111 protein-coding genes and 1 pseudogene (1 of these 112 only partly in view) are annotated in these 113,877 nt (G+C 60.9%); 67 read left to right on the top strand and 45 right to left on the bottom strand.

The features are described from left to right. Nucleotides 1-941, top strand: the 3' portion of a protein-coding gene (locus WG78_RS05330) for a Do family serine endopeptidase (protein WP_053936764.1). It extends 226 nt beyond the left edge of the window; only the last 941 of its 1,167 coding nucleotides appear in the window; its start codon lies off the left edge, out of view; its stop codon occupies nt 939-941. 86 nt (nt 942-1,027) lie between these two features. Here WG78_RS05330 and WG78_RS05325 read toward each other — a convergent pair whose 3' ends face one another. Next, nucleotides 1,028-3,001: a monovalent cation:proton antiporter-2 (CPA2) family protein gene (locus tag WG78_RS05325; protein WP_053936763.1), complete on the bottom strand. Its 1,974-nt coding sequence runs from the start codon at nt 2,999-3,001 to the stop codon at nt 1,028-1,030. 103 nt (nt 3,002-3,104) lie between these two features. On the opposite strand from WG78_RS05325, the gene WG78_RS05320 reads away from it, so the two are divergent. From WG78_RS05320 to WG78_RS05260, 13 genes are all read left to right on the top strand, one after another. After that, complete coding sequence (locus WG78_RS05320) at nt 3,105-4,082, top strand: KpsF/GutQ family sugar-phosphate isomerase (RefSeq protein WP_053936762.1); 978 nt, start codon at nt 3,105-3,107, stop codon at nt 4,080-4,082. A 46-nt stretch (nt 4,083-4,128) separates the two neighbouring features. Continuing rightward, on the top strand, nt 4,129-4,644 hold the full coding sequence (locus WG78_RS05315; RefSeq protein WP_053936761.1) for a KdsC family phosphatase: 516 nt from the start codon (nt 4,129-4,131) through the stop codon (nt 4,642-4,644). Between the two features lie 8 nt (nt 4,645-4,652). Then, nucleotides 4,653-5,222 (top strand): LPS export ABC transporter periplasmic protein LptC, encoded by a 570-nt coding sequence (lptC, locus tag WG78_RS05310; protein WP_152969068.1) that lies wholly within the window; start codon nt 4,653-4,655, stop codon nt 5,220-5,222. After that, nucleotides 5,197-5,754, top strand: a complete 558-nt coding sequence (gene lptA / locus WG78_RS05305) for a lipopolysaccharide transport periplasmic protein LptA (RefSeq protein WP_083458785.1) — start codon at nt 5,197-5,199, stop codon at nt 5,752-5,754. The genes lptC and lptA overlap by 26 nt, the downstream gene beginning before the upstream one ends. Further along, entirely contained in the window at nt 5,751-6,503 is a 753-nt protein-coding gene (lptB, locus tag WG78_RS05300) for an LPS export ABC transporter ATP-binding protein (protein ID WP_053936758.1), read from the top strand. Before lptA ends, lptB begins: the two co-directional genes overlap by 4 nt. A 61-nt stretch (nt 6,504-6,564) precedes the next feature. Further along, the gene (locus WG78_RS05295; protein WP_053936757.1) at nt 6,565-7,968 is read left to right on the top strand and encodes an RNA polymerase factor sigma-54; all 1,404 of its coding nucleotides are present in this window, start codon (nt 6,565-6,567) and stop codon (nt 7,966-7,968) included. 56 nt (nt 7,969-8,024) lie between these two features. Then, entirely contained in the window at nt 8,025-8,363 is a 339-nt protein-coding gene (hpf, locus tag WG78_RS05290) for a ribosome hibernation-promoting factor, HPF/YfiA family (RefSeq protein ID WP_053936756.1), read from the top strand. Nucleotides 8,364-8,651: 288 nt separating this feature from the next. Then, the gene (ptsN, locus tag WG78_RS05285) at nt 8,652-9,125 is read left to right on the top strand and encodes a PTS IIA-like nitrogen regulatory protein PtsN (protein ID WP_053936755.1); all 474 of its coding nucleotides are present in this window, start codon (nt 8,652-8,654) and stop codon (nt 9,123-9,125) included. After that, the gene (gene hprK / locus WG78_RS05280; protein ID WP_053936754.1) at nt 9,106-10,050 is read left to right on the top strand and encodes an HPr(Ser) kinase/phosphatase; all 945 of its coding nucleotides are present in this window, start codon (nt 9,106-9,108) and stop codon (nt 10,048-10,050) included. Before ptsN ends, hprK begins: the two co-directional genes overlap by 20 nt. Next, nucleotides 10,047-10,901, top strand: coding sequence for an RNase adapter RapZ (rapZ, locus tag WG78_RS05275; protein WP_053936753.1), 855 nt, complete (start codon nt 10,047-10,049; stop codon nt 10,899-10,901). Before hprK ends, rapZ begins: the two co-directional genes overlap by 4 nt. After that, entirely contained in the window at nt 10,888-11,271 is a 384-nt protein-coding gene (locus WG78_RS05270) for a NusG domain II-containing protein (protein WP_053936752.1), read from the top strand. Before rapZ ends, WG78_RS05270 begins: the two co-directional genes overlap by 14 nt. Further along, nucleotides 11,252-11,806 (top strand): Gx transporter family protein, encoded by a 555-nt coding sequence (locus tag WG78_RS05265; protein WP_053936751.1) that lies wholly within the window; start codon nt 11,252-11,254, stop codon nt 11,804-11,806. The genes WG78_RS05270 and WG78_RS05265 overlap by 20 nt, the downstream gene beginning before the upstream one ends. Next, nucleotides 11,803-12,423: a flavin prenyltransferase UbiX gene (locus tag WG78_RS05260; protein WP_053936750.1), complete on the top strand. Its 621-nt coding sequence runs from the start codon at nt 11,803-11,805 to the stop codon at nt 12,421-12,423. Before WG78_RS05265 ends, WG78_RS05260 begins: the two co-directional genes overlap by 4 nt. A 193-nt stretch (nt 12,424-12,616) precedes the next feature. On the opposite strand, the gene WG78_RS05255 is transcribed toward WG78_RS05260, so the two are convergent. The 5 genes from WG78_RS05255 to dtd all read right to left on the bottom strand — a co-directional run bounded on the left by WG78_RS05255 (nt 12,617) and on the right by dtd (nt 16,748). Continuing rightward, nucleotides 12,617-13,978 (bottom strand): MATE family efflux transporter, encoded by a 1,362-nt coding sequence (locus tag WG78_RS05255; protein WP_053936749.1) that lies wholly within the window; start codon nt 13,976-13,978, stop codon nt 12,617-12,619. 38 nt (nt 13,979-14,016) lie between these two features. Next, nucleotides 14,017-14,343 (bottom strand): hypothetical protein, encoded by a 327-nt coding sequence (locus WG78_RS05250; RefSeq protein WP_053936748.1) that lies wholly within the window; start codon nt 14,341-14,343, stop codon nt 14,017-14,019. 376 nt (nt 14,344-14,719) lie between these two features. Beyond that, the gene (locus WG78_RS05240; RefSeq protein ID WP_053936746.1) at nt 14,720-15,643 is read right to left on the bottom strand and encodes a GlxA family transcriptional regulator; all 924 of its coding nucleotides are present in this window, start codon (nt 15,641-15,643) and stop codon (nt 14,720-14,722) included. Beyond that, a complete protein-coding gene (locus WG78_RS05235) occupies nt 15,624-16,190 on the bottom strand; it encodes an isochorismatase family protein (protein WP_053936745.1) in 567 nt (188 codons plus the stop codon). Before WG78_RS05235 ends, WG78_RS05240 begins: the two co-directional genes overlap by 20 nt. A 105-nt stretch (nt 16,191-16,295) precedes the next feature. Then, nucleotides 16,296-16,748, bottom strand: coding sequence for a D-aminoacyl-tRNA deacylase (gene dtd / locus WG78_RS05230; RefSeq protein ID WP_053936744.1), 453 nt, complete (start codon nt 16,746-16,748; stop codon nt 16,296-16,298). A 162-nt stretch (nt 16,749-16,910) separates the two neighbouring features. Between dtd and asd the strand changes: the two genes are divergently transcribed. The 3 genes from asd to WG78_RS05215 all read left to right on the top strand — a co-directional run bounded on the left by asd (nt 16,911) and on the right by WG78_RS05215 (nt 19,589). Next, on the top strand, nt 16,911-18,020 hold the full coding sequence (asd, locus tag WG78_RS05225; RefSeq protein ID WP_053936743.1) for an aspartate-semialdehyde dehydrogenase: 1,110 nt from the start codon (nt 16,911-16,913) through the stop codon (nt 18,018-18,020). A gap of 102 nt (nt 18,021-18,122) precedes the next feature. Beyond that, nucleotides 18,123-18,950 carry an arylamine N-acetyltransferase family protein gene (locus WG78_RS05220; protein WP_083458784.1) on the top strand — a complete coding sequence of 276 codons (828 nt, stop codon included), beginning with the start codon at nt 18,123-18,125 and terminating at the stop codon, nt 18,948-18,950. Nucleotides 18,951-18,998: 48 nt separating this feature from the next. After that, nucleotides 18,999-19,589 (top strand): IMPACT family protein, encoded by a 591-nt coding sequence (locus WG78_RS05215; protein WP_053936741.1) that lies wholly within the window; start codon nt 18,999-19,001, stop codon nt 19,587-19,589. Between the two features lie 6 nt (nt 19,590-19,595). Here the strand turns inward: WG78_RS05215 and yaaA are convergent, their stop codons facing one another. From yaaA to WG78_RS05175, 8 genes are all read right to left on the bottom strand, one after another. Continuing rightward, nucleotides 19,596-20,375, bottom strand: a complete 780-nt coding sequence (gene yaaA, locus WG78_RS05210) for a peroxide stress protein YaaA (RefSeq protein ID WP_053937019.1) — start codon at nt 20,373-20,375, stop codon at nt 19,596-19,598. Between the two features lie 77 nt (nt 20,376-20,452). After that, the gene (locus WG78_RS05205; protein ID WP_083458783.1) at nt 20,453-21,088 is read right to left on the bottom strand and encodes a response regulator transcription factor; all 636 of its coding nucleotides are present in this window, start codon (nt 21,086-21,088) and stop codon (nt 20,453-20,455) included. 151 nt (nt 21,089-21,239) lie between these two features. Next, nucleotides 21,240-23,477, bottom strand: a complete 2,238-nt coding sequence (locus WG78_RS05200; protein WP_053936740.1) for a PAS domain-containing sensor histidine kinase — start codon at nt 23,475-23,477, stop codon at nt 21,240-21,242. Beyond that, on the bottom strand, nt 23,474-24,475 hold the full coding sequence (locus tag WG78_RS05195) for a 2-hydroxyacid dehydrogenase (RefSeq protein WP_053937017.1): 1,002 nt from the start codon (nt 24,473-24,475) through the stop codon (nt 23,474-23,476). Before WG78_RS05195 ends, WG78_RS05200 begins: the two co-directional genes overlap by 4 nt. A gap of 47 nt (nt 24,476-24,522) precedes the next feature. Next, nucleotides 24,523-24,777 (bottom strand): RNA-binding protein, encoded by a 255-nt coding sequence (locus WG78_RS05190; RefSeq protein ID WP_053936739.1) that lies wholly within the window; start codon nt 24,775-24,777, stop codon nt 24,523-24,525. 76 nt (nt 24,778-24,853) lie between these two features. After that, nucleotides 24,854-25,822, bottom strand: coding sequence for a complex I NDUFA9 subunit family protein (locus tag WG78_RS05185; protein ID WP_053936738.1), 969 nt, complete (start codon nt 25,820-25,822; stop codon nt 24,854-24,856). A 49-nt stretch (nt 25,823-25,871) separates the two neighbouring features. Further along, nucleotides 25,872-27,857, bottom strand: coding sequence for a lytic transglycosylase domain-containing protein (locus WG78_RS05180; RefSeq protein WP_053936737.1), 1,986 nt, complete (start codon nt 27,855-27,857; stop codon nt 25,872-25,874). Nucleotides 27,858-28,391: 534 nt separating this feature from the next. Further along, entirely contained in the window at nt 28,392-29,009 is a 618-nt protein-coding gene (locus WG78_RS05175) for a hypothetical protein (protein ID WP_053936736.1), read from the bottom strand. A gap of 258 nt (nt 29,010-29,267) precedes the next feature. Between WG78_RS05175 and glyQ the strand changes: the two genes are divergently transcribed. The 6 genes from glyQ to WG78_RS05145 are packed head-to-tail and all read left to right on the top strand — an operon-like array spanning nt 29,268 to nt 34,799. Continuing rightward, the gene (gene glyQ / locus WG78_RS05170) at nt 29,268-30,161 is read left to right on the top strand and encodes a glycine--tRNA ligase subunit alpha (protein WP_053936735.1); all 894 of its coding nucleotides are present in this window, start codon (nt 29,268-29,270) and stop codon (nt 30,159-30,161) included. A gap of 5 nt (nt 30,162-30,166) precedes the next feature. Then, the gene (locus tag WG78_RS05165) at nt 30,167-30,667 is read left to right on the top strand and encodes a hypothetical protein (protein WP_053936734.1); all 501 of its coding nucleotides are present in this window, start codon (nt 30,167-30,169) and stop codon (nt 30,665-30,667) included. Nucleotides 30,668-30,711: 44 nt separating this feature from the next. After that, a complete protein-coding gene (gene glyS, locus WG78_RS05160; protein ID WP_053936733.1) occupies nt 30,712-32,772 on the top strand; it encodes a glycine--tRNA ligase subunit beta in 2,061 nt (686 codons plus the stop codon). A gap of 29 nt (nt 32,773-32,801) precedes the next feature. Then, on the top strand, nt 32,802-33,368 hold the full coding sequence (gene gmhB / locus WG78_RS05155) for a D-glycero-beta-D-manno-heptose 1,7-bisphosphate 7-phosphatase (RefSeq protein ID WP_053937016.1): 567 nt from the start codon (nt 32,802-32,804) through the stop codon (nt 33,366-33,368). A gap of 7 nt (nt 33,369-33,375) precedes the next feature. Further along, nucleotides 33,376-34,107: a lysophospholipid acyltransferase family protein gene (locus WG78_RS05150; protein WP_053936732.1), complete on the top strand. Its 732-nt coding sequence runs from the start codon at nt 33,376-33,378 to the stop codon at nt 34,105-34,107. Next, nucleotides 34,104-34,799: a M48 family metallopeptidase gene (locus WG78_RS05145; RefSeq protein ID WP_053936731.1), complete on the top strand. Its 696-nt coding sequence runs from the start codon at nt 34,104-34,106 to the stop codon at nt 34,797-34,799. Before WG78_RS05150 ends, WG78_RS05145 begins: the two co-directional genes overlap by 4 nt. 21 nt (nt 34,800-34,820) lie before the next feature. Here the strand turns inward: WG78_RS05145 and WG78_RS05140 are convergent, their stop codons facing one another. Genes WG78_RS05140 through WG78_RS05095 form a run of 10 tightly spaced genes read right to left on the bottom strand, consistent with a single transcriptional unit; the run spans nt 34,821 to nt 43,881 of the window. After that, nucleotides 34,821-35,471 (bottom strand): type II secretion system protein, encoded by a 651-nt coding sequence (locus WG78_RS05140; protein ID WP_053936730.1) that lies wholly within the window; start codon nt 35,469-35,471, stop codon nt 34,821-34,823. A gap of 60 nt (nt 35,472-35,531) precedes the next feature. Continuing rightward, a complete protein-coding gene (locus WG78_RS05135) occupies nt 35,532-36,233 on the bottom strand; it encodes a type II secretion system protein (protein WP_053936729.1) in 702 nt (233 codons plus the stop codon). After that, entirely contained in the window at nt 36,202-37,395 is a 1,194-nt protein-coding gene (locus tag WG78_RS05130) for a hypothetical protein (protein ID WP_053936728.1), read from the bottom strand. The genes WG78_RS05135 and WG78_RS05130 overlap by 32 nt, the downstream gene beginning before the upstream one ends. Further along, complete coding sequence (locus WG78_RS05125; RefSeq protein WP_053936727.1) at nt 37,392-37,640, bottom strand: hypothetical protein; 249 nt, start codon at nt 37,638-37,640, stop codon at nt 37,392-37,394. The genes WG78_RS05130 and WG78_RS05125 overlap by 4 nt, the downstream gene beginning before the upstream one ends. After that, a complete protein-coding gene (locus tag WG78_RS05120; RefSeq protein WP_053936726.1) occupies nt 37,637-38,125 on the bottom strand; it encodes a hypothetical protein in 489 nt (162 codons plus the stop codon). Before WG78_RS05120 ends, WG78_RS05125 begins: the two co-directional genes overlap by 4 nt. After that, the gene (locus tag WG78_RS05115; RefSeq protein WP_053936725.1) at nt 38,122-39,297 is read right to left on the bottom strand and encodes a hypothetical protein; all 1,176 of its coding nucleotides are present in this window, start codon (nt 39,295-39,297) and stop codon (nt 38,122-38,124) included. The genes WG78_RS05120 and WG78_RS05115 overlap by 4 nt, the downstream gene beginning before the upstream one ends. Further along, complete coding sequence (locus WG78_RS05110) at nt 39,294-40,481, bottom strand: type II secretion system F family protein (RefSeq protein ID WP_053936724.1); 1,188 nt, start codon at nt 40,479-40,481, stop codon at nt 39,294-39,296. Before WG78_RS05110 ends, WG78_RS05115 begins: the two co-directional genes overlap by 4 nt. Continuing rightward, complete coding sequence (locus WG78_RS05105) at nt 40,465-42,078, bottom strand: GspE/PulE family protein (protein ID WP_053936723.1); 1,614 nt, start codon at nt 42,076-42,078, stop codon at nt 40,465-40,467. Before WG78_RS05105 ends, WG78_RS05110 begins: the two co-directional genes overlap by 17 nt. Continuing rightward, on the bottom strand, nt 42,068-42,394 hold the full coding sequence (locus WG78_RS22650) for a hypothetical protein (RefSeq protein ID WP_053936722.1): 327 nt from the start codon (nt 42,392-42,394) through the stop codon (nt 42,068-42,070). Before WG78_RS22650 ends, WG78_RS05105 begins: the two co-directional genes overlap by 11 nt. Then, nucleotides 42,391-43,881 carry a secretin GspD/PilQ domain-containing protein gene (locus tag WG78_RS05095; RefSeq protein WP_053936721.1) on the bottom strand — a complete coding sequence of 497 codons (1,491 nt, stop codon included), beginning with the start codon at nt 43,879-43,881 and terminating at the stop codon, nt 42,391-42,393. The genes WG78_RS22650 and WG78_RS05095 overlap by 4 nt, the downstream gene beginning before the upstream one ends. A 512-nt stretch (nt 43,882-44,393) precedes the next feature. On the opposite strand from WG78_RS05095, the gene WG78_RS05090 reads away from it, so the two are divergent. From WG78_RS05090 to WG78_RS04970, 25 genes are all read left to right on the top strand, one after another. Then, nucleotides 44,394-45,203, top strand: a complete 810-nt coding sequence (locus WG78_RS05090) for an ABC transporter ATP-binding protein (protein ID WP_053936720.1) — start codon at nt 44,394-44,396, stop codon at nt 45,201-45,203. Next, nucleotides 45,196-45,990 (top strand): lipid asymmetry maintenance ABC transporter permease subunit MlaE, encoded by a 795-nt coding sequence (mlaE, locus tag WG78_RS05085; RefSeq protein WP_053936719.1) that lies wholly within the window; start codon nt 45,196-45,198, stop codon nt 45,988-45,990. The genes WG78_RS05090 and mlaE overlap by 8 nt, the downstream gene beginning before the upstream one ends. Further along, a complete protein-coding gene (gene mlaD / locus WG78_RS05080) occupies nt 45,990-46,466 on the top strand; it encodes an outer membrane lipid asymmetry maintenance protein MlaD (protein WP_053936718.1) in 477 nt (158 codons plus the stop codon). The genes mlaE and mlaD overlap by 1 nt, the downstream gene beginning before the upstream one ends. 14 nt (nt 46,467-46,480) lie before the next feature. Further along, nucleotides 46,481-47,122 carry an MlaC/ttg2D family ABC transporter substrate-binding protein gene (locus WG78_RS05075; protein ID WP_236691987.1) on the top strand — a complete coding sequence of 214 codons (642 nt, stop codon included), beginning with the start codon at nt 46,481-46,483 and terminating at the stop codon, nt 47,120-47,122. Beyond that, nucleotides 47,119-47,391 (top strand): STAS domain-containing protein, encoded by a 273-nt coding sequence (locus WG78_RS05070; RefSeq protein ID WP_152969067.1) that lies wholly within the window; start codon nt 47,119-47,121, stop codon nt 47,389-47,391. Before WG78_RS05075 ends, WG78_RS05070 begins: the two co-directional genes overlap by 4 nt. A gap of 191 nt (nt 47,392-47,582) precedes the next feature. After that, a complete protein-coding gene (locus WG78_RS05065; RefSeq protein WP_053936716.1) occupies nt 47,583-48,524 on the top strand; it encodes an MlaA family lipoprotein in 942 nt (313 codons plus the stop codon). Further along, complete coding sequence (locus WG78_RS05060) at nt 48,521-49,423, top strand: ABC transporter ATP-binding protein (protein ID WP_053936715.1); 903 nt, start codon at nt 48,521-48,523, stop codon at nt 49,421-49,423. Before WG78_RS05065 ends, WG78_RS05060 begins: the two co-directional genes overlap by 4 nt. A gap of 111 nt (nt 49,424-49,534) precedes the next feature. Next, complete coding sequence (locus tag WG78_RS05055) at nt 49,535-50,290, top strand: ABC transporter permease (protein ID WP_053936714.1); 756 nt, start codon at nt 49,535-49,537, stop codon at nt 50,288-50,290. Between the two features lie 16 nt (nt 50,291-50,306). Continuing rightward, complete coding sequence (locus tag WG78_RS05050; protein ID WP_053936713.1) at nt 50,307-50,546, top strand: BolA family protein; 240 nt, start codon at nt 50,307-50,309, stop codon at nt 50,544-50,546. After that, complete coding sequence (locus WG78_RS22645; RefSeq protein ID WP_161805070.1) at nt 50,543-50,719, top strand: hypothetical protein; 177 nt, start codon at nt 50,543-50,545, stop codon at nt 50,717-50,719. Before WG78_RS05050 ends, WG78_RS22645 begins: the two co-directional genes overlap by 4 nt. Before the next feature lie 92 nt (nt 50,720-50,811). Then, nucleotides 50,812-52,062, top strand: a complete 1,251-nt coding sequence (gene murA, locus WG78_RS05040; protein ID WP_053936711.1) for a UDP-N-acetylglucosamine 1-carboxyvinyltransferase — start codon at nt 50,812-50,814, stop codon at nt 52,060-52,062. Further along, nucleotides 52,059-52,469, top strand: a complete 411-nt coding sequence (locus WG78_RS05035; RefSeq protein ID WP_083458780.1) for a DUF4870 domain-containing protein — start codon at nt 52,059-52,061, stop codon at nt 52,467-52,469. The genes murA and WG78_RS05035 overlap by 4 nt, the downstream gene beginning before the upstream one ends. A 72-nt stretch (nt 52,470-52,541) precedes the next feature. Next, on the top strand, nt 52,542-53,192 hold the full coding sequence (gene hisG, locus WG78_RS05030; RefSeq protein ID WP_053936709.1) for an ATP phosphoribosyltransferase: 651 nt from the start codon (nt 52,542-52,544) through the stop codon (nt 53,190-53,192). Between the two features lie 132 nt (nt 53,193-53,324). Further along, nucleotides 53,325-54,623 (top strand): histidinol dehydrogenase, encoded by a 1,299-nt coding sequence (gene hisD / locus WG78_RS05025; protein ID WP_053936708.1) that lies wholly within the window; start codon nt 53,325-53,327, stop codon nt 54,621-54,623. 41 nt (nt 54,624-54,664) lie between these two features. Beyond that, nucleotides 54,665-55,258 (top strand): imidazoleglycerol-phosphate dehydratase HisB, encoded by a 594-nt coding sequence (gene hisB / locus WG78_RS05020; RefSeq protein ID WP_053936707.1) that lies wholly within the window; start codon nt 54,665-54,667, stop codon nt 55,256-55,258. 36 nt (nt 55,259-55,294) lie between these two features. Next, nucleotides 55,295-55,933 (top strand): imidazole glycerol phosphate synthase subunit HisH, encoded by a 639-nt coding sequence (gene hisH / locus WG78_RS05015; RefSeq protein WP_053936706.1) that lies wholly within the window; start codon nt 55,295-55,297, stop codon nt 55,931-55,933. Between the two features lie 49 nt (nt 55,934-55,982). Next, nucleotides 55,983-56,726, top strand: a complete 744-nt coding sequence (gene hisA, locus WG78_RS05010; protein ID WP_053936705.1) for a 1-(5-phosphoribosyl)-5-[(5-phosphoribosylamino)methylideneamino]imidazole-4-carboxamide isomerase — start codon at nt 55,983-55,985, stop codon at nt 56,724-56,726. Between the two features lie 122 nt (nt 56,727-56,848). Further along, nucleotides 56,849-57,616: an imidazole glycerol phosphate synthase subunit HisF gene (hisF, locus tag WG78_RS05005; protein ID WP_053936704.1), complete on the top strand. Its 768-nt coding sequence runs from the start codon at nt 56,849-56,851 to the stop codon at nt 57,614-57,616. Next, on the top strand, nt 57,613-57,996 hold the full coding sequence (gene hisI, locus WG78_RS05000) for a phosphoribosyl-AMP cyclohydrolase (protein WP_053936703.1): 384 nt from the start codon (nt 57,613-57,615) through the stop codon (nt 57,994-57,996). Before hisF ends, hisI begins: the two co-directional genes overlap by 4 nt. A 241-nt stretch (nt 57,997-58,237) precedes the next feature. Beyond that, nucleotides 58,238-58,567 carry a phosphoribosyl-ATP diphosphatase gene (locus WG78_RS04995; protein ID WP_053936702.1) on the top strand — a complete coding sequence of 110 codons (330 nt, stop codon included), beginning with the start codon at nt 58,238-58,240 and terminating at the stop codon, nt 58,565-58,567. Nucleotides 58,568-58,671: 104 nt separating this feature from the next. Then, a complete protein-coding gene (locus WG78_RS04990) occupies nt 58,672-59,028 on the top strand; it encodes a histidine triad nucleotide-binding protein (RefSeq protein ID WP_053936701.1) in 357 nt (118 codons plus the stop codon). Nucleotides 59,029-59,056: 28 nt separating this feature from the next. After that, complete coding sequence (gene tatA, locus WG78_RS04985; protein WP_053936700.1) at nt 59,057-59,290, top strand: Sec-independent protein translocase subunit TatA; 234 nt, start codon at nt 59,057-59,059, stop codon at nt 59,288-59,290. Between the two features lie 21 nt (nt 59,291-59,311). Further along, complete coding sequence (tatB, locus tag WG78_RS04980; RefSeq protein WP_053936699.1) at nt 59,312-59,938, top strand: Sec-independent protein translocase protein TatB; 627 nt, start codon at nt 59,312-59,314, stop codon at nt 59,936-59,938. Nucleotides 59,939-59,941: 3 nt separating this feature from the next. Next, nucleotides 59,942-60,694, top strand: coding sequence for a twin-arginine translocase subunit TatC (gene tatC / locus WG78_RS04975; RefSeq protein WP_053936698.1), 753 nt, complete (start codon nt 59,942-59,944; stop codon nt 60,692-60,694). Further along, entirely contained in the window at nt 60,691-62,463 is a 1,773-nt protein-coding gene (locus WG78_RS04970) for a PglL family O-oligosaccharyltransferase (RefSeq protein WP_053936697.1), read from the top strand. Before tatC ends, WG78_RS04970 begins: the two co-directional genes overlap by 4 nt. 94 nt (nt 62,464-62,557) lie before the next feature. Here the strand turns inward: WG78_RS04970 and WG78_RS04965 are convergent, their stop codons facing one another. Continuing rightward, complete coding sequence (locus WG78_RS04965; RefSeq protein ID WP_053936696.1) at nt 62,558-63,133, bottom strand: flavodoxin family protein; 576 nt, start codon at nt 63,131-63,133, stop codon at nt 62,558-62,560. 365 nt (nt 63,134-63,498) lie between these two features. On the opposite strand from WG78_RS04965, the gene WG78_RS04960 reads away from it, so the two are divergent. The 7 genes from WG78_RS04960 to WG78_RS04930 all read left to right on the top strand — a co-directional run bounded on the left by WG78_RS04960 (nt 63,499) and on the right by WG78_RS04930 (nt 74,567). Next, entirely contained in the window at nt 63,499-63,864 is a 366-nt protein-coding gene (locus WG78_RS04960; protein WP_053936695.1) for a response regulator, read from the top strand. Then, nucleotides 63,857-66,013, top strand: coding sequence for a chemotaxis protein CheA (locus WG78_RS04955; RefSeq protein ID WP_236691986.1), 2,157 nt, complete (start codon nt 63,857-63,859; stop codon nt 66,011-66,013). Before WG78_RS04960 ends, WG78_RS04955 begins: the two co-directional genes overlap by 8 nt. 13 nt (nt 66,014-66,026) lie before the next feature. Next, complete coding sequence (locus WG78_RS04950; protein WP_053937014.1) at nt 66,027-66,518, top strand: chemotaxis protein CheW; 492 nt, start codon at nt 66,027-66,029, stop codon at nt 66,516-66,518. Between the two features lie 53 nt (nt 66,519-66,571). Next, the gene (locus tag WG78_RS23300; protein WP_053936693.1) at nt 66,572-68,467 is read left to right on the top strand and encodes a methyl-accepting chemotaxis protein; all 1,896 of its coding nucleotides are present in this window, start codon (nt 66,572-66,574) and stop codon (nt 68,465-68,467) included. A gap of 89 nt (nt 68,468-68,556) precedes the next feature. Beyond that, the gene (gene cheD / locus WG78_RS04940; protein WP_236691985.1) at nt 68,557-69,237 is read left to right on the top strand and encodes a chemoreceptor glutamine deamidase CheD; all 681 of its coding nucleotides are present in this window, start codon (nt 68,557-68,559) and stop codon (nt 69,235-69,237) included. Between the two features lie 92 nt (nt 69,238-69,329). Then, nucleotides 69,330-73,145, top strand: coding sequence for an FtsK/SpoIIIE family DNA translocase (locus WG78_RS23030; protein ID WP_308417191.1), 3,816 nt, complete (start codon nt 69,330-69,332; stop codon nt 73,143-73,145). A gap of 126 nt (nt 73,146-73,271) precedes the next feature. Continuing rightward, nucleotides 73,272-74,567 (top strand): aspartate carbamoyltransferase, encoded by a 1,296-nt coding sequence (locus WG78_RS04930; RefSeq protein ID WP_053936691.1) that lies wholly within the window; start codon nt 73,272-73,274, stop codon nt 74,565-74,567. Between the two features lies 1 nt (nt 74,568). Here the strand turns inward: WG78_RS04930 and pbpC are convergent, their stop codons facing one another. The 6 genes from pbpC to WG78_RS04900 form a co-directional block, all read right to left on the bottom strand. Then, a complete protein-coding gene (pbpC, locus tag WG78_RS04925) occupies nt 74,569-76,740 on the bottom strand; it encodes a penicillin-binding protein 1C (protein ID WP_053936690.1) in 2,172 nt (723 codons plus the stop codon). Next, nucleotides 76,730-82,411, bottom strand: a complete 5,682-nt coding sequence (locus WG78_RS04920; RefSeq protein WP_053936689.1) for an alpha-2-macroglobulin family protein — start codon at nt 82,409-82,411, stop codon at nt 76,730-76,732. Before WG78_RS04920 ends, pbpC begins: the two co-directional genes overlap by 11 nt. 92 nt (nt 82,412-82,503) lie before the next feature. Further along, complete coding sequence (locus WG78_RS04915) at nt 82,504-83,247, bottom strand: TlyA family RNA methyltransferase (RefSeq protein ID WP_053936688.1); 744 nt, start codon at nt 83,245-83,247, stop codon at nt 82,504-82,506. Between the two features lie 5 nt (nt 83,248-83,252). Further along, nucleotides 83,253-84,011 (bottom strand): pseudouridine synthase, encoded by a 759-nt coding sequence (locus tag WG78_RS04910; protein ID WP_053936687.1) that lies wholly within the window; start codon nt 84,009-84,011, stop codon nt 83,253-83,255. 212 nt (nt 84,012-84,223) lie between these two features. Then, a complete protein-coding gene (locus tag WG78_RS04905; RefSeq protein ID WP_053936686.1) occupies nt 84,224-85,096 on the bottom strand; it encodes an LpxL/LpxP family acyltransferase in 873 nt (290 codons plus the stop codon). Next, nucleotides 85,093-85,950 carry a lysophospholipid acyltransferase family protein gene (locus WG78_RS04900; RefSeq protein WP_236691984.1) on the bottom strand — a complete coding sequence of 286 codons (858 nt, stop codon included), beginning with the start codon at nt 85,948-85,950 and terminating at the stop codon, nt 85,093-85,095. The genes WG78_RS04905 and WG78_RS04900 overlap by 4 nt, the downstream gene beginning before the upstream one ends. 93 nt (nt 85,951-86,043) lie before the next feature. Between WG78_RS04900 and metK the strand changes: the two genes are divergently transcribed. After that, a complete protein-coding gene (metK, locus tag WG78_RS04895; protein ID WP_053936684.1) occupies nt 86,044-87,213 on the top strand; it encodes a methionine adenosyltransferase in 1,170 nt (389 codons plus the stop codon). Nucleotides 87,214-87,291: 78 nt separating this feature from the next. Here metK and WG78_RS04890 read toward each other — a convergent pair whose 3' ends face one another. Continuing rightward, complete coding sequence (locus WG78_RS04890) at nt 87,292-87,915, bottom strand: lipid-binding SYLF domain-containing protein (RefSeq protein ID WP_053936683.1); 624 nt, start codon at nt 87,913-87,915, stop codon at nt 87,292-87,294. 321 nt (nt 87,916-88,236) lie between these two features. Here WG78_RS04890 and metF point away from each other — a divergent pair, with 321 nt between their 5' ends. Next, nucleotides 88,237-89,070: a methylenetetrahydrofolate reductase [NAD(P)H] gene (gene metF / locus WG78_RS04885; protein WP_201782363.1), complete on the top strand. Its 834-nt coding sequence runs from the start codon at nt 88,237-88,239 to the stop codon at nt 89,068-89,070. Between the two features lie 83 nt (nt 89,071-89,153). On the opposite strand, the gene WG78_RS04880 is transcribed toward metF, so the two are convergent. From WG78_RS04880 to WG78_RS04865, 4 genes are all read right to left on the bottom strand, one after another. Beyond that, on the bottom strand, nt 89,154-89,639 hold the full coding sequence (locus WG78_RS04880) for an outer membrane lipoprotein (protein ID WP_236691983.1): 486 nt from the start codon (nt 89,637-89,639) through the stop codon (nt 89,154-89,156). Nucleotides 89,640-89,778: 139 nt separating this feature from the next. Further along, nucleotides 89,779-90,375, bottom strand: coding sequence for a 2OG-Fe(II) oxygenase (locus WG78_RS04875; protein WP_053936682.1), 597 nt, complete (start codon nt 90,373-90,375; stop codon nt 89,779-89,781). Further along, the gene (locus WG78_RS04870) at nt 90,335-92,416 is read right to left on the bottom strand and encodes a site-specific recombinase (RefSeq protein WP_053936681.1); all 2,082 of its coding nucleotides are present in this window, start codon (nt 92,414-92,416) and stop codon (nt 90,335-90,337) included. The genes WG78_RS04875 and WG78_RS04870 overlap by 41 nt, the downstream gene beginning before the upstream one ends. Before the next feature lie 72 nt (nt 92,417-92,488). Beyond that, on the bottom strand, nt 92,489-93,355 hold the full coding sequence (locus WG78_RS04865) for a fructosamine kinase family protein (RefSeq protein WP_053936680.1): 867 nt from the start codon (nt 93,353-93,355) through the stop codon (nt 92,489-92,491). A gap of 372 nt (nt 93,356-93,727) precedes the next feature. Here WG78_RS04865 and bcaP point away from each other — a divergent pair, with 372 nt between their 5' ends. The 5 genes and pseudogenes from bcaP (at nt 93,728) to WG78_RS04840 (ending at nt 99,287) form a co-directional block, all read left to right on the top strand. Further along, nucleotides 93,728-95,113 (top strand): branched-chain amino acid transporter BcaP, encoded by a 1,386-nt coding sequence (gene bcaP / locus WG78_RS04860; protein ID WP_053936679.1) that lies wholly within the window; start codon nt 93,728-93,730, stop codon nt 95,111-95,113. A gap of 106 nt (nt 95,114-95,219) precedes the next feature. Continuing rightward, nucleotides 95,220-95,804, top strand: coding sequence for a GNAT family N-acetyltransferase (locus WG78_RS04855; RefSeq protein ID WP_053936678.1), 585 nt, complete (start codon nt 95,220-95,222; stop codon nt 95,802-95,804). A gap of 47 nt (nt 95,805-95,851) precedes the next feature. Continuing rightward, a pseudogene (locus WG78_RS04850) lies at nt 95,852-96,490 on the top strand (phosphatidylserine decarboxylase); the annotation flags it as partial. Nucleotides 96,491-96,583: 93 nt separating this feature from the next. Next, entirely contained in the window at nt 96,584-97,381 is a 798-nt protein-coding gene (gene pssA, locus WG78_RS04845) for a CDP-diacylglycerol--serine O-phosphatidyltransferase (protein ID WP_053936676.1), read from the top strand. Between the two features lie 115 nt (nt 97,382-97,496). Further along, on the top strand, nt 97,497-99,287 hold the full coding sequence (locus tag WG78_RS04840) for a 2-isopropylmalate synthase (RefSeq protein WP_053936675.1): 1,791 nt from the start codon (nt 97,497-97,499) through the stop codon (nt 99,285-99,287). A 386-nt stretch (nt 99,288-99,673) separates the two neighbouring features. Here the strand turns inward: WG78_RS04840 and WG78_RS04835 are convergent, their stop codons facing one another. After that, nucleotides 99,674-100,075, bottom strand: coding sequence for a DUF2069 domain-containing protein (locus WG78_RS04835; RefSeq protein WP_053936674.1), 402 nt, complete (start codon nt 100,073-100,075; stop codon nt 99,674-99,676). Next, nucleotides 100,072-100,671: an NAD(P)H:quinone oxidoreductase gene (gene wrbA / locus WG78_RS04830; RefSeq protein WP_053937010.1), complete on the bottom strand. Its 600-nt coding sequence runs from the start codon at nt 100,669-100,671 to the stop codon at nt 100,072-100,074. The genes WG78_RS04835 and wrbA overlap by 4 nt, the downstream gene beginning before the upstream one ends. A 95-nt stretch (nt 100,672-100,766) precedes the next feature. Between wrbA and WG78_RS04825 the strand changes: the two genes are divergently transcribed. Continuing rightward, nucleotides 100,767-102,017, top strand: a complete 1,251-nt coding sequence (locus WG78_RS04825; RefSeq protein WP_053936673.1) for a YihY family inner membrane protein — start codon at nt 100,767-100,769, stop codon at nt 102,015-102,017. On the opposite strand, the gene aroB is transcribed toward WG78_RS04825, so the two are convergent. From aroB to WG78_RS04790, 7 genes are all read right to left on the bottom strand, one after another. After that, the gene (gene aroB / locus WG78_RS04820; RefSeq protein ID WP_053936672.1) at nt 101,972-103,078 is read right to left on the bottom strand and encodes a 3-dehydroquinate synthase; all 1,107 of its coding nucleotides are present in this window, start codon (nt 103,076-103,078) and stop codon (nt 101,972-101,974) included. The genes WG78_RS04825 and aroB overlap by 46 nt on opposite strands. Then, nucleotides 103,065-103,607 carry a shikimate kinase gene (locus WG78_RS04815; protein WP_053936671.1) on the bottom strand — a complete coding sequence of 181 codons (543 nt, stop codon included), beginning with the start codon at nt 103,605-103,607 and terminating at the stop codon, nt 103,065-103,067. Before WG78_RS04815 ends, aroB begins: the two co-directional genes overlap by 14 nt. Before the next feature lie 130 nt (nt 103,608-103,737). Further along, the gene (locus WG78_RS04810; protein ID WP_053936670.1) at nt 103,738-105,813 is read right to left on the bottom strand and encodes a type IV pilus secretin PilQ; all 2,076 of its coding nucleotides are present in this window, start codon (nt 105,811-105,813) and stop codon (nt 103,738-103,740) included. Beyond that, the gene (locus WG78_RS04805) at nt 105,810-106,373 is read right to left on the bottom strand and encodes a pilus assembly protein PilP (RefSeq protein WP_236691981.1); all 564 of its coding nucleotides are present in this window, start codon (nt 106,371-106,373) and stop codon (nt 105,810-105,812) included. Before WG78_RS04805 ends, WG78_RS04810 begins: the two co-directional genes overlap by 4 nt. A 5-nt stretch (nt 106,374-106,378) precedes the next feature. Next, nucleotides 106,379-107,008 (bottom strand): type IV pilus inner membrane component PilO, encoded by a 630-nt coding sequence (locus WG78_RS04800; protein ID WP_053936668.1) that lies wholly within the window; start codon nt 107,006-107,008, stop codon nt 106,379-106,381. Then, nucleotides 107,005-107,535: a PilN domain-containing protein gene (locus tag WG78_RS04795; protein ID WP_236691980.1), complete on the bottom strand. Its 531-nt coding sequence runs from the start codon at nt 107,533-107,535 to the stop codon at nt 107,005-107,007. The genes WG78_RS04800 and WG78_RS04795 overlap by 4 nt, the downstream gene beginning before the upstream one ends. A gap of 59 nt (nt 107,536-107,594) precedes the next feature. Beyond that, nucleotides 107,595-108,671: a pilus assembly protein PilM gene (locus WG78_RS04790; RefSeq protein WP_236691979.1), complete on the bottom strand. Its 1,077-nt coding sequence runs from the start codon at nt 108,669-108,671 to the stop codon at nt 107,595-107,597. Nucleotides 108,672-108,839: 168 nt separating this feature from the next. On the opposite strand from WG78_RS04790, the gene WG78_RS04785 reads away from it, so the two are divergent. From WG78_RS04785 to WG78_RS04770, 4 genes are all read left to right on the top strand, one after another. Then, nucleotides 108,840-111,143, top strand: coding sequence for a penicillin-binding protein 1A (locus WG78_RS04785; RefSeq protein WP_053936665.1), 2,304 nt, complete (start codon nt 108,840-108,842; stop codon nt 111,141-111,143). 207 nt (nt 111,144-111,350) lie between these two features. Beyond that, on the top strand, nt 111,351-111,968 hold the full coding sequence (locus tag WG78_RS04780; RefSeq protein ID WP_152969066.1) for a nucleotidyltransferase domain-containing protein: 618 nt from the start codon (nt 111,351-111,353) through the stop codon (nt 111,966-111,968). A 14-nt stretch (nt 111,969-111,982) separates the two neighbouring features. Then, nucleotides 111,983-112,378, top strand: a complete 396-nt coding sequence (locus WG78_RS04775) for a flagellar brake protein (protein ID WP_053936664.1) — start codon at nt 111,983-111,985, stop codon at nt 112,376-112,378. Beyond that, nucleotides 112,375-113,826, top strand: a complete 1,452-nt coding sequence (locus WG78_RS04770; protein WP_053936663.1) for a bifunctional ADP-dependent NAD(P)H-hydrate dehydratase/NAD(P)H-hydrate epimerase — start codon at nt 112,375-112,377, stop codon at nt 113,824-113,826. The genes WG78_RS04775 and WG78_RS04770 overlap by 4 nt, the downstream gene beginning before the upstream one ends. Nucleotides 113,827-113,877 lie beyond the last annotated feature (51 nt).

Here is a 113,877-nt window from a genome sequence, read left to right as displayed (position 1 = left end):
CGGTGGTCAATATCTATACGTCGAAAGAAGTGCGCTCGCCCCGGCACCCGATGCTCAACGATCCGTTCTTTCGCAAATTCTTTGGCAATGACGACCCGCAACGCGCATCCAGCCTTGGTTCTGGCGTGATCGTGTCGGAGCAGGGGTATATCGTCACCAACAACCACGTGGTCGAATCGGCCGACGAGATTGAAGTGGCGCTGGCCGATGGCCGCACCGCCGATGCGCGCGTGGTCGGCGCGGACCCCGATACCGATCTGGCCGTCATCAAAGTGGAAGAAGGCAAGCTGCCCACCATTTCTTTTGCCGATGTCGACAAAGTGCAGATCGGCGATGTGGTGCTGGCCATTGGCAACCCGTTTGGCGTGGGCCAGACGGTGACGATGGGCATTGTGTCGGCGCTGGGCCGCTCGCAGCTGGGCATCAATACTTTCGAGAACTTTATCCAGACCGATGCGCCGATCAACCCGGGTAACTCAGGCGGCGCGCTGGTTGATACCCAGGGCAGTCTGGTTGGCATCAACGCCGCGATTTATTCGCAATCGGGCGGCTCGTTGGGGATCGGCTTTGCCATTCCGGCCACCACCGTGCGTCAGGTCATGGAAGCGATCATCAAGGACGGCAAGGTGACGCGCGGCTGGTTGGGCGTTGAAGCGCAGGATGTCACGCCCGAGCTGGCCGCATCGTTCAAGCTGATGCCTGCGCACGGGGCGTTGATTGCCGGTGTGGTGCGCGGCAGCCCGGCCGATAAATCAGGCATCCGCCCCGGCGATATTCTGCTGACCGTGGGCAAGAAAGATGTGCGCGATTCGTCCGGCATGCTTAACCAGATTGCCGAACTGAAGCCCGAAGACACCGTTGAGATGCATGTGTTTCGCAACGGTAAAGATCTGACGCTGCAGGTTAAAGTAGGCAAACGGCCCAAGCTGGCGCAACGCTGATCCAGCACGCGAGACTGCAGAAACAACAACGGGGTGGATACATAATCCACCCCGTTTGTACTTGCGGCGCTCAATCAGGGTCTGACTCAAGCGCCTTTAAGGAGTACGACTTCCGCCGCCGCCAGGCCTTCCGGCTCGCCCAGCAATACCATCACATCGCCTTCGCACAACACGAAGTCGGCCTCGGGTTCCACCGGGCGCATATTGGTCCGGCGCACGCTTTTTACTTCGATATGCATGGCGTCCAGCGCCAGCCCGCCCACCGCTTTGCCGATGGCCGCCGCACCTGCAATCAGATGCACACTGTGCAAACGCGGCGCAGGCCGGTCGCCTTCGTTTTCCAGGTCATCGCTGGTGCTGCGGAAAAAGCCGCGGAACATCTGATAGCGATCTTCCCGCACGCTGCGGATGCGTTTGAGCACGCGATTCAGCGGCACGCCAAGCAGCATCAGCGTGTGCGAGGCCAGCATCAGGCTGCCTTCCATGATTTCGGCCACTACTTCGGCCGCGCCCGCCGCTTTCAGCTTGTCGATATCGCTGTCGTCATAGGTGCGCACAATTACGGGCAGTTCGGGCTTGAGCTGATGCACCAGCTCCAGAATCTTCAGTGCCGAGTGGGTGTCGGCATAAGTGACGATCAAGGCGCGCGCGCGCATCAGGCCGGCCGCCAGCAATACTTCGCGCTTGGCGGCATCGCCATACACCACTGATTCGCCCGCCGCGCCCGCTTCGCGCACGCGCTCGGGGTCCAGATCAAGCGCGAAAAACGGAATGTCTTCTTGCGCCAGAAAGCGCCCCAGCGACTGGCCGCTACGGCCAAAACCGCACAGCACCACGTGCCCTTGCGCCTGCATCGACCGCACCGCAATCAAATGCAAGTTGGCTGCCATATTGTTCCATTCGGAACTGGCAAACCGCAGCACCAGCTTGTCGCTGTAGCGGATCACAAACGGCGTGGCCAGCATCGACAAGACCACGCCTGCGATGGTGGCTTGATGCAGCCCAGGCGGCACAATGCCCGCCGTGCCCGCCACTGCCAGCAATACAAAGGCAAACTCACCACCCTGCCCCAAGGCAAAACCTGTGCGCAAACTGGTGCCAGGCGTATTGCCAAACAGTCGCGCCAGGCCCGAGATCAGCAACATCTTCACCGGCCCCATCAGGATCATCACGCCCAACACCAGCCACCAGCGTTGCAGCAGCGTACTGAAATCCAGGTTCATGCCCACCGTGATAAAGAAAAATCCCAGCAGCAAATCCCGGAACGGGCGGATATCGTCTTCCACCTGATAGCGATATTGGGTTTCGGCAATCAACATGCCCGCCAGGAATGCGCCCAACGCCAGAGACAAGCCCGCCAGATCGGTCAGCCAGGCGATGCCCAGCGTAATCAGCAGCAGGTTGATCATGAACAGTTCGCTGGAATGCTGGCGCGCCACCATGTTGAACCACGGCCGCATCAGCTTCTGGCCCAGGTACAACAGCAGGAACAGCACCACCCCGATCTTGACCACCGCCAGGCCCAGCGCATACAGCATCTCGGGGCCGGGGCGGCTCAGCGCCGGGATCATGATCAGCTGCGGCACCACCGCCAGATCCTGGAACAACAACACGCCGATGGCGTTCTGGCCGTGCGGCGCGTTGATTTCATTGCGTTCGGCCAGTAGCCGCGACACCATCGCCGTCGAAGACATCGCCAGCGCGCCGCCCAGCGCCAGACCGGTTTTCCATTCGGCGCCGGCCAGCAAGGTCACACCACACACCAGCAGGGCGGTCACCGCCACCTGGCTAGCGCCCAGGCCAAACACCACACGGCGCATCGCCACCAGGCGGGCCAGGTTAAATTCGAGGCCGAGCGTAAACATCAGGAACACCACGCCAAATTCCGCCAGGTGATCGGCATTTTCAGACGAGGCCACCAGCCCCAACGCGTGCGGGCCCATAAACATCCCCACCACCAGATAACCCAGCATGGCGGGCAGTTTGATGCTGCGACAGGCAACGACGGTAATGACGGCTGCTGCCAACAACAGCAACACGGAGTGCAGGTGGATGGGCATGTGCAGGTTCGACGGAATTTTGTGCGTACCAGCATACCCACAGACTCCGTTCGTAACAACGCGGCTGGCATGAGACTTGCATGCTCTTTTATACTGTCAGGCTATGAGCTCATCCAAAGACTCCCGATTCATTGCGCGCGCCCGGCGCGTGCTGTCCGTAGAAGCGGCCGCGCTGGACACCGCCTCTGCCCGTATCGACGCCTCGTTTGCCGAGGCCTGTGAGCTACTGCTGGCCTGCAAGGGCCGTGTGGCCGTCACCGGCATGGGCAAATCCGGCCACGTGGCGCGCAAGATTGCCGCCACCTTGTCGAGCACCGGCACGCCCGCGCTGTTTCTGCATCCTGGCGAAGCTGCCCATGGCGATTTAGGCATGGTGACGCCGCAAGACGTTGTGCTGGCCTTGTCGTATTCAGGCGAGAGCGATGAATTGCTGGCCATCGTGCCCAGCCTTAAACGCCTGGGCGTACCCATCATTGCGCTGACTGGCAATCGCGAATCCACGCTGGGGCGCGAAGCCCGGGTGTGGCTGGACGCCAGCGTGGCGCAAGAGGCTTGCCCGCTTAATCTGGCCCCCACGGCCAGCACCACCGTGGCTTTGGCACTCGGCGACGCGCTGGCGGTGGCGCTGCTGGAAGAACGCGGCTTTGGCGCGGAAGACTTCGCCCAGTCGCATCCGGGCGGCAGCCTGGGCCGCCGCTTGCTGATCCACGTGGCCGATATCATGCGCCACGGCGACGCCCTGCCCGTAGTACACACCACCACCACCGTGCGCGATGCGCTGATGGAAATCAGCCGCAAAGGCCTGGGCATGACCGCTGTGCTGGATGAACAACACAATCTGGTTGGTATTTTTACCGATGGCGATCTGCGCCGAGCACTCGATCGCAATGTCGACGTCCACCAGACTTGCGTGGCCGATGTGATGACCAACAACCCGGTCACCATCGAAGCCAGCCGGCTGGCGGCTGAGGCCGTGTTGATCATGGAATCCCGGCGCATTGGCGCCTTGCTGGTAATGCAGCAAGGCCGGCTGACCGGCGCACTCAATATGCACGACCTGCTTCAGGCGCGTGTGGTCTGACGCCGCGACGGCGGCCAGATCTTCAATCCTTAAGGAAACCCAGTTAATGACCCACGCCGCAAACCAAGTCCGGCTGATGATTTTTGATGTAGACGGCGTGATGACCGATGGCGGCCTGTATTACACCGACGCCGGAGAAGAGATCAAGGCGTTCAACGCGCTGGATGGGCACGGCATTCGCATGCTGGCCAATACGGGCGTCGAAATCGCCATCATCACGGGCCGCCAGTCGAAGCTGGTGGCGCACCGTGCGGCCAATCTCAAAATTACGCACGTTTATCAAGGCTCCGGTGACAAAGGCGCAACATTTGCCGAATTGCTGGACGCCACCGGCTACAAGCCGGAAGAATGCGGCTATATGGGCGACGATGTGATCGATCTACCGGTCATGACCAAGGTGGCTTTTGCCGTCTCGGTGCCCGCCGCACCCGAATTTGTGCGCCGCCACGCCCACTATGTGACCACCGCGCGCGGCGGCCACGGTGCCGTGCGTGAGGCCTGTGAAACCATCATGGCTGCACAAGGTACGCTGGAAGGCGTGCTGGCCAGCTATTTGCGCTAAGGGTTTCCGTGTCGCAACGCCTATTGCCTTTGGTGATGATTGTCATGCTGGGCCTGCTGGTGTGGCTGCTGAACAGCGCCGCATCGCTGCCCGCGCTGGAGCATCTGAACCGCAACAACGAGCCCGACCTGATCGTGCAGAAAACGCACAGCGTGCGCTTTAACGAAGCCGGTCAACCGTTCGAGCGGCTGGATGCCGACCGCGTACGTCATATCACCGAAAATGACGTCGCCTGGTTCGACAATCCGCACTTTACCTACGTCCTGCCCGGCAAGCCGCGCATGGATCTGGTGACGTCGAGCGCGCAATCGATCAACAAGGGCGACAAGTTATGGATGCCCGACACCGCGGTGCTGACGCGTCAGCCCGATGAACAACATACAAAACTGGTGATTACCGGACGGCAAGTCTGGTTTGCGCCTACCCCGGGCCTGGTCTGGTCGGATGCCGAAGTTGTGGCCGATATGGGCGGCTCGCGCGCCAGTGGCGTGGGCTTTTCGGCCGATACCCAGAAGCAGACCATCATTCTTAAATCGAAAGTGAGCACCATTTATGATCCACCGAAGCGCACTCGCTAGCCTTTTCATCGCAGGTTTGATGCTGGCGAGCGGCCTCGTGCACGCGGCCAAGGCTGACCGCGAAGAAAAAATCCACATTCAGGCGGATCAGGGCAACTTCGACCAGAAGACCAATACCGGTGTCTATATTGGCAATGTCATCGTCACGCAGGGCAGCATGACGCTGCGCTCGGACAAGCTGACCATCAGCCAGGACGCCGACGGCAACCAGTTTTCGCAAGGCCAGGGCAACCCGGTCAAGTTTCGCGAACGCGGCGATGACGGCACCTGGATTACCGCCGAATCGCTGCGCTATGACTACAACGGCAAAACCGGCCTGCTGACGCTGATCGACAAAGCCAATGTGCATAAAGATCAGGACGAAGTGATCGGTGACATCATCACCTACAACCTGAACACCGATCAGTACGAAGCCAAAACCACGGGCAAGAGCGGCAGTCGCGTCAACATCACGATTACGCCGAAGAAGAAAGCCAGCGCACCGGCTGCTGCAGCGCGCCCGGCCGCCACCAACGCCAGTGAGGCCCAATGAGTACCGCAATCCAGGCTGATAACGCGCCGCTTTCGCTCAGCGCGACGGGGCTGATGAAGCGCTATCGCAAACGCACGGTGGTACGCGATGTCACCATCGAAGTGGCCGCAGGCGAAGTGGTGGGTTTGCTGGGCCCCAATGGCGCGGGCAAAACCACCAGCTTTTATATGATCGTGGGCATGGTGGCCATGGACGGCGGTGAAATCCGCCTCAACGGCCAGGACATCGGCCATATGGCCATGCACGAACGCGCACAGCTGGGCCTGGGTTATCTGCCGCAAGAGGCGTCGATCTTTCGCAAGATGACGGTGGCGCAAAATGTGATGTCAGTACTGGAACTGCACCTTAAAGACAGCGCCGAGCGCAATGCGCGGCTGGACGAGTTGTTGCAGGAACTGCATATCAGCCATTTACGCGACAATCAGGCCATGAGCCTGTCGGGTGGCGAACGCCGCCGGGCTGAAATTGCCCGCGCGCTGGCGGCCAATCCACGTTTTATTTTGCTGGATGAACCGTTTGCCGGTGTTGATCCCATTGCGGTGATGGACATCCAGCGCATCATTGCCTACCTGCGGGACAGGGGTATTGGTGTATTGATCACCGATCACAACGTGCGTGAGACTCTTGGCATCTGTGATCGCGCCTATATCATTTCCGAAGGCGCAGTGATGGCCTCGGGCCATCCTGCAGAAATCGTTACCAACGAACAAGTGCGCAAGGTTTATCTGGGCGAACACTTCCGCATGTAATTGCCAGACTCGACATCATGCAGCGCGATCTTCTCCACATTTCTGCTTACTACAAGGTCGCATGAAGCAATCCTTGCAACTGCGGCTGTCACAGCAGCTCAATCTCACGCCTCAGCTGCAGCAATCGATCAAATTGCTGCAGCTTTCCACGCTCGATTTCCAGCAGGAAATCGACCGCTATCTGCTCGAAAACCCGCTGCTGGAACACGATAACGGCAGCAGCGGCGACGCCCCGGCGGAAGGCAGCACTGAATCCAGCAACGACGATCAACGCGATTACAACGACGACCACGGCGACAGCGAAAACTGGGGCTCGGGCAGTGGCAGCCGCGGCAATGGCGACGATGACGATGACTTTGACCCCACCACGCAAGTCGCGCGCGAAATCACGCTGCGCGAGCATTTGCTGGAGCAGGCCGGCGTGCTGCATCTGCCTGCGCGCGACCACGCGGCGCTGGCTTTTCTGATCGACGCGCTCGACGACGAAGGCCTGCTGCCGATTGATCTCGAAGAATTGCTGGAACAAATTCCAGCCGAGATCGTCACTCAATTAGAACTCGAAGTGGACGACCTGGCGGTGGCGCTGGCGCGGCTCAAGCAGATGGAGCCTGTGGGCGTGGGCGCGCGTGGTACGGCCGAAGCGTTGCTGATGCAGTTGCGCTTACTGCCGGACAGTTCGGCCAGACAACTGGCGCAGGTGATCGTGGGGCAGCATCTCGATTTACTCGCGGCCCGCGACTACACTAAGTTAAAACGATTACTGAAATGTGACGACGCGGCGCTTAAAGCCGCACAAGGCGTCATTACCTCGCTCAATCCCCGGCCCGCTGCGCAGTGGGCTGCCTTGACGCCGCGGTATGTGGTGCCTGATGTCCTGGTGCAGAAATACAAAGGTCAGTGGACGGTACGGCTTAATCCGTCAGCCATGCCCCGGCTGCGGCTTAATCAGGTTTACGCAGATATCCTGCAAAGAAGTGAAGGCGGTGTCCTGGCTCGGGAACTGCAAGAAGCCAAATGGCTCGTAAAGAGTGTGCAGCAACGGTTTGAAACCATCCTGCGTGTGGCGCAGGCGATTGTGGAACGGCAACGCGCTTTCTTTGAACACGGTGAAGTGGCCATGCGGCCATTGGTATTGCGCGACATCGCCGAGGTGCTTGATCTGCACGAATCGACGGTGTCCCGGGTCACCACGCAAAAGTACATGATGACCCCGCGCGGGTTGCTGGAATTCAAGTATTTTTTTGGTAGTCATGTGGAAACGGAGGCGGGCGGCGAGTGTTCCGCGACAGCCATCAAAGCGCTGATCCGCCAGATGATCAACAACGAGGACAAGACCAGGCCGTTATCAGACAGCGCCATTGCGGAGGCACTGTCAGGGCAAGGGATCGTGGTTGCGCGACGAACCGTTGCCAAGTACCGGGAGGGGATGAACGTCCCCCCTGTCAATCTGCGCAAAAACCTGTAGCTGCGCCTGTCTCTGGGCGGGCTACGGACCAGTGGCTTAACCAGAAGGAGATCGCCATGAACCTCAACATTAGCGGACATCACCTCGAAGTGACCCCCGCCATCCGGGACTACATCACCAGCAAGCTTGACCGGATAACGCGGCATTTCGACCAGGTGGTAGACGTGAGCGCGATTCTCTCTGTAGAAAAACTACAGCAGAAGGCCGACGTGACCGTTCACGTACGCGGAAAAGATATTCATGTTGAGGCAGTCGACAAAGACATGTACGCCGCCATCGATGCGCTGGTCGACAAGCTCGACCGGCAGATCGTAAAGCACAAGGAGTGTCTGATGGATCATCGTGGTGACAGCATCAAACGCCAGCAAACCGCAGAAGAACCGGACGAAGTGTGATTCTGTAACCCACCAGGCGCGGCGTGCGCTTGACGCAACGGACGGGAACCATTATCTATGGTTCCCGTTTTTCATTATTAAACACGGCTGTACAATCGCCGGACGGGCTGCGGCCCGTAGCAAAAGCACACAGTCTTACGCGTCCCGATTTGCTGCAGCGCATTAATAAATGCTGCGCTAGAATCGGATCAAACTTACGCGCGGCGGAGCGGCAAACCCGGTTCCCCGCAATTTCGCCCTAAGCCGGTGATCCACCAGGCCTGCGGCACGACGAATCGGCAAACCCCTATGAGCCTGATTTCCAGAATTCTGCCTGCCAGCAACCTGTTCCTGGATATGGATGTCGGCAGCAAGAAACGTGTTTTTGAGCAGGTGGGTATCCTGTTTGAAAACAGCCACGCCATTGCACGCAGCGTCGTGTTCGATAGCCTGTTTGCGCGCGAGAAACTCGGCTCGACCGGTCTCGGCCAGGCCGTCGCCATCCCGCACGGCCGCATCAAAGGGCTGAAAGAAGCCAGCGGCGCCTTCATCCGGCTTAAATCGCCGATTCCGTTTGATGCGCCCGATGGCAAACCCGTTAGCCTGATCTTTGTATTGCTTGTGCCGGCCAATGCCACCGATCTGCATTTGCAGATTCTGTCCGAACTGGCCCAACTCTTTTCTGATAAAACCGTGCGCGAACAACTGGCAGAAGTCACCGACGTACAGGCCGCGTGGAAATTGATTACAACGTGGGAGCCGTATGCCGCAGATTACCGTTAGACAGCTGTTCATCGATAACGCGGAAAAGCTACGTCTGACCTGGGTTGCCGGGCAATCAGGCGCCAATAATCTATTGACCAACGATGCAGCCGAGCAAAAACCGCGGCTGGCGCTGGTCGGCCATTTAAACTTTATTCACCCCAACCGGGTGCAAGTACTCGGCATTGCCGAGGTCAATTACTTTCAGGGCCTGAGCCCGGACGCGCAAAAAGAATCGGTGCAGCGTCTGTTCGCCAACGAAATGGCGCTGATGGTGGTGGCCAACAGCCAACCCGTGCCCGAAGCGCTGAAAGAAGGCGCCGAACGCCACCACGTGCCGCTGCTGACCTCCAGCGAACAATCGCCTTATCTGATGGATGTGCTGCGCTATTACCTGTCGAAAGCGCTCGCCGTCTCCACGCATCTGCACGGCGTATTTCTGGATGTGCTGGAAGTGGGCGTGTTGCTGACTGGCGAATCGTCGATGGGTAAGAGCGAGTTGGCGCTGGAGCTGATCTCGCGCGGCCATGGCCTGGTGGCCGACGATGTGGTCGAGGTGTATCGCACCAACCCCGAAATGCTCGAAGGCCGCTGTCCGCCGATGCTGCGCGACTTTCTGGAAGTGCGCGGCATTGGCGTACTGAACATCCGCACCATCTTTGGCGAAACTGCCGTTCGCCCCAAAAAAACGCTCAAGCTGATCGTGCACCTGGCTAAAGCCGGTGGCGAAACGCTGGCCCCGATCGACCGCCTGCAAATGCAGGCCGCCACGCAAGAAATCCTGGGCGTGCAAGTGCGCAAACTGGTCATCCCGGTGGCGGCGGGTCGCAACCTGGCCGTGCTGGTTGAGGCGGCGGTGCGTAACTACATCCTGCAATTGCGTGGTATTGATTCGACGCGCGAATTTATCGAACGCCACCAGCGCTTTATGGAACTGGGCGAATGAGCGTGCAAAGCGTCTTGTTGCTGTCGGGGCTGTCGGGCTCCGGCAAAAGCGTGGCGTTACGCGCGCTGGAAGACCTGGGCTATTTTTGCGTCGACAATCTACCCTCGCCGCTGTTGCCGCAAACCGTGGCGCTGCTGGACGAAGATGGCTACCCCAAAGCGGCCATTGCCATTGATGTGCGCAGCGCGCACAACTTCTCGGCCTTCCCCGAACACCTGCAGGCGCTGCAAGCCATGCGCAAAGACGTGCGCCTGCTGTTTCTGGAATCGAGCACCGAAACGCTGGTCAAGCGTTTCTCCGAAACCCGCCGCAGCCACCCGCTGGCCGCGGGCCATCTGACGGTCAGCGAAGCCATCATGCTTGAGCGCGAAATGCTTGAGTATTTTGCCAACTCGGCGCACCGCTTTGATACCACGGGCTTGTCGGCCAACCAGCTGCGTTCGTGGGTGCGCGATTTTGTCGGGCTGGATAAATCGCGGCTGACCCTTATTTTCGAATCCTTCGGCTTTAAACATGGCCTGCCGCTGGATGCCGATTTTGTGTTTGATGTGCGCTGTCTGCCCAACCCGCATTACGATCCGGTGCTGCGTCCGCTAACGGGCAAAGACCGCCTCGTCATCGATTTTCTGCAGCGCCAGGAATCGGTCGGTAAATACCTGACTCATATCATTGGTTTTCTGGAACGCTGGATTCCCGAATTTGATCGCGACCAGCGTAGCTACGTCACCGTCGCCATCGGCTGTACCGGGGGCCAGCATCGCTCGGTCTATCTCACCGAACAACTCGGTCGCCACTTTGCACCCAACCGTCAGGTATTGGTGCGGCATCGAGAACAATATGCGGGGCTTTGAAAGCCAACTGCTGCGGCCGGGTGACTGGTTGATTACAGGCCTGGCCGCCAGCGCCGTCATCGCCTTGGCCATGCTGGCCTGGCGCAGCGATGGCGCCACGCACGTACGCATCTATCAATCCGGCAAACTGTTTGCCGAGCTGGACCTGGCCGCGCATCGCACGCTCGATGTGCCTGGCCCGCTGGGGCTTACCACCGTCGAAGTCGCGCAAGGTCGCGCCCGCATCGCCGCCGACCCCAGCCCGCGCCAGTATTGCGTACGCGCCGGCTGGCTTAGCCAGAGTGGCCAGGTGGCCATCTGCCTGCCCAATCGCACCAGCATCGAGCTGACCGGCAGCAAGCCGCGCGCCTATGACAGCCTCAGCTACTGACCCTCATGCGCAGACGCTGACCGCCACTGCGGCCGATCTGCGTATTGCCCGTTATGCCGCCATCGCGATTTTGCTGGGCGTGGTGGAGGCAGGTTTCCCCTCGCCCATCCCCGGCGTTAAACCCGGCATCGCCAATATCATCACGCTGGTGGTGTTGTGGCGTTATGGCTGGCGCGATGCGGCGTGGGTGTCACTGCTGCGGATTTTTGGCGGCGCGCTGGTACTGGGCGGATTTTTGTCGCCCGGCTTTGCCTTGGGCTTGTGCGGCGGACTGTGCAGCCTGGCCGCACTGGGCGCGGCGCAATATCTACCACGGCGCTGGTTTGGCCCGGTCAGCCTGTCGCTGATCGCCGCGTTTGCGCATATCGCCGGGCAATTGGGCCTGGCGCGCTTGTGGCTCATCCCCGATAACGGCATTGTGCGACTGGCCCCGGTGTTTTTTGGCGCAGCATTGTTGTTCGGGCTGGCCAATGGCCTGATCGCCGCACGCCTGCTGCGCCCTGCCCCTGAATACGCTGAAGAGACTGCTATATGAAAACCATCACCGTCGGCCTGACTGGCGCCTCCGGCTTGCCTTATGGCATGCGCCTGATCCAATCCCTGCTGGCTGCGGGCTGCACAGTGCACGTGTTGTACACGCAGGCGGCGCAGATTGTGGCGCGGCAAGAAATGGGCTTTACCTGGCCCGGCCGCGCGGCTGAACTGGCGGACTGGATGCGCGCCCACTTTGCGCTGGCCGAAGCCGATGCGGCGCGACTGCAGGTATTCGGCCAGCAAGAATGGTTTGCGCCCATGGCCTCGGGCTCCAATCCTGGCGATGGCATGGTGGTGTGCCCGTGCACGATGGGCGCGTTAGCGGCGATTGCGGGGGGCGCTTCGGACAATCTGCTGGAGCGCGCGGCCGATGTGATGATCAAGGAAAACAAAAAGCTGATTCTGGTGCCGCGCGAAGCGCCGTTTTCAGCGCTGCACCTCGAAAACATGCTCAAGCTGGCGCGCCTGGGCGTGGTCATCCTGCCGCCCAACCCGGGCTTTTATCATCATCCGCAAACCATCGGCGATCTGGTGGATTTTGTAGTGGCGCGCATCCTGGACCAACTGGCGGTGCCGCACCAGCTGATGCAACGCTGGGGTGAAGAAACGCCGGAATAAAGCGTGCCATAACACGCAAACTGGCTGATCCAGGCGGCATGCATCGGGTGGGTCTAGACCCACCCTGCAAGGTGACATGCCAGGATTGCTGCATGTGGATATGGCTTTGATGGGTGGGTCGAGACCCACCCTATGAGTGACGGCCGCGCGCAATCCTGCATTGGGCGGCTTCCGGCGTGCTCTTCAAGGCATTTCAAGCCGCACGGGCCAAGCGGTTGCTGACGCGCGCGAACTGCCACGACAGCAAGCACGCCGTAAAGCCCAGCGCCACCACCAACGCAGTCCAGTAGCCCGCTGCGCCATAGCCCTGCACATGGTCACCCCAGCCAAACGTCAGCACATAACCCAGTGGCAAACCCACAATCCAGAACGCAGTCAGGTGGATGATCATCGGTGTGCGCGTTACCTTGTAGCCACGCAAGATGCCCGCAGCGATGACCTGGGTGGCGTCAAACAACTGGAATAACGCGGCATACATCAGCAGCACTGAAGCCAGCGCCAGCACTTGCGCATCTTGCGTATACCAACCGGCAATCCAGCCGTGGCCCAACGCAGTAAACAAACCCGACGCCACCGCCGACGCCAAGCCCATCTTGAAGCCGGCCCAGCCGATAAAACGTGCATCGGCCGGTTGCTGCGCGCCCAGCGCCTGGCCCACACGCACGGTCAGCGCCGTGCCCAGCGCAGCCGGAATCTGGAACACCAGCGAGGCAAAATTCAGCGCGATCTGATGTGCCGCCACCGGCACCGTGCCCAGCCGCGCAATCAGCAACGAAATCCCCGCAAACGCGCTCACTTCCACAAAAAACATCAAGCCCATCGGCACGCCCAGCTTGATCAGCTCAAACTGTTTGCGCCAATCAATACGCTGCCAGTTGCGCAGCGGATAAGTATCGCGATAGGTAGGGGAATAGCGGATCCACGCCAGCATCATCAGCGCGCTGGCCCACAGACAGAACGCCGAGGCATACCCGCAGCCCACGCCGCCCATGGCCGGAAAGCCAAAGTGGCCATAAATCAGAATCCAGTTGGCCGGCACATTCAGCGCCAGGCCCACCAACGCCATAATCATCATCGGCTTGGTGCTGTTCAGGCTGGCGCTATAGCTATAACAGACGCGGAAAAACGAGAACGCCGGCAAGCCCCAGGCCACGCCCACCAGAAAACGATGCGCCTTGTCGGCCACAGCGGGCGCCAGACCCAGGTGGCCAAAAATCGGCATCGCCGCCCACACCAGCAACCAGCCCACCACGGTAAACATGGCGGCCTGGTAAAACGCCTGTTGCACCAAAAACGAAATCTGCTTGCGCTCATTGGCGCCCACGGCGTGCGCAATCAGCGGGCTGCTGGCCAGCAGCAGCCCGATCATGGTGACGATAATCGTAATCCATACCGATGCGCCCACCGACACCGCGGCCAGATCGTCTGCCGACACGTGCCCGGCCATTACGGCATCGACAAACGCCGTGCCCACCTGCGCCAACTGGCCAATCATGATGGGCCAGGCCAGCGTCCATGTAGCGCGGATTTCTTGCCAGAGTCGTGCCAGGGTCATGCGATCCTTGCGGGGATTTTTATAAGTTGCGGAGCGCGTTAGCGGGTCAGGCCAACGCAGCCCTGGCGCGTCGGCACTTCGTAGCAGCCGATCAGTTCGGGCAGGCGTTGGCAGAACAACAAGGCGGCTTCGAGCTCGATATCGAGAACGGCCAGCGAACCATCCGCCAGCAAACCGGTGGGATAACCCAGCGCGGTGGCCACCGCCGACGCGCGTGATAGCGCGGCGACACTGACACCGGCGGCGGTTTTAAGGCGCAACCAACAACGATGTTCCAGTCGCAGCGCGGCGGGCGAAATCACCGGTGCGAGCAAGGCGCGGCGGGGCAACGACAAAGCGGGCTCGATTTCAAGACAATCAACCATGGGACAACCTCCATCGAAAAGAAAATGCGACATCGACGGCGGCCCCAGTTGCGAAGCAGCCGACGCTTTAGCGGATTTCCCGTGTAAAACCGGCGCGCCCCGCAAGTTGTCGATTAACTCGGCGCGGCCATGCGTAAAGCATGGCTAAAAAACAAAAAACCTGCGTGCCAGACGCAGGTTTCGGCACGCTTTAGCAGTATTTATCAGGCGCCCTGCAAGCTGAATATCAAATCGGCGCAACAGGTCGTATTTGTACGCCTGCCCTGCAACCCGCGTCAACCCTTGCACCAGAACAGATGCGCAATCCGCAGCATGGGCAAAATCTGTTGCGCCTTAACCGATTGATTGGTCAGCACGGCGCGTGGAGGGCAAGCGCTTAATGCGCCGCCCGCGCTTGCGCCAGCACGCGCCGCAAATCGCGCGCCGAACCAAAACCGGCCATTTCCGCCACGCGTTCCAGCGGCAAACGACTATCCGCCAGCAAGGTCTGCGCCTGCGCCACGCGCAATGCGCGCAGATATTCATTGGGCGTGATCTGCGCGTTTTCGCGAAACAAGCGCGTGAGATGACGCGGCGACACATGCGCAATCTGCGCCATCTTTTCCAGCGACCACTCGCCCGCCAGTTCCAGCGCCAGCCGCTCCTGCACGCGATGCACCAGCGGATGCATATGATTGCGATACATAAACCACGCCGACAATTGCGGGTCATCGCCGCCCCGCCGGAAATACACCACCAGCCGCCGCGCCACGTCGGCCGCCACTTGCGGCGACACCTTGCTGGCAATCAGTTGCAAGGCCAGATCGATGCCGGCAGTAATCCCGGCCGAGGTCCAGATGCGGCCGTCCTGCACAAACACGCGGTTGGCCTCGATCTGCGCGGTGGGGGCATACGCTTGCAGTTCGGCCAGATGCGCAAAGTGCGTGGTGCAGCGCAAGCCATCCAGCAAGCCCGCCTGCGCCGCGTACAGCGCGCCCGCGCACACGGTGGCCAGTTCCAGCTCGGGCTGCAGCATGATGTGGCGCAACCAGCGCACGATGGCCGCGTGGTGCGGGTTGGCGTGGTCCGGTTCGTGGCCGGGCATGATGATCAGCGCCGGGCCATCAATCTGCTGCGGCAACGGCTGCAGATTGGCCACGGTCAGCCCCATCAGCGTGTGTGCGGTCGGATTGGGGCCGATGAAATGCAGGCGGAAATGCTCGGCCCCGGCCATGCGCAAAGCCTCAGCCGGGCCCGCCAGATCCAGCAACAGCAAGTCGTCGCTGACCACCAACCAGACATCAAGCGGCGACGGCTGCATCCAACCCCGCCAGACATTGCGCCACCGTCACGACGCGGGCAAAACGATCCGCCAGCACCAGCTCCGTACGATGTTTGATTTGTGCCGCCGACAAGGTGCTGCCGTCCGCGTGCTGCATCGGCCAGGTCAGCGTGGCTTCCGAGACAAAGTCGACCGCGAAACCCAGGTCCGACGCCACGCGCGCGGTGGTTTCGCAGCATTGTTCGGTGCGGATGCCGCTGATGCTCAGATGCGTGATCTGATGTTGCTGCAACCAGGCCAGCAAACCGCTTTCGGTCAACGCGTTGTGCACATGCTTGTTGAACGTGGCATCGGCCTGTCTGGGCAACCAGTCCAGCGCTACGCAAAACCCGTTGGCCGGATCGAACGCGCCCTGGCTGTGATGGAAAACCTGCACCACCGGCAGCCCGCGCGCCTGGTACCCGGCGATCAGATCAAGTTGATGTTGCCGGTACGCGGGCATGTCGGTTTCATCCCAGAACGGACGTTGGGTAAACGACTGCTGTACATCGATCACCAGCAACGCAGATTTGACGGGCGTGTTCACAAGGGCGGCTCCTGAGTAGTATACAGCCATACTGTAGTACGCCGCCCCGCCTTTAATAATGCCGGTTCCGGTCGACTAGCGGACTAATCCGGACATCATGCAATCCTATTCCGGATTACGCGAGTCCAGCATTAATGTAACCGGGCCATCATTAACCAGATGCACCTGCATGTCCGCGCCAAACACCCCGGTTGGCACCGGTTTGCCCAACAACGCGGCCATCTGCTCGACAAAGGCATCGAACAACCCGGTCGCCTGCTCGCCGCGCGCTGCGCCCATCCACGACGGCCGATTGCCGTTGCGATACGAGCCAAACAACGTAAATTGCGACACCGCCAGCACCTCGCCGCCACTATCCAACACCGAGCGGTTCATCACCCCGTCGGCATCGCCAAACACGCGCAACTTGCTGACCTTGGCGCTCATCCACGCGACGTCTTTAGCGGTATCGGCGGGCTCGATGCCCACCAGCAATAACAGACCTTCTCCAATCTGGCCGACCACCTCGCTGGCCACTTCGACGCGCGCTTGCGTCACGCGTTGTAACAACACCCGCATAAATCCTCCTGCAAAACGCCGATCATAAGCGCAATAACTGCACCATTTGCTTTCATATCCGCCGAATGTCGCAGTCGGCACGCCCCATACTGGCGCTCAATACAGAACTTCTCTAATATCGATCGTTCACTTTGGCAAAACGCAACTGTAAAGGGTACGACGATGAAAAAGGTGGGCCTGGTTGGCTGGCGCGGAATGGTAGGTTCCGTATTGATGCAGCGTATGCAGGAAGAAAAAGATTTCGACCTGATTGAACCGGTGTTCTTCACTACATCGCAGGCCGGCAAAGCCGCGCCTGAATTCGGCGGCAAAACCGGCGGCACCCTTAAAGATGCGCATAACCTCGACGAACTGGCGGCCATGGACGTCATCATTTCGTGCCAGGGTGGCGATTACACCAACGACGTGTTCCGTCGCCTGCGCGCCTCGGGCTGGAACGGCTACTGGATCGACGCCGCCTCCACGCTGCGCATGGAAGACGACACCGTCATCATTCTGGACCCGGTCAACGATGGCCTGATCCGCAATGCCGTGGCTAACGGCGTAAAAAACTTTGCCGGCGGCAACTGTACCAACTCCATCCTGCTGATGGGCGTGGGCGGTCTGTTCCGCGAAAACCTGGTGGAATGGGTCAGTTCGATGACCTATCAAGCTGCATCGGGCGCGGGCGCCAACAATATGCGCGAGCTGGTCAAAGGCATGGGCGTGATCAACGCCGCCGTGGCGGATGATCTGGCCAACCCGGCTTCGGCCATTCTGGAAATTGATCGCAAGGTGGCCAAGGCCATCCGCGAAGACGTGCCGACCGAGTTCTTCCCGGCGCCGCTGGCGGGCGGTCTGATCCCCTGGATCGACAAGCAGCTGGAAAACGGCCAGAGCAAGGAAGAATGGAAAGGCCAGGCCGAGGTCAACAAGATTCTGGGCACGGAGCACACCATCCCGGTCGATGGCCTGTGTGTGCGCATCGGCGCGATGCGTTGCCACAGCCTGGCGCTGACCATCAAGCTGAAAAAAGACCTGCCGCTGGCCGAAATCGAAGCGCTGATCCAGTCGTCCAACCCGTGGGTGAAGTGGGTGCCGAATGATCGCAGCATCACCGAGCAAAACCTGACGCCCGCCGCCATCACCGGTGGCCTGGAAGTGGGCGTGGGCCGTGTGCGCAAACTGAACATGGGCCCGGAATACATTAGCGCGTTTGTGATTGGTGACCAGCTGTTGTGGGGCGCGGCCGAACCGCTGCGCCGCATGCTGCGGATTCTGCTGGACAAGTAAGCGTACAAATTAGCCGCCGCAAAGATACAGGACGCCAGATGCGTCCTGTTTTTTTATCTGGTAGCGTCAGGGCGCTTTTACTTTTACCGATCGAGCGACCCCATGGCGTTTCTAGACCAATACCTGGCCCTACTCGGCATGACCGAGCCCCTGCCCGCAGACCCGTTAACGCGCTTGCAGGTACTGCATCGCGCGCATCAGCAGGCCTTGCCGTTCAACAATATTGATTTGCTGCTGGGCCGGCAGAACACGCTGGACGCCGATGCGTTGCAAAAGCGTGTGCTGGATGAGCGCCTGGGCGGCTACTGTTTTGAATTGAATGGCGCGTTTGCGCGGCTGCTAAGCGAGCTCGGTTACGACGTGCAAAGCCATCTGGCGCGCGTGCTGGTGGCCGGTGGCCCGCTGGAAGAACAACCGCGCACGCATCAGGTGTTGACGGTGAAACTGGGTGCGGGCGAAACCTGGGTGGTGGATGTCGGCTTTGGCGCCAACAGCCTGCGCGAACCGGCGCGGTTGCAAACAGGCCAGCCCTTCCATCAACTCGACGGCACGCTGCAATATCGCACCCACGCGGGTGGCTGGGTGTTTGAATACGAACGCCGCGGTCATTGGTTACCGCTGTACTGGTTTGATCTAGACCCGGTGTTTGCGGTGGATTGCGCGCTGGCGCATCACTATACCGCCACGCATCCGGCCTCACCGTTTTTAGGCCATTTGATGGCGATACGCCTGACCCCCACGGGCCGTATCACCTTTAACAATCTGCGCATGACCGTGCAGAGCGGCGAAGAGCGGCACGAAACCGTTATCGATAGCCCGGCGCTGCTGCATACCGCCATCAACGAGCAACTGCACTACCCGCTTGACGCGGCCGATGCCGAAACGCTGTTCTGCAAACTCAGTGCCTGTGATCAAACCCCGGCGGGCTAAGCCGCCTACAATGGCGGTCTTGTTCTGAACGCGCCGGTTGTCGCCGCCATGCCTGTATTTACGCTCGCCCAGCCGGTGCATACCGAACTGGAAATCAAGAAAAGCCGTTTTCTGGGCAGCGTGCTGCCGGTGGCCGACCGCGCCAGCGCGCTGGCGCTAATCGAGCAAACCCGTGTCGCGCACCCGACCGCCACGCATGTGTGCTGGGCCTTGCTGGCGGGTGGGCAATCGGGGATGTCGGATGACGGCGAGCCCAGCGGCACGGCCGGGCGACCGATGCTGGAAGTATTGCGGCATCAACACGTGGATGGCGTGCTGGCCACCGTGGTGCGCTATTACGGCGGCGTCAAACTCGGCGCGGGCGGGCTGGTGCGCGCGTATACCGATGCGATCGCCAAAGCGATGCAACAGGCCACGCTGGTGGAACGCATTGCGCAACTTCGCTTAAACGTTGAAGTGGATTACGCCGATGAGGCGCGCGTGCGGCACTGGCTGGGCGGCAATGGCTACGCACTGGTTGAGGCCGACCATGGCTTGCGCGTCAAAATGGTCATCGAATTGCCCGAAACCGCCGCCGCCCACGCACACGACCAACTGCGCGACCTGACCCAAGGCCGCGCCCGCATCACCGACACTTAGGGTGCGTTACGCCGCGATCTTGCGCCGGAACACCCAACGCAGCGCATCGCTCTCATCCGGCACAAACGCATAACCTTCCAGATCAAAATGTTTGAGCTTGTTGACGTCAGCAATATGGTGCTGCGTGGCATAGCGCACCATCAGCCCGCGCGCGCGTTTGGCGTAAAAGCTGATGATCTTGTAGCGGCCGCCTTTGTAATCCTCAAACACCGGCGTAATCACCGGGCAGGCCAGCGCCTTGGGTTTGACCGATTTGAAATACTCATCCGAGGCCAGATTAACCAGCACCGCCGGTTGCTCCGCATTGAGCGTTTGCGTCAGCGTATCGCCCCAGAATGCGTACAGATTGCGCCCGGCCGCATTGGCCAGCGGCTTGCCCATTTCCAGCCGGTACGGTTGCATCAGGTCAAACGGCTTTAGCACGCCGTACAGCCCCGACAGAATCCGCAGATGGCGTTCCAGATAATCAAAGCCTTTTTCGCTCATGCTGGCCGCATTCAGGCCTTCATACACGTCGCCCATAAACGCCAGTAAGGCGGGCCGTGAATTGTCGGGGGTAAACGGCGTTTGCCAGCTTTGATAGCGGCTGACGTTCAGCGCCGCCAGTTCATCCGAAATGCCCATCAACGCACTGATTTGCGCTGGCGTTTGCTGGCGCAGCAAATCAATCAGCTGACGTGATTGCGGCAGAAACTGCGGTTGCGTATGGCGTGTGGTGGGCAGCGGGGAAGTGAAATCGAGCGTCTTGGCAGGCGAAATCACCATCAAAAAATGTTGGGCAGACATGGGCGGCAGGCTTTTAAAACGGCGCCGCCCGGCAAAAACGCGCGGGCGACGGCACATCAATCAAAAAACAAAAACGTTTATTCAGTCGGATTATTGGTGTCGATCTGCGCATCGCGCAGCAGCGCCGCCAGTTCCATCGCGGTTTTGACGTGCATCTTTTCCAGAATGCGCGCGCGATGCACTTCCACGGTTTTCATGCTGATCGACAAATCATCGGCAATCTGTTTGTTCAGGCGGCCGGTCAGTATCAGCTTCATCACTTCGCGTTCGCGCGGGGTGAGTGTGGACAGGCGGATTTCGACGGCGTGGCGCGCTTGCCACTGGTTGCGGCGCGCGGTGTCGGCGCGCAGGCAGTTTTCCACCAGATCGACAATCTCGTTATCGCTAAACGGCTTTTCGATAAAGTCGGCCGCGCCGCCTTTCAGCGCCGCCACCGCCATCGGCACATCGCCGTGGCCGGTTAAAAACACCACCGGCGGCGTGTATGCGTATTCTTTCAGGCGCTCAAACAACTCGGTACCGCTCATGCCCGGCATGCGCACATCCAGGATCAGGCAGCTAAAGCGCTCGGGCGCATAGTCGGCCAGAAACAGCTCGGCCGAAGCAAATGCTTGTACTTCGTGGTCACGCGTCGAAAACAGCCAGGCCAGCGCGTCGCGCAGCGCGTCGTCGTCATCGACGATCGCAATGCGGCCGAAGTTGTTGGCTTTCATGGTGATGCGCTCCCTCAATGCTGTTTGCTGTTGTGGCCCAGGCGTCGATGTCGCCCCCGGCAATTCCGGCAGCCTTTATAACGCTTTTGTGGCGTTCCCGATAGTTCAGGCCTTTACCCATACCCCCGTTTACGGGCGATCAGGGCGGTGTTTACGGTTCCAGCGCCACTTCTTCGGCGCTGGAAAACGGCAGCGTAAAGTAAAAGCGCGTGCCGCCACCCGGGTTGGCTTCTACGCCCATGCGGCCGTGATGGTGTTCGATAATCGAGCGGCAAATGTTCAGGCCGATGCCCATGCCGGTGTCTTTGGTGGTGTAGAACGGCTTGAATAACTGCTCTTGCTGTTCGGGCGCAATGCCCACGCCACGGTCGGCGATCACCACGCGCAACATATCGGCTTCGCGCGTCAGATTGATGGCCAGTATGCGTTGCGCGGGGGGCACGTTATCCATGGCTTCCATCGCGTTCTTGATCAGGTTGAACAACACCTGCTCCAGCATCACGGCATCGGCAAATATCGGCGGCATGCCTTCGCTTTGCAGAATCGATACATCCACCATGCGCCGCACGATTTCATGCCCCAACAAGCCCAACACGGTATCCAGCAAGGTATTGATATCGCAGCGCTGGCGCCGCGGCGCGCGCCGTTGCACAAATTCGCGGATACCTCGAATGATGTGGCCCGCGCGTTTGGCTTGTTCGCCCATCTTGTCCAGCGCTTGCCCCAGCTGGCCCAGATTGGGCGTGGCGCTTGAGAGCACATTGCGGCAGCCCGACACATAACTGGCAATCGCGCCCAGCGGCTGGTTCAGCTCGTGCGCCAGACTGGATGCCATTTCACCCATGCTGATCAGGCGCGCCGTTTGTTGCAGCGCCTCGTTTTGCTGACGTTCGCGCTCACTGGCGGATTTCAGCGCGGTGGCGTCGGTGGCAATTTCCAGCCACACCGCCGAGCCATCCACCCACGTGCTTTGCCGGCTCTTGATCTGATACCAGCGATCCCGAAAGCCGTCGTACCACTCCGCATCCACCGGCGGTTCGGCGCGGCGCGTTACAAACGGCAAAATACAGCAGCGGCCGCGCAGATCGGGCAACTGGAAGGCGCGGTCAAATTGCAGATTGGACATCAGCAATTCGCCGGTCTCGGCATCCGACACCGCCACCGCGGCATCCAGACCATTCAGCACCGCCACAAAGCGTTCGTGCGATGCCTGCAGTGCTTCGCGCTCGCGGCGGATTTCGGTCACGTCGTGCAAGGAGCCCATCCAGCCGATATGGCGGCCGTCGCCATCCACCAACGGCGAGGCGTTGATCCGCACATCAAAGCGTTCGCCATTGCGCCGCATCAGCCGCACCATAAAACCGCCCGGCTCGATATGGCCGGCGATGATGGCTTCATAAGTGGCTTGGCAGCGCTCGAATTCTTCGGGCGGCCAGTACGGCATCGGCGCTTTAAAGTCGCGCATTTCTTCAGCGCTGTAGCCGACCATTTCGCAGAAGGCGCGATTGGCATAGATGATGCGGCCATAACGGTCGTACGCGATCATGCCCGAGCTCAGCGACGCATCCACCGCATGCCGGAACGCCACTTCCGCCTTCAGCCGCACCTCGGCTTCGGCGCGCACGCGCATCATGCGGCTGAGTGCGGCGGTGGAAGCCAGCATCGACACGGCCAATATCAACAACAAGGCGGGCAGGATATCGCCGGTGGCCGATAAGGACGTGGCGTACAGATCGGCCTTCAATTGCATGCCCAGCGGCGGTGCGGTCAGCAAAATGGTGTGGCTGATGCCCGAGGTATCGAGCTGGCGCTGGAATTTGGAAGTCACCGGATGGTTGTCATGGTCCAGCAGCGACACCTGATAGCGCTGCGCAATCCACCACGGCACTTGCTGTTGCAACAGCGTATCCAGCGCAATGCTGGCCACGATAAAGCTGCGATGGTCCGGCGTGGCCACCGCGTAGGTGACTTTAGGCTCGCCGTGCGACAGGGTGACGTCGCTCCAGCCGCCCGTGCCTTCATACGGCACCGCCCACGCGGTTTGCGAGGTATGCCAGATCACCTCGCCGTGGCCATTCTGGATAGACAGACTGCTGATTTCGGGGCTGGTCTGGATCAGCGACAACACGCGCGCCTGAAACACGGGCGAGTTGAGATCGGTGACATTCAGCGTGGCCGCCAGCCCCGACAACGATTGCAGATCAAAGGTAATCTGCTGTTCGATCGCCTGCTTTTGCCATAGCAAATCCTGCTCCAGCAAGGCGGCGCGCTGGCTACTGGCTTCGTCGCGCGATTGCAACAAATAGGCGGCGAAGGCCAGCGTAAATACGCCGGCCAACAGGCCTGGTATCAGCGGCAGCCAGCGTGCAAATCGATGTGGGGGGCTCATGCCCCGGGTTTTACGACATTCACCAACGGCTGTCCATTCTGGAAAGCCGTGACGTTTTCAAGCACGGTCTCGGCAATGGCGGTCAGCGCTTCTTCGGTCAAAAAGCCCTGATGTGATGTGATCATCACATTGGGAAACGTGGTCAGCCGCGCCAGCATGTCGTCCTTCAGCGCCTCGTGCGACAAATCCTCAAAGAACACGCCTTCTTCGTACTCGTACACATCCAAGCCCACGCCAAACAACTTGCCGGTTTTCAGCGCGCGCAACAGCGCCTTGGTGTCGATCAGCCCACCGCGACTGGTGTTGATGATGACCGAGCCATGCTTCATCAGCGCCAGCGTTTCGGCGTTGATCATATGCTGCGTGGCCGGGGTCAGCGGCGCGTGCAAAGACACGATGTCGGATTGCGCCAGCAAAGTGGGCAGATCAACAAATTCGCAACCGAGTTCAGCAGCGCGCTCGGGCGAGGCATTGTTGTCATTGGCCAGCACGCGGCAGCCAAAACCTTTGGCGATATTCATCGCCGCAATGCCGATCTTGCCCGCGCCCACCACGCCAAAGGTACGGCCGTGCAGATTAAAGCCCACCAGGCCATCCAGCGAGAAATTGCCTTCGCGAATACGTTGATAAGCGCGATGTGTTTTGCGCACCAACGTCAGCAGCAGCGCAAACACATGCTCGGCCACCGCCTCGGGCGAATACGCCGGCACGCGCGTCACCGGAATCCCCATCTCAGCGGCGGCGACGATATCAACGCCATTAAAACCGGCGCAGCGCAACGCAATCAGCTTGACGCCCTGGCGCTTCAGCTCGGCGATGACGGTGCGATCGAGCTTGTCGTTAACAAACGGGCACACCACATCAAAGCCCGCCACCAGCGGCGTGGTGTGGCGGTTCAGCCGGTCTTCAAAATAGGTGATTTCATAGCCGTAGCGCTGGTTGGCCGTGTCCAGGCCGGCACGGTCATAGCGTTTGCTATCGAATACGGCGATACGGATCGTCATCGGAGTGTCCCGGGCGAGTCGTTAAAAAATCAGCAAGCGGCTTATTGGCCCCAGCCCAGATTGGTATGGGCGCAGCTCAGCATACGTTCGCGCCACAAATGGCCATTGAGCTGCTGCGACACGGCGCCCGCTTCGGTATCGCCCAGATCCAGCGTAATCAGCGCGGCAAGGCGGTCGCTCAGGCCTTCGGCCAGGGTGATTTCACCGAGACCGGGCACGCCCAGGTCTTGCAACAGCGCGCGGATATCGTCAATGGACGCCTCGGGCGGGATATTACCAAGCAGAATTTGTGACATGACCTGACACTCCAGTAAAGCTGTGTGAAAAAAAGAAAGCTGAACGGCGGCCAACCGCGATAGTGCGCTTGCGCTGTTACGGCGACAAGTTGCCGCGTCGGGCGCGCGCGCGATGGCCCGCAAAGCGTCCGCGCGTGGCCGCCACGGACAAATAAGCGGGCGCAATCGCCTCCAGCGCGGAGGGCGGTTGACCGGCAATGGGCGGAAAAGGTTGCGTGCTGGTGTTGGCCACGCTCATCGAGTCAAAGTTGTCGATGCTCATCGGCGCGTTGGGCAGCAGGCCCAACACGGTGGCCTGCAAACGCCCTGCCCAGTCCGGCAAGGCCCACACCGGGCGCGGATTGCCGCTGATAACGCCCACATAGCGCACGATGTCGCTCAATGTATAAACCCGCGGGCCCGCCAGATCGATGGTTTTGCCGATATAGGCCGGGTCCAGCAGCGCTTGCACAAACGCCGCCGCCACATCCTTTACCCAGACGGGCTGGAACTGCGCATCGGCCCGCGCCAGCGGCATCACCGGAAAACGCTTTTGCAATGCGGCAAACAAGGTCAGAAAACTGTCGCCCTCACCAAAGATGACCGAGGGCCGGAAGATGGTCCATTGTTCGTGGCTGGCGCGCACCGTGTCTTCGGCCTGGCCTTTGCTGCGCAGATAGTGCGAGGGCCCGTCCGCGCTGGCGCCCAAGGCGCTCATATGCAGATAGCGCGTAACGCCCGTGGCGCGGCAGGCTTCGAGCACATCACAAGTCAATTCGTAATGGTTGCGTGCAAAGGCGCGCGGCGTGCCTTGCAATATGCCCACCAGATTAATGACCGCGCTGCAGCCCAGCACCAGTTGCGGCAACACGCTGCGATCATGGATATCCGCCTGCACCAGCGTCACATTGGGCAGCGTTAGCAAGCGGCCGCGCATACGTTCGCGATCGCGCGTGGGCACAATCACCCGGAAACCGGCGCGGCACAATTGCGCGGCCAGATACGTGCCGACAAAGCCACTGCCGCCCAGCATCAACACCGGCAAACGCTGACTGGATGCACTCATGATGCGCTTCTGACCTCATTGCCAGCCGCGCTGGCGGCACGGCTGATCATCACTGGTTAGCGGCGGGCTCCGCGGCGCTGGCCGGTTGGTCCGCCCCGTTATCGGTGGCGGCATCGGCGGCAGGCACATCGGCGCTGACCGGCGGGGCGGCGTTTTTCGACGGCACCGGCTGTAACCGCTGATGAAACGGCGTCTGCTCGCCAAAGGTGGCGCCGTAATACTGCGCGTTGGTCATCACCTTTTTCACGTAATCGCGCGTTTCATCAAACGGAATGGTTTCAATATAGATAACCGGATCAAGCGCGCGATCTTCTTGCCAGGCCTTGGCCCGACCTGGCCCGGCGTTATAGCCCGCAGTCGCCAGAATGGCCTGGCCGCTCAGACGGTCGGTGATGTAGCGCAAGTAAAACGCGCCCATCGCCACATTGGTATCGGCGTCCGTCAGCGTGGAGACATCCAGTTTTTTCTGGCCATTCTTGCGTGCTACCCACTGGGCGGTGGACGGCATCAATTGCATCAGCCCGGTAGCGCCCACCGGCGAGCGGATATCGGCCACAAAGCGGCTTTCCTGGCGGATCAGACCATAGACCCACGCCGGGTCCAGCCCTTGCTGGCGTGCTTCGCGTTCCACCGCGCTGCGATACGGCGTCGGGTATTTAAGGCCTAGCGGCGACCAGGCCTTGGCGCGTTCCGCCGCATAGATGGAGCGATCGTATAAACGCTTGCGATCCGCCAGCGTGGCCGCAGCCACCAGTTGCTGCGGCGTGAGCGGACGCATCGCGGCATTCCATTCGCGGATGCCTTCCAGCCGCCAGTTCTGCTCAAACAAGGCCAACGCGCGCTGAACGCCCGCGCGGTCGTTGACGGTACGCACGTCGTCTTCAGTGGGGCGATACGGCGCGGGGTCGGCTTCCAGCGTGGGGCCGGTTTCCTCGCGCGCCAGCAAGGCATAAAAATCATCGCCCGCGCTCAGTTTTGCCAACAAGGGCGCGGCTTCGGTCGGACGGTTAAGCCGCTTGAGCGCCTCGGCCTTCCAGTACACCCACGCGCTGTCATCGGCTTGTTCGGGCGGCATGGCGTTGATGCGATCCAGCACGGTGCGCACATCATCTGCGCGCAAGGCGGCACGCACAGACCACGAGCGGCCATTGGCATCCAGCCCGTCCTGGCCACCCCTGGCATACCAGGCGCTGGCTTGCGGATGTTGCTTGCGCGCGGCAATGCCGGCGATTTGCTGCCAGCCATAACGCGCGTCGGCGGCGGGCAGACCATTCAGTTCGCTCAACAAAGCAGCGGCGCGATCGGGATCGCTGCGCGCGGTACGGTTAACGATAAACAAGGCCACTTCGCGCCCGGCGCGGCTGGACATGCTTAGTTTGGGTAGTACCTTGGCCGGCTGATTGGCCGCCAGTCCCAGATTGCGCCCGGTCAGCTCCGCCGGAAACCCCACGCGCGGCGCCAGTTGCGTGGCAAAGGCAGGCCGATTGGCCGCCAGCGCCAGCCGGATCCGCGCCCAGGCATCATCCTGATTAAGCACCCCGGCGTTGAACATCGCCTCAAACACGGGTGCGCAACTGTCGGCCTGGCCCTTGTCGGTAAACCAGGCGCTGCGCAACGCGCGCAGATTGGCATTGCCGCTGGTGGCCATTTGCGCTTGCGCAGCCAGGCATTGCAGCTCCACCGACGGCCCATCCACCTTGGCGTATTCCGGCAGATAACGCGCCCAGTCCTGACGCTTGCCCAGCTCGCGCAACCATTCCTGGCGCAAACGATCCGCCAATGGCGAGCCATCAAAGCGCTCAAAAAACGCATTGACGTCATCAGGCGAGATTTGCGTGATCTGCGTGCTGATCAGGTAATAGCGCGGATACATCTCCAGCGGCTCACCCCGCGCGTCATCGGCCATGCGCTGAATGGCGACCACATCACGACTGCGCGCGGCATCACGCAATGCAGTCAGATCGATGCGCGCATGAGCAGTGGCGGCGGAAAGAGCAAGCAGGGCGAACAGGGACAGTTGTTTCAGTTGTTTCATCGGGAAAGGCTTGGTTTTGAAGGCGGGGCGGCAAGATCTGGAACGCTGCGGCAAGCATAGGGTAAGCGATTGCCGGCCACAACCAGCAGCACGTAACTCTTTTTCAGAACATTCAACGCCTGAAAAAGTTGCTACCCCACCGCATCCACGCCTGCCCGCCGTTACGCAGCAACCTGGCAACGCCACCGGCAAACCAGCACGCTCTGCTGAGCGTGACGGCAAGAGACAGCGCAGCGATCGCGACTGAGCGCCGCATCCGCAGAACGGCAGCTACAAACCCGATATGCCGACGGTGAGTTGCGGCGATGAAAGCAACCCCTTCTGCGCAGCCTTATCGCGCGGCAGGTCGCCTTTCTACGGGTTAGTTTCTGTGGCGAAGTGTTCAGACCGCACCCCTGTCCGGTCCATACAGCGAGGCGCAGACAGTGACGCACCATCGGGCTCGCCAAGGCCAGGAACCCGCCGCAAGCCCAAGCGGTTAAAGCGTTCAGGTCTGGCCCAGGCCGGACAAACACCCGCCCCCGCGCTAATCCTTCACCCCATAATCAACTGCAAATATGGTCGCACCCGCACCTCACCGCCCACCCTGCCCTCGGTATAGGCCCCCACAAAAGGCACCCCTTCCGCGGACAACCGATCAATCGCCACGCGCCCGGTCTGAATCCCGGCCAGCACATGCAACAGGCGGCGCATTTGCGCGGCCACCCACAGTACCGCCGCCACGGCGGCAATCAGATATAAGCCATGCCAGTTAACACCCAGCTCGCCAAAATCCGTTTGCGCCACACCCCACAACGCCAGCAGCAGCACCGCAGTGGTCAAACCCAACTTGACCCTGGCAAAGCGCCGCAGTTGTTCCAGCAACTGCGCTTCGCTGCGGTAATACACGTTCCACATCGCACTCTGGGTGTCGGCCACCGGCACGCCGATGTAAACGGTGAGATTAATCCGCTGCCGCACGACATGCGCTTCCCAGGCTTTTTCCTGTTTTTGCGTGGCGGTGGATAACCACGCCGGAAAAATCACAAAGTGCACCAACGTCAACACCGCGGGCGCCACGATGCCGCACGCGGCAAGCACCAGCGCCAACACGGTCAGCAGAAAGCGCAGCAAAGCCTGCATGGGCGAACCGTGATTCAAAAACCAGAACATGCGCAACTCCCGCGTTTTATGACGACAAGCCGGGAATTCTGACACGGTTTGGCTCGTGCTTTCAGCGCGGGGGGCGCGCGCGTGGGTAAAGCGCCACAAGCCGATGGCTCCACGCCTGGCAAAAACCGCCTCGCAAACGGCCGCCATCCCGCTTTGTCCGCATGGCCCACGCCAGTCGGCCTGCCCGCTCGCCCAAATCCCTCATTTACCAGTAGAATCCTGCGGTTTAATACCAAGCCCGCTGCCGGGAAATACGCAATGCTGACCTTCCAGGAAATACTGCTCAAGCTGCAAAACTATTGGGGCCAACAGGGCTGCGCGCTGCTGCAACCCTACGATATGGAAATGGGCGCGGGTACTTCGCATACCGCCACCTTTCTGCGCTCGATCGGCCCGGAACCATGGAACGCCGCATATGTGCAGCCGTCGCGCCGCCCCAAAGACGGCCGTTATGGCGAAAACCCCAACCGGCTGCAGCACTACTATCAATTCCAGGTGGTGCTTAAACCCAACCCCGACAACATCCTCGAACTGTACCTGGGCTCGCTGAAAGAACTCGGCATTGATCCCACCGTGCACGACATCCGCTTTGTGGAAGACGACTGGGAAAACCCGACGCTGGGCGCGTGGGGTATGGGTTGGGAAGTGTGGCTTAACGGCATGGAAGTCACGCAGTTCACTTATTTCCAGCAAGTCGGCGGCCTCGATTGCAAGCCGGTGCTGGGCGAAATCACCTACGGCACTGAGCGTCTGGCGATGTATCTGCAAGGCGTGGAAAACGTCTACGACCTGGTCTGGACGCAATTCCCCAACGGCCAGAAAGTCACCTACGGCGATATCTACCATCAAAACGAAGTCGAGCAGTCCACCTACAACTTCGAGCATTCCAACGTCGAGTTGCTGCTGAGCCTGTTCAACAGCTTTGAAGGCGAAGCGCGCAAGCTGATCGAAGCGGGCTTGCCGTTGCCAGGCTACGAAATGATTCTGAAGTCGGCCCACACCTTCAACCTGCTGGATGCGCGTGGCGCCATCTCGGTGACCGAACGCGCCGCATACATCGGCCGCATCCGCACGCTGGCGCGCATGGTGGCGCAGGCTTATTACGATTCGCGCGAGGCACTCGGCTTTCCGATGTGCCGGACCCAGGACTAAGCCCGATGAGCCGGCTGCGCCTGACGCTGATATTGACCGCCGCGCTGTGTCTGGGCGCGTGCGGCAAATACGACGACGGCACGCGCGGGCCCGATCCGGTGCCCAAAGACGCGCAATGGCGCAGCTATGGCGACATGCCGGATTTTGAAGTACTGGCCGATATCGATTCGATTACGCACAACGTGCGCGATGCGGATGACGAATACACCTATGTCTGGATGCTGCAGCACTTCAAGCAAGACCAGATTGATGGCGTCTCCAAAGGCAAGTACCGCAAAAAATACATGCGCCAGGCCATCCACTGCCCCAGCGGGCGTATGGCCGGCACGGCGGTGGAAATGCGCGACGAAGAAGACGTGCAGGTCGCCCGTTATGACGTCCCCGGCTATCAATGGGAATTTGAAACGCCCAGCCCCGACACCTATGGCGCCGATTTTGTGCGCCAGGTCTGCAAGATCATGGCCGACAAAGAGGCCAAACAAGCACAAGAGTCTGGCAAAAGCTGAAGGCGCACGCTGCGCCCAGATGAACCCATCACGAGTAAAAAACGATGTCGCAAACCCTGTTGATTGAACTGTTTACCGAAGAACTGCCGCCGAAGGCGCTGCCTAAGCTGGGCGCCAGCTTTGCACAAACGTTGTTTGATGAACTGGCCAGGCTGGGCTTCGTCGACAAGAGCGTCGAATACTTTACCTTTGCCAGCCCGCGCCGCCTGGCCGTGTCGATTCCGGACGTGGTGCGCGTGCAGCCCGATCAGCAGATCGAAAAGAAAGGCCCGGCTGTCGCTGCCGGTTTCAAGGATGGCCAACCAACGCCCGCACTGGCCGGTTTTGCCCGCTCTTGCGGCGTAACGCCCGAGCAACTGGAAAAAACCCACGACGGCAAGCAAGACATTTTTGTGTTTCGCAGCACCAAAGCCGGGGAAGAACTGGCCGCCGTGCTGGCCGGATTGATTGAACTAGCGCTTAAAAAGCTGCCCGCGCCGCGCATGATGCGATGGGGCGACCGCGACGGCGCGTTCATTCGCCCGATCCACGGCCTGCTGGCCATGCATGGCGCGGACGTGATCCCGGCGCATGCACTGCATCTCAAATCCGGCCGCGTTACACAAGGCCACCGCTTTCTGAGCAAAGGCCCGATCGAACTGGCCCACGCCGATGAATACGCGCGCGCCCTGTACGAAGCCGGTTGCGTGGTCGCCAATTTCACCGCGCGCCGCAATCTGATCGAAGACCGCCTGACCACGGCGGCACAAGCCGTCAACGCCACCATTGCGCCTTCGGGTGGCCTGCTGGATGAAGTCACCGCACTGGTGGAATGGCCCGTGGTGTACACCGGCGAATTCAGCCCCGACTTTCTGAAAGTGCCGCAGGAATGTCTGATCCTGTCGATGCAACAGCATCAAAAGTACTTTCCGCTGCTGGATAGCAACGGCAAGCTGCTGCCCAGATTCCTGGTGGTTTCCAACCTGGAAACCAGCGACCCGTCGCACATCATCCACGGCAACGAACGCGTATTGCGGGCGCGCTTGTCCGATGCCCAGTTCTTCTTTGAGCAAGACCAGAAAAGCAAGCTGGAAACACGCGTCGGCAAGCTGACCAATGTGGTTTATCACAACAAGATCGGCAGCCTGTTCGAACGCATCGAGCGTCTGGTCAAACTGGCCGGTGAAATTGCCGCTTCGCTGGGCGCGGATCGTGCGCTGGCCGAGCGCGCCGCGTACCTGGCCAAGGCCGATCTGGTCAGCGATATGGTCGGCGAATTCCCTGAGCTGCAAGGCATTATGGGCATGTACTACGCCCGCCACGACGGCGAAAACGAAGTGGTGGCGCAGGCCATCGAAGGCCATTACCACCCGCGTTTTGCCGGCGACACGCTGCCGCAAGGCCCGGTGGCGCAGGCGGTTTCGCTGGCTGACAAGCTGGAAGCCATTGTCGGCATCTACGGCATCGGCCTGACCCCAACCGGCGACAAAGATCCGTTCGCACTGCGCCGCGCCGCGCTGGGCGTGCTGCGCATGTTGCTGCAACTACCGCTGGACCTGAACGCCCTGCTGAGCGCCACCGCCGCCACCTTCCCGCAAGGCGTGGTGTCGGACAACGTGGCCGCAGGCGTGGCGGACTTTATGCAAGAGCGGCTAAAGAACTATCTGCAGGCCGAATACCCGGCGGCCGATATCGAAGCGGTGCTGGCGTTACGTCTGCAGCGCTTTGATGATGTGTCCAAGCGGCTGGACGCCGTCGCCACCTTCCGCGCCTTGCCGGAAGCTGCCGCACTGGCCGCCGCCAACAAGCGGATTCGCAACATCCTGAAAAAAGTCGAAGGCGAAATCCCCGTGCTGAACCCGGCGCTGTTGGTGGAAGACGCGGAAAAAGCACTGCACGCCGCGTTTGTCAGTGTGGCCCCGTCGGTGCAAACCGCGTTGGCCGCCCAGGACTTTACCGGCGCGCTGAAGCAACTGGCCGCGCTCAAAGCGCCGGTCGATGCGTTCTTTGATGGTGTGATGGTGATGGCTGACGATCTGGCCGTGCGTGGCAACCGCCTGGCGCTGTTGTCGGGCCTGGCGGGGATCATGAATCAGGTCGCCGAATTGTCGTTGCTGGCGGAATAAACGCAGTGCCGGACTGGATGGCTACGCACATGAAGCTGCTGATTCTGGATCGTGACGGTGTCATCAACGAAGACAGTCCGGACTACATCAAGTCGCCGGACGAGTGGATCCCTATCGCGGGCAGTCTGGAAGCGATGGGCGAGTTGTCGCGCGCAGGCTGGTCGCTGGTGGTCGCCACCAACCAGTCGGGCGTGGCGCGCGGTTATTACGATGTGCAGATGCTCAACCGTATCCACACCCGCATGTACAAGGCGGCCAACGAAGCGGGCGGCCATATCGATGCGGTGTTTTTCTGTCCGCACGGTCCGGAAGACGGCTGCGACTGTCGCAAGCCGTTGCCCGGCATGATTATCGATATCGCCCGCCGTTATCACATGCAGCCCACCGATTGCATCATGGTGGGCGACAGCCTGCGCGATCTGCAGGCCATTGCCGCCGCGGGAGGCCATCCGCTGCTGGTGCGCACCGGCAATGGCGAAAGCACCGAAGCCGCAGGCAATCTGCCCGCCGGCACCCTTGTTTTTGATAACCTGGCCGCCGTGGCGCGCCATCTGCTGACGCATGAGCCCATGCGATCCGCCCCTACCGCTGAGTAAAGATTCCATGGTTCTGTTTCGATCTTTGATTTACTGGCTCGGCTTTGTGCTGATCACGCCGGTGTACGCCATTCTGTCGCTGATGGCGCTGCCGTTTCCGCGCGTGCCGCGTTATCGCTTTGTGACCGGCTGGTGCAAGATCATGGTGTTTCTGCTGCGCGTGGTGTGCGGCCTTCACTACAAAGTCATCGGCCGCGAAAACATCCTGAAGCAGCCGGCCATGCTGATGAGCAAACACCAGTCCGCCTGGGAAACCATGGCGCTGACGCAGTTTTTTCCGCCGCTGGTGTATGTGTTAAAGCGTGAACTGTTCAAAATTCCGTTCTTTGGCTGGGGCCTGCGTGTGGTTTCGCCGATTGCGATTGACCGCAGCAACCGCGCCGAAGCGCAACGTTTGCTGATGGAACAAGGCCACGAGCGCCTGCGCGACGGCTTCTGGATTGGCATCTTTCCGGAAGGCACGCGGGTAGCGCCGGGCAAGCGCGCGCAATACAAGCAAGGCGGCGCGCGTCTGGCCATCAGCTTGGGCGTGCCGATTGTGCCGGTGGCGCTGAACTCGGGCGAATACTGGCCCAAGAATTCGCTTAAAAAATATCCGGGCACGATCACCGTTTCGATCGGGCCGGCCATCCAGACCGCAGGCCGCAGCGCTGACGAGATCACGCGCGAAGTCGAAAACTGGATCGAAACCGAGCTGGCCCGCATAGGCGGTACCGGCCCCTGCTATCCGCGCGCATGACCCTGCACCGCTACGCCGCCGGTGAAGCCAGCTTTGACTGGCGGCTGGCGCGCAGTGCGCGCCGCCGCTCCATCGGCCTGAAGATTGATCGCGAAGGCCTTACCGTGGTGATCCCCGCGCGCGGCACTCAGGCCGACGCCGAAACGGCCATCCGCAACAAGCTGGGCTGGATACTCAAGCATCTGGCCCAGCGCGAAACGCTGACGCAAACCGCCCCACTGCAGCTGGAAAACGGCACCGAAGTACTGTGGCTGGGCGTGCCGCATGCCATAGCCAGCCATGCACCGCGCAGCCGCGTGGAAGAACCGTGGTTGCATTTGCGCGGTGAAAACCCCGAGCAATTGCTGGCCTCATTTATCCGCTTTAGCCAGGCCACGGCGCGTGGCTACTTTGCCTTGCGCACGCAAGAATTTGCGCCGCGCCTGGGCGTTAATCCGCGCCGCATCCTGCTGACCTCGGCGCGCTCGCGCTGGGGTTCGTGCACCAGTCGGGGCGACATCCGCCTTAACTGGCGCTTGATGCAAGCCCCCGCCAGCGTGATCGACTACGTGATCGTGCACGAGCTGTGTCATTTGCTGGAGATGAACCACTCCGCCCGCTTCTGGGCGCATGTGGCCAGCATCTTTCCGCATTGGCAGCGCGAACGTGACTGGCTCAAATCCCACGGCCACCGCCTGGTCGGCCCGGACTAACGTCATACATGCCTGCGGTGGTTACGGCAGCAGTTTGATCGCCAGCGACACCACGCCCGACTTTTGCCAGCAATCTGCCGCCGCGTTGTAGCCATGCGCGCCGTCGCCCGTCGTTGCGCTGCTGCGGATATTGCCGCTCTGGGGCAAGCCGTCATCAAACTGCTGATCGAGCGCGCACACATACCGCACGTCCACAGCAGCCGCACCCGCTTGCTGCGCCACCAACCAGCTACTGTCAACGTCGGTACCGCCGCTGACGACGTCGCCTGCGGCCACGTCCCACAGCGCACCGGTGGGCATTTTGCGGTCGGCCACCGCAAGCGACGTACCTTGCGCCAACAGGATGGACCAGAAACTGGCAGCCTCGGCGGCGCTGTCGATCAGACCGTTGCGCACATTGCCCGCCGCGCCGTCGCACTGCGTCACCGAGGTGGCATCGGCCGGGCAACCATCGCCGGGCCATACGCCGTAGCGTTCGAAATAAGCCTGCATGGCGTTCTGGATTTTGTTGGCGCTGGTGTACAACGCCTTGACGCGCGCGCCATCGATCAACGCGCGGCCTTTGAACGCCATCCCCAGCAACAGGCCGACGATAACCAGTACCGTAGCCATTTCGACCAGGGTAAAACCGTGCGCTTTGCCGCGGCGCGGTGAAAAAAAACGAGTATGCATAACGGGTTCTCCAAGGGTTAGGCAAACACCGATGCGGTAACTGGTGGAATGGGCGGCTTGTCATGGCAAGCGCCCTGCGCGCAAGGCCATTTCGACCAGGCGCTCGTTATTGATCCAGAACAGCAAGTCATCAAACGCCTCGCCGGGCGCGCCCGCCACGATGAATTCCGTGCCGATCTGGCTATTGCGCCCTTCGCCACCCATGCCACGCTGCGTCAAGGCCCCCGGGCCATGGGCGCCGTGCGCGATCAGCAGCAATGGAATCCGCTGCGCGATGACATTGCGATCTTCAACGTTGTCGAGCAGCGTGATGTCGCCGCTCGAACACAACATAAAGCTCATGCCGGCAGGTGGTTTGGCATCACGCGCGCAACTGTCGCCGGGCGAGAGCGGCGCCAGATCGGCAAAGCTGGCGCTGACGCGATAGGTGTACGGGCGCAGCCACGCATCGCGCCGCCCGATGGACAAGGTGCGCCAAGGCAATTCGCCTTGCTGCATGCGGCAGCGCCCGGCGGCGTCGCGCGCTTCCATACCCTGCTGCGCGGGTGCTGCATTCAGGGCGGCCGGACAGGGCAGATGGCCGGTGCGCACCGCAAACGCCAGCAAGGTCTGGCCGATCTGCGCCTGCTGGCGCTGTTCGGTCTGGCGTAATTCGGCCTGACGCAGCGTTTTGACCGCACCCAGCGTGCCTTGCAGCATCAGCCCGACCACCACCAGCACGATGGCCAGCTCAACGAGCGAGTAACCATTGCGGCGCGCCATCGCTGCCCTCCTGGGTGGCCCAGCGATACAAAAGCGGGTTGCGCTGGGTATCAAAGCGGTAGCGGCCCGCAGCAACCGCGCTGGCCGCTGGCTTTTGCGTACTCAACACCGCCTGGGCGGGCCATTGCTGCGCGCCCACCGTGAGGGTCAACGCTGCGGCGCAATGGGCAGCCCCCGCACCCGCAGCCACCGCGTAGAACAACTGCTCGTGCCATAGATTGCGATACAGCCAGGCCGCGTCTTCCAGCTGCCACGCGGGCGCGCGGCCACTTAACTGCTCAACCAGAACCCGCGCTGAATCGGGCTGCCCCGCGCAGCCACCCTCGCTCGCCGAGGGCAACTGGCCGTAGGCGCGCTGCCAGGCACCTAGCAATTGCAGGTAGTGGCGCACGGCCCGGGCTTGCAGCGCGGGCATCAGATCGCTGCGCCGAATCACAGCGAGGCGATCGTTCAGCAGCACGCGACCACGCCCATCAAGCACATCGCCGCCGGCAAACGGGGTCTGCGCCAGATCGACATTGCTGTACTTACGGCCGCCTTGGGTAACCTGCTCCAGATAATTAGCGGGCTTGATCTGCGCCGTTGCGCCGTAACGGTTTTGCAACGCCAAAGCCGGGCCTGGCGCCAATAACACCGCGACGACCGGATCGCTGGCGTCGCTCAATGCCACACCCGCCGCCACGTCCACCGCCGTAAGCCAGACGCCGGGCGTGGCCGGATTAAGCGGCACATTACTGCTGTCGTGAAACGGCTCAGCCAGCGCCAGCCACAGCGTTTCGCCCGCGCCGTCCCGCCGTTCCTGCTGTTGCAGGCTGCGCCACGGCACCCGTCCCAGCCGCCCCGTGGCGGTATTGCAGGTGGCGGCTTTGTCATTACCGACGTAACCGGCATTGGCACTGCCCGGCACATGCAGATCCGGGCACGGCAACGCGCCGGGGCGCGCCAGATTGCTGACGCCATTGCCGCTTACACCGCGGCGCTGCACGGCCCAATCGATCAAGACCTGGCGCGCATGGCTCAGCGCCAGCTGGGTGGTTGCGTCGCGCGCGGTGGCCGGCGATTGCTGCGGCACGGTGGCCAGCCGCCATGCCGCCACCAGGCTAAGCAGCAGCAATACGGCCAACGCCACTGCGCCGCGCTGAAGCAATGGCTTGGGCGTCATGGTTGCACCCTCCAGCGTTCGCCCACGCGAACTTGCGCTGGGGCGCTGGCGGCCGCCTGGCCGTCAACCCAGCAGCGTTTGCGCCGCTCCATCCAGGCGCAAGCGCTAAGGCGGAACGAGGTGGCCGAAGCGGTGCTAGCGCGGGGCTGTTGGCGTTGTGCCGCGTCCGTAAACAGGCGGCCCCAAGGCGCGGCATGACTGGCGATGGTGGTGGCGAGGGCGCAAAGCAGTACAAAGCGTGTCATCGGCGAGCTCCCACTGGCGCAATCGCGCTCCAGCGCAGCACGCACTCGGCCTGCAATCGCGCGGCGTGCGGTTCGATCTGGCATCTGGTCCAGCTCAGCACACCGGGCAACCGCTGCAACCACTGTTGCACTGGTTCAAGCACGGTTTCGTCGGCCAGTTGCAGCGTGATCGCGGCTTCGATCTGGCTCAGCAACAAGCCATCGGCAGGTTGTGCGGGCAATGGCTTGATGACGACATGCTCAATCTGCCAGTGAGCAAAGGTCTGCGGCTTTAGCGCCGCCTGCCACTGCGCTAGCGCCAGTGGCTGCAAGCCGTGCTGTTGCGCCAGTCCAAGCAGCCAGTGATTTTCGCGTGGGGATAGCGCGGGCACACCGGGCGCGCGGATCTCCTGGGCACGCGGTTGCGCTGCGACCATCCACACCAGTGTCAACGCCGCGACCAGCACCAGCAGATGGCTCGCCGGATCAAGATAGCGACCCGTCATCGCACCGCCTCCCGCGCCAGCAATTGCCAGCGCTGCGCTGTCGATCCGGGCTGCCAACGCAGCGCGGTCGGGGTAAACCAGGCGGGATCGGGCTGAATGATCGGGTCGTTCGAGTCGGCAAAATCGAGCGTCAATGCGGCCTGGTCAAGACTGCCTGCCTGCCAGCGCAACGCCTGTACCGCCGGCCCCGGATGTTGTTGCAACACCAGGGACAGCAGGCGAAGTTGCTCGGGCATTGAAAGCGCCTGGGGTGGAAGCTGCCGCAATATCAGCCGCGCCACATCCGCAGCGACTGGCGTCGTGGCAGGTACAGGCGCCCGCAGCGCCGCGCTTAAGGCTACCCCCGCATAAGCCAGCGCCAGCGCGGCCGATAAGGGGGTGCCCTGCCTGACCACGCGTAGCCCCACCGTGCGCCAGCGATGTCGCACCACATAAGAAGGCCGCTGATATTCGCTATTGCCGTCGCCAGCGGCCGGGCCAGCGGGCTGTTGCCACGACCGCACGTGTAATTGCGGATAGCGCGCCAACAGGTCGGCACTGAGACTGACCACGCTGTCGCACGCCAGTGCATCGAGGCCATTCCACCATTGCTGTTCGATCAGATGCTGCAAGGTGGCTTCAACGTCGGCGCTGGCTTGCGGGCTATCGATCGTGCCCGGGCACAGCCGGGTAAAGCGCAGCACGCCGCCATCCACCCAGATATGCCGCACGCCATCCAGCAATCCGGCCGCGATATATAAATGCCGCCCGCGCGGCGCGGTCAGCAGCGCCAACGTGTGGCTATGGCACGCGGGCACCGAGTGCCTGGCCGCCAACAAGGCGGCGGCCAGCTGGTTTAACAAGGTGGGGCTTTGCAATTGCAACAACCACGCCGGGCTTTCCAGCGCCCGGCCCGCGTTAAGCCAGCGGCCCCAGCCCGATTCCAGCGCGCCAGGCGGCTGAATCTGGTTGGCCAGCAAACGGCGCTGGTCGCGCAGGCGTTGCGCCACAATCACGCAGCGCGCCACCTGTTCGTCGGGCCGATCCAGCCAAAGGGTGACTGCGCCCGGCGGCAAAGCGTCGATCAGCGCCGGAAGGGTTTGCAAGGAAGCGACGGCGTCATGCAGCAAGCGCTGGCCTTGCCACGCTTGCCAACGATGTGCGCCAAGCAGTATGCGAATCGCGGTTCTCATCGCAATGCTCCCAGGCTGTCGAACACCGGACCCAACACCGCCAGCATCACCCACGCCAACATAGCGCCCAGCACAAGGGTGAGTAGCGGTTCGATCAGGGCCTGCATGCGTTCGGTGTGCTGGCGCACTGCGTGTTCGCAGCTGTTGGCCAACTGGTTTAGCGCCGCACCCAGTTGACCGCTGTTTTCACCAGTGCGCAGCAAACCGGGCAAAAGTGTGGGCGCGGGCTGGATGCGGCCCAGTGCGGTGGCCAGCGTTTGGCCTTGTTCGATCTGGCCGCGAGCGGCATGCAAGGCGATACGCAAATGGCGATTGCGGACGCCATCTTCCGCCAGCGCCAAGGCGTGCAGCACCGGCACACCGGCTTCATACAGCAGCGCCAGACTGCGTGCGTAATGCGACCACAAACCCTCACACAGCAAACGGCCCGCCACGGGCATGCGCAGCGACCAATGCGCCAGCGTTTGCCGGAACGCCACCGAAGTGCGCCACGCCAGCGCGAGCGCTAGCGCGCCCATGCAGGCGATCGACAACAGCGCCACGCCAAAGCGTTGCAGCCCCGCCGCCAGCGCCAGCAAGGCACGGGTGGCCAGTGGCAACGGCGCGCCAGTGCTGGCGACAAAATCGCGCACCTGCGGCAGCAGATAAACCAGCAAAAAGCTGATCGCCGCGAGCAACACCACGGCGGCAAACAGCGGGTAACCCAAGGCCTTGCGCGTCTGGCGTTGCATTTGCGCGCGCCAGGCAAAGTGCAGCTGCAACCGGGCCAGCACCGCCACCAACTGGCCGCTGGCCTCGCCCGCGGCGACGCCTTGCAGCAAGAGCGGATCAAAGCACGCGGCTGCGGCCTGCATGGCCGTGGTCAGGCTCGCGCCGTGTTGCAGCCGGGTATGCAGTTGCCGGATCTGCTCAGCCACGCGCGCGTCGGCGGTGCTGGCGCTCAACTCGGCCAGCGCCTCATGCATGGGCACGCCCGCAGCCAGCAATTGATGCAGCTGAAAGCACCACTGCGCATGCGCCTCAGTGCTCAGGCGGCGCGGCGATCTGACGGGCGCGGGCCGCGCTTGCAGCAATACCAGTTGTGCGGACAGCAGTTGTTGCTGCAACGCCCCCACCGAAGTGGCTTCTTGCTGGCCCGAGCAAGCCACGCCGGCTAGCGTCAGCGCTTTATAGCGATAGCGCATCGTCAGCCTCCGCACCCAGCACCCGTTCAACTTCGGCGGCGTCGGTAACGCCCGCTTCGATATAGATGCGTGCCTGCTCCAGCAAGCTCATATAGCCGCGCTGGCGCACAGCCTGCAGCGCCAGGTTGATGCGGTCAGGGTCAAGCAAAGCGTTGATCAGCGTGGGTTTAAGCGGTAGCAACGACATCACCGCCGCGCGGCCGCGATAGCCATAGCCCTGGCAAACCGGGCAGCGCTCGGCCGGGCGTTGCGGCGACGGGCAGACCGGGCAGCGTTTGCGCAGCAGCCGTTGTGCGATCACACCCACCAGACATTCGCTCAGCAAGGCGGGCGACACGCCCAGGTCCAGCAAACGTGGCAACGCGCCGATGGCCGAATGCGCATGCAAGGTGGCCAGTACGCGATGGCCCGTCAGCGCGGCGCGCACCGCCATGGCGGCACTGGCGGCATCGCGGATTTCGCCGATCAGCAAGATGTCGGGGTCTTGCCGCATCAAGGCACGTACGCCGTCGGCAAAGTCCAGCTTGAGCGCGTCGCCCAGCGAACACTGGCGGATGCCGGGCATGCGATATTCCACCGGGTCTTCCAGCGTCATGATGTTGACGCCGCTGGTATTGAGTTCAGCCAGCAAGGAATACAGCGTGCTGGTCTTGCCCGAGCCGGTGGGGCCAGTCAGCAATAACAGGCCGCCAGGTTGGCGCAACATGCGGCGCAGCACCGCCAGTGACTGCGCGGGCAGGCCCAACTGCTGCAACGGCATTACGCCCCGCGCCCGATCCAGCACACGCAACACCAGGTTTTCACCGGCCAGCACCGGCAGGCTGGACGCGCGGATATCCAGAATGCGATGGCCGCAGGTGCGGCTGAAACGCCCATCCTGCGCCGCCCGTGTTTCGGCGATATCCATGCCCGCCAGCAACTTGAGTTGCACCAGCAAGCCGGGCCAGACTTCGCGCTGCAGCAGCCGTCGATTGCGTAATACGCCATCAATGCGATAGCGCAGGCGCAGGTGGCCGCGTTCGGGTTCGAGATGGATGTCGGACGCACCGGTGGCGGCGGCATCGTCCAGCAATAGATCCACCCATTGCGTCAGCGCCGCGCCATCTGCGCCGGCATGCAGGCGGTTGATCCACTCGTCCAGATCGGCGGGACGGTGATAGTGCTGCTCAATGCCCGCCAGCAACGCCGATTCGGCCACCACATAGGTGGTGATGGCGCAACCCGCAGGCAGTGTCCAGCGCAACTGGTCCAGCAAGGGCAAGGGGTTGGCGCTGCTGACGGCCAGTTCCAGCTGCCGGGTGGCGGCGTCATAGCCCAGCGGCAGAATGCGGTGCTCACGCGCCAACTGTTCGGGCACCAGCGACAACGCCAACGGGTCGATCGGCGTTTGCGGCAGATCGTGCACCGGCTGGCCGCAGCGCTCCAGCAAGACGGCGTCCAGATCGGCCTGCGATAGAAAGCCCAGGCTGCACAATTGCTGGCCCAGTAACACACCGCCGCGTTTTTGTTCACGCAGCGCAATCTGCAGCTGGTCGGCATCAATCAAACGGCGCGCCAGCAGATCTTCTCCAAGGCGGGGACGGACTTTAGGGTTCATGGCGGGTTGCTCCTTGAGCGAGGCCGTCGTCGATGCGCCAATGTCGCGGTGCGATTTCGCGCGCACGCGGCACCTCGGCATAGGGCTGGACCGGTGACGGCGGTGGGGAAAAAACGGGCGGTGGCAAGGCGGCGGCTGGCCCGCTGGCGTCCAGGCGCAGGCGTTGTAGCCAGGCATCCCACGCGGCTGGCGTAACCGGTACGGGCGTTGGCGCAGGCATGCGGAGTTGGGCGGTGGGCCAGAAGCGCTGGGCCGCGAAGGCGCAGGCGAGCAACAGCGCGGCCAGGACAAAGCGCAAAAGCGTGGCAGTGCTCATGGCTGCACCCTGGGCGGCGGCAGGCGACCGGCCTGATATGCGGGATGGTGGTCGGCGGGTACGGCAGCAAAGAACGCGTCGTCCGGCGCGCTGACGTGGGCGGCATGGGCAAAGGCCGCATCGGGGGTCAGCGTAAGCGGGCGCAGAAACACCACCAGCTCCACGCGACGCACCTGGTCGTCGCGATAACTGAACAGATCGCCAATACCAGGCAGACGCGACAAGCCGGGCACGCCATGCCGCTGCAGATGGCGCGTTTCCTGGATCAAGCCGCCCAGCACTGCCAACTGGCCCGATTGCACGCGCAAGGTGGCGTCCATTTCGCGCACCTGCAGCACCGGCACCTGGCTGCTGACCGGCTTGCTGCCTTCGCGCGCCAGCAGGCTGACCGCGGGGTCGTCCACCCAGCTGCGGATATTGGTAATGGTGGGGCGCACGTTCAGCGCGATGACGCCATCGGCGGCAATCTGCGGCAGCACCTGCAGCACCAGCCCGATCGGCACCGTATGCAATTTGCTGGTGTACTGGCGGCGGCTGATTTCGCCGTCCTTGTTGCGGTCTTCGGCCAGTTCGAGCGTGAAATAAACCTGCTCGTCCACCACCTTCATCACGGCGGTCTGGTTATTGAGCGCCATGATCTTGGGGCTCGATAACACGCGGATCTGGCCAAACTGCTCCAGCCACCGCAGCGCAAAGTTGCTGCCTGCGGCGGCGCCACCACTGACCAGCGCGACCGGCGCATCCAGCAAGGCCGCGCCGGTCAGGCTTTGCGCCAGTTGCCAACCGCCCGCGCCGCCGCTTAACCAGCGCCAGTCCACGCCTGCTTGATAGCGGTCATTGAGCAGCACTTCGACGAGGGTGGCCTCAATCAAGACCTGGCGTTGCGCGCTGGCTTGCAATGCAGCCAGCCAGGTTTCCACTTTGCGATGGTCGGCCCGGTGGCCCATGACCGCGATCAGCCCGGTTTCAGCGTTGACGATCAACTGACGCTGCGCTTCGGGCTCAGCGGCGACGGCGGCAGGCGGCGCGATGGCTTGAGCGAAAGACGCTGCCGCCGCAATGGGTGCCGCAATGGGCACTGCGACCGTGGCCGCTGGCGCAGTGGCCGGCATGCCCAGCAAGCGGCGCAAATTGCTTTCCAGCCCGGCCCAGAAGGCGTGGTCGGCATTGCTGTCGAGCAAGGTGGTCGACGTATTGATGGGCCGTGCGCTGCCCGGATCACCCGTGGTAACCGAATTGGCTAGCGTGACCGTGGCGCGGACCTTGCGCGCCAGGTTGGGATAATCAACGGGATAGGTGGCCAGATACGGCGTGTCTGGCTCAACGCGCAGCGTGTCGCCCTGCATCTGCCAGCGGATGGGCGCTTGCCGGGCAATGCGGTCCAGCAATTGCGACAAGGTCTGGTCCAGCGCATTAAGCGTGACCACGCCACTGAGGCCGGGATGCAGATCCAGATTGATGCGGGCGTCGCGGGCCAATGTGAACAACAGCGCGGCCAGCGGTTGCTGATGCGCGACGACTGAAAAGCGACGCGGGAGGTACTCAGTGGCGGCCGAGGTGGATGCCCCGGCGGTAACCCGAGGCGCCGTCGGCGCGATTGGTTGCGGCGCAACAACAGTGTTCCGGCTGGATGGCGCACTGGCAGCCTGGTACTTGGGGAGAGGGGCGCGGGCGGCGACGGGTTGCGCGCTACAGGTGGCCAGCAGCGGCAAAATCAGGCCGACTGACCAAAAGTGTGAATCCTACCAGGACTTGCATGGGGCCTCGCATCTGGCCGCAGCCAGGGCAATCTCGAAGCCCCAGAAACTAAATCCCTTCAACCCCCGAAATGTTGATGCGAGTCATGCTGACAAATTCCTATATTTGTCTGAATTACACCTGTCAAATGAGAACGAATTGGTGCCACCGATCTTCCATGACAATGTCTTGGACTGGCGGCACGGCGGCTTTCCTCCTAAAATAGCCGTCTTTGTACTGACCAGTCTAAACCGGCATATTCATGTCCACTCCGCTTGTTCAGCTCGACCAGGTGCGCTTTGGCTACGGCGACCACGATATCCTCAGCGATCTCTCGCTGACGGTGCAGCGTGGCCAGGTCGTCGCCATCATGGGCGGCTCCGGTTCGGGCAAGACCACCCTGCTACGCCTGATTGGCGGCCAGTTGCGCGCGCGCGCCGGCCGTGTGCTGGTGGATGGCGCCGACGTGGGCGGCATGAACGAAACCGCGCTGTATGACATGCGCCGCAAGCTGGGCATGCTGTTTCAGTTTGGCGCGTTGTTTACCGATCTTTCGGTGTTCGACAACGTGGCGTTTCCGTTGCGCGAACGGGCAAAGCTGCCCGAATCGATCATCCGCGATCTGGTGCTGATGAAACTGCACGCCGTTGGTCTGCGCGGAGCGGCCAATCTGATGCCCTTTGAATTGTCCGGGGGCATGGCGCGACGCGTGGCGCTGGCGCGGGCCATCGCGCTGGACCCGATGCTGATGTTGTACGACGAGCCTTTTACCGGGCTGGATCCGATTTCGCTGGCCACCATCGGCCAACTGATCCGCGAACTGAACGACGCACTGGGTGCGGCATCGATTGTGGTGACGCACGATGTGGCCGAATCGCTGTCGCTGGTGGATTACGTTTATTTTATGGCGGACGGCAAAGTGATCGCGCAGGGCACGCCGGATGAAGTGCGCGCCTCCGATCATCCGTTCGTGAAGCAATTTATTAATGGCGAGCCCGACGGCCCGCTGCCTTTCCATAAACCAGCGGCGCCTTACGCCCAGGAACTGGGGCTGGAGATCGTCCGTGCGTGAGCGGTTTATTGCGTTTTTTTCGGGGCTGGGCCACCCGTTTACCGGCGCCCTGATCAAGCTGGGCTTTGCCACGCGGTTTTTTCTGGCGCTGCTGCGGCACTCGCCGATGGCGTTTATCCGGTTCCGCCTCACCATCCGCGAAATCTGGTTTGCGGGCGTTTTGTCCGTGCTGATTATCGCGGTGTCCGGCTTGTTTATCGGCATGGTGCTGGCATTGCAGGGCTACGACACACTGGTACGCTTTGGCGCATCGTCCTCGCTGGGCATTCTGGTGGCGCTATCGCTGGTGCGCGAACTGGGCCCGGTGGTGGGCGCGTTGTTGTTTGCCAGCCGCGCCGGTTCGGCCATTACCGCCGAGATTGGCCTGATGAAAGCGGCCGAGCAGTTGTCCGCGATGGAAATGATGGCCGTCAACCCGATGGCGCGCGTGATTGCGCCGCGCTTCTGGGGGGGCGTGATTTCGATGCCGTTGCTGGCGGCGATGTTCAGCGTGATGGGCATCTTTGGCGGCTATCTGGTGGGTGTGCAGTTGCTGGGGCTTGATCCGGGCAACTTCTGGTCGCAAATGCAGGGCACGGTGGATTTGCGCTTTGACGTCATGAATGGCGTCATCAAAAGCGTGTTTTTTGGTATCGCTGTGTCGTTGATCGCGGTGTTTGAAGGCTTTGACGCGCCGCCGACCCCCGAAGGGGTTTCAGGCGCCACCACCCGCACGGTGGTGACGTCGGCTTTGGTTATTCTTGGTCTGGACGTAATCCTGACCGCATTCATGTTCCGGGGTATTTGATGAAACGTGGAATGATCGACTTCTGGGTCGGGTTGTTCGTTGCTGCCGGTATCGCGGCCATTCTGTTTTTGGCGCTGCGCGTCAGCAGCGCCAGCAGCCTGCCCGCACGCTCCACCTACACCCTGACCGCCAACTTTGAAAATATCGGTGGTCTTAAAGTACGCGCGCCGGTTAAAAGCGCAGGTGTGGTGGTGGGGCGTGTCACGAGTATCGACCTCGACACACAACGTTATGTGGCTCGTGTCACCATGGCCATGGACAAACACTATGAATTCAGCCGCGATTCTTCGGCTGAAATTCTGACTTCAGGCATTCTGGGTGAGCAGTACATCGGCATCACCCCCGGCGCGGACAACAAGATGCTGGCGCAAGGCAGCACCTTCAAACTGACCTCGTCCGCCATCGTGCTCGAACAATTGATCAGCCGCTTCCTGTTTAGCAAAGCAGAAGACGGCAGCAGCAATACTGAAAAATAGACGGAGAAATCTCAATGATGTTGTTTAAACAATGGCTGGTGGCGCTGGTTGCAGTTGCCCTGCTGCCGACCGCTTTTGCAGTGAATACGACCACTGACGCGCCCGACGCCATCGTGCGTGGCGTCAGCAAGGACGTGCTGGATATCATTAACAAGAACGACAAAGACCAGGCCAAAGTGCGCGAGCAAGCCGATGCGCGCATGCTGCCGCTGGCTGACTTCAACCGCATGACCACGCTCGCTGTGGGCCGTTACTGGAAGAGCGCCACGCCCGACCAGCAAGCCGCACTGACCAAAGAATTCCGCACCATGCTGGTCCGCACCTACCTGACCGCGCTGACCGTGTATAAAGGCGCGCAGGTTAACGTGAAGGGCACGCGCCCGGGCGATTCGGCCGACGAGCAAACCGTGCAGACCGAAGTCAGCCTGCCGGGCCAGAAGCCGGTCGCGCTGGATTTCTACTTTGAAAAAACCGATTCGGGCTGGAAAGTGTTCGACATCGCGGTGGAAGGCATCAGCTTTATCAACAGCCACCGCAACCAGTTCGCCACCGTGATTCGTAAAGACGGTATTGATGGCCTGATCAAACAACTGGCGGCTGGCAATGCCAATTCGCCCGCGGCCAGCACCGCTGCCGCCAAAGGCGCCAGCAAGTGAGTAACGCAACCATGACCCCGCAGGGCGGCATCACCATGGAAAACGCGGGCGGGCAACTGCACGCAATCCAGTGGCCCGCCAGCGGAGACGTGGTGATCGACCTGGCCCAGGTGGGCGCGGTTGATTCGGCGGCGGTGTCGGTGCTGTTGCACTGGCAACGCGAAGCCAGGCGGCGGCAACTGCGGCTGCAATTGGCCCATGTGCCGCTGGCGCTGCAAGAACTGATCCGGCTGTATGGCGTGCAAACGCTGTTGCCGGCCAGTGCCTGAACCCATGCTTGTTAACAAAACCCCGTGCGCCGGGGTTTTGTTTATTGGTTTTTATTGAATTTGCCCCATCTTGTCTGCGCGGGGCGGGCCGGAAAAGCGCTTGCGCCTCCTCCGATCTGGCGAGATAAGCCAGAAGAAAACCACATACAATTCAGCTGTATCCAACCTGTTGCCCACTGAGATCCGCACCGATGCGCCGTCTGATCCTGATTGCTGCCCTGTTACTGTCGGCTTGTGCCACGCCGCAGAACAACTATGACCCGCTTGAGAAAGTAAACCGGGGTATTTTCGTCGTTAACAACGTGGTTGATCACACGCTGGTCCGTCCCGTTGCCGTGTTCTACAACGACTTCACGCCGCAGCCCATCAAACAGGGCACCACCAATTTCTTCGGCAATATCGATGATCTGTTCTCCAGCGTGGGTTCGCTGCTGCAGGGCAAGTTTACCGAGACCGCCAAGACGCTGGGCCGGGTGGCGGTCAACACCACCATCGGTGTGTTCGGTATCTTTGACTGGGCCTCCAACATGAACCTGCCCAAGCCCGATGAGGATATCGGCCAGGCGTTCGGTTCCTGGGGGATCGGCACCGGTCCGTATCTGATGCTGCCGCTGCTGGGCCCGTCCGATCTGCGTGATGTGGTGGACCCGACCGTGCGCGCCTTTGCCGGCCCGATTACCTGGTTTGATGTCGATACCGGCTGGAAGATTGCCTATGCCGCGGTGGACGGCGTCAACATGCGCGCCCAGGTGCTGCCGCTGGATGCGATGATCGAATCGCAACCGGATCCGTACGCTTATATCCGCGATGCCTATCTGCAACGCCGCTGGTACAAGGTGTATGACGGCAACGCGCCGCATCCGCTGAAGATGGGCGAAGACCTGGACGACGATGCGGATGATCCAGGCCCGACGCCGTCGGCCAAGCCCGCCGCAGACGCCAGCCAACCCGCCGCCGCCAACACCCCGGCCAGCGCGCCAGCCGCAGCGGTCAGCGCGGCTACGCCCGCTGCCGCAACTGCCAGCGACGCCGCCGCTGCGCCTTCCCCGGTGGCCGTAGCCGATGCCACCGCTGCGACGGCGCCGGTGGCAGCGCCTGCTGTGGATGCCTCGGCCGCCGGAGCCGCGCAGTGAGCGCCATCGAGTTCAACCAGGTCGTCAAGCATTACGGCCAGTTCCAGGCGCTGAAGTCGGTCAGTTTTAATGTGGAAGAAGGCGACTTCTTTGCGCTGCTGGGCCCCAACGGCGCAGGCAAAACCACGCTGATTTCCATCCTGGGCGGTCTGGCGCATGCCACGTCGGGTGCGGTGCGCATCATGGGCCACGATGTGGCCACCGATTACCGCAATGCGCGCCGCGCTGTCGGCATCGTGCCGCAAGAACTGGTGTTCGATCCGTTTTTTAACGTGCGCGAAACGCTGCAGTTTCAGTCCGGCTATTTTGGCCTGAAAAAAAACGACGACTGGATTGATGAAATCCTCGCCAGCCTGGGCCTGACCGACAAGGCGCACAGCAATATGCGCGCGCTGTCGGGCGGCATGAAACGCCGGGTAATGGTAGCGCAGGCGCTGGTGCACAAGCCGCCCGTCATCGTGCTGGATGAGCCCACCGCGGGCGTCGATGTCGAACTGCGGCAGACGCTGTGGCAGTTTATTCGTCGGCTTAATCAGCAAGGCTCCACCATCGTGCTGACCACGCACTATCTGGAAGAAGCCGAAGAGCTGTGCAATCGCATCGCCATGCTCAAACAAGGCCAGCTGATTGCGCTGGAAGACAAAGCCACGCTGCTGAACAAAGGCAAGTCGCGCACGCTGCGCATCAAGTTGCTGGACGGCACGCTGCCCGCCAGCCTGCAGCCCTTGGTGATTACGCAAGCGGGCCAGCAATATGACCTCAAGCTGAGCGATGTGGCCGCGCTCGACGATTTGCTGGCGCAGATCAAGCAAGCGGGCGTAACGCTGCGCGATATCGAGGTCAACAAGCCCGATCTCGAAGATATCTTCGTCGAAACCATGCACGGCACTGCCGCCTGAACCTGGATTGCGCCACTCACCGCGCCGGTGGGTGGCCAGCCAGGCTATCATTGCACGCCATATGCGCCACTGCGCGCCCACACCTGATCAGAACAAGCAGATACGACCCCGATGCAAGGCTTTCAAACCCTTTTTTATAAAGAGCTATTGCGCTTCTGGAAAGTCAGTTTCCAGACCGTGCTGGCGCCGATCCTGACCGCGTCTTTGTATCTGCTGATTTTTGCGCATGTGCTGGACAGCCATGTGCAGCCGTATCCGGGCGTGCGCTATACCGCGTTCCTGATTCCTGGCCTCGCCATGATGTCGATGCTGCAGAACGCGTTTTCCAACACCAGCTCGTCCATCATCCAGTCCAAGATCACCGGCAATCTGGTGTTTATCCTGCTGCCGCCGTTATCGCATCTCGAATTCTTTGCCGCCTATGTGCTGGCCGCCGTGGTGCGTGGCATCATCGTCGGCCTGGGCGTGTTGCTGGTCACGCTGGTGTTTGCGATTCCACCGGTGCAGCATCCGCTGTGGGTGCTGGTATTTGCGCTGATGGGCTGTGCCGCCATGGCCATCCTGGGCCTGATCGCCGGCATCTGGGCCGACAAGTTTGATCAGCTGGCCGCGTTCCAGAATTTTTTGATCATGCCGCTGACGTTTTTGTCGGGCGTGTTCTACTCCATTCATAGCCTGCCGCCGTTCTGGCAGGCCGTGTCCAACTGGAACCCGGTGTTCTACATCATCGATGGTTTCCGCTTCGGATTCTTTGGCGTGGCCGATGTTTCGCCCTGGCTGGCGCTGTCGGTCAGCGGTGCGGCGCTGTTTGCGCTCGCCTTGCTGGGCTATCAGCTGATAAAATCCGGTTACAAATTAAGGCACTAGAGAAAGCTTCTTCGTCATGACCCCTGAGCAAGTACAAACCCTGATCACCGACCGTCTGTCCGCCACCGCCTGTGAAGTCAACGGCGATGGCGCACATTTCTATGCCCGCATCGCCTCGCCGCGCTTTGACGGCCTGGGCTTGCTGGCCCGCCACCGCCTGGTTAAAGACGCCCTCAAGGACGTGATCGATTCGGGCGAACTGCACGCGCTGTCGCTCGAAAAAACCCTCACCCCCGCCGAATGGGCTGCGCGGTGAGCGACAACAAACGTTTCAGCCTTGATGCCATCGATGACAACAAGGCGGCGCTGGAAGCGGCAAAAAACAACGACAAAGGCTCGCGCGATCATTCGATGCAGAAGATCGTGGCGTTAACCAATCTGCCGTTTTTGATTGCCGTGGTGGCGTATTTGCTGTGGAAATTTCTGTAAGCTCTTTATTTTTCGCTGCGTAACTTCCCATCGGGGCCGATGGGCGCAGTGCTTGCCTTAACCGTTTTTTGCCGGGTCGCGACAGTAACATCATGGATAAACTCAAAATCACCGGTGGCCGCCCACTCAATGGCGAAATCACCATCTCTGGCGCCAAGAACGCCGCCCTGCCGATCCTGTGCGCCAGCCTGCTGACCGCCGACACGCTGCGCCTGACCAATGTGCCCCAACTGCGTGACGTCAAGACCACGCAAAAGCTGCTGCAAGGCATGGGCGTGCGCGTCATGACCGACAACGTGCACGAGTTCGAAATCACCGCCAACGCGGTTAACGAACTGTGCGCGCCGTACGATCTGGTCAAGACCATGCGCGCTTCGATCCTGGTGCTGGGCCCCACGCTGGCCCGCTTTGGCGAAGCGCAGGTGTCGTTGCCCGGTGGCTGTGCCATTGGCGCACGTCCGGTGGATCAGCACATCAAAGGCTTGCAGGCGATGGGCGCACAAATCGTCATCGAGCATGGCTACGTCAAAGCCCAAGGCAAGCTGAAGGGCGCGCGCATCGTCACTGATATGGTCACCGTCACCGGTACCGAAAACCTGATGATGGCGGCCGTGCTGGCCGAAGGCGTCACCACTATCGAAAACGCCGCGCGCGAACCCGAAGTGGTGGATCTGGCTGAATGCCTGATCGCCATGGGCGCGAAAATCAGCGGCCACGGCACCGATACCATCTCGATTGAAGGCGTAAAAGAACTGCATGGCGCCACGCACGCCGTGGTGCCCGATCGCATCGAAACCGGCACCTTTTTGTGCGCCGCCGCTGCCGCGCAAGGCCGGGTGGTATTGCGCAATACCCGCGCCAATATCCTCGAAGCCGTGCTCGACAAGTTGCGCGAAGCCGGTGCCTATATCGAAGCCGGTGACGACTGGATTGCGCTGGACATGAAACAACGCGCCAAGGCCGTCAACGTACGCACGCTGCCCTATCCGGCTTTCCCGACCGACATGCAGGCCCAGTTCATGATGTTGAACTGCATTGCGGAAGGCACCAGCGTGATGACCGAAACCATCTTTGAAAACCGCTTTATGCACGCGCCGGAACTAACGCGCATGGGCGCCAATATCGCCACCGAAGGCAACACCGCCGTGGTGCAAGGCGTGAGCAAATTGTCGGGCGCGACCGTAATGGCCACTGATTTGCGCGCGTCGGCTTCGCTGGTGATCGCGGGCCTGGTGGCGGAAGGCGAAACCATCGTTGATCGCATCTATCACCTGGACCGCGGCTACGAACATATCGAAGCCAAGCTCGGTGGTGTGGGCGCGCAGATCGAGCGCATCTCGTGAGTTTGTTTACGCTGAATCCCAAGCCAGCGGCGGAAGACAGCGACGGCAAACTGCCGCCGCCATCGCAGCTGGAAAAAGGCTTTGCCGTCATCGCCCATCTATCTGGCCTGTGCTGGTTGCCGATGGTGCCGATTCAGGTGCTGGCTTTGGTGATTCCGTTTGTGATTCTGCAATTTGCGCGTGTGCATTCCGAATTTGTCGAACAGCACGCCGCGCAGGCCGCCAATTTCCAGTTGCTGATGGCGTGCTTTTATATCGTGGCGCTGCTGCTGACCGCTGCCACGCATAGCCCGATTCCGCTCTGGTGGGTGGGTATCGGCTCCAGCCTGTTTGCATTGTGGGAAGGCGCCAAAGCCATCAATGGCTGGCCGTCGCGGTATCCCGTGTCGATCCGGCTGTTTAAATAACAGACAGCCAGGCCGGGCGTTAACGCCTCTTCATCAACATTCCAGGCCCGCGCGCTGCGGGTGGACCAGAACATGATCACCATTGCGTTATCCAAAGGCCGCATTTTTGAAGAAACCCTGCCCTTGCTGGCCGCTGCGGGCATCGTGCCCAGCGAAGCGCCGGAAAGCTCGCGCAAGCTGATCATCGGCACCAACCGTGACGATGTGCGCCTGATTATCGTGCGCGCCACCGACGTGCCGACCTATGTGCAATACGGCGCGGCTGATCTGGGCGTGGCGGGCAAGGATGTGCTGCTGGAACACGGCGGCGCGGGCGTGTATCAACCGCTGGATCTGGAGATTGCCAAATGCAGCCTGATGGTGGCCGTGCAGCAAGGTTTTGATTATCTGGGCGCGGTGCAGCAAGGCGCGCGTCTGCGTGTGGCCACCAAATACACCGATTGCGCGCGCGAACACTTTGCTGGCAAAGGCGTGCACATTGATCTGATCAAGCTGTATGGCTCGATGGAACTGGCCCCGCTGGTCGGTCTGGCCGATTGCATTGTTGATCTGGTGTCCACCGGTGGCACACTCAAGGCCAACAATCTGGTGGCCGTCGAACACGTGCGTGATATTAGCTCGCGCCTGATCGTCAACCAGGCCGCGCTGAAGCTCAAACACGACCAGCTGCAACCGATCATCGATACCTTTGCCGCCACCGTGGCGGCGCGACACCATTCCTGACCTCATCCCCGGCCCTGATTGCGCCCACGCCCACCGCGCCGGCGCAATCAGGCCTCGCAAAGAACCGTTACCCCGGCACTGTGCCGCATCGGTATAATCGTTTTCCCCAGGTATCTAACCGGACCTTCGAACATGCTCCGCCGTCTTGATTCCCGCGCCGCCGAATTCCGTAGCCAGTTGCAAGATCTGCTGGCCTTTGAAACCTCGCAAGACCCCGAAGTGGATGCGCGCGTCGCTGCCATCCTCGACGACGTCAAACACCGTGGCGATGCGGCGCTGATCGAGTACACGCAACGCTTTGATGGCGTTGACACCAACAGCATGGCGCAGCTCGAAATCACGCAAGAACAACTGCAAGAGGCGTTCGAGCGCCTGTTGCCGCAGCAAAAAGACGCGCTGCAAGCGGCCGCCGCCCGGGTGCGCCGCTATCACGAACACCAAAAAGCCAGCTCGTGGCAATACACCGACGAAGACGGCACGCTGCTGGGGCAGCAAGTTACGCCGCTGGATCGCGTCGGCATTTACGTGCCGGGCGGCAAGGCGTCGTACCCGTCGTCCGTGCTGATGAATGCCATCCCCGCGCATGTGGCCGGGGTCCCCGAAATCATCATGGTGGTGCCCACCCCGCGTGGCGAACGCAATGATCTGGTGCTGGCCGCCGCCTATATCGCCGGTGTAACCCGCGTGTTTACGCTGGGTGGCGCGCAAGCGGTGGGCGCCTTGGCCTATGGCACCCAAACCGTGCCGCAAGTCGACAAGATTACCGGCCCGGGCAATGCCTATGTGGCGGCCGCCAAGCGCCGCGTATTCGGCATCGTCGGCATCGATATGGTGGCGGGCCCGTCCGAGATTCTGGTGATCTGTGATGGCAGCACCGACCCGGACTGGATTGCCATGGACCTGTTCTCGCAGGCCGAGCACGACGAAATCGCCCAGGCCATTCTGCTGTGCCCCGATGCCGCTTTTATCGAACAAGTGGCCGCCAGCATCGAGCGCCAACTGCCCGAAATGCCGCGCGCCGACATCATCCGTGCCAGCCTGACCGGCCGCGGCGCGCTGATCCAGGTGAAAGACCTGCAGGAAGCCTGCGACATCGCCAACTGGATTGCGCCGGAGCATCTGGAATTGTCGGTGGAACATCCGCAAATCTGGTTGCCCGAACTGAAGCATGCTGGCGCCATCTTCCTGGGCAAGTTCACCTCGGAAGCGCTGGGCGATTATTGCGCCGGCCCCAACCATGTGTTGCCAACCGCGCGCACCGCACGCTTTGCCAGCCCGCTGGGCGTTTATGATTTCCAGAAGCGCACCAGCCTGATCCAGGTATCGGCCGCTGGCGCGCAAACGCTGGGCCGCATCGCCAGCACGCTGGCGCATGGCGAAGGGTTGCAAGCGCACGCGCGTTCGGCTGAATATCGCCTCGACGAAAAATAAAAACATCCAATCAACGACTTGTATCCCTGAAGAGACTCGCAATGCGGCAAGCCCAGGTCACGCGTAATACGCTCGAAACCCAGATCACGGTCTCCATCAATCTGGATGGCACCGGCACATCGAAGTTCGATACCGGCGTTCCGTTTCTGGAACACATGATGGATCAGATCGCCCGCCATGGTCTGATCGACCTCGATATCGTGGCCAAAGGTGATCTGCATATCGACGCGCACCATACCGTCGAAGATGTGGGCATCACGCTGGGCCAGGCGCTGGCCAAGGCGCTGGGCGACAAGAAAGGCATCCGTCGCTACGGCCATGCCTATGTGCCGCTGGATGAAGCGCTGTCGCGCGTGGTGATTGATCTGTCGGGCCGGCCGGGGCTGGAATACGGTGTCACCTATACCCGTGCAGCCATCGGCGGCTTTGATGTCGATCTGTTTGGCGAGTTTTTCCGCGGCTTTGTTAACCACGCTGCCGTCACCTTGCATATCGACAATCTGAAAGGCCAGAATGCGCATCATCAGGCCGAGACCATCTTCAAAGCCTTTGGCCGCGCGCTGCGTATGGCCATTGAGCACGATGACCGTATGGCGGGCGTAACCCCGTCCACCAAGGGCACGCTGGTCGGCTAAGCCGCACCAGCCCGCTTCTTAACAACGGGAACAGTTATGCGAATCGCGATTGTGGATTACGGCATGGGCAACCTGCACTCCGTAACCAAAGCGTTGGAACACGTGGCGGGTGATGCCGATATCGTGCTGACCGATGACCCGCTGGTGGTCGAGGCCGCCGATAAAGTGGTGTTCCCCGGTCAGGGCGCCATGCCCGACTGTATGCGCTATCTGCAAAACAGCGGGTTGGAAGACGCAGTGCGCGACGCCGCCAGCCACAAGCCGTTTCTGGGCATTTGCGTGGGCGCTCAACTGCTGTTTGACCATAGCGAAGAAGGCGATACCAACGGCATGGGCATCTTTGCCGGTGACGTGGTGCGCTTTCCCAAAGCTGCCATGGTGGATGAGCACGGCCAGAAGCTGAAAGTGCCGCACATGGGCTGGAACCAGATGATGATCAAGCGCGATCACCCGCTGTGGGCCGGTATTCCCGATCTGGATCGCTTTTATTTTGTGCATAGCTATCACTTTCGGCCCAGCGATGACATCACGGTGATCGAAAGCGCTTATCCTTACCGTTTTGCCGCCGCGGTGGCGCGCGATAATATTTTCGCGATCCAGTGCCACCCGGAAAAAAGCCATCATGCCGGGCTGCAGTTGCTTAAAAATTTCGTACACTGGGATGGTCGTCCGTAATCCGGCGCTGTCACACCTAATAACCTGACTTCATTGAAGTTTTTGCATCATGCTGATTATTCCTGCTATTGATTTGAAAGACGGCCACTGCGTACGCCTGCGCCAGGGCTTGATGGAAGACGCCACCGTATTCTCGGAAGAACCCGCCGCAATGGCGCGCCACTGGCTGGATGCCGGCGGCCGTCGTCTGCATCTGGTTGATCTGAACGGCGCGTTTGCCGGCAAGCCCAAAAACCTGGACGCCATTAAAGGCATCCTGCGCGAAGTCGACGGTCAGGTGCCGGTGCAACTGGGTGGCGGTATCCGCGATCTGGACACCATCGAGCGTTATCTGGATGCCGGTATCGATTACGTGATCATCGGCACCGCCGCGGTCAAGATTCCGGGCTTTCTGCACGAAGCGTGCGATGCGTTTCCGGGCCATATCATCGTCGGTCTGGATGCCAAGGATGGCTTTGTTGCCACCGATGGCTGGTCCAAGATCACCGAGCACGATGTGATTGATCTGGCGCGCCGCTTCCAGGATTACGGCGTCGAGAGTGTGATCTACACCGATATCGGCCGCGACGGCATGCTCAGCGGCGTCAATATCGAAGCCACGGTCAAGCTGGCGCAAGCGCTGACGATCCCCGTGATTGCTTCGGGCGGCCTGACCAATCTCGACGACGTGCGCGCACTGTGTGCAGTAGAGAGCGAAGGCATCGAAGGTGTGATTACCGGCCGCGCCATTTACGAAGGCACCATCGACTTTGCCGCCGCGCAGCAAGTGGCGGACGAATCGATTGCAGCTTAAGCGCGCTGCCAGCACGCTGATCAGGTTGTAAAGCTGGACCGGGCCCTGTGCCCGGTTCTGTCCGTTTCGCGCGGCGTATACGCCCCGCATCATTCGTTGTTCAAGCCCAGGCCTGCCACACCATGCCCTTAGCCAAACGCATTATTCCCTGTCTTGATGTCACCGCTGGCCGCGTGGTCAAAGGGGTCAATTTTACGGAACTGCGCGACGCCGGTGATCCGGTAGAAATCGCCAAACGCTATGACGACCAGGGCGCGGACGAGCTGACGTTTCTGGACATCACCGCGTCCTCGGACGACCGCGATCTGATCCTGCATGTGATCGAAGCGGTGGCGTCGCAAGTGTTTATTCCGCTCACCGTCGGCGGTGGCGTGCGCAAGGTGGACGATGTGCGCCGTCTGCTCAACGCCGGCGCGGACAAGATCAGCATCAACACCACGGCCGTGCTTAATCCGCAGGTGGTTAAAGAAGCGGCCGACAAGTTTGGCAGCCAGGCCATCGTGGTGGCCATCGACGCCAAATCAGTCACGCCCGACAACAGCCGCTGGGAAATCTTTACGCATGGCGGGCGTCAGGCCACCGGGCTGGATGCGGTGGAATGGGCCATCAAGATGCAAGCGCTGGGCGCGGGCGAAATCCTGCTGACCAGCATGGACCGCGACGGCACCCGTATCGGCTTTAACTTGCCGCTGACGCGCGCGATCTCGGACGCAGTGGATATCCCGGTGATCGCCTCGGGCGGCGTGGGCAATCTGCAGCATCTGGTGGAAGGCGTGAGCGAAGGCCATGCCGATGCCGTGCTGGCTGCGTCGATTTTCCACTTTGGCGAATACACGGTGCGCCAGGCCAAAGAAGCCATGCGCGACGCCGGCATTGAGGTGCGCCTGTGAGCTGGCTAGATGAAATCCATTTTGACGGCAACGGTCTGGTGCCGGTGATTGCCCAGGATGCCGAAACCGGCCGCGTGCTGATGTTTGCCTTTGCCAACCGCGAGGCGGTCGAGCTTTCGGCCGCGAAGCTCACGGCGCATTACTGGACACGTTCGCGCCAGAAGCTGTGGCACAAAGGCGAAGAGTCTGGCCACGTGCAGCACATCAAGGAAATCCGCCTGGATTGCGATGGCGACGTGCTGATTTATCTCATCCATCAGGATGGCGGCATTGCGTGCCACACTGGGCGCGAAAGCTGTTTTTTCCGCCGCCTTGAGGGCGATCAATGGCAGACAGTCGACGCCGTGCTAAAAGACCCCAGCGAAATCTACCGAGCCTGAACCCAGGAAATCATAGGGTGGGTCTAGACCCACCCACCAAAGCCGCTAGCGAGCCGCTTTGCGCCCGCTATTTGCCATTGCCGATTTGGTTAACACTTTCAAGAACGTGGTTCGCCCGGTTTGCAGATTTTGTTCACGGCTTTGAGTGGTGGGTCCAGACCCACCCTATGCGCGGCATCAGTCACGCGCAAGCAACGATTTCCACCCTATAATTCGCTTTTTGCTTTCTGGAACCGCACACATGGTCTCCGCCGATATTCTTGAACGCCTGGATCGCACGCTCAGCGAGCGCCGCAGCGCGGACCCGTCCACGTCGTACGTGGCCAGGCTGTTTCATAAAGGGCAAGAAGCTATCCTGAAAAAGGTGGGCGAAGAAGCCGTCGAAACCATCATGGCCGCCAAAGACAACGACCGCCTGCATCTGGTGCGCGAGGTGGCGGATTTGTGGTTTCACACGCTGGTGTTGCTCAAGCACGAAGGCCTGAGCCATGAAGATGTGCTGGCCGAACTGGCGCGGCGCGAAGGCATTTCGGGCATTGAAGAAAAAGCCTCTCGTCCGAAGGAAGATTGAGGCATCGGCCGCGTTGAACTTTGCCATTTATCTCTGCCGAACTACAGATAAACAGCAAGCTCAGGCGCGATGACCGGCAACGCGTCTATAAACTGGAGAACACAATGAGCGATTGCCTGTTTTGCAAGCTCGCCAACGGCGAAATCCCGACGCAAAAACTGTACGAAGACGAACACATGGTCGCCTTCAACGATATTCATCCGGTGGCCGATGTGCATTTTCTGATTGTGCCGAAACTGCATCTCGATTCGCTGGCGCATACCGATGCGTCGCACGAAGCGCTGCTGGGCAAGATGCTGCTGCAAGCGCCGAAACTGGCGGCGCAGCAGGGTTTGAAAGACGGTTTCCGGACTGTCATCAATACGGGCAAAGGCGGGGGGCAGACTTTCTTCCACCTGCATATCCATGTCTTTGGCGGCGCGGGCCTGAATCCGCATATCGCTGAAGTCACCACCCAATGAGCGGCAATGCGCCGCAGGGAGCAATGAAATGGGTTCTTTGAGTATCTGGCATTGGCTGATTGTTCTGGCCGTCGTGGTGTTGATTTTTGGCACCAAAAAACTGCGCAACGTGGGCAATGACCTGGGCTCGGCCGTGAAGGGCTTCAAGGAAGGCATGGCCAGCGAAGACAAACCGGCCGTGCCGCCGCAAGTCACCGCCACCAAGACCACCGACCTCGAAAGCGGCCGCGTGATCGACACCGCCGAGCGCGACAAACGCTAACCCCGCAAGGATCGCTACGCCGTGTTTGATATCAGCCTGGGCGAACTGGCCGTGATCGGCGCCGTTTCACTGGTGGTGATCGGCCCCGAAAAACTGCCAAAAGTGGCGCGTACCGTGGGTATGCTGATCGGCCGCGCCCAGCGTTTTACCGCCAATGTCAAAGCCGACCTCGACCGCGAAATCGCTCAAGGCGAGCTGGCCAAGCTAGAGGCCGAAATGCGCGCGCAGGGCAACGATTTGCGCAACAGCATCGCGCAGCCGTTTGTGGATGCCAAAGCCGCGTTGGTCGATAGCACCGCTGACGCCAAAGCGGCCTTGCTGGAGCCGACGCCAGAGCCCCAAGTGGCCGCACTGGAGCGTGCGCCAATCACGCCGGTGGCGGCTGCGGCCACCGCGTTGTCACCCGAAGAAGAAGAGCGCAAGCATCACGCCGAAGCCAATGGACTGCCTTATGTGCCGCTGGCGCAAGGCCAGGCGTTGGTGCCACCGCCTGCGCCCGCAGCCTTGGTCACGCCACCGCTGGCAGACGCTTTGCCGCAGGCGCATATCCCGGAATACGCACCGCCCGTGGATGAGCGCCAGCTTGATCTGTTTGCTGCCCCCTCCTCCGCGCCTGCCGCAGGCGCCAACTCGCGAGATCGCCGCTAACTTATGCAGCAGACCGATTTTCAGCCACTTCTGGTTCATCTGATCGAGCTGCGCACCCGGCTTGTCCGTGCCGGCATCGGCTTTTTGCTTGCATTTGCCGTCTGCTTTTATTTTTCCGGGCAGATTTACGACTTTATGGTCTACCCGCTCACCTCGGTATTGCCGGGGCAAAAGCTGGTGTCGATCGGCATTGCCTCACCGTTTCTGGTGCAGATGAAAATGGCGGCCATGGCCGCTTTTGTAGTCTCGTTGCCCAGCACGCTGTATCAGGCCTGGGCTTTTGTGGCGCCTGGCCTGTATGTGCACGAAAAGAAAATGGTGCTGCCGCTGATTGTGTCGTCCACCGTGCTGTTTTTCTGCGGCATGGCGTTCGCCTATTACGTGGTGTTCAAAACCGTGTTCGGTTTTCTGTCGTCGCATGCGCCGGCTTCGATGACGTGGCTGCCCGATTCCGATCAGTACCTCAGCTTCATCCTCGGCATGTTCCTGTCGTTTGGCGTGACCTTTGAAGTGCCGGTGGCGATTGTGCTGCTGGTGTGGATTGGCGTGGTGACTGTCGAAAAACTGCGCAGCTGGCGCCCGTATGTGATTGTCGGCTCGTTTGTGGTGGCGGCCGTCATCACCCCGCCTGATGCGTTGTCGCAATGTATGCTGGCCATCCCGTTATGGCTGCTGTTTGAAGTGGGTTGCGTGGTGGCAGGCTGGACCGGCCGCCGCAAAGTACCCGATGCCCAATCTGACCCATTAGAAGAATGAAACATTACTCGCTGCGTGTTTATCAGGCCCTGCTGTTCTTGCTGGCCGCCGTCCCTTGCGGCATTCCCTACCGTTATCCTCCCAACCCGGTTTTTCCGTCCGAACTGGCGGCCTACGGATTCTGTGGCCTGCTGATTCTGGCGGCGGCGCTGCTGCCCGCCCAACCGGCGCACAAGCGCACCGGCTTGCCGTTGATGAGCCTGCCGTGGTTTTTGCTGGCCGCCGTACTGGCCATCCAGGTGGTGGTGCTGCCGCTGTATTACTGGTCGGAGCGCACCATTCCGCTGGCGTACCTGATCGGCGCGGGCCTGACCGTATGGAGCCTGGCACGCGCCCGGGACGAATTTACGCTGCAACCGCTGGCCGAAGCCTTGGCGTGGGGCTTGCTGGTGGGCGCGTTGTTCAATTCGGGCACCGCCGTGCCGCAGGTTATCCAGGTCATCAAGAACGGCTCGGGCCTGGTGTTTGGCAACATCGGCCAGAAGAATATGTACGGCCACTATCTGACGTGGGGCATCGCCGCCGCCGCGTGGCTGATGGCGGATCGCAAATTGCCGGTGTGGTCGTGGGCGCTGCTGGTGAGCTGGCTGGCGCTGTCGACGGCCTGGTGCGGTTCGCGTTCCATCCTGGTGTATATCTGCGTGTGGATTGTATTTGGCGGCGTGTTGTTTGCCAGCACGCGCGGGCTTAATCGCCGCTTTGCCGGTTTCCTGCTGGCCTCGGCCGCGCTGATGCTGGCCATGCAGTTTATCGCGCCGCTGATCAGCGAAATCATCCAGTCATTCGAGCACGCCAAAAACGCGGTCCCCACCGGCTTGTCGCGCCTCGATTCCAACGGCGCACGCCGCCTGGTGGAATGGCACAAAGCCTGGACCGTGTTTACCGAACACCCGATCCTGGGCATCGGTTGGGGCGCCTATGGCGCGGAAAGCGTACGTCTGCAGGTGATCCCGGCGTTTGCGCGCGTTGAAGAAAGCGTGCTGTTCACCCATTGCCACAACTCGCTGCTTAACCTGATGGCCGAAACCGGCATCATCGGCACCGGTGTGGTGGTCGCCCCCATCCTGATGGCGTTTGGTGCGTTGTGGCGGCGTCGGCACGATGCGGTCACGGTATTTGCCGCGTCGCTGGTGCTGGTGTCCATCCTGCATAGCCTGGTCGAATACCCGCTGTGGTACTTCCACTTTTTCGGCCCGTTTGCCGTGATGTTGTTCTTCCTGTTTGATGCCACGCCGTTTGGCGAAGACAGCACCGCGCTGCGCCGGACCGTCGCCATCGCGGCTGGCGCGCTGGTATTTGCGCTGGGCATTGCAGGTACGCATTACTACATCAAGCTGTATCCGATTATGGATACGTCGTCACGCGCTGGCGAAAACGCCCGCCGCATGAAGCTGCTGGAAGAACTGCGCGAGAATCCGCTGGTGGATTATTTTGCCGAATTCGGCCTGTCCAACTTTGTCACCGCGTCGCGGTCCGATATTGGCTGGAAGCTGGGCCTGGTCAGCCGTCTGAACGCGGTGCATCCGTACCCGGGCCAGTTGTCGGACGAATCCATCATGTTGGCGCTGCAAGGCAAAGACATGGCGCTGGCGCACACGCGCATGCGCCAGGCCGTGTTTGCCTTCCCGGAAAGCCTCGGTTACTTCCGCAATGAGGTCAGCAAATATCCCACCGAGCCCAATGTGCAGTTGTTGATGCGCGATGTGGAAGATGGCGAAGTCATGTTTGGCAAGCGGGCGTATAACCCGGATGACGACAGCGACGAATAAACCGTCACTCGCCGCTCTCGCCTTAACCAAAAAAAGCGCGTCGCCCCAACAGGGCCACGCGCTTTTTTGTTGCACTCAAGCAGCAGCTCAGTATTTAGCCGCGGGTTTTCTGCGCGTAATCCGCCACGCGCGCGCCATAGATCTTTGCGGTTTCCAGATCGCCGGGCAGCGGGCCTTCTTCAGGCGACCCATCCGATGGCGATTGCGCCAGCGCGCCGGCAAAGCCCGCCAGATAGTTGATGTCGTTGCGCGTGGCCGCCTTGGTATTGGCGGGCATCAGGCCAGTGCCGATCCAGATCATGCCTTGCTGCTGCGACAGCGTGAAGAAATAGGTCAGCGTCGAGCCTTTGTCGCCATTCATGCTGGCCGAATTGGTAAAGCCGCCAGCCACTTTGTCCTTCCACTTGCCGCCAAACCACGGTTTGGAAGACGCATCGGCAAATTTCTTGAATTGCCAGGATGGGCCGCCCATATAGGTGGGCGAGCCAAACAGGATGGCATCGGCGGCATCCAGCGCGGCCCACACCTCTTCGCCCAGATTGCCCTCGGCATCAATGGCGTACAGCGTTGCTTCTACCCCCGCCACACTGGCCGCCCCGGCATGGATTGCCTCAGCCTGCTTTTTGGTATGCCCGTAACCACTGTGATAAACCACTGCCACTTTAGCCATGCTGTTGTCCTCGTAGGTTGTCTGGAAAGATGCGGTTCATTATGGCCGCTGATGCCAGCCCGGCAAGTGCTGATTCCTGAGCAAGTCATTCAGTACGCTTGAACATGCCTTGCGGATGCAGCCGCATAGGGTTGCTTTTGCGCCACAACCGACGAACGGTTTTTATCTGCCAGTACCGTTCAGACGCGCTGTAAGGCGGCTCCAATCAGCAGATGCTGATAAATGCTGTGTTTGCAGGGTCCCGGTACATTTCACAGCACCGACCAACCTTACAAACAGGCTGGGAGGGGCCCTGGTTATTTAAAAACCGTCCAGCTCCGACAATCTGCTCCGTGTTCAACAAACCCAAACCCGGAGCCCTCATCATGAGCAAAACCATTCTGGCAGTGGACGATTCGCCCTCCATCCGTCAACTGGTGGGCTTTACGCTGCGTAACGCGGGCTACACCGTGACCGAAGCGCCGGATGGCAAAGCCGCGCTCGATCTGGCGCGTAAAGGCAAGTTCGATCTGATCTTTACCGACGTCAACATGCCGGGCCTGGATGGCATCGAACTGACGCGCAGTGTGCGTGCGCTGCCGGGCTGGGCGGGCACCCCGATTCTGATTCTGACCACCGAAGCCAGCGACGAAATGAAGCAAAAAGGCAAAGCCGCGGGCGCGACCGGCTGGTTGGTTAAACCGTTTGATCCGGCCAAGCTGCTGGCCGCTGTTAGCCGTGTGATTGGCTAAGACGATGGCCGCCTCGGGTCTCGATCAATTTCTTGGCGTCTTTCTCGACGAAGCCGATGAGCATCTGGCCACCGTCGAAACGCTGCTGCTCGGGCTGGAAAACCAGCAACCGGACGCAGAAGACCAGAACGCCATTTTCCGGGCAGCGCACTCCATCAAGGGTGGCGCTGCAACCTTTGGCTTGCCCGACGTGGCCGAGCTGACGCACGAAGTCGAATCGTTGCTGGACGAAGTGCGTCATGGCGAGCGCGCGTTGGATCGCGTGTTGTTTGAACTGGTTTTAGAAGCGGTCGACGTCATCAAATTGATGCTGAGCGATTACCGCCAGCATGGCCGCTGCCTGGCGCCGCATGGCGTGATGCTGTTGCCGCGCCTGCGTGATCTGCTCGGCAACGCCGTGGCCGACGCGCCGGTAGTGCGTGCCAACGCTCAGGACGAAAGCCCCACCCGTTGCACCCTGGTGGCGCCAGCGGGTGAAAGCGTCGACATCATTGCTTTGCTCGAATTACTCGGTGATTTCCGCGACAGCCGTTTGCTGCCGCCGGATAACCCCGACCAGCCGATCGTGATTGATTGCGCCACTGCCGCCGACGCCAGCCGTTTGCAAGGCGTGCTGGCGCGTGAATTGCGCGGCTGCACCATCATCCTGACGCCGCTGACCGCTGCGCAGGTGGCTGATGACGAAGGCTTTGGCTTGTTTGATGACGAACCGGTGCGCGACATTCTGGACGACGGTTTCGGCCTGTTCGACGACGAACCCACCGCCCCGGCCGATGTACTGACCGACGCTGATTTCGGTCTGTTTGACAGCGAACCCGTTGTGGCCAGCAACGCCATGCCGGTGCCCGCAGCTGAAACCCCGTTTGCCGGCTTTGGCCTGTTTGAACCCGCGCCGCCCAAGCCGGTGGCGCAAAAAGTATCTGAGACCGTGCGTGCCGCTGAAACCCGCGCCGCCGAAACCATTCGCGTTAACGTCGACAAGGTCGACCAGCTGCTCAACCTGATTGGCGAGCTGGTCATTACCCAATCGATGCTGGCGCAGTACTCCAGCGAACTCGACCCGACGCGCCACGAGCGTTTGTTGGCCGGTGTCGAGCAACTGCAACGCAATAGCCGTGATCTGCAAGAGTCGGTGATGGCGATCCGCATGTTGCCGGTGTCGAATATTTTCAGTCGCTTTCCGCGGCTGGTGCGCGAAACCGCCACGCGTCTGGACAAGAAAGTCACGCTGAAGCTGGTGGGCGAAAGCACTGAAATCGACAAAGGCTTTATCGAGAAGCTGGCCGACCCGCTGACGCATTTGATCCGCAACAGCCTCGACCATGGCGTGGAAACCCCGGCACATCGCCTGCAATGCGGCAAACCGGAAACCGCCACGCTGACCTTGCGGGCGTTCCATCAAGGCGGCCATATCGTCATTCAGGTGATTGATGACGGCGCCGGTCTGGACCGCGCCCGCATTCTGGCCAAGGCCAAAGAACGTAATTTGCCGGCCCATGACGGCATGCATGACGAAGAAGTGTGGAACCTGATTTTTGAGCCGGGTTTCTCCACCGCCGCCACGGTCAACGATCTGTCGGGCCGCGGCGTGGGCATGGATGTGGTCCGTCGCAACATCCAGCAAATGGGTGGCCGCGTGGATATCCAGTCGTGCTCGGGCATCGGCACCACGATTTCGCTGTATCTGCCGCTAACGCTGGCGATTCTGGATGGCATGGCGGTCGAAGTGGCCGGCGAAACCTACATCGTGCCGCTGACCTATATCGCCGAATCGCTGCAACCGCGCGAACAGGACATCAAGCAGGTCAGCGGCAAGGGTTGTTTGCTGCAGATCCGCGAAAACTATGTACCGCTGGCCAGTCTGGCCGAGCTGCTGGGCACCGTACCGGGCAAGCCGCATGCGCATGAAGGCCTGTGCATGGTGCTGCAGAACGATGACCGCCAGCTGGCTGTGTGTGTCGATGATCTGCTGGGCCAGCACCAGGTGGTCATCAAGAGCCTGGAAGCCAATTACCGCAAAGTGCCGTATATCAGCGGCGCCACGATTATGGGCGATGGCCGGGTGGCGCTGATCCTTGATGTTGAATCGTTATTCCGTACTGGTCGTTCGGTCAGCACGGACCCCCATGCCAGCACGCTGGCGGCTTGAAGGACTGACCGAAATGACTAACGCAACCACCACTTATGGCGCCGCCTGGTCGGCCAGCGACGAATATCTGATCTTTGCGCTGGGCCAGGAAGAATACGGCCTGGATATCCACAAGGTGCAGGAAATCCGCGGCTATGACGCCGTAACCCGCATCGCCAATACGCCCGACTTTATTAAAGGCGTGATCAATCTGCGCGGCACCATCGCCCCCATCGTCGACTTGCGCATCAAGTTTGGCCTGGGCGAAGTGCGCTACGACGACTTTACCGTGGTCATCATCCTGAACGTGGCCGACCGTGTGATCGGCATCGTGGTGGATGGGGTCTCGGATGTCACCACGTTGCCGGAATCCAGTATCAGCGCCATGCCTACCCTCGGCGCCAGCATCGACCAGCGGTTTCTGGTGGGGCTGGGCACGCTGGACGAGCGCATGGTCATCCTGCTGGACATCGAACGTCTGATGACCAGCGACGAAATGCAGTTAGTGGAACCGGCTGCTGCCTGATTCCCGTTTATCTATCTCAATCATTTTTTAAATCTGAATCTGGAGCAGCCAACATGGGTCTGTTTAATCGTCAAGCCGAAGTCCGCGCCGACCAACTCGCCAACGTCATCATGGCCATGGCCGATGGCAACTTTGATCAACCGCTGAACGCGGGCACGGATGCCACCAACACCCGCGTTTATGATGCGCTGCGTCGCCTGCAAGGTACGCTGCGCGACCAACGCGCCGAAGCGCGTCAAACCGAAGAACTGGAAGGCGCCCTGCGCGGCATGATCCAGAAGCATCAGGATGGCTGGATTGATGAAGTCATCGCCACCAACCGCTTTAGCGGCACCCACAGCCGCATCGCCGGCGACATCAACGAACTGGTGGCCGCGCATATTGCCGTCAAGATGAAAGTGGTGGACGTGGTCACCGCTTATGCTCAGGGCGATTTCAGCCGGCCGATGGACCGTTTGCCGGGCAAGAAAGCGCAGATCACCGAAGCCATCGACAAGGTGCAACGCGGTCTGGAAGAAGCCGACCAGGCCACCAAAGAAGCCAACGATATTCTGGCAGGCATGGCGCAGGGCGACCTGAGCCGTCGCATGCATGGCAGCTATCATGGCCGCTTCCTCGACCTGACCAGCAGCATCAACGCCGTCGGCGACAGCATGAGCGAGATCATTGAAGAAATGCGCCATATGTCCGCCGAACACGAAAAAGGCGATATCGATGTGCAAATCAACGCCGACCGCTTCCAGGGCGCATATCGCACCATGGCGCAAGGTGTAAACGAGATGGTCGGCGCGCATATCTCGGTCAAGAAAAAAGCCATGGCGGTGATCAAGGCATTTGGCGAAGGCGATTTCAACGCGCCGATGGAACAACTGCCGGGCAAGAAAGCGTTTATCAACCAGACCATCGAACAAGTGCGCACCAATCTGCAGGCGCTGAACGCCGATGTGGTGATGCTGAACGAAGCCGCCGCGGCCGGCCTGATTGAAACGCGTGCCGATGTCAGCCGCCATCAAGGCGACTTTGCCCGCATCGTGCAAGGCATGAACCAGACGCTGGAAACGCTGGTGGAACCGATCATCACCGTTAAAGGCGCGGCCGGCATGGTCAACAGCGCCGCGCGTGAAATCGCCGCAGGCAATAACAACCTGTCGCGTCGTACCGAAGAACAAGCCGCATCGCTGGAAGAAACCGCCGCCAGCGTGGAAGAACTGACCGCCACCGTGAAGCAGAATGCCGCCAATGCGCAGCAAGCCAGCCAGTTGGCGTCGGAAGCCAGCGTGGTGGCCGACAAGGGTGGCGCGGTAGTCAACAAGGTGGTGTCGACCATGGCGTCGATCGACGAAAGCTCGCGCAAAGTGGTCGAAATTATCAGCGTGATTGATGGCATCGCTTTCCAGACCAACATCCTGGCGCTGAACGCCGCGGTGGAAGCAGCGCGGGCCGGTGAGCAAGGTCGTGGCTTTGCCGTGGTTGCGGGTGAAGTGCGTAACCTGGCGCAACGTTCGGCCGCCGCCGCCAAAGAAATCAAGGGTCTGATTTCGGATTCGGTGGGCAAGGTGTCGGATGGTACGCGTCTGGTGGAAGAAGCCGGCCACACCATGACCGAGATCGTGAGCTCGATCAACCGCGTCAACAGCATCATGACCTCGATCGCTGATGCCTCGGCCGAACAAAGCTGCGGTATCGACCAGATCAATGTGGCCGTCACGCAAATGGACAGCATGACGCAGCAAAACGCCGCGATGGTGGAACAAGCCGCCGCCGCTGCCGAAAGCCTGCAAGATCAGGCCGCCGCGCTGGAAATGGCTGTGGCTTCGTTCAAGCTGGGCCGCGAGGCGCAAGCCGATGCGCCGCGCCGCGCCGAAGTGATTGCGCTGGGTGCGCGCCGGGTTTCCGGTGGTCGCGGCACCGCGGTGCAAATGGCGGATGGCGAGTGGCAGCAGTATTAATCCAGTGATACACAGCCGGGCCGCATTGCGGTCTGGCTTGAACTACGCTGAATGACATTCGGGTGCGTTGCTCTTACGGGCACGCACCGTTGTCATTTGCGGAGCAAGACACCATCGCCAAGCCCGCACCACCGCCAGCCGCTCTCGGCCCGACGCCGTTTCATGACAACCGCTTCGATATCGAAGCCGTCAAATTGATGCCGGGCGAATACTTCGTCACCAGCCGCGACATGATGCTCGTCACCGTGTTGGGCTCGTGCGTGGCCGCCTGCGTGCGCGACCGCGTGACTGGCGTGGGAGGCATGAACCATTTCATGCTGCCCGACGTGGCGCGTTATCCCAACAGCGCCGAAACCATGCCCGCGCGCTTTGGCGAATACGCGATGGATATCCTGATCCGCCGCATTTTGCGCAATGGCGGGCGTATCGAAAATCTGGAAGCCAAGCTGTTTGGCGCGGGTAACGTGCTGCATCAGCTCACGCAAGCCGATATTGGCCGCAAGAATGCGCAGTTTGTGCGCACGTGGCTGGCGCGCGCCGAGATCCCGGTGGTGGCCGACGATTTGCTCGACCAGTACCCGTGCCGCGTGCATTACTTTCCGCATAGCGGCATCGCCTTGGTGAAAAAGCTCACACGGCTGCAGAACGACACGATTTTCGAGCGCGAACGCGAGCTGCATCAACGCTTGGGCCGCATCGGCCCGCAAGCGCTGGACGCCACCCCGACGCCGCCCGCGCCGCCCACGCCATCGGGCAAGCAAAGCGGGTGACGCCCGCGCCATACCGGCTTATGATGGCCGCTTTTGGCCCTACAGAACGAGCGTTCTCTCGCGTACCCGTTCTGAATATCTGATTGCGCACCATGAAGCCACGTTCCGCCCGCTCCGCCCGTCGTCTACCCATTCTTGCCCCGCTGCCGCTTGCCTTGCTTGTGGCGGCGTTGTTATGCGCGCTGTTTCAACTGGCTGGCCCCGAAGGCTGGCATGCTGTTCCGGGCCTGGGCGGCTGGTGGCTGGCGGCGGTGCTGGCCACGGCGGGCTGGCAAAGCCGGCTTCAACAACGCCTGCCCGACTGGACCGCACGCGGTTGGGGCGGTGCCGTCCTCCTCGTTGCTTCGGGCTGTGCCGCCACGCAATTGTTTGGTCTGACGCCGTGGGGTGGCTTGCTGACCCTGATCGGCGGCGCGGCCGTGGGCGTACCGCTGTGGCTGGGGATGGGCTGGGGCACGATGTCCGAAAATATCGGCGGCACGCTCGAAAACGCCGTGCGCCGTGTGGGCAAGGATTCGCCGTTTTTGCGCGATGATCCGGTCAAAACGCATATTCCTGACGACTTTGTGCCGGATGACGAAGACGACGAGGTCGATGCCGCCGTCGCCGCGCCGGTGGCGCGCCACGCCGCCCACGCTGTGGATGAGGAAGACGATGAAATCCTCGATGAACTCGATTCCTTAGGGATTGCGCCCACCTCGCCCGGCAGCCGCGCGGCCGAAGTCGCCGCCGCAACCGCGCAAGTTGCCGTGCCCGCTGCGGCCGCGCCGGTGGCTGCACCTGTCGCTAAATCTGCGCCCGCGCCCGCGCCGACGGGTCGGTCCGTGTTTGGCTCGACGCCAGCGCCGATGAAACCTGCGGAAAGCAAACCGGCTGAAGCCGCGCGTGCGCCCGAAGCCGTCAAACCGCAGCCGCCGACTAAACCGCAACCGCCCGCCATTGCCGCCGCACTAGCGGCCGCATCCGCGCGCATGGAGACCCGCGCGCCGCGCTCGCCTTCTTCTGATCTGCCGGTGATTACGCTGCCCAAAGCCGCACCGTTGCCGCCGCCCGCGCCGCCCAAGCCCTTGCCCGTGCTGGATCGCGACCAGGTGTTGCATCCGCCGCGTCGTGGCGTTGCACCGCCGCGCCAGTCCTCGCCGCGCACCGAGCCGTTGCCTTTCCTCGAAGCCGATGAAGTGCGCGAGCGTCTGCAATCGCTGCATGGCGCGCGCAGCAACCGCGTAACAGGCCCGACCAAAGCGTCGGCCACGCCAGTAGCTACGCCGCCGCAGCCGTTGAAGGTACGCACGCGCCAGCCAGAAAAAACCCGTATCGAGCCGACGATTGCCGCGCAGCCATCGCCGTCGAACAGCGCGTTGTATATCAGTGCGCGCCACGCGCCCGCTGAAGCCACGCCAGGCGTGCCCTTGGCACCAGCCACACCGGCGACTAACCCCGCCGCCACCGCCCCCTTGTTGTCGCCCGCGCCAGCCCCGGCGGTGATCGAAGCGCAAGCGCTGGTGCCGACGCCGCTGCAACTGGAACCGCTGGAGCCGCTTCCGCCGCACGCACCACCTGCCTGGCTGGACGATGTGATTGCGCCGCTACCCGCCCTGACGCCGTTGCCCGCGCCTACGCCCGCATCTGCCGCGCAAGCCACGCGTGTGGAAGCGCCGCTGAGCCGCTTTGCAGCAACGCCAGCCGCTGCCGCCGAGCCGGTGCCGTTGTATGAAGTCGAGGAAGTCGAAGAAACCGAAGCCACGCCGTTGGTGCAGTTGTCCGACGGACTGGAAGTCACCGAACTGGTCGAGCCGGAACCGATCGCCGCGCCCGCGCCGGAGTTTGAGCAAGCCGCCGTCTTTACCTCGGCCCGCGCGCAGCCTGTGTCGATGCCGGTTGCGCCCATCGTGATCGAGCCCGCCGCGCCGGTGGCGGCTGAGCCGGTGGCCGCGCCTACGCCATTGATTGCCGCCCCTTCATTTGCCGCGCCCGTAACCACGCCGTTTACGCCTGCAATGCTGGCGCCGGGGGCGCATCTCGAATCCCCCGAACCCGCGCCCGCGACGGACCCGACTCCTGCCAGCGAAGCAGTGTCCCCTGCGGCGGAGGAGCCCGTCGCGGCACCGGTCGCGCCGGACGTGGCCCCTTGGCAACCGGCCGCGACGCCGGTCAGCGCGCCCTTTGCCCCGTCCGCGCCCGCCCCCTTGGTGACCGCGCAACCGGATGCCGCCACGCTGGCCTGGCAAGCCGCCACCAGTCGCCTGGCCGCACAAGAACAAAATAGCGTCGCCGCCGCCTTGCTGGCGCTGGAACAAGCCAATACCGAGCTGACCGATACCTACCAGCCGTCCGATTGGGCCAAGCCCATGCTGGAACCTAAACCCGCGCCGGTCGCGCCGCCCTGGCCGCGTTTCGATGCTTCGTGCTTGCCGTCGCTGGATTTGCTATCGCCACCGGACGAACAAATCGAAACCGTCAGCCAGGATGAGTTGATCGACCGCGGCATCATCATCGAACAGCGGCTGGCCGAGTTTCGCGTCAAAGTAAACGTGCTGGACGCCTATGCCGGCCCGGTAATTACGCGCTACGAAGTCGAGCCCGCCGTGGGCGTGCGCGGGGCGCAGATCGTTAACCTGATGAAGGATCTGGCGCGGGCGCTGGGCCTGGCGTCAATCCGCGTGGTGGAAACCATCCCCGGCAAAACCTGCATGGGCCTGGAATTGCCCAACCCCAAACGCCAGATGATCCGCCTGAGCGAAATCCTGTCGTCCGAGCAATTCGACGCCATGGGTTCGCGCCTGACCATCGCGCTGGGCAAAGATATCACCGGGAAACCCGTGGTCACCGACCTGGGCCGCGCGCCGCATATGCTGGTGGCGGGCACCACTGGCTCGGGCAAATCGGTGGGCGTTAATGCGATGATTCTGTCGCTGCTGTACAAGGCGACGCCCGATGAAGTGCGTTTCATCATGGTCGACCCGAAGATGCTGGAATTGTCGGTGTATGACGGCATTCCACATTTGCTGGCCCCGGTGGTCACCGATATGAAACTGGCCGCGAATGCACTTAACTGGTGTGTGGCCGAGATGGAAAAGCGCTATCGCCTGATGAGCGCGCTGGGCGTGCGTAATCTGGCGGGCTACAACCAGAAGCTGAAAGACGCGCAACGCGCGGGCCAGGTGCTGACCGATCCGTTCTCGATTAACCCGGATGAGCCCAAGGCGCTGGAGCACCTGCCGTTTATTGTGGTGGTGGTCGACGAATTTGCTGATCTGATGATGGTGGCGGGCAAGAAGATTGAAGAATTGATCGCTCGTCTGGCGCAAAAAGCGCGGGCTGCGGGCATCCATTTGATTCTGGCTACGCAGCGCCCAAGCGTGGACGTGATTACTGGCCTGATTAAAGCCAACATCCCGACCCGCATGGCGTTCCAGGTCTCGTCCAAAATTGATAGCCGCACGATTCTGGACCAGATGGGCGCGGAAGCGCTGCTGGGTCAGGGTGATATGTTGTTCCTGCCGCCGGGCACCGGCTATCCGCAGCGCGTACACGGCGCGTTTGTGGCCGACGAGGAAGTGCACAAGGTGGTCGAGTTCCTGAAGAGCACCGGCGAGCCCGATTATGTGGACGGCATCCTCAATGCGGGCTTCGATGCCGAAGGCGCCGCCAATACGCCGGGTTGGGCCGAAGCCGGCGGCAGCAATGCTGCGGCGGAGGAATCCGATCCGCTATATGACGAGGCCGTGCAATTTGTGCTGAAAAGCCGCCGCGCTTCGATTTCCTCAGTCCAGCGCCAGCTCCGTATTGGTTACAACCGCGCCGCGCGTTTGATCGAGCAAATGGAAAGCGCAGGCCTGGTCAGCCCGATGGAAACCAACGGCTCGCGCACGGTGCTGGCTGCGCCCAGCGCGGACTTCAGCGAATAAGCCGCGCCATGGGGCGGGCCCGATGCGGCCCGGCCCCGGCTGTCACCCCACACGCCATCGCCAACTGGACATCAGCGCAATCCGAATCTAATATACGCACCGCGTATATTTCAGGGAGAAGCCACGATGAGCCAGCAAGTCTTTTTGCGCGATGCCATGCGCAAACTCAATATGACCCGCGATGCCTTTGCCGAGCGTATTGCCGTGCGCCGTCGCGCGCTGGATACCTGGTTACTGCCTGACGAATCGCAAGAGTTCCGCACCATGCCCGAAGTGGTGGAGCGTTTTGTGACTGAAATCCTGGCGCGCGAAGCGATCCAGCCGGGCTCTACGCATAGCGCATATAAGGCCGATCTGCGCGACGTGATTGCGTCGGAAGGCCGCCACCACCTGCTGTCGGTGGAGCAATTTACCCGCGAGTCAGTGGGCGAGTTTTTTCGCGTGGCCGACATCATGCAGCCCATCGCGCGGCGGCAGAAAGTGTGTCGCGTGCTGGAAGGCGCCGTGCTGGCCAATCTGTTTTTTGAAGCCAGCACCCGTACCCGCGTCAGCTTTGGCGCGGCGTTCTGCCGACTGGGCGGCAGTGTGTGCGATACCACCGGCTTTTCGTTTTCGTCGATGGCCAAAGGCGAATCGATTTACGACACCAGCCGCGTGATCGCCGGTTATGCCGACGCCATCGTGGTGCGCCATCCCGAAAAAGGCTCGGTGGCCGAATTTGCGGCAGCGAGCAATATCCCGGTGATTAATGGCGGCGACGGCCCTGGCGAACATCCAAGCCAGGCGCTGCTGGATTTGTACACCATCGAAACCGAGTTCTCGCGCGTGGGCAAACTGGTGGACGGCGCACATATCGCGCTGGTGGGCGACCTTAAATATGGCCGCACCGTGCACTCGCTGATCAAACTGCTGGCGCTGTATCGCGGCATGAAGTTCACGCTGATTTCGCCTACCGCGCTGGAAATGCCCGCGCATATCGTCGATCAGGTCAGCCGTAACGGCCATGTGGTGGTGCAGACGCAATCGATGCACGACGGCCTGCGTGGTGCGGATGTGGTGTACGCAACACGTATCCAGAAGGAACGCTTTGTGGATGAATCAATGGAAGGTTACTCGCCGGATTTCCAGATCAACGCGTCGCTGGTGGATGCGGTGTGCGGCAAAGACACCATCATCATGCACCCGCTGCCGCGCGATAGCCGCGAAGGTGCGAATGACTTGGCCACCGACCTTAACCACGATCCGCGCCTGGCCATCTTCCGCCAGACCGACAATGGCATTCCGATCCGCATGGCCATTTTTGCGGTGCTGATGGGCGTGGATACGCTGATCCAGCGCAATATGCGCGACGTGAGCTGGAAAACGCCGTCGCTGGTGGGGCCGGACGATGCCGCGTTTTACGCGGTAGGCCAGGACAGCTAACTTAGCCTGCGGCCTTGCCACGGCGTGGGGCAGGTTTGGTCAGCGTGGCCCCGCGCACTTCAAAATGCGCTTCGCCGATCACCCGATTGCCGTCGCGCATTTGCACCACATGCCGCCCAGGCATGGGAAACCACGGCAGATGCGCGCCGCGACCCAGCAACTTGCCATCCAGCCACCATTGCGGCTGGCGCACGCCGGTGCTGCGAAACACCACGCGTTGATGCTGCGGCGGAATATCGGGGTCCAGCGCGTACACCGAACCGTCGACCGGGTTGGTGATGGCGCTGACCGCGCTGCGAGTATCGCTGGCGCTGGCCAGCACCACATCTTGCGCGGTGCCCGGCAGAAAGTATTCGCGCCGGCTGGCTTCTACCTGATGATCAAAACTGATCTGCCGCGTTTCGACGCCTGGCGGCACAGCGGGCGGGGTCGAGGGCGTGGTGGCGTGCAGCCGGTTCATCACGCTTAGCCACACCGGCGCCGCACCATGCATGCCCGACACATCCCACATCGGCGCGCCGCTGGCGTTGCCTACCCACACACCCACCGTATATTTGCGCGAAAAGCCCATGGTCCAGTTATCACGCATGTCTTTGCTGGTGCCGGTTTTTACGGCGGCCCAGAACGGCGTGGCCAGCGCGCTTTCCAGGCCAAAGGTACGGGCGCGCGCGGTGCGGTCAGACAGGATGTCGCCGATGATAAAACTGCTTTGCACATCCAGTAGTCGTTGCGCTTTGGGCGCGGGCTCGGTCAAGGTCCAGTGCGGCGCGCTGCTGATGCCCTGCGTGGCGAGCGTGCGATAGGCATTGGCCAGATCGAGCAAACGCACATCGGCGGCCCCCAAGGCCAGACTAAAGCCGTAGTAATCGCCCGCCTCACTCAGGCTGGTCAAACCCAGCGCATACAGGCGTTCGCGCAAGCGGTTAGGCGTGACGATATCGATGGTGCGCACGGCGGGCGTATTCAACGATGAGGCCAGCGCGGTGCGTACCGATACCGGGCCTTTAAAGTCCTTGTCGTAATTCTGCGGTGCATACAGACCACTATTGGTGTTCAGATCCAGCGGACGGTCATCCAGCAAAGAGGCGGCCGTCAGCCAATGCCCTTGCAGCGCCATCTGGTACAAAAACGGCTTGAGCGTTGAACCAGCCTGGCGTAAGGCGGTGACGCCGTCCACCTCACTGGCTTGCGACAATTCGCCGCTTGATCCCACCCACGCCAGGATGTCGCCGCTGGCGTTATCGAGCACCACCACCGCGCCGTCTTCGACATTGCGGTCGCGCAATTCGGCCAGTTGACGCTGCAATTGCTCCACGCAATAGCGCTGCAAGCGCGCATCGAGCGTCGTGCGGATGCGTTGCCCGGCGCGCAATTGCATATGCGCCTGCAGCTTGCGGGCGTAGTGCGGCGCCAGCGACACTGCGGACGGATAGGCCGCGTTGCGTTGCGATAGTGCGCGTTGGGTTTCCACCGCCACCTGGCTGCAATCGGGCTGGCGCTGCATGCTGGTCAGAATGTCGCAGGCACGGCGCGAAACGCGGTCGACGCTGGCGTTGGGGGCGCGGATCAGTGCGACTGTAATCGCGGATTCCCACGCGTCCAGCCCCGACGGCAACTTGCCAAACAAGCTGGCCGACACGGCGCCCAGCCCCGTCAGCTCGCCGCGATAACCGACCAGGTTCAGATAAGCCTCCAGAATCTGCGCCTTGGTCCAGCTGCGTTCCAGCCGCGTGGCGCTGACGGTCTGGCCCAGTTTCTGGCTGAATGAGCGCTGGCCGCTGTTGCGCTTGAGGTCGGCGTCGAGCAAGCCCACCAGTTGCATCGTTAATGTGGAGGCGCCACGTGTGCGCGAATTCCACAGATTGCCCCAACTGGCGGCGGCCACCGCCGACCAGTCCACGCCGCTATGGGCGTAGAAATTGCGGTCTTCCGACAGCACCAGGGCCTGGCGAAAAGCGGGGGAGACTTCAGGCAGCGTCACCCAATCCAGCTTGCGCGCGGTCATATCGACGCGCACGCGTTGTAGCGGCTGGCCATTGCGGTCCAGCAGGATGGCGTCAGACGGGGTCCATTGCGCTTTAACCGTGGCGAAGTCAGGCAGGGCCAGCGCGGGTGCGGCGGTCATGACCACACCCAGCGCCAGCATCCAGCGACACAACGTATTAATGCCCATCGCCAATCTTGTACAGCGGGTTAGGCGCCGCGCCGAAGACATCGGGCGCATACAGCGCTTCCACCCGCGTCGGCGGCAGTTTAAAGCTGCCGGCGTTGTTCAAGCGCATGGTGTACTCGACGCTAAAGTCGCCCCGCGGCACGTATTCATAGAACGCGCGATAACCGACAAAGCGGCGTTCTACGTATGCCGGCCACGCGCTCCCTTCTTGCTGCTCACCTTTCGCGCTGATGGCCGAATCACGGCCCAAGCCATTGCCGAGGATGGTGGCGCCGGTTGGCACCGGGTCATCCACCACCACCCAGGTCATATCGGCTTGCGCAGTCACCTTCAACGTAACGCGCAATACATCGCCGCGCGAATACTGGCCCGCCACCTTTTGCTGCACGGCGGTGATGGTTTTGCTGATGCGATAGCCCGCAGCCTGCGGCGCAGTCAGCGGCACCGCCGCGCTAACCTGCACCGTGGCCCACGGATTGCCGCTGCCCTGCTGATTCAGCGTCAGCGTGCCTTTGCCACCGGTGGGCCACGGCAGGCTAACCGGATCCGGCTTGGGCGAAGTCCATGCCGCGCTGCGCTGGGTATCGCCAAGCGCCATATCCACCTTGCCGGTGACCGGGTCTTTCTCGAACTGGCTGCTAAAGCGGCGGATCGCCAGCGAACCCCACGCGTTGGCATTCGTGGTCATCCACACGCCTTTTTGCTGACGCGCCAACAAACCCGTAACCAGACGCGGCATATCGTCTTTCCAGTCCAGCAACTGGCTGGCCAGCAACACAATGCGCGCGGCGTTGACGTCACCGTTGCCCATCAGCCACCACCAGTAATCGTCCTTCTCGGTGGAGAACACCAGACGCGTACCTTGATACGTAAGGCGACCACGCAGGATTTGCTCGGCCTGCGCCAGGCGGTTAGCGCGATCCGGCAACGACGGTGTGCGCTGCAGAATGCTGATCCAGTCCACCAGCATGCCGGTGTTCCAGCTGTTGGGCTGCAGCGTCACCGTATCGATCTGGCGCGGTTGCAGGCGGCCGTAGCGCGCCAATGCTTCCAGCGCGGCCAGGCGACGTGCATCGCCCGATTCACGCGCCATCCATAGATCACGCTTGATCTTGCCATCGACAAAGTTGCTGAGGCCCACCAGCATGCGTTCACGCAAATCATCGGGGATGGCGTAACCGGATTCGTTGGCCAGCGCCAGCACATAGGCGGTCAGCGTATCGCTGCCATGGCTCTCGACGCCCTCGGCCGGCGGGAAGTAATACGCCAGGCCATCGGCATCCAGATACGCAGGCAGATCGCGCATGATGGTTTGCCAGCGGGTTTTGTCATCCAGGCCCGTGGCAATCGACGAGCGTTGTTCCAGGCACGAATACGGATAGGCCAGGAACCAGTCGCGCACGGCCGGCATATCGCCCGCCAGTCTGGCCTGCAGTTGCACCGAGACACCGCCGCGGCCCGCTTCGGCCGTCGGCGGCAAGCCCACCGGGATGCTGACCGGGCCTTGCAACTGGCGCAGCGTGGCTTGTTGCACCGTCACCGGGATTGCGGGTTCGATGTCCTGCGTGATCGCCAGTTTATCCGCCGCCTGCTCGCCACCCACTTCACGCGCGGCAAAGGTCCACGCCAGCTTGTTGATCCCTTGCGGCAGCGTAACCGGCCAACTGACTTCACGCGCTTCGCCCGCAGGCAGGCTGATTGTTTGTTTGGGCAGATCGCCTAGGCCGGCCGCTTGTGCGCTCACTTCCAGCTTCATCGCGCGGCCGGAGCCGTTGCGCAGATTGATGCCTGCGGCAATCTCGTCGCCGTTGCGCGCCAGCGGTGGAATGCCGGAGGTGATTTGCACATCTTGCGTCACGGTAATCGAGGTGCTGCCGGTGCCGAACAAGCTGGTGCCGCTATCGGCCACGGCCACCAGCTTGAAGCGCGTCAGCGCGTCGTTGAGCGGCACGCTGAGCGTGGCGCTGCCATTGGCGTCGAGCACCACATGCGGTTGCCACAGCAGCAACGTATCCAGCAGTTCGCGCGTCGGGGCAAAGCCGCCCCCGCCTCCCGGGGCCAACGATTTGCGGCCAAAGTGGCGCTTGCCCACCACCTGCAATTGCGCGGTGGCGGTCTCGATACCGTAGCTGCGTCGTTGCAACATCGCGCCGAGCGAATCCCAACTGTTATTGGGCTGCAGTTCCAGCAAGGCTTCATCCACGGCCGCAAAGGCAACTTCAGTGCCTGCTGGCGCCGGTTGGCCATTCGGCAATTTGACCTGCACTTTGACTTGCGCGGTTTTGCGGATCGAATAAATGGCCTTGTCGGCGGTCACGCTTACTTTCAACTGGTGCGCCGCGGTGCCCACGGTGAGTTCGGCCACGCCAAACTTGAAGGCCGGGCGCGATAGATCGACGGTGGCGGTGGGTGCTTGATAGTCGCGGCCCTCATGCCAATAGGCGTCCCACCAGTCCATCGGCGTGCGCCAACCCCAGGTAAAGAAGGAATACCACGGTACTTCGCGCACGCGACCGCGCACGGCCAGGACCGAGACATAGACGTTAGGCGCCCAATCCTGGCTGATCTTGACGTCGATGGTCGGGTTTTTGCCGCTCAATTGCACCACGCGGTTTTCGATAATGCCTTCGCGCTCGATGGCCAACCAGGCGGTCGCTTTGCGAAACGGCATGCGCACTTGCAGGTGCGCGGTTTCACCCGGCTGATAGCTGGTTTTTTCGGGAAGGATATCGATGCGGTCGTTATTGTCGACGTCAAACCAGATTTCGTTCTGGTTGGTCACCCACATGCTTTGCGCGCCCTGCGCGACATGGCCCGCCTTGTCTTTGACTTCGGCCACCAGCTCGACGCTGCCCTCTTGCTTGAGCGTGACATCGCAGAACACCATGCCGTGCGCGTCCGAGGTATCGCTGCAGACTTCGCCCAGGTCTTTGGTGGTTTCCTGATGGTCATAGGCATAAAAGCCACCCACCAGACGTTTGCGACTGGATTCGTAATCATGCTGCGTGGCGTGGATGCTGACTTTCTGGCCCGCCTGTGGCTTGCCATTGTTATCGAGCACCACGGCTTTAACGCCCACCGACTTGCCCGCCACCGCCATCCAGCCATCCACTTTCAGACCGACTTTCAGCGCACTGGGGTACAGCGGCACGGTGCGCGACAGCGTTTGCACTTCGCCATTGGGATCGGCGTAGGTCGCTTCGAGCACCAGATCATACGGACGATCAAACGCGGGCAAATTGGCCACGCTGGTTTTGCCGTTGCCGTTGGCGTCCAGCGTCAGCGGCGTTTTATCCAGCACCACCTTGCCGTTGAGCGAACGTTGCGTTTCATCGCGTCGTGATTCGGGCGCGCCAAAGGTAAAGCCGTCAAAACCACTGACGCTGTCGTAGTGCTCGTTAAGCATGCCACTGACCTGCACCGGCAAGCTCTTGGCCGGGCCACCACTGCCATACGACATCGACAGCGCCACCGGCACGTTTTTCGGGGCCACCGTATCGTTGGGCGACACGCTGATCTGGCCGCGCATCACCGGCAGCCGGAATTCCTCCACGCGAAAGCTGCCCGCATCCAGCGTAATGCCATCGCGCTCGATATTGTGCTCGCCGCGATCACCACCCTGGCGCGTGCCTTTGCGCACCATGCGCAAGCTATACGTACCCAGCTTGGCGCTCTTGGGCAGCGCAAAGGTCGATTCAGCGTAACGGCCCGCACGCCATTGCAGCGGCTGGTGGAATTCCTGGCCGCTGCCGTCATGCGTAATCACCAGATCATCGGGATACTGGCCATTTTTAAGCAGGGCGAAACCCTGGCGCGTCTGCACGCGGATCAGATGCTTCATCGACACCGTTTCGCCGGGGCGGAACAGCGTGCGGTCAAAAATGGTGTGGCCAATGATATTGGGCTGCACGCTGGTATCGGTGGGCACGGCAAAGCGCCACGGCTCAATGCCTTCATCCCAGCCCGAGCGCACAAACGACACATCGTTATGGCCCTGCGCATCTTGTTTGCGCGCAGTGATAAACAAGCCGGACAAGCTTTGCTGGCTATTGCAGTAGCGCAGTTGCGGCAACGGTTTATCGATTTGCGCGAAGCCATTGGCGTCGGTTTTGCCTTCCCACAATTGTTGCTGCGCACAGTCATACACGCGCACATCCGCGCCCGGCACCGGCTTGGCCTGGTCCAGCGTGGTGACCCAGATTGCCGCGTTGTCACGGCCGCGTTTGAAGTGCACGCCCATATTGGTGACCAGCATGGCGGTGCGCACATACATCGGCTTGTTGGCGCCCAGCAAGGCGCTGCCGAGCATCTTTGACTGGATTTCCACCACGTGCAGGCCGGCTTCTTTGGCCGGAATGCCCACCACCGAGAACGGCCATTTGCCGGCTTTATCAGGTGCGGCCGGGATATCTGCGCGTTTAACGCCCGCTTCATGCGCCAACAGGCTCAGGCGACGGGTTTCGGTCTTGCCGACGTAGCTTTCGTGATAGGCCTGCACCTTCGCCAGCCAGGTCATCATGGCGCGGTCGTCTTGCACGGTCAGGCTATCGGCGCTGACCTGGACCTGCTTGACGCCCAGGTTGGCTTCAACATCACGCAGCGTGACGGCGATATTGGGGTCTGCGTTGAGTTCCAGAATGCCAAACGGCGCGGCGGTAAATTTGGCCAGCGGCGGCGCGGTACCGGTGCGGAACTTGAGCGGAAACGCATTGGCGTTGACCAGCGGACGGCCGCTGTCATCGGCAAAATCTTTGGGCAAGGTAATGCTGGGTTGTGCGTTTTCGGCAAACGGCGGGGCAAACTGGATTGAACGCACGGTGGGGCCGGCATCGCGCTCCAGATCGGGTTTGCGTTCACCATCGGACGTTTGCAGGCGGATTTGCTCGGCCAGCTTGCGCGGCACATCGCCACTGAACGACAGTCGAACCGCCTGCAGCGGAATGCACGGTGCTTTGGCGGCCGCACGTTCGCAGCTAAAGCTGGCGGTAAATTCTTCGCGCACCTGGAATTGCAGGGTCTGCGTTTCTGCGCTGCCCGGGCGGGTGAGGACCAGCTTGACTGATTTACCAGCCGGCAACCGGCGCGCGCATTGCACGGCTTCAACTTTGCTGGCTTGTTTATCCCAATCGAGATGCTTGATCAGCGTGGCTTTGTCCGCGTCGCTGAGGCGGCGGACCGGGATACGTTCGGGCGAATCTTCCACCTGGCAGAACATCGGCACCGGGCCATGAACCACGCCATTCATGCGCAGCATAAAGGCCTGGTCTTCGTCGATCTGCTCGCCTTCGCCGGGTTGCGCTTCCTCAACCGAGATCGGGCCGGTGGTAAAGCTGAAACTGCGCGCACCGGTATACGCGCTGCCATCCAGTGCCTTCAGGCCGGTGGCGACGCTAAACGTGCAGCGCGTGGCGGCAGGCACGCCTTTGGGAAAGTCCATCACCCAGGTGCGATCGTCGATCCAGTGCGCATCGCCTTGTTGCGGGCACGCGATGCTGAATGGCGCGGGCACGTTGACGGTGCCCATGCGCACCATCGGCGCAGAGAAGGTGGCGCGCGCCTGCTGGATTTCGCGTACTTCGTTCTGCGGCGAGAACGTAGTGACGGAAACCGCGTGCGCGTAGGTGGCAAATACGGACAGGCACAGCAACAAAGCGGAGCGAAACGCAGTCATGAAATCAGCCGGGACATTGGGGAGCGGGCTAGATTTCAACACACTTTGCTACAAAGGCGTAATCACCTGGATCAATAGTTGTCAGCGGCGGATCAGCGTTTGCGGGCGTAGATGAAAAATTCACGATTGCCGTCGCCGCCAGTGATGGGGCTGGTAAAGTAATCCAGCACTTCAAACTGCTGCTCGCTGGCGGCCTGGCGTATCTTGCGTTCCACCTCGATATAGCAATCGGCATTACGCACGATGCCACCCTTGCCTATGTGCTGTGGCCCGGCCTCAAACTGCGGTTTTATCAAAAACAGCAAATAGCCGCCGCTGGGCAGGAGCGGCGCGAGTTGCGGCAAGACTAGCGTCAGCGAAATAAACGAGACGTCGCCCACGATCAGATTGATATCGCCATCGAGCGCACTGGCGATCTGCTCGCGCTGCAAGTGCCGCGCATTGATGCCTTCAAATTGCTGAACGCGTGGGTCCGCCAGCAAACGCGGATGCAATTGATCATGACCGACTTCGACGCCCACAACACAACGCGCGCCCGCTTGCAACAGACAATCGGTAAATCCGCCGGTGGAAATTCCCACATCCAGCGCTTGCCAGCCGGTCACGTCCAGGCCCGATTGCGCCAGCGCGCCCGCCAGCTTGAGGCCACCGCGCGACACATAACGGTCGGCCGCGTCGGGGACGATATGGATGCGCGCGTCGGCGTCGAGTTTGACACTGGCTTTGCTGACCGGCTTGCCATCGGCCGATACGCGCCCGGCCTCAATCAGACCTTGCGCAGCCGTGCGCGATGCCGCCAGGCCCAGTTGCACCAGCAATAAATCAGCGCGTTGCATGGGGCTTAATCAAAGGTCTCGTTGCTGGCCAGGTAGCGCCATTTGCCGGTGGGCAATTGGCCCAGCCGCACATTGCCGATGCGGATGCGCTTGAGGCCGACCACTTGCAGGCCCACCATTTCGCACATGCGGCGAATCTGGCGCTTTTTGCCTTCCTTGAGGATAAAGCGGAGTTGGTCGGCGTTCTGCCATACCACTTGCGCGGGGCGCAGCGCTTCGCCATCGAGTTCGAGGCCGTGGTTGAGCAACCGCAGGCCTTCATCGGACAAACGCCCGCTCACGCGCACCAGGTACTCTTTTTCGACGTTGGAGTTTTCGCCAATCAGGGTCTTGGCGACGCGGCCATCTTGCGTCAACACCAGCAAGCCGACCGAATCGATATCGAGACGACCGGCCGGGGCCAGACCGCGCAGATGTTGCGGATGAAAGCGCTGGCCGGACAGATCGCCGTCCCAGTGGTTTTCCGGCACGATCAGCACCGAGGCGGGCTTGTAGCCTTTTTCGGCCTGCGCGCTGACATAGCTGACCGGCTTGTTGAGCAGAATGGTGACGCGCGCGGCCTGGGCGGCTTGCGCGGGGGCTTCCAGCGTAACGGTCTGGCCCGGGCGCACGCGGCTGCCCAGCACATTGACCACCACGCCATCGACCTTGACCCAGCCGCGTTCGATGTATTCATCGGCCTCGCGGCGCGAGCACATGCCCAGCTCGGTCATGCGTTTGGACAGGCGGATGGAATCGCTGGAATCGTTGGATTGGTCAGACATGGCGGGAAACCTCGGAGCGCCGGAAAACCCGGCAGTCTACCAGAACTACCCCACCCCCGCCCCGCCGCCCGGCTTGAATAAAAACGCATAGGGTGGGACTCGGCGTCCCCGTCGGACCCACCAGACATAGCCATGAAGAAGAACGCAATGATTGCGTTTTGGGATACGGCTTTGAGTGGTGGGTCTCGACCCACCCTATGAGGGGGGGTGGCTTAGTACGGTGCTTGTTCGCCTTCGGGCCGGGTTTTGAAGCGGCGATGCAGCCAGTAGTACTGCGCCGGGATTTCGCGCACGCGGTCTTCGATAAACTGGTTCATCCGGTTGGTGTCGGCTTGCACGTCGTCGGACGGAAAGTCATGCCACGCCGGGTAGTAGCGCGTGACAAAGCCGTCTTTTTCCAGCCGCGTAATCATCGGCACCACGATCGCGCGGCCCATCGACGACAAGCGCGACAGCGCCGGGATGGTGGCGGCCGGGATGCCAAAGAACGGTGCGAAGATCGATTCGCGCGGGCCCATATCCTGGTCCGGCAAGTAGTAGAACGGAATCACGTTCTGCCGCAGCGCACGCACGATGGCGCGGATGCCATCGTTGCGTTTGATCAGCAGCGGCTCGCCAAAGCGGCTGCGGCCCATCAATAACAATTCATCAAACGGATTCTGGTGCGAGGCCGAATACATGCTCGCGCCCCAATGATCGATGGTGTGACGGATGCCGCCGTAATCCAGCCCGATAAAGTGCGGGGCCAGCAGGATGATCGAACGGTCTTGCACCGCCAGATAATGTTCGTAGCCTTCGCGCCGCACCAGGCGCTCAACGCGCGCCTTGCTGCCAAACCACAGCACGCCGTAGCAGGTGGCCACGGTCGCCATCAGGCGGAAATGCTCGCGCAGCGTGGCGCGGCGTTGCGCTTCGGTCCATTCGGGAAAGCAAAGTTGCAGATTGATCAGGCCGATCTTGCGCCGCCGCCCCGCCACGGCATACAGCACGCTGCCCAGCGCCGACCCCATACCACGCAATACGGCAAAAGGCAGCAAATGCAGCAGCCAGAAAAACGCAGCCAGCAGGCGAGCGGGAATACTCATTCAGACTCCGGGGCCGGCGCACCGGCCGGACGTTTATAACGGTTATAGCTCCACAGGTACTGGGTGGGTGCCTGCAGGATGGTCAATTCCAGATTGCGGTTGAGCACGGTGGCGTCGGCCAGCGCGTCGCCAGTAAATTCGCCCTGCATTGGACGGATATGCATGGCGTAGCCACGGCCCCAGCTCAAACGCTCGGCAAAACAGAACAGCACGATGGCGTCGCTATTGCGCGCAATGCGCGGCAGCAGCGTCATCGTGTACGCCTTTTGCCCGAAGAACGGCGCCCACACGCCTTCGCCGCCGCCGGGCGCCTGGTCGGGCAGGATGTAGACGCTTTGTTTTTCCTTGAGGGTTTTCAGCAGCAAGCGCACGCCTTGCGCATTGGCGGGCGCGGCGCGACCGCGTTCGCGATCACGGCTGGCCAGCATCAGCGGCTCCAGCCATTTCAGCTTGGGCGGTCGATACAAGGCGGCCATGATGCGCGGCGTGTTCATACTGATATAGATACCGCAGACTTCGATCGCGCCCAGGTGCGGCGACACGTAAATCACCGGGCGCGGCTGCGCCAGCGCGGCCTCGACGTGTTCCCAACCGTCCACGCGTTTGACCATGGCGGCGACATCTTTAGCGTGACGCAGCCATGCGGCCAGCAGCTCCATGGCGCCTTTGCCATGCTCAGCAATACTCGACTTGCGCAATCGGATATAATCCAGACCGGCAAACCGGGCGGCGCGGGCTGAATTCGCGTCCAGCCGCTGTCGGTAAGTCCCGGATGTCCACCATGCAATCCAGCCCAGCACAATGCCTGCGGCTTGCAGCACGCACAACGGGATATAAGCTAAAGGTCTGAACAAGCGCACCAGCATGCGTGGTTGGCCTTCCGGTTAAAAACCCGGATTCTATCGACTTTCATTCATTACAGACACGGCACAAAGGACCTTCTCCTTATGAGCGAATTCCTGTTCACCTCCGAATCCGTATCGGAAGGCCACCCCGACAAGGTGGCGGACCAGATCTCCGACGCGATCCTGGATGCGATCCTGTCGCAAGACAAATATGCCCGCGTGGCCGCAGAAACGCTGGTGAACACCGGTCTGGTGGTACTGGCAGGCGAGATCACCACCACTGCCAACGTTGACTATATCCAGATTGCCCGCGACACCATCAAGCGCATCGGCTACGACCACTCCGACATTGGTTTTGATTACAAAACCTGCGCGGTGCTGGTGGCGTATGACAAGCAATCGCCCGATATCGCCCAGGGCGTTAACGAAGGCCAGGGTCTGGATCTGGACCAGGGTGCGGGCGACCAGGGCCTGATGTTTGGCTATGCCTGCGACGAAACCCCGCTGCTGATGCCGATGCCGATTTACTACGCGCACCGTCTGATGCAACGCCAGAGCGAACTGCGTAAAGATGGCCGTCTGCCGTGGCTGCGCCCCGATGCCAAGAGCCAGGTCACCGTGCGTTACGACGCCGAAACCGGCAAGGCCAAGGCCGTGGATACCATCGTGGTGTCCACCCAGCACCATCCGGATGTGTCGCACGCGCAACTGACCGAAGCCGTGATCGAAGAAGTGATCAAGCCGGTGATTCCGGCTGAATTGCTCAACGGCACCAAGTTTCTGATCAACCCGACTGGCCGTTTTGTGATTGGCGGCCCGATGGGCGATTGCGGCCTGACCGGCCGCAAGATCATCGTCGACACCTACGGCGGCGCTGCGCCGCACGGCGGTGGCGCGTTCTCGGGCAAAGACCCGTCCAAGGTGGACCGTTCGGCCGCCTACGCCGGCCGTTATGTCGCCAAGAACATCGTCGCGGCGGGTATTGCCAAGCAGTGTCTGGTGCAAGTCAGCTACGCCATCGGCGTATCGCAACCGGTGTCGATCATGGTCGATACCTGGGGTACCTCCAAGCTGTCGAATGCGCAGATCGTTGATCTGATTCGCAAGCATTTCGATCTGCGCCCCAAAGGCATCGTGCAGATGCTGGACCTGCTGCGCCCGGTGTACACCCGCACCGCCGCGTATGGTCACTTTGGCCGCGAAGAGCCGGACTTTACCTGGGAACGCACCGACAAGGCCGAAGCGCTGCGCGCCGACGCTGCGCTGCTGTAATCCGCAGGTTAGCGCCCATAAAAAAAACCCGCCGGAGCAATCCAGCGGGTTTTTTTGTTGCCTGTGCTGCGCAGCGAATTATTTCTTCTTGGCGTGCGGGCTCAGACGGCTGTCGACCATGTACTTGGTACCGGCGACAGTGACTTCTGCATCCAGACCGTTTTCGGTGAACTGATAAGCGTAAACCGACGGTGCGATCATCGAAGCGCCATCCAGTTCAGCACCCTTGTTCTCAGCCTTGGCGGCTGCGGTGGCGTTGCCTTCAAAGGCCCAGCCCGAGGTGATGAACTTCTTGAACGAAGCGTTATCGTTGAACACCAGCACCAGACGCGAGTTCTTGATGCCGAGGCCCAGACCACCCTTGATCTGCACCATCTTCATAAAGGTTTCTTTGCCGGTGCTGTCGACCGCAACACCGCTACCACCGCCAGCGCCTGCGAAGACGATGGTGGCGCTACCGTTGTTGAATACGGCATAACCAGCCGCCTTGGCGATGGCATCTTTAGCCGATGGATGCTTTTCGTACAGCTTGGCCAGCGTGTCCTTGGCACTGGCGCGAACTGCTTCGCGCGCTTCGGACGGGGTCTTGCGGGGCGCTTCTTTTTGCACGTCGGTGGCGGGCATGTTGTCAGCCATCGCGGTGGCGGCAGAGCCAGCCAGAATCGCGACCGAGCTCAGTACGGCGAGCCATTTTTTTTGCATGATAAATTCTCCTTGTAAACCGGGTTGGTGTTTGCGCGGTGCCGGCCTTCTGAGTACGGGCTGCGGTCTATCCGGCTGGGGCCTTGAGGCCACGTTAAGCACGGTACCCATAGTGCCTGAACCGTCTGCGGCGGCCAGACAGCAATCCACCAAAAATGGCGTGGTGCGCACAAGAAAACCCCCGTAGGAACGCGCTGACAAATCAGGGGGACGGCCTGGATGCCCTTTATCGCGCCGTTCACGCACCAATGAAAACGCTGCAAACCGGCGCTGGACCTGCGGTGATAAGATGCGCCATCGCCTCCAACCCGAACCTTGATCGTGACCCAGCCGCAGCCCCTGAGCTTTGAATTCTTTCCGCCCAAAACCGCAGAAGGCGCAGAGAAACTGCGCATCACGCGCCGCCAGCTGGCGCAATTCAAACCGGAATATTGCTCGGTGACGTTTGGCGCGGGCGGCTCAACGCAAGATGGCACGCTGACCGCGGTGCTGGAAATCCAGAGCGAAGGCCTGGCCGCCGCACCGCACTTGTCTTGCATCGGCTCCAGCCGTGTACGCATCAGCGAAATCCTGCAGCAATATCGTGCCAGCGGCATACGCCATGTGGTGGCGCTGCGCGGCGATATTCCGTCGGGCATGCTGGATGTGGGTGAATTCCGCTATGCCAACGAGCTGGTGGCGTTTATCCGCGAACAGCACGGCGACTGGTTTCATATCGAAGTGGCGGCCTACCCCGAATACCATCCGCAATCCAATAGCGCCGAAGCCGATCTGCGCGCGTTTGTGAACAAGGTGAATGCGGGGGCCGATGCCGCGATCACCCAGTATTTCTTTAACCCGGATGCGTATTTCCACTTTGTGGACGAGGTGCGCGCGCGCGGTGTCACCATCCCGATCGTGCCGGGCATCATGCCGATCCAGAACTTTAATCAGTTGTCGCGGTTCTCGGATATGTGCGGCGCCGAAATCCCGCGTTGGCTGCGTTTGCGCCTGCAATCGTTCGGCGATGACACGGCGTCGATCCGCGCGTTTGGTCTCGATTACGTGACCGAGCTGTGCGACAAGTTGCTGGATAATGGCGCGCCCGGTTTGCATTTCTACACGCTGAATGCGGCCGGTGCGGTATCGACGGTGTGCCAGCGTCTGGGGCGCTAAACATCGCGGCAGGCTTGCTGGTGCGGCAATCAAAAAGGGTGAATCCGTCGATTCACCCTTTTTACATTTCTGGATGCGCGCAGTTATTGATTACGCGGCACCACGCGTGTGGTCTGGCCATCGTTAAGCACATCCACACGTTGTTGCGGCACGATCTGTGTATCCGCGCCCTGCACGATCACCAGGCGTTGACCGGTATCCAGTTTGACGGTGATTTCGAGTGCGTCTTTGGCGGTCGCGCCTTTCTCCAGCGCGTTACCCGCCAGACCACCGGCCACCGCGCCGATCACGCCGGTGACGATGCTGCCATTGCCGCCGCCGATGCTGCTCCCCCCCACCGCACCGATCACGCCACCCGCCACACCACCGATGCCGGTGCTGTCCTTGATCTGCACATTGCGCACGCTTTCCACAATGCCCGCTTGCGCCGTAGCGGCACGTTTGACCTGATCGCGACTGTAGACGTTGGCCGAATCGCTGGCGCAGCCGGTGACGGCAAAGGCCATGCCGCCCATCAGCGCCGCGGCGCAGACGGTTTTGATCCAGCCTGGAGTGGTTGAAGGTTTCATGATGGCGCTCCCGGATTAAGACTATTCCGAATTTTACCGGCCGATGCGGGCGGCGGTTTGTCAGCATTTACCTGATTCGGTAGGCACTTTTTGCTGGTTAAAGGTATGGAGCGGGCTGGGCGCCCCGTCTACACCCGTGCTATGGCCGTTGCGCGCGGCGGAACCAGCCAGTCATCGAGCGGCGTTCACGGCGGGCGGGCAAGACCTCGTGTTCATAGCGATCAGACATAAACAACACCAGTGTTCCGCCCAACGGCGTTACATCCAGCGGCGGCGCGTCGTCGTGCAAAAACATGCGCAACTGGCCGCCATCTTCTGCCGCCCAATCCGCATCATTGAGGTACAGCACAAACGTCACCACACGGGTATCGGCATTGCGATGCTGGTCCAGATGGCGCTTGTAGAACGAGCCCGCCGGGTAGACCGCAAAATGCGCTTCAAATTCGGCCAGCCCCAGAAATAGCGACTGGTTAAACGCCTGCCGCATTGCTTCCAGCTGATCCAGTACCGGCACCGCCAGCACGTCGTCGCGTTCCAGCCATAACACGTCATCGCCGCGGATGCTGTCGTCGCGTTGATACCCCTGTTGCCGACCGATACCCGCCGCGTGGAAAGTAGCGCGGCGCGCATCGATATCGGCGCGTAAGGCGGCCACCTGTTGCGGCGTCAAAAAGCCCGGCCACACGGCATAGCCGTTATCGACCAGCGCCTGCACGGCGTCGTTGAACCCAGTCAAGCACTGTCTCCTCTTTCAATTCGACCACTTTGGTGGCCGACGTGGTGGCCGCGGGTTTGGTGCGCGGCGGAATCAGAAAATCCTGCGGTCGGCGCAAGGCACGGCGCAGCAGGCGGCCCACGATCGGACGGGTGGCGCGCAAGGTCAGCTTGCGCGAGCGCAGCGCCACCCATAGCGCCAGCCCGAAACTCACCACCAGGTTGGTCAGGCCGATCAGCCCGATGCCCAGCGCCGACATCAACACCAGATTGAGCGGCAGCTGGAAGTTCAGCGAGACGGCCGCATACGATAAGTACGCCGACGAAAAGGTGATATGACGAATATCAATCGGCAGTCCGAACAACACGCCAATAGTGCCGATCGTGCCCAGCATCAGGCCAAAATAAAAATTACCGGCCAGCGCGCCCAGGTTGTCGCCCAGATAAGTGCCAAAGCGGCGCGCGCGCGATTCGCCCATCAGCCGGTTAAGCCAACGCAAAGCGGCAATGCGCTGCGGGATCTGGTTATACAACGACTTGTTGTCGTAGTAACCCGAAATCAGGCCCGACAAGAACAGGCAGACGCCGGCAATGGCGGCATGAAAGATCGCCGGGCTTAGTACCGGGCTCAGATCGGTCAGCAAATGGCCGGCCTTGTTCATATCCACCACCGGGTGGCCATAGGCCCACACCCACGCCATCGCGATCGCCAATGCGGTGGGCATCGCCAGCATCACGTTACCCACGATGGCAATAAACTGCGTGCGGATCACCTTGATGATCAGCTCGGTCAGTGCGTCCAGATCGGCCGCCTTGATCTTGCCGCCCCGGCTGCCCTGGTGCAGCGTGGCGGCGATTTTGGCTGCAGTCATGGCAGGCTGTTTGGTGGCAATCGTGCAATGCAGCACGTGGATCAGCATAAAGCCAAACGAATAGTTAAGACCAAACGCCAATGCCTCAAGCAATAGCGGCAAATGCGCTTTGGCAAACAGTAGTTTCAGCACCGACATAAAGCCGACAATCACGCCCGCGCCCGCGGCGGACCAGAACATGTTGCGCCACTCTTTGCGCGTTTCGGCGATGTAATGCTCGCCGGTGTGGCTGGCGTGTTCGGTAACCTGCAGCGCGATCAGCTCGGTGTTTTCCGCAAACACATCGCGTAATGAATGCTTGCGGTTTTCGGCGCGCACCAGCGCAATCGAAATGGCCAGAATGGCCTCGCCTTTTTCGGTGGATTGATGGGGCGACACCAGCCGCAGCAAGGCTTTCAGGCGTTCGATATGCTGCGTCAGTCGCAACAGATGGTAGGTGAGGCTCACCGATACGCCCTGGCGCATGGCATTGCGCCGCACCTTGGCCACCACTTCTTCGCACTGGCTTAGCAACACCAGAATATGCAGCTCGTCCTCTAGCGCCACGGACTTATCGGTGGTCCATTGCAGATACAGCTCGATAAAGCGCTGCACCTCGGAATGCTGACGAATAAATGGCGACACAAAGCGTTCGGCATCCGAATGATTGCGCACCACTTCCGGTTCCAGCCCGATGGCCGCGATGCGGGTGGACAGCACCTGGATGGCCTCAAGCATTTGCACGCGGATATGGTTAAGGCTGTCCTGATCGTGTTCTTCGTCGATATGCAATGCGTGGCCAAGCTGAAACCACACCTCCTGCGGCACAGCCTCCAGCCAGATGTAATCGTTATGGCGAAAAAACACGCTGCCAAACAGATCGCGTAATGAATGCGGATTGGGCGCGGGCGGCAACATGCGATCGCCAATACGGCGTGACAAGGCCGAGAAAAAGCTCTCGTTCGACAAGATGCCGGTGTCGGCATAAAACTGCACTTGCTGGCGGTTGGACAGCACGCGCAACAACGTACGGCGCAGACCGGCGCGCAGTTCGGGCGAGAGTTCCAGCTGATAGGCCAGCGCCTGCACGCTATTGATGGCCGCCTGCGCGTCATCGGCGCGTTTGGGCCGCATCGCGGCGACCAGTTGGCGCAGTAGTTCCGGCGCGCGCTCGGGTGGCGCGACGGTCATGGCCTGCAACGAATCCTGCATGCATACTCCTTGGGCGGTAGCGCGCGGTTGGGTCAAATGGGCGCGATACCGGGGTTTTCAATCCGATCAGTCTTAATCGGCAATACTCACGACCAGTCGTTCGATCAGGCGTTCCGCCTGGGCGGCATAGCCGCCGCCAAACAGGTTGGTGTGATTGAGCACGTGGTACAGGTTGTACAGATCGCGCCGCAAGGCAAAGCCGGCATCCACAGGCCATGCTTTTTCATAGGCGGCATAAAAACGCGGGCCGAAGCCACCAAACAGCGAGGTGAGCGCCAGATCGGTTTCGCGATCGCCAAAATAGCAGGCGGGATCAAACAACACCGGCGTGCTGCCGCCCACCCAGCCGACATTGCCGCCCCACAGATCGCCATGCAGCAGCGATGGCTGCGGCTGATAGCCGGCAAAAAAGCGCTCCAGCCCGTCCAGCAAGGCCGGCGCGCGTTTAAAACGATAGCCGTTGCTGTGAGCCAGTTTCAGCTGGAATTCCAGCCGTTGCTCGCGATAAAAACTGATCCAGTCCGCCCGCCAGGCATTGTGTTGCGGCGTGCTGCCTATCGTATTGTCGGCGGGCCAGCCATAGCGGTCGCCATGTACGCGATGCAGGGCTGCCAGCGCGGTGCCCAATGCGGCCTCGTCACCTTGATGCTGCAGATCCAGCCATTCCAGCGCGATAAACGCCTGATCTTCCGCCACGCCGCAACCCAGAACAGCGGGCACGCGGATATGCGGCGTCAGCGCCTGCAAACCGACACGCTCGGCTTCGAACATCGCCAGCCGCTCAGGCCGGTTCAGCTTGATAAACCACGTGCCAGCGTCAGTCTGCACGCGCCATGCGGCATTGATGGAACCGCCACTGACGGCGCGGCTGGAGAGGATGTGCACGCGCTGTTGCAGACACTGGCCCAGCGCGGCGGCAAGCAGGCTTGGTGAGGTCATGGGCGTCTCCGGAATGCTTGCAGCATGCCCGAAGCCAGTAACGGCTTCCACCCTGTTTACGCCATCTGTAACCCGATCAGAGGGCACTCAGGCCCGCCATACCCTTGATTTGCGGCAAAGAAATGCAAAAGAGTCATCGTATTAGGGATATCGAAGCTATCTGCGCGCCAGGCACGTGTGTATTGTCCGGGCCACGCCTTTGCGAACTGACCATCCGGTCAACCCGATTGTGGTTCGCGCCGGTGATCCGCCCACCTGCACCATCCCGCAAGTCCGCCGCTCACCGTTTCTTTCTGCCCACGAGGCATGCAGTCTTGCCGCGCGCGCTAACCCAGCGCCGCGGTTTCACAGCAACCTTCGAAAGCTATTCTGATGAAACTGTTTCGTACCAAAAACATCGACGCGATGATCGCCGCCAGTGGCGTCTCGCAACTTAAAAAAGCGCTCGGCCCGGTCGACCTGATCCTGATGGGTATCGGCGCGATTATCGGCACCGGCATTTTTGTGCTGACCGGCACCGGCGCGCTCACCGCCGGCCCGGCGCTGACCCTGTCATTTGTGCTGGCCGCCATCGCATGTGGCTTGTCGGCGCTGGCGTATGCCGAATTCGCCTCGGCCATTCCGGTCTCGGGCTCGATCTATACGTATTCCTACGCCACGCTCGGCGAGCTGGTGGCGTGGATTATTGGCTGGGATTTGCTGCTGGAATATGGCCTGGCCGCATCGGCAGTGTCCGTGGGCTGGTCGGGCTATCTGCAGTCGCTGCTGCACGGGTTTCATATCGACTTGCCGACGGTACTGACCGCCGCGCCGGGTGCAGTGCCGGGCAAGTACACGCTGATCAACCTGCCCGCCTTTGCCATCATGATGGCGATTACAGCGCTGGTTTCAGTGGGCGTGGCTGGCTTTGCCCGGCTTAACAACGTGCTCGTGGCGATCAAGGTCGGCATCGTGCTGCTGTTTATTGTGGTGGGCGTGGGCTATGTCAAACCCGCCAACTGGACCCCGTTTATGCCATTCGGCTTTAACGGCGTGTTCAATGCCGCAGCGCTGGTGTTCTTTGCCTTTATCGGCTTTGACGCGGTGTCTTCGGCGGCCGAAGAAGTGCGCAATCCCAAGCGCGATCTGCCGATTGGCATCATCGGTTCGCTGGCGGTGTGCACGCTGCTGTATGTGGCGGTGTCGGCCATCATGACGGGCATCGTGCCGTTTGCGCAGTTTGCGGGCGTGGATCATCCGGTATCGCTGGCGCTGCAATATGCGGGCCAGAACTGGGTGGCTGGCTTTGTTGATCTGGGCGCCATCCTGGGCATGACCACGGTGATTCTGGTGATGACCTATGGCCAGACGCGCGTGATTTTTGCGATGTCTCGCGATGGTCTGCTGCCGTCGGGCCTGTCCAAAGTGCATCCACGCTTTAAAACGCCGTGGCTGACCACGTGGCTGGTGGGCTTTGTGTTTGCGATTCTGGCCGCGCTGGTGCCGCTGAATGTGCTGGCCGAGCTGATCAATATCGGTACGCTGGCGGCATTCTCGCTGGTGTCGATCAGCGTGATCGTGCTGCGCAAAACGCGGCCCGATCTGCATCGCGCTTTCCGCTGCCCGGGCGTGCCGGTGTTGCCGCTGGTGGCGGTGGCGTTCTGCGTCTTCCTGATGTGCCATCTGGGCGCGGTGACGTGGACCGCGTTTGGTATCTGGTTGTTGATCGGCCTGGCCATCTATTTTGTGTATTCGCGCAAGCACTCGGCGCTGGCGTAAATAACGTCGGCGTATCAAGCCGGGTAAAGCGGGGGCTGCGGCCCCCGCTGCGCATTGTGGCGCGTAGCGTGTACATTGAAATCTTTGACACTTTTTGCCGCAGGCCATGCCCGATATCCCGGTTTTGCTCACGCCCCGCTTGTTGCTAAGCGGTTTTACCGTTGCCGACGCCGATCGTATCGCCGAATTTGCTGGCGATTTTGGCGTGGCCGAAATGCTGGTCAACACGCCACATCCCTACCCGGATGGCATGGCGCAAGCATGGGTGGACACGCACGAAGAACACTGGAATCGCGGCAATGCGCTGTATCTGGCCGTGCGCGACCGCGCCGACGGCCGAATGCTGGGCTGCGTGGAGCTGCACGATATGCAGCCGGGCCATCGCGCCGAGCTGGGTTACTGGATGGCCCAGCCGTACTGGGGCCGTGGTTACGCCACCGAAGCTGCCCGCGCCTTGGTCATTTTTGCGTTTCAGCATCTGGGCCTGTACCGGCTGGACGCCACGGCCTTTGCACGCAATGCGCCGTCAATATGCATTCTGGAACGGCTGGGCTTTCAGTCAGAAGGGCTGCGGCCAGGCTATACCAGAAGCATTGCGGGCCTTGAAGACGTGCTGTTATACGGCCTGCTGCGCGAAGATTTTTTACGCATGCTGGCGCTCGCCGCGCCCGACACGGCTCAGGGTGGCTGAGTTACAATCGGCCCTCTGCGTATGCAACTCGGACAAGATAAAAAGACATGAACAACCACTATCCCCACCCTATTCTGGCCCGCGAAGGTTGGCCGTTTATTACGATCGCCATCGTCGTGTCGCTGCTGGTTACCTGGCTGGCGGGCTGGTGGTCCATTCCGTTCTGGATCGTCACCGTGTTTGTGGTGCAGTTTTTCCGCGATCCGGCGCGGGTGATTCCGCAAGACCCCAAGGCCGTGCTGAGCCCCGCCGATGGCCGCATTGTGGTGGTCGAAAAAGCCATGGACCCGTATCGCAAAGTGGAAGCGCTGAAGATCAGCGTGTTCATGAACGTGTTCAATGTGCACTCCAACCGTAGCCCCGTGGATGGCCGCGTGGACGAAGTGGTGTACAACGCCGGTTCGTTTCTGAACGCCGCCGTCTCCAAGGCCTCGACTGAAAACGAGCGCAACGCGGTGTTGGCGACGCTGGCTGATGGCACCAAGGTAACCTACGTGCAGATCGCGGGCCTGGTGGCGCGCCGTATCGTGTGTTACGCCAAGGTGGGCGACCAACTGGCGCGTGGCCAGCGTTATGGCTTTATCCGCTTTGGTTCGCGCGTTGATGTGTACCTGCCGCTGACCGCGCAAGCGCGCGTGACCATCGGTGACAAGGTTTCGGCCACCGAAACCATTCTGGCTGAACTGGCCTGACGCCAGCGCCAGCTCGTCGCGATCATGATCATGGTTGCGGCCGGGCTGGCGGCCTGCAATTGAAGTTGTAATCGCTGACGGATCGCTATGCCCAATCCCTTGCCCGTGCCTAACAAGCGCAATATCAATATCCGCCGCCAAAGCATTTATCTGCTGCCCAATCTGTTTACGCTGGCGGCGCTGTTCGCAGGCTTTTACGCCATCGTGCAGTCGATGAACAAAAACTTTGTGCCTGCTGCAGTGGCCATTTTTGTGGCGATGGTGCTTGATGGCCTGGATGGCCGCGTGGCACGCATGACCAAAACGCAATCGGCGTTTGGCGCGGAGTTCGATAGCCTGTCCGACATGGTGTCTTTCGGTGTGGCCCCGGCGCTGGTGGTGTACGAATGGGCGCTGCGTGATTTTGGCAAAGTGGGCTGGATGGTGGCGTTTGTGTACTGCGCCGGCGCGGCGCTGCGCCTGGCGCGCTTTAACACCAATCTGGAAGTGACCGACAAGCGCTGGTTTCAGGGCCTGCCGTCACCTTCGGCCGCGGCGCTGGTGGCCGGGCTGGTGTGGATCTGCCACGAATACGCCGATGACCTCTACATCCTGACCGGCATCATGCCGTGGGTAGCGCTGTTTCTCACCTTGTTTGCCGGGCTGACGATGGTGTCCAACGTCAAGTTCTGGAGCTTCAAGGAAATCAATATGCGCAAGACGGTGCCGTTTGTGGCACTGCTGGCGTTGATGCTGTTGCTGATGTTGCTGGTGGCCAAGCCGCCACTGGTGCTGTTCTGCATGTTTATCGCCTATGGCTTCTCGGGCTATGTGATGTGGGTGTGGCGCTTTATCGGGCGCGGTAAACCGGCCCGCCTGGCCAATCACAATCGCCACGATGTCTAATTTTGTCTAACGTTCGATGTTCTCAGCGAACCTTTAGCGTTAAATCGGACAAAATGTTTTGACTTAATGTCCACGGTCGTTTTATGCTGTCCAACATTCTGAGTTGGAGCATGACATGTCCGTGGACATTGAACGTTTGATCGCACAGTTCGGCGGCCCCAGTGAGCTGGCTGATGCGCTGAATCGCCTCTTCCCCGACGATCCCGTCTCGCGCGCCGCCATCTATAAGTGGCGCGAACGCGGCTCCATGCCGTTGTCCCAGCTCAATCGTGTTTCGCAACTTGCCGCCAGTCAGGGGCGTTCCTTCGACATCCAGTCCTTTTTTAGCGGCACGGCCAGCGTGGCCAGCACACGGAGCACACCAAACATGGGCGAACGTCTGTTTGTATTCGACACCACCTTGCGCGACGGCGAGCAATCGCCCGGCGCTTCGATGACGCGTGAAGAAAAAATCCGCATTGCCCGCCAGCTGGAGCGCCTGGGTGTTGATGTGATCGAAGCCGGTTTTGCCGCCGCCAGCCCGGGCGATGCCGAATCAATCCGCACCATCGCCGGCATCATCAAAGAATCCACCGTCTGTTCGCTGGCCCGCGCCAACGAGCGTGATGTGCGCGCCGCAGGCGAAGCCATCCGCCCGGCCGCGCGTGGCCGTGTGCATACGTTTATCGCCACCAGCCCGATCCATATGGAAAAGAAGCTGCGCATGGCGCCCGAGCAAGTGGTGGAAGCCGCCGTCAAATCGGTGTTGATCGCTCGCGAATATACCGATGACGTCGAATTCTCGGCCGAAGATGCATTGCGCTCCGACCCGGCATTCCTTGCGTATATCTTTGGCGAAGTGATCAAGGCAGGCGCGAAAACCATCAACGTGCCCGACACCGTCGGTTACGCCATTCCGGGCCTGACCGAACGCTTTTTCCGCGATCTGATCGCAGCCACACCGGGCGGTGAATCGGTGATCTGGTCGGCGCATTGCCACGACGATCTGGGCATGGCCGTGGCCAACTCACTGGCAGCAGTGCTGGGCGGCGCGCGGCAGGTGGAATGCACCATCAATGGCTTGGGCGAACGCGCTGGCAATGCCAGCCTCGAAGAAATCGTGATGGCGGTGAAAACGCGCAAGGATGTCTTCCAGGTCGAAACGCAAATCGACGCCACGCAAATTGTGCCGACGTCCAAGCTGGTGTCCACCATTACCGGTTACCCGGTGCAGCCGAACAAGGCCATTGTCGGCGCGAATGCGTTTGCGCACGAATCGGGTATCCATCAGGACGGCGTGCTCAAGCATCGTGAAACCTACGAGATCATGAGCGCCGAATCGGTGGGCTGGAGCACCAACCGTTTGACCCTGGGCAAGCTGTCGGGCCGCAATGCGTTCAAGACCAAGCTGGGCGAACTGGGCATCGAGCTGGCCAGCGAAGAAGCGCTCAACGCAGCGTTTGCGCGCTTTAAAGAACTGGCTGACCGCAAGCGCGAGATCTTCGACGAGGATTTACACGCGCTGGTCTCGGCCGAGCTGATCAACAAAGAACAAGATACCTGGCGTCTGACCTCGCTGAAGGTGGTTTCGGAAACCGGCGAGATCCCGACCGCAACGTTAGTGATGGCCGAAAACGGCACCGAAAAACGCGTGCAATGCGAGGGCGACGGCCCGATCGATGCCGCCTTCAAGGCGATCGAATCGATTGTGGGCAGCGGCGCGGAATTACAGCTTTATTCGGTAAATGCCATTACCCAAGGCACCGACAGCCAGGGCGAAGTGACCGTGCGGCTGGAACGCGATGGTCGCGTCGTCAACGGCCAGGGCGCCGATACCGACATTCTGGTGGCCAGCGCCAAGGCGTATATCTCGGCCGTTAACAAGTTACACAGCAATATCACGCGTACCCATCCGCAACCCGCTTAAGTCGTCGATCAACGCAGCGGACGGGCCTGGTCTTGGGGTGTCTTGACCAGCCCGAATCTTGCGGACTTGCCGGAAACCGCCCCGCCCACCAGGCCGGGGTTGGCGCCCGCCTTACCCAGGCGAGCGGAACCGATCGCACCAGTGGCCAACAGCTTGCTGCGCGGCGACCAGGCTCCGGCACCTTCTCCCTCTTTTCACTTCGCCAGCCGGGTACGCCCCGGGCCTACGCAATGGCATACGGTGGGTCAAGACCCACCGACCAAAGCCGCGCAGAAGAACGCTGCACGCCGATCAATCTTCTCTATGGCTATGAGTGGTGGGTCTAGACCCACCCTATCTGCACCACATGGCACCGCATCGGCTTGGCATTGTGCGGAGATTGCGTCTTAATGCTGCTCGGCTTCCAGAATGCTGGGGCGCATCCATTTCGAGTAATACGAAATCGACAGAAACGCGATGCTGGTGATGATGACCTCAACAAACGCCAGCCCCTGCGACAAACCTTTGTCGCTCCACGCGCGCATCAAACCCTCAGCCCACCACAGCAGCACAAACATCGAACTCCACTGATAGGTATAGCGACGGCCGTGCAGCAAGCCCCGCAGCGGCAGCAGCAAGGGGACAGCTTTTAACGCCAGCGACGAGCCACCCGGCCGCAACGGCGCCAGCCACAGCTCCCATAGCAAGCACAGCGCAATCAGCGCCAGCCAGCACGTAATCGATATCCATTGCGCCCATGCACGCTTCTTCGCCCCGTTTTTCAGCGGCCCGGCCGGACGCCGGCTCATGCCTGTGCCGCCAGTTTCAGCGCCACTTCGGCCAGACGTTTGCCTTGCGCCAACGCCAGCTGTTTTTCGTGATCGGTAATCGGCAGATTGCCTTGCGCGCCCGCCACGTGGCTGGCGCCATACGGCGTGCCGCCGCTTTCGGTGGTCGATAATGCGGTTTCGGTATACGGCAGCCCCACCAGCACCATGCCGTGATGCAACAGCGGCAGCATCATGGTGATCAGCGTGGTTTCGTTACCACCGTGGTGCGACCCGGTACTGGTAAACACCGTGGCCGCCTTGCCCGCCAGCGTGCCGCCGAGCCAGGCGCCCACCGTGCCATCCCAGAAATACTTCATCGGCGCCGCCATATTGCCAAAGCGCGTCGGGCTGCCGACGGCGATGCCAATGCACTGTTCCAGATCGGCGATGCTGACGTAGGGCGCGCCGCTATCGGGGATGGCGGGTTCCGTGGCTTCGGTAACAGTGGACACCTTGGGCACCGTGCGCACCCGGGCGGTGGCGCCGGGCACCGACTCAATGCCGCGTGCGATTAGTTGCGCCAGTTGGCGCGTGGCGCCGTGTGTGCTGTAGTACAGCACCAGAATATCTGCCAAGAGCTTGCTCCGTTCTTTCGATGGGTTGACCCGGACGCGTACGCCCGCAGCCACTTCAGTTAAACTCGGGCGATTATAAATTCTTCGGCGCTGCGATGTTTCATCCTTTAACCCGCCAACATCTCGAAAGCCTGATCACCATCCGTTTCTGGCGGCGGGTTATCGGCTTTGGCCGCTATGTGGGGCATCGCCTGATTAAAGATCGCTGCCTGCAAACGGCGGGCAGCCTGACCTACACCACGCTGCTGGCGTTGATTCCGTTGTTTACCATCGCGTTGACCTTGTTCAGCGCGTTTCCGATGTTCAGCGACTACAGCGCCAAGTTCAAAACCTTTATCTTGCTGAACCTGGTGCCGGATGCGGCGGGCAAGATCATCGGTGTGTATATGCGGCAGTTTTCGGATAACGCCGAAAAACTGACCGCGCTCGGTACAATCGGGCTGGCGGTGACGGCGCTGTTGCTGATCTTTACCATCGAAAAAACCTTCAACGAGATCTGGTCGGTCCGTCGCCCGCGCGGCATTCTGGCGCGCACGCTGATTTACTGGGCGGCGCTGACGCTGGGCCCGGTGGCGCTGGGCATCAGCCTGTCGCTGACGTCGTGGATTTATCATCACAGCGGCGGCTTGATCAGCGGCATTCAGGTGTGGGACACCACCATCCGCGTCGGCCCCTCGCTGGTGATGTTTGCGATGCTGAGTCTGATGTACATCACCATTCCCAACTGTTATGTGCCGCGCAGCCACGCCATTATTGCGGGCGTACTGGTGGGGGTGGCGCTGGAACTGATGAAGGCTTTGTTCGGCCTGTATGTGCAGGCATTTGTGACGCTGAAAATGGTGTACGGCGCGTTTGCCAGCTTCCCGATCTTTCTGACCTGGCTGTATGTGTGCTGGGTAATCATTCTGGGCGGCGCGGTGCTGTCGGCCAGTCTGTCGTACTGGCATGGCGATGCCTGGGAATGGCATGCCCGCCGTGGCACGCGCTTTGAGCAAGCGGTGCGTATCCTGCTGGCCTTGTCCGAGGCGCATGAAAACGGCGTGCTGTTGCACATCAACGAATTGCGCCTTCAGATCAACGTGGGCCTGGATAGCACGCTGACCTTGCTGGACGAGATGCTGGAATGCGGCTGGGTGGAAACAACGCGCGAAGGCGAATGGCTGTTGGCGGCTGCGCCGGCGCGCATCACCTTGCTGGATATCTATGAATGCGTCGAAGCGCCGTTAGCGGCCAAAGAAGGCAGACATATGCAGGAACTGGCGGAGCGCATGCGCACCCCGCTACAAGAAACGCTGGCCGACTACGCCAGGCTGGAAGCCACCGCATCGGCCGAACAACCGGCCTGAAGCGCGCCGCGCACGATGTCGGGGGTCAGCGTGCCGATGTACGACTGGCCCAGCTTTTGCATCAGGATGAACTTGATCTTGCCGGCATCCACTTTCTTGTCTTGCGCCATCAGTTCGGCATAGCGCTCATAGCCAAAGTCCGGTGCTTGCACCGGCAACCCGGCGGCACGGATCAAGCCGGTAATGCGTTGCAGGTCAGCGTCGCTAATCTGGCCCAACAAGCGCGAGGCATGCGCGGCCAGCACCATCCCGGCGGCAACGCCTTCGCCATGCAACCACACGCCGTAGCCCATGCCGGTTTCGATGGCATGGCCAAAGGTGTGGCCCAGGTTCAACAACGCGCGTACGCCTTGTTCTTTTTCGTCTTCACCGACAATGCGCGCCTTGTTCTGGCAGCTGCGTTCGACGGCATAGGTGAGCGCCGCTACATCGCGCGCCATCAGCGCATCAATGTTGGCTTCCAGCCATTCAAAGAACGCCAGATCGTCGATCAGACCGTATTTGATGATCTCGGCCATGCCCGCGGAAAACTCGCGCGGCGGCAGCGTATCCAGCGTAGCCAGATCAGCCAGCACCAGCTGCGGCTGGTAGAACGAGCCAATCATGTTCTTGCCCAGCGGATGGTTGATGGCGGTCTTGCCGCCCACCGAGGAATCAACCTGCGCCAGCAAAGTGGTCGGGATCTGGATAAACGGCACGCCTCGCTGATACACCGCGGCGGCAAAGCCCGTCATATCGCCCACCACGCCGCCACCGAGTGCAATCAGCGTGGTTTTGCGTTCGGCGCGTGCGCCCAGCAGCGCATCAAAAATCAGATTGAGCGTTTCCCAGGTTTTGTATTGCTCGCCATCGGGCAGCACGATCGGCAACACGTCCACGCCGCGCGCCGTGAGCGCATCCACCAGCGGCTGCAGATACAAGGTCGCCACGGTGGTATTGGTGACGATGGCGGCGCGCGGTTGCGGCAACAATGCGCTGATGCGTTCCGCCTGCGCCAGCAAGTCGCGGCCGATCAGGATGTCGTAGGAATCGGGGCCGAGCTCAAGCTTAACGGTGCGCATGAAGTGTTTTCTCAAGTTGCAGAATCAACTGGTGGGTTAGATGCTGGACGGTCTGGCGGCTGGTATCCATCACCAGGTCGGCCACTTCGCGATACAGCGGATCACGCGCTTCAAACAGTTCGGCCAGCCGTGCCTTGGGGTTGGCGGTTTGCAGCAAGGGCCGGTTTTTATCGTGCGCGGTGCGCTGATACAGATCATCGACGCTGGCGCGCAAATAGATGACAAAGCCGCCCCGGCGCAAGGCGGCGCGGTTTTCCGGATTAAGCACCGCGCCTCCGCCGGTGGCCAGCACGATGTCCTGCATGGCGGTCAGCTCGCTGATCACGGCGCATTCACGCGCGCGAAAGCCGCCCTCACCCTCCATCTCGAAGATGGTGGGAATCCGCACACCGGTGCGCGCTTCGATCTCGTGGTCGGAATCAAGAAAGGTCTTGCCGGTGGACCGGGCGAGCGTGCGCCCGACCGTGGTTTTACCGGCGCCCATCAAACCGACGAGAAAAAAATTGCCTGGCATTTTCATGCCAGGCATTTTATCGGAAAGTCCGCCCGGGCGGGCGGCCTTCCTGCTGCGTTGCAGTTGCAACGACAGGCACTGTGAGCGCTTTGCGCTAGAGCCATCTGCCGCCATGAGCATGCAGGATGGCTGTGCTGCGACGCGCTTAACGCAGGGTCAGGTCGGACTGGATGATCTTCGGCGTAATAAAGATCAGCAGCTCGGCGCGGTTGTCGGTATCGATGTGATACTTGAACAGGTTGCCCAGCACCGGGATATCGCCCAGCAGCGGGGTCTTGTCGACCGAGTTGGTCAGCGTCTGCGTATAGATACCGCCGATCACCACCGTACCGCCATTCTCTACCAGCACCTTGGTTTCGATGTGCTTGGTATTGATGGCCGGGCCGTTGGAGGTGGTTTGACCCACGCTGTCCTTGTTGACCTTGACGTCCAGCACTACGTTGCCATCCGGCGTGATTTGCGGGGTAACACGCAGCGACAGGGTTGCATCCTTGAACGCGATGGTGGTGGCACCGTTCTGCGCGCTTTGCGAGTACGGGATTTGCTGACCATCTTCGATCACGGCTTCAACCTGATCGGCCGTCACCAGACGCGGGCTGGAGATAATCTTGCCCTTACTGTCTGCCTCAAGTGCCGACAGTTCCAGACCCAGCAGCCAGTTGGCGCTTTGCGCAACGAGTGCAAACGTCGAGGCATTGCCCACGCCGAGGCCAGTAGCCGGCAGGTTGACGCCCAGCAGATTGCTGGCCGACAGCGTGTTGGCGCTGGAGTTGCCCGTGTTGGAACCGGTGCCGCTGTAGTTGCTCAGGCTTGGCGAAGTACCCACGGTGGTGTTGCCCACGTGGCTGAGCGATGCCCAGCCCAGACGCGCACCCAGCTCGCGGCTGAAGGTATCCGAAGCTTCAACGATACGGGCTTCGATCATCACCTGGCGGACCGGCACGTCGATCTTGTTGATCACGGCGCGAATCTGCTCCAGCTTGCTCGATACATCCTGGATAAACAGCGTATTGGTGCGCGGATCGACCACAATGCTGCCGCGCTTGGACAACATCTGTTGCTTGTCGTCGCTCAGCATCTTCTTGATGTCATCGCCCTTCTGGTACTTGAGCTCAAACGATTCGGTGCGGGTCGGCTCCAGATCGTCCACATTCTTCTGGGCTTCGAACTGTTGCTTCTCTTTGTCAGCCAGCTCGGCGCGCGGGGCAATCCACAGCACGTTGCCGCTCTTGCGCTGATCCAGACCCTTGGCTTGCAGAATGATGTCGAGCGCCTGGTCCCAAGGTACGTCTTTCAGACGCAGGGTAAGGCTGCCGTTAACCGAATCGCTGGTGATGATGTTCAGGCCGGTAAATTCGGCGATCACTTGCAGCACGGTGCGGATTTCAACGTTCTGGAAGTTCAGCGACAGTTTCTCGCCCTTGTACGCGGGCTTGATGGCGCTGATCTTGTTGTCTTCCACCTTGGGGCGGACTTCAACGATAAAGCGGTTTTCGGTCTGGTAGGCCGAGTATTCCCAGTTGCCTTTGGGCTCAATGGCCAGGCGGGTATTTTCGCCCAGCGAATAAGCATCGACCTTGACCACCGGCGTACCGAAGTCGGTGACATCCATGCGGCGCTCAAGGGATTTCGGCAGCGCGGCTTTGGCAAAATCAACCAGCAGCGATTTGCCTTGCGGGCGAATATCGATACCGACGTTCGGATCAGACAAATCCACCACCAGACGGCCTTCACCGTTGGGGCCGCGACGGAAATCCACACCCTTGATGCTTTGCGCGGCGGCGGCCGGCTTGGCATCGGCAAAATGCACCGGGCGGGTTTCGGCTGGCGTGTTGGCTTGCGCGCCATCCAGCGTAATCAGATAGGTATTGCCTTCCACCTTGGCGGTGTAACCGGCTGGTTTTTGCAGGTTAAGCACCAGGCGAGTACGGCCCGAGCCTTCGGCGATATTGAGCACAGTCAGCGCGCTGCCGTTGACCTGAACACTGCTTTTGCCAGCCTGATTGCCCGCGCCCGGAAAATCGAACGCGATACGCGCCGGCTTGGTCACCGAAAAGCTGGTGGGGGTGGGCGGTGTGCCATTAAAGGTCAGCTTGATAATCTGCTTTTCCGGCGTTACCTGGTTGACGTCGACGGCGGTAATATCCGCCGCCATCGCCCACGAGGCGCACAGTGCGCAGGAGACCAGCCATGCTTTTTGCATGATGGATGCCTTGATCATTTTTTCTGCTCCGCTTCTTGCAGGGGAAGCGAAGTTTCGCGCTCCACCCAATCCCCGCCGCTGTCTTCGACGATTTCTTTGAGTTTGACTTCGGTATCAGAAACGACGAGCACCTTGCCGAAGTTCTGACCCATGTAATTACCCACCTTGATCCGGTACAGATTGCCATCCGGTGCGCGAATCAAGGCTTGTACCGTCTTGCCTTGCTGCAGCGTGCCTACGAACACCAGTTTTTCGAGGTCGTAGTTTTCGAGTGCTTCTTTGGGTCGATTGGTATCCGGCGCCACGCCGCCACCCGCTTTGCGGGCCACATCCATCTTGTGCGGGTTGTACGGATCGGATACGTCAAATGCATTGTAGGTAAACGGCGTGTACTGGCGCGCTTCAGGCAGGGGTTCTACCTTGCCGCGCAAGCCTTCACGGCTTTGGGCCATCCACGCACGAAGATCGTCGTTGCCGTCGCCGCAACCGGCCAGCGTTAACGCCAGCAGCGTTAACGCAAGGCCGCGGGCCACGCCGGTACGACTCAGTGCGACGCTGCGAATAGAGTTCATGGGCATGGGTCTCACTTCTTCTTCTTCGCGTCGATTTCGGCCTGATGCACAGCCTGAGCCTCGGCATCATCCAGCGCGCGATAGGTCTTCACGACGGCCGACATGGTCAGCTGATCGGGCGTTTTGGGGACCGTGATCTCGATATTGGTCAGCGTCACAATGCGCGACAGCTGAGCCACATCGCTCACAAACGCCGCCAGATCGTGGTACTTGCCATCAATCTTGATATCGATCGGCATCTCGGCGAATTCTGAGGTCTTGGTCTCGGCGTTCGGCTTGAACAGCTCGAACTGCAGACCGCGGCCCACGCCCGCCTGGTTGATCTCGGTCAGCAGCGTTTCCATTTCCGACTTGTTAGGCAGCTGGCGCAGCAGCGAATCAAACGAGTGGCGGATTTCTTCGAGCTGTTGCTTGTAGGCTTCGAGGTTGATCGCGTTCTTTTCTTTCTCAAGGTATTCAGTCTTGAGCGCGGCTTCCTGGGCTTCGCCCTGGGTGAGCGCATCCATCTGATCACTCCACAGATAGAAATACCCACCCGCGATCACCAGTACAAAGACCACCGCCAACAAGGACATCTGCACCGGCAGCGGCCAGTTGCCCATGTCTTTGGGGTCCAGATTGCGCAGTTCATCAAGCGTCATTGCGGTGCTCCCGGTTTCTTGGCTGCAGCCGGGCCCGATGCGTCTTCGACGGCACGCGTGATCTGCACGTTAAGCGTGAACTCGGACAAACGCTGCAACCCCACCGTGGCGGCTTTCACTTCGATCAGCAGCGGTTGTTCAAACACCGGCGAATCGGCCAGGTTGCGCATCAGCGTCGACACGCGGGCGTTGGATTGCGCGTAGCCGTTAAGCACCAGCAGCGCATCGTTTTGCTTGATGCTCTTCAGGTACACGCCTTCCGGCGTCTGGCGCGTCAGCTGATCCATCACCTTGACGTCTTCAGCCCGATTGGCCTGCAGACGCTCAACCACTTTCTTGCGATCAAGCAGCTGCTGTTTTTCGGTCTTGAGCTTTTCGATCTCGAGAATCTGCTGTTGCAGCTTGTCGTTTTCGGCTTTCAGGAAGTTATTGCGCTCGGTTTGCGTGCTGATACGGCCGTCGTAATACATATAGCCGAGGCCAACCACAGCCACGCCAGCAATAAAGGCCACAGCCAGCATCGCCATATAACGGCGATGCCGTGCCAACCGCGCCTGTTCCCGGTGCGGTAAAAGGTTAATGCGGATCATGACGGGTCAAACCTCCGCATGGCGAGGCCACATGCGATCAGTAAAGAAGGAGCATCCAGCTGGATCTGTTTACCGCGCACCTTGCCGGTGGCCATGCCGTAGAACGGGTTGGCACGCATGGTGCTGGTGACCTGGGTACGGCTGGCCACCGCGTCGTCCAGGCCGTGGATGGCGCTACCGCCGCCCGCCAGCAGGATATGGTCGACCGCGTTGTAATTGCTGGACGTATAAAAGAACTGCAATGAGCGCGAGATTTCCAGCGCCATCGTGTCCATATACGGCTGCAACACTTCGGGTTCGTAGTTTTCAGGCAGGCCGCCGGTCTTTTTGGCGGCTTCGGCCTCGTCCGACGGCAAGTTGAACTTACGCTGGATTTCCTGAGTCAACTGATTGCCCGCGTAAGCCTGATCGCGGCTGTAGATCGACTGGCCATCGCGGAAGATATTCATGTGCATCGCGGTGGCGCCAATGTCGACCACGGCCACAATCTGGCCGTCGCCATTGTTGGGCAACTGGGGTCGCATCAATTCGAAGGCCGCTTGAGTGGCGTACGATTCGACATCGACCACCACCGCTTTGAGGCCAGCGGATTCAATCGCGGCAACGCGCTCGTCCACTTTCTCTTTGCGGGCGGCGGCAATCAGCACTTCCTGTTCGGTCGGCGCGTTCGGCGCGGCGCCCAGAATCTGGAAATCAAGATTGACCTCGTCCAGCGGAAACGGAATGTACTGGTTGGCTTCGGTCTCGACCTGGCCCTCCAGCTCACGCTCCGACAGGTCGCCCGGCACCAGGATTTTTTTGGTGATGACGGCGGCGGCAGGCAGCGCGATCGACACGGTCTTCAGACGCGTGCCCATCTGTTTCCAGGCGCGACGCACGGCTTCGGCCACTGCGTCCATATTGGCGATATTGCCGTCAGAAACGGCGTCCTTGGGCAACGGCTCGATCGCATAGCGTTCGAGGCTGAAATTACGCCCGGTCTGGCCCAGTTCGACCATCTTGACGGCCGAGGAACTGATATCCACACCGATCAGCGGCGGCGCCTTGGGTTTGAGAAAGTCGAGCTTCAACACAGATTTCCTTTTAAAAACAGGAAAGTAGGATAGTTTTCTGTCAAGATACGCAAAAATCCTAGCAAGCCATATAACAATCTGTAAAGGATGCGCGTTAAATCAGATTTTTTTGCAACACGCCCTGATTGTCGTCAATTTCACTAAATATAACGATTTTTAAAACCGCAAATGACCAAACGAATACTTCTAATTGTTCTCGGCATCTTTGGCGGCTTGTTTATTTTTGCCGTCGGTCTGGCTCTTTTTGCCGTCCTTCTGACTTATCCCCGATTACCGCCGCTAGACGCACTCACCGATTACCGTCCCAAAATTCCGCTTCGCGTCTATACGGCAGACGAGATATTAATCGGAGAATTCGGTGAAGAGCGTCGCGCATTCATGCCCATTGATCAGGTACCAGCGGTCATGAAACAAGCCTTGCTGGCGGCCGAGGATGAGCGTTTCTATCAGCACGGTGGTATCGATTATCTCGGCGTGCTACGTGCAATGGCCGGTAATGTGGTGCCGGGCCATGTGCAATCAGGCGCCAGTACCATCACCATGCAAGTTGCACGTAATTTTTATCTCACTAACGAAAAAACTTTTACCCGCAAATTCAATGAGGCTTTGCTCTCATTCAAGATCGAGCACAACCTTTCCAAAGACCAGATTCTGGAGCTTTACCTTAACCAGATTTATCTGGGCCAACGCGCCTACGGTTTTGCCTCTGCCGCGCAAACTTATTTTGGCAAAGACCTGAAACAGATTTCGGTGGCCGAAGCCGCCATGCTGGCCGGCTTGCCTAAAGCGCCGTCCGCATATAACCCGGTTGCTAATTTCAAACGCGCCACATTACGTCAGCAATATGTGCTACGCCGTATGCACGAACTGCGTTTCATCACTGATGATCAGTATCAGCAGGCTTTAAAAGAGCCGCTGCAACTGCATCGCGCCACCCAGGATTTCGCCATCCATGCCGAATATCTTGCTGAGGCCGTGCGCCAGATGATGTATGACCGCTACAAGGATGCCGCGTACACGTCAGGATTCAAGGTTTACACGACACTCGACAGCAAGGACCAGACAGCCGCGTATCTCTCTCTCAGAAAAGGCTTGCTGGATTACGACCAGCGCCACGGTTATCGTGGGCCTGAAGGGTTCATCGACCCGGAACTGTTCAAGCCTGGAAGTGAGGAAGGGCTTGATGATGCCATGGCTGACATCAAAGATGCGGATGATTTGCTTGCCGCTGTGGTAACTCGCGCATCCCTACAAGAAGTGCAAGCGACTCTTAAGGGCGGCGAAGCCATTACGCTAAGTGCCGATGCGCTGAAAGCCGCGCGGTTTGCGCTGACGGACAAAGCGCCACCCACCGCGCGCATCCGCCCGGGCGCCATTATCCGGGTGCGGCGCGGTGACAAGGGCTGGCAGCTTTCGCAATTGCCCCAGGTGGAAGGCGCGATGGTGGCGCTTGATCCGCAGAACGGCGCGGTGCAGGCCATGGTGGGCGGCTTTGATTTTAATCGCAGCAGTTTTAACCACGTTACGCAGGCATGGCGCCAACCTGGCTCCAGTTTCAAACCTTTCGTGTATTCCGCGGCGCTGGAAAAAGGCGTAACGCCTGCCACCCTGATTAATGATGCGCCGATTGTCATCGATCCGGATCAAGTGGGTGGCCAGAAATGGGAGCCTAAAAACTATGATGGCAAATACGAGGGCATGATGACGGTGCGCAATGCACTGACACATTCCAAAAACCTGGTTTCAATCCGTATTCTGCAATCGATTACGCCGCAATATGCGCAACAATTCGACACGCGATTTGGTTTTACGCCCAAGCAGAATCCGGCTTATCTAACCATGGCTTTAGGCGCAGGTAGCGTAACGGCGATGCAGATGGCCGAAGGTTATTCGGTATTTGCCAATACCGGATACCGGGTTAATTCCTGGTTTATCCAGCGCATTACCGACAGTCGCGGCAAAATCGTGGCGCAAATGGCGCCCGAAGTGGCTGGTGAAAATGCTAAACGCACGCTTGATGCGCGTAATGCATTTGTGATGACCAGCATGATGCAAGATGTGATGCGATTTGGCACCGGATCAAAATCGCGCGTATTAGGGCGACACGATCTGGCCGGTAAAACCGGCACCACTAACGATACCCGCGATGCCTGGTTTGCCGGATATACGCCGGATCTGGTTGCCGTGGCCTGGGTCGGTTTTGATCAGCCGCGTTCATTAGGCGGATCAGAAACAGGCGGCGCGGCGGCATTGCCTATCTGGATTAATTTTATGGCGACGGCACTGGATGGCCGCCCGGAAAAACAATATCCGGTGCCGGAGGGCGTGGTCGCACAAACCATGCAGACCGAGCGCGGCGATCGCACCGAATATTTTTATAGTGAATGGACGCAAACCAACCCCGAACTGGGCTTGGGCAGCGGCACTGCGGCTACGCAACCGCTGGATGAGATCAAGGATTTGCTGTTCTGATTTTAAGGTTGGCAAGCTTACTAAGGACGCCTACCGACTGTCAGCGCATTACGGATTTTGTGCGAACGCAGTAATCGGGTAGCATCCATTGCAGGGTGCTACCCGGCACGTACGGAGGTGAAGGACATGAACCACGCAGTTGCTATGGCTCGCGCCAGTTGCCACTACGGCACGGCGCTAACTGGGTAGTCACGGGAGAGTTCCATCATGGGCAAGCCCTTCACGGCTGATCGACATTCCTTGAGTTTGCGTGCCGAAATTGCACACCAGGCGGCCCGGCTGATTGCAGAAGATCATCTGCATGATTTTGCGTTGGCCAAGAAAAAGGCGGCGCGCCATCTGGGTAGTTCCGACGCACGCGTCCTCCCCTCCAATCAAGAGATCGAAGAAGCACTCGAAAGCTATCGCGCGATCTATCAACCGCAGCACGTGGACAGCCTGCAGGCGCTGCGCGGCAAGGCCGTCAACATGATGCGTCTGCTCAATCAATTCACGCCTTATCTCACTGGCTCGGTGTTGTCCGGCGTGGCCGGACCGCATTCGGACATCAATTTGCTGATTTATCTGGACGACCCGAAAAGCGTCGAGATTTTTCTGCTTAATCACAAGATTGATTACCAGCATCTGGAGCCGCCACCCACGCATCGGCATGCGTCCTGGCCTTCGATTGCGTTCTGGTACGACGACACGCAAATCAAACTCCATGTGCGACCGCGCACTGCGGAACGCCAGACCCAGCGCAAGGAAGAGCGGGCGCGCGTGGATGAAGTCGAAGCGTTGCTGTCCGCCAATCTGGCCGGCCTGACGCCCAGTGCGGCCTACTGAATCAGGAGCAGCGGATGATACCCACCGCGACGGAAGTACCGCTCGACGAAGCCGGACAACGCGATGCGCTGCGTGTGGAGATTGATCCGTCACAGGCCATCTGCTGCTACTGGCCGTCTCCAGGCGGCAGTTCCACGTCGTTGCCGCTGCTGAATCTGAGCGTCGCCGGGGTAGCGCTGAATGCCGACGCTGAACTGCCCGCTACGACCGATATGTTAAGCAATTGCCGCATCACGCTGCCTAGCGCGGGCGATATCGTGGTTGACCTGCAGGTTTGCCAGCTCACGCCCTTACCGCAGGGCGACTGGCGAGTGGGCTGCCGCTTTGTCGATCTGGCCCCGCAGACCGAGCGCCTGATCCAGACCTGGATTTTTCGGGAACAACGCCAACGCCTTGGACGCCAACCATGACGCATCCGCTGTATCTGCGCGCCGAATTACAGAAAATCGAAAGCCAACAACTGGCTCAGGGACTGCCACTGATGGAGCGCGCTGGCACGGCTGCGGCGCGCTGGATCGGCGGGCATTATCCGCGTTCGAGTGTAATCACCGTATTGGTCGGACCCGGGAATAACGGCGGGGACGGTTATGTGTGTGCACGTCATTTATATATCGCCGGATTTACCGTGCATGTGTGGCCGGTATTGCATGTGGGCGATCTAGCAGCGGACGCCAGTCAGGCGCGGCGGCTGTGGCTGGAGCTAGGGCCAGAGCGCATCGCAGGCCTGCCCAGCGACACAACGCTGGTCATTGACGCTGTGTTTGGCATCGGACTTAACCGACCGGTGCCGGAAGATGTCGCGACGACTTTTCGCCAGATCAATGATGCGGGCTTGAATGTAGTTGCGTTGGATATTCCAAGCGGGCTGGACGCTGACAGTGGGCAGATTCATGGCTGCGTGCTGAGCGCCAACCATACGCTGACTTTTATTGGTGACAAACCGGGACTACATACGGCCCACGGGCAGGATGCAGCGGGCGAAGTGGTGCTGTTTGAGCTTGATCTGCCCGCAGCGGCCTATCCCGCCGCGCCAAACACGCTGTATGAGACCACGCGCTTACCCGCGCAACTGCGCCGGCATCAGGAATCCAATAAAGGTACCTTTGGTACGGTTGGGGTTATCGGCGGCGCGGCGGGTATGGCCGGCGCAGCGATCCTGGCGGGACGAGCGGCTTTGCGCCTGGGTGCAGGCAAGGTGCGCATTGGCATGCTTGCGGCAGCGACGGCTTATGATCCGCTGATGCCTGAGCTGATGCTGGCCGATGCGGCCTTGGCCATCAAACAACCGCACGACGTTTGGTTAGTCGGGCCAGGGCTGGGCCGGGACGATACCGCTATCGACGTGCTGACGACCTTGCTAAGCCGCTCAGAACCCTTAGTGCTGGACGCCGATGCACTTAATTTGTTGGCGACACATTCTGCATTGTTTGCGCAATGCAAGGCGCGCCAAGGCGATACCGTCATCACCCCGCACCCTGCCGAAGCCGCGCGGCTGTTGAACAAAGAAACTTCAGCGGTACAGGCGCAACGGCTGGATGCAGTGCGCGAATTAGCCTTCCGCTTGAATGCGGTCGCGTTGATCAAAGGATCGGGAACAGTGGTCAGCGATGGCCTGCAGATCAGCATCAACCAGTCGGGCAATGCCGCGTTGGCTTCGGCAGGCCAAGGCGACGTATTGGGCGGGATGATTGCGGCACTGCTTGCGCAGGGGATGTCAGCGTTGGAAGCGACGCAATTTGGCGTGTATTTGCATGGCGCCGCGGCGGATCAGTGGCTGCAAAGCAATGCCGCGGGCATCGGACTGGGGGCTTCCGAAACGGTGGAGCACGCAAGGACGGTGTTGAATCGATTGAAATAAGCGGGGATGACGGCGGATATTGCTGCTCAGTTCGTCCCTTCGCTTGGGCGG

This window comes from Amantichitinum ursilacus, assembly GCF_001294205.1.
Classification (GTDB): domain Bacteria; phylum Pseudomonadota; class Gammaproteobacteria; order Burkholderiales; family Chitinibacteraceae; genus Amantichitinum; species Amantichitinum ursilacus.
The sequence above is the reverse complement of the archived record's forward strand: the minus strand, read 5'-3'. Positions and strand labels throughout refer to the sequence as shown.

What these genes read in the sequence shown, in the direction of transcription:
- WG78_RS05325 (WP_053936763.1), bottom strand. Translation starts at nt 3,001, where the DNA reads ATGCCCATCCACCTGCACTCCGTGTTGCTGTTGTTGGCAGCAGCCGTC.
- WG78_RS05320 (WP_053936762.1), top strand. Translation starts at nt 3,105, where the DNA reads ATGAGCTCATCCAAAGACTCCCGATTCATTGCGCGCGCCCGGCGCGTG.
- WG78_RS05315 (WP_053936761.1), top strand. Translation starts at nt 4,129, where the DNA reads ATGACCCACGCCGCAAACCAAGTCCGGCTGATGATTTTTGATGTAGAC.
- lptA (WP_083458785.1), top strand. Translation starts at nt 5,197, where the DNA reads ATGATCCACCGAAGCGCACTCGCTAGCCTTTTCATCGCAGGTTTGATG.
- lptB (WP_053936758.1), top strand. Translation starts at nt 5,751, where the DNA reads ATGAGTACCGCAATCCAGGCTGATAACGCGCCGCTTTCGCTCAGCGCG.
- WG78_RS05295 (WP_053936757.1), top strand. Translation starts at nt 6,565, where the DNA reads ATGAAGCAATCCTTGCAACTGCGGCTGTCACAGCAGCTCAATCTCACG.
- hpf (WP_053936756.1), top strand. Translation starts at nt 8,025, where the DNA reads ATGAACCTCAACATTAGCGGACATCACCTCGAAGTGACCCCCGCCATC.
- ptsN (WP_053936755.1), top strand. Translation starts at nt 8,652, where the DNA reads ATGAGCCTGATTTCCAGAATTCTGCCTGCCAGCAACCTGTTCCTGGAT.
- hprK (WP_053936754.1), top strand. Translation starts at nt 9,106, where the DNA reads ATGCCGCAGATTACCGTTAGACAGCTGTTCATCGATAACGCGGAAAAG.
- rapZ (WP_053936753.1), top strand. Translation starts at nt 10,047, where the DNA reads ATGAGCGTGCAAAGCGTCTTGTTGCTGTCGGGGCTGTCGGGCTCCGGC.
- WG78_RS05270 (WP_053936752.1), top strand. Translation starts at nt 10,888, where the DNA reads ATGCGGGGCTTTGAAAGCCAACTGCTGCGGCCGGGTGACTGGTTGATT.
- WG78_RS05265 (WP_053936751.1), top strand. Translation starts at nt 11,252, where the DNA reads ATGACAGCCTCAGCTACTGACCCTCATGCGCAGACGCTGACCGCCACT.
- WG78_RS05260 (WP_053936750.1), top strand. Translation starts at nt 11,803, where the DNA reads ATGAAAACCATCACCGTCGGCCTGACTGGCGCCTCCGGCTTGCCTTAT.
- WG78_RS05255 (WP_053936749.1), bottom strand. Translation starts at nt 13,978, where the DNA reads ATGACCCTGGCACGACTCTGGCAAGAAATCCGCGCTACATGGACGCTG.
- WG78_RS05250 (WP_053936748.1), bottom strand. Translation starts at nt 14,343, where the DNA reads ATGGTTGATTGTCTTGAAATCGAGCCCGCTTTGTCGTTGCCCCGCCGC.
- WG78_RS05240 (WP_053936746.1), bottom strand. Translation starts at nt 15,643, where the DNA reads ATGCAGCCGTCGCCGCTTGATGTCTGGTTGGTGGTCAGCGACGACTTG.
- dtd (WP_053936744.1), bottom strand. Translation starts at nt 16,748, where the DNA reads ATGCGGGTGTTGTTACAACGCGTGACGCAAGCGCGCGTCGAAGTGGCC.
- asd (WP_053936743.1), top strand. Translation starts at nt 16,911, where the DNA reads ATGAAAAAGGTGGGCCTGGTTGGCTGGCGCGGAATGGTAGGTTCCGTA.
- WG78_RS05220 (WP_083458784.1), top strand. Translation starts at nt 18,123, where the DNA reads ATGGCGTTTCTAGACCAATACCTGGCCCTACTCGGCATGACCGAGCCC.
- WG78_RS05215 (WP_053936741.1), top strand. Translation starts at nt 18,999, where the DNA reads ATGCCTGTATTTACGCTCGCCCAGCCGGTGCATACCGAACTGGAAATC.
- yaaA (WP_053937019.1), bottom strand. Translation starts at nt 20,375, where the DNA reads ATGTCTGCCCAACATTTTTTGATGGTGATTTCGCCTGCCAAGACGCTC.
- WG78_RS05205 (WP_083458783.1), bottom strand. Translation starts at nt 21,088, where the DNA reads ATGAAAGCCAACAACTTCGGCCGCATTGCGATCGTCGATGACGACGAC.
- WG78_RS05200 (WP_053936740.1), bottom strand. Translation starts at nt 23,477, where the DNA reads ATGAGCCCCCCACATCGATTTGCACGCTGGCTGCCGCTGATACCAGGC.
- WG78_RS05190 (WP_053936739.1), bottom strand. Translation starts at nt 24,777, where the DNA reads ATGTCACAAATTCTGCTTGGTAATATCCCGCCCGAGGCGTCCATTGAC.
- WG78_RS05185 (WP_053936738.1), bottom strand. Translation starts at nt 25,822, where the DNA reads ATGAGTGCATCCAGTCAGCGTTTGCCGGTGTTGATGCTGGGCGGCAGT.
- WG78_RS05180 (WP_053936737.1), bottom strand. Translation starts at nt 27,857, where the DNA reads ATGAAACAACTGAAACAACTGTCCCTGTTCGCCCTGCTTGCTCTTTCC.
- WG78_RS05175 (WP_053936736.1), bottom strand. Translation starts at nt 29,009, where the DNA reads ATGTTCTGGTTTTTGAATCACGGTTCGCCCATGCAGGCTTTGCTGCGC.
- glyQ (WP_053936735.1), top strand. Translation starts at nt 29,268, where the DNA reads ATGCTGACCTTCCAGGAAATACTGCTCAAGCTGCAAAACTATTGGGGC.
- WG78_RS05165 (WP_053936734.1), top strand. Translation starts at nt 30,167, where the DNA reads ATGAGCCGGCTGCGCCTGACGCTGATATTGACCGCCGCGCTGTGTCTG.
- glyS (WP_053936733.1), top strand. Translation starts at nt 30,712, where the DNA reads ATGTCGCAAACCCTGTTGATTGAACTGTTTACCGAAGAACTGCCGCCG.
- gmhB (WP_053937016.1), top strand. Translation starts at nt 32,802, where the DNA reads ATGAAGCTGCTGATTCTGGATCGTGACGGTGTCATCAACGAAGACAGT.
- WG78_RS05150 (WP_053936732.1), top strand. Translation starts at nt 33,376, where the DNA reads ATGGTTCTGTTTCGATCTTTGATTTACTGGCTCGGCTTTGTGCTGATC.
- WG78_RS05145 (WP_053936731.1), top strand. Translation starts at nt 34,104, where the DNA reads ATGACCCTGCACCGCTACGCCGCCGGTGAAGCCAGCTTTGACTGGCGG.
- WG78_RS05140 (WP_053936730.1), bottom strand. Translation starts at nt 35,471, where the DNA reads ATGCATACTCGTTTTTTTTCACCGCGCCGCGGCAAAGCGCACGGTTTT.
- WG78_RS05135 (WP_053936729.1), bottom strand. Translation starts at nt 36,233, where the DNA reads ATGGCGCGCCGCAATGGTTACTCGCTCGTTGAGCTGGCCATCGTGCTG.
- WG78_RS05130 (WP_053936728.1), bottom strand. Translation starts at nt 37,395, where the DNA reads ATGACGCCCAAGCCATTGCTTCAGCGCGGCGCAGTGGCGTTGGCCGTA.
- WG78_RS05125 (WP_053936727.1), bottom strand. Translation starts at nt 37,640, where the DNA reads ATGACACGCTTTGTACTGCTTTGCGCCCTCGCCACCACCATCGCCAGT.
- WG78_RS05120 (WP_053936726.1), bottom strand. Translation starts at nt 38,125, where the DNA reads ATGACGGGTCGCTATCTTGATCCGGCGAGCCATCTGCTGGTGCTGGTC.
- WG78_RS05115 (WP_053936725.1), bottom strand. Translation starts at nt 39,297, where the DNA reads ATGAGAACCGCGATTCGCATACTGCTTGGCGCACATCGTTGGCAAGCG.
- WG78_RS05110 (WP_053936724.1), bottom strand. Translation starts at nt 40,481, where the DNA reads ATGCGCTATCGCTATAAAGCGCTGACGCTAGCCGGCGTGGCTTGCTCG.
- WG78_RS05105 (WP_053936723.1), bottom strand. Translation starts at nt 42,078, where the DNA reads ATGAACCCTAAAGTCCGTCCCCGCCTTGGAGAAGATCTGCTGGCGCGC.
- WG78_RS22650 (WP_053936722.1), bottom strand. Translation starts at nt 42,394, where the DNA reads ATGAGCACTGCCACGCTTTTGCGCTTTGTCCTGGCCGCGCTGTTGCTC.
- WG78_RS05090 (WP_053936720.1), top strand. Translation starts at nt 44,394, where the DNA reads ATGTCCACTCCGCTTGTTCAGCTCGACCAGGTGCGCTTTGGCTACGGC.
- mlaD (WP_053936718.1), top strand. Translation starts at nt 45,990, where the DNA reads ATGAAACGTGGAATGATCGACTTCTGGGTCGGGTTGTTCGTTGCTGCC.
- WG78_RS05075 (WP_236691987.1), top strand. Translation starts at nt 46,481, where the DNA reads ATGATGTTGTTTAAACAATGGCTGGTGGCGCTGGTTGCAGTTGCCCTG.
- WG78_RS05065 (WP_053936716.1), top strand. Translation starts at nt 47,583, where the DNA reads ATGCGCCGTCTGATCCTGATTGCTGCCCTGTTACTGTCGGCTTGTGCC.
- WG78_RS05055 (WP_053936714.1), top strand. Translation starts at nt 49,535, where the DNA reads ATGCAAGGCTTTCAAACCCTTTTTTATAAAGAGCTATTGCGCTTCTGG.
- WG78_RS05050 (WP_053936713.1), top strand. Translation starts at nt 50,307, where the DNA reads ATGACCCCTGAGCAAGTACAAACCCTGATCACCGACCGTCTGTCCGCC.
- murA (WP_053936711.1), top strand. Translation starts at nt 50,812, where the DNA reads ATGGATAAACTCAAAATCACCGGTGGCCGCCCACTCAATGGCGAAATC.
- hisG (WP_053936709.1), top strand. Translation starts at nt 52,542, where the DNA reads ATGATCACCATTGCGTTATCCAAAGGCCGCATTTTTGAAGAAACCCTG.
- hisD (WP_053936708.1), top strand. Translation starts at nt 53,325, where the DNA reads ATGCTCCGCCGTCTTGATTCCCGCGCCGCCGAATTCCGTAGCCAGTTG.
- hisB (WP_053936707.1), top strand. Translation starts at nt 54,665, where the DNA reads ATGCGGCAAGCCCAGGTCACGCGTAATACGCTCGAAACCCAGATCACG.
- hisH (WP_053936706.1), top strand. Translation starts at nt 55,295, where the DNA reads ATGCGAATCGCGATTGTGGATTACGGCATGGGCAACCTGCACTCCGTA.
- hisA (WP_053936705.1), top strand. Translation starts at nt 55,983, where the DNA reads ATGCTGATTATTCCTGCTATTGATTTGAAAGACGGCCACTGCGTACGC.
- hisF (WP_053936704.1), top strand. Translation starts at nt 56,849, where the DNA reads ATGCCCTTAGCCAAACGCATTATTCCCTGTCTTGATGTCACCGCTGGC.
- WG78_RS04995 (WP_053936702.1), top strand. Translation starts at nt 58,238, where the DNA reads ATGGTCTCCGCCGATATTCTTGAACGCCTGGATCGCACGCTCAGCGAG.
- WG78_RS04990 (WP_053936701.1), top strand. Translation starts at nt 58,672, where the DNA reads ATGAGCGATTGCCTGTTTTGCAAGCTCGCCAACGGCGAAATCCCGACG.
- tatA (WP_053936700.1), top strand. Translation starts at nt 59,057, where the DNA reads ATGGGTTCTTTGAGTATCTGGCATTGGCTGATTGTTCTGGCCGTCGTG.
- tatC (WP_053936698.1), top strand. Translation starts at nt 59,942, where the DNA reads ATGCAGCAGACCGATTTTCAGCCACTTCTGGTTCATCTGATCGAGCTG.
- WG78_RS04970 (WP_053936697.1), top strand. Translation starts at nt 60,691, where the DNA reads ATGAAACATTACTCGCTGCGTGTTTATCAGGCCCTGCTGTTCTTGCTG.
- WG78_RS04965 (WP_053936696.1), bottom strand. Translation starts at nt 63,133, where the DNA reads ATGGCTAAAGTGGCAGTGGTTTATCACAGTGGTTACGGGCATACCAAA.
- WG78_RS04960 (WP_053936695.1), top strand. Translation starts at nt 63,499, where the DNA reads ATGAGCAAAACCATTCTGGCAGTGGACGATTCGCCCTCCATCCGTCAA.
- WG78_RS04950 (WP_053937014.1), top strand. Translation starts at nt 66,027, where the DNA reads ATGACTAACGCAACCACCACTTATGGCGCCGCCTGGTCGGCCAGCGAC.
- WG78_RS23300 (WP_053936693.1), top strand. Translation starts at nt 66,572, where the DNA reads ATGGGTCTGTTTAATCGTCAAGCCGAAGTCCGCGCCGACCAACTCGCC.
- WG78_RS23030 (WP_308417191.1), top strand. Translation starts at nt 69,330, where the DNA reads ATGAAGCCACGTTCCGCCCGCTCCGCCCGTCGTCTACCCATTCTTGCC.
- WG78_RS04930 (WP_053936691.1), top strand. Translation starts at nt 73,272, where the DNA reads ATGAGCCAGCAAGTCTTTTTGCGCGATGCCATGCGCAAACTCAATATG.
- pbpC (WP_053936690.1), bottom strand. Translation starts at nt 76,740, where the DNA reads ATGGGCATTAATACGTTGTGTCGCTGGATGCTGGCGCTGGGTGTGGTC.
- WG78_RS04920 (WP_053936689.1), bottom strand. Translation starts at nt 82,411, where the DNA reads ATGACTGCGTTTCGCTCCGCTTTGTTGCTGTGCCTGTCCGTATTTGCC.
- WG78_RS04915 (WP_053936688.1), bottom strand. Translation starts at nt 83,247, where the DNA reads ATGCAACGCGCTGATTTATTGCTGGTGCAACTGGGCCTGGCGGCATCG.
- WG78_RS04910 (WP_053936687.1), bottom strand. Translation starts at nt 84,011, where the DNA reads ATGTCTGACCAATCCAACGATTCCAGCGATTCCATCCGCCTGTCCAAA.
- WG78_RS04905 (WP_053936686.1), bottom strand. Translation starts at nt 85,096, where the DNA reads ATGAGTATTCCCGCTCGCCTGCTGGCTGCGTTTTTCTGGCTGCTGCAT.
- metK (WP_053936684.1), top strand. Translation starts at nt 86,044, where the DNA reads ATGAGCGAATTCCTGTTCACCTCCGAATCCGTATCGGAAGGCCACCCC.
- WG78_RS04890 (WP_053936683.1), bottom strand. Translation starts at nt 87,915, where the DNA reads ATGCAAAAAAAATGGCTCGCCGTACTGAGCTCGGTCGCGATTCTGGCT.
- WG78_RS04880 (WP_236691983.1), bottom strand. Translation starts at nt 89,639, where the DNA reads ATGAAACCTTCAACCACTCCAGGCTGGATCAAAACCGTCTGCGCCGCG.
- WG78_RS04870 (WP_053936681.1), bottom strand. Translation starts at nt 92,416, where the DNA reads ATGCAGGATTCGTTGCAGGCCATGACCGTCGCGCCACCCGAGCGCGCG.
- WG78_RS04865 (WP_053936680.1), bottom strand. Translation starts at nt 93,355, where the DNA reads ATGACCTCACCAAGCCTGCTTGCCGCCGCGCTGGGCCAGTGTCTGCAA.
- bcaP (WP_053936679.1), top strand. Translation starts at nt 93,728, where the DNA reads ATGAAACTGTTTCGTACCAAAAACATCGACGCGATGATCGCCGCCAGT.
- WG78_RS04855 (WP_053936678.1), top strand. Translation starts at nt 95,220, where the DNA reads ATGCCCGATATCCCGGTTTTGCTCACGCCCCGCTTGTTGCTAAGCGGT.
- pssA (WP_053936676.1), top strand. Translation starts at nt 96,584, where the DNA reads ATGCCCAATCCCTTGCCCGTGCCTAACAAGCGCAATATCAATATCCGC.
- WG78_RS04840 (WP_053936675.1), top strand. Translation starts at nt 97,497, where the DNA reads ATGTCCGTGGACATTGAACGTTTGATCGCACAGTTCGGCGGCCCCAGT.
- WG78_RS04835 (WP_053936674.1), bottom strand. Translation starts at nt 100,075, where the DNA reads ATGAGCCGGCGTCCGGCCGGGCCGCTGAAAAACGGGGCGAAGAAGCGT.
- WG78_RS04825 (WP_053936673.1), top strand. Translation starts at nt 100,767, where the DNA reads ATGTTTCATCCTTTAACCCGCCAACATCTCGAAAGCCTGATCACCATC.
- aroB (WP_053936672.1), bottom strand. Translation starts at nt 103,078, where the DNA reads ATGCGCACCGTTAAGCTTGAGCTCGGCCCCGATTCCTACGACATCCTG.
- WG78_RS04815 (WP_053936671.1), bottom strand. Translation starts at nt 103,607, where the DNA reads ATGCCTGGCATGAAAATGCCAGGCAATTTTTTTCTCGTCGGTTTGATG.
- WG78_RS04810 (WP_053936670.1), bottom strand. Translation starts at nt 105,813, where the DNA reads ATGATCAAGGCATCCATCATGCAAAAAGCATGGCTGGTCTCCTGCGCA.
- WG78_RS04805 (WP_236691981.1), bottom strand. Translation starts at nt 106,373, where the DNA reads ATGCCCATGAACTCTATTCGCAGCGTCGCACTGAGTCGTACCGGCGTG.
- WG78_RS04800 (WP_053936668.1), bottom strand. Translation starts at nt 107,008, where the DNA reads ATGACGCTTGATGAACTGCGCAATCTGGACCCCAAAGACATGGGCAAC.
- WG78_RS04795 (WP_236691980.1), bottom strand. Translation starts at nt 107,535, where the DNA reads ATGGCGATGCTGGCTGTGGCCTTTATTGCTGGCGTGGCTGTGGTTGGC.
- WG78_RS04785 (WP_053936665.1), top strand. Translation starts at nt 108,840, where the DNA reads ATGACCAAACGAATACTTCTAATTGTTCTCGGCATCTTTGGCGGCTTG.
- WG78_RS04780 (WP_152969066.1), top strand. Translation starts at nt 111,351, where the DNA reads ATGGGCAAGCCCTTCACGGCTGATCGACATTCCTTGAGTTTGCGTGCC.
- WG78_RS04775 (WP_053936664.1), top strand. Translation starts at nt 111,983, where the DNA reads ATGATACCCACCGCGACGGAAGTACCGCTCGACGAAGCCGGACAACGC.
- WG78_RS04770 (WP_053936663.1), top strand. Translation starts at nt 112,375, where the DNA reads ATGACGCATCCGCTGTATCTGCGCGCCGAATTACAGAAAATCGAAAGC.